Below are 115343 nucleotides of genomic sequence, written 5' to 3' on the forward strand. Positions count from 1 at the left end.
AAATTCGCTTCACGATCTCTCGCCAAGCTCCCAAGCACTCACCGCGAAGGTGGTGTGGTAAAAACCAAAGTATTTAATGTACGTCTAGAGTCAAATCCATTTCCATTAAAAAGTTTGTCATTTTCTACTTTTTTTTCTCAAAATCGGTAGTTGTATTGAATGTAACTGTAAGAATCCAGATTCGATTTGCCATTCGGGAGCTGCTGGTTACCCGCTCCACCTTGTGGTGTATAAGGTAAAAATCCGATATCATAAGATTCTTCGTCGAGACCTAACCAAAAAAAAGTGGCGGCCGCCAGTAGCATGAAACCCATTCCATAGACCATTGGTCCACCGACTAACTTGCGATCCCTTCGATTTTCTGTCGGAAGTGTTCCAGCCATGTGTTTTAGAGTCTGCGCTTTGGATTCTGCGGCTTCGATCAATTGTGTTTGGTAAAAATACCAACCAAGAAACTCATTTGTCGTGTTTCCGTTGTAGAAATTTACGATGGAAGTGGCGTTTACTAAATTGATCTGCGAGCGACTGTCCTCGTAGGCTCTTCGAGAGGCTACATTTAGGTAAAGATAACTAGCATAAAAAAATAGAGAGCCATAAAGGGAATACGTCGCAAAATCTTTATACGAATAATCGAGAAACACATACTGTTTGTTAGGATAGTAAATTTCTGATTTTCCTTCCCTTAGCTGGATTTCAAAAATAGAGTTTTCTCCTGGTTTTGCATTTACAGGCCGGAATGCATCAACAAACCCTTGTTTGGAGACTCTTAAACGATTGGCTCCAGCAGGAATCGAAACTTTTTCGAGAGGTGTCTTTCCGAGATAGGTAACGCCTAAAAACACATCTGCTCCTTCCTCAACTGTCTTAACACTGAGAAAGGATGTGTTTTCAATTTTTACAAGTTTTACATCGAGATAGAATGTTTTACCTTGCTCCAGAATAACGGATTGTTTATATGGAAAGTATCCTTCTTTGAAGACAAATAACTCTCGTTTACCGATAGGAAATTTTTTAGAAGTGACGGGCGTCTTTCCTAAATAGATACCATCCAAATAGACAAGACAGGAATCCAATCCTTGTGCTTCTACCTGCACGAGTGTTGTTTCCTTACCTTGCAATGCGAAACGAATCCTTTCGCCAAGAGGTGTGAGCTCTTGGTAGGCTCGGATAAAACTTGTTTCCTCGGAAAATTTCTGTACTTTTCCTTCATAAACATCGAAGAGCTCAATATTTACATTTAATTTTGATTCGGAGGCGGCAAAATCCCCAGTTAAAGAATAATCGCATTCATACTTTGCTGCGTGCGCATAAATATCCTCTGCAAAGGGAGGCTTAATCTCTGTTAGAAGTTTCAATTCGACTTTGACATAACGAGGGTCTTGCGAAGGAGAAACGCTCTTCTTACCTTTTCTCAGATCTTCAAGATCAGCTTCACTTGAGATTTCCTTCTTTTTTCGTTTAATGCCTTCTCCTTTTTTATCTACGAGTTCCTGCATCGAATATTGCGGATTTTTTCCAAAGGAGTGGTAAATTACTTCCTGATGAGGATACTCTACATAGATGAATTCAAGTGTTCTTAACTCGGAAACTAAAACGGATGGAATCCCTTTTGAGAGATACTGAAATTTTGGATCCTTTTGAGAGGTGCGTAACGGAAAGACACATATCTTTCGCTTCTTTTCAAAAGTTGCCTCCCCTTTGATCGAAACTTCTGGAAAATTGTAATATGTGTCTACCGCAAACAACGGATATAGACTAACATGAACAAGGCTAGAAATTAAAATGAAGGAGAATATCTTTAAAAACATGAATCCTATTTTTCATCCCTACCAAAGGAATATACCAAAGCTATCACACAAATGATGGGAAGCAAAACGGAAACTGGCGTTTTATTAAAATAATCTTTAGAAAATGAAATTTGTTCGCCGAGGCCTGGTCCGAGATCCCAAAGATTTGTGTTGATACCTAGATAAGAAAATAATGCGATTGTCATGATCACGGACGGAATTCCCGTTAAAAAAAGAAACTCTAGGGTGGATGCCAAAGCAGGTATAGTGTGAAAAACAAATACATGCAGGGAACTACCACCTAACGCTTTCGAAGCAGAGCTGAATCCACTTTTTCTGATTTCGCTCAATTTACCTCGCATGGTTTCATAACTCATAGCCCAGTCAGCAAGGACAATGGAGATGATAATCGTAAACTGAGAGTCTGGAAGGATTGCGATTGTTACCAGAGCAACTAACAGAGAAGGTAATGCTAAAAAAATGGATGAGAATAAGTCAGTCACCAGACTATACCTTGCCATTTGAATATTTCCTAAGAACGCAAAAATCGAAGCGAATATGAGTGTAAAGATTCGGGCTGGGATACAAACAATGATCGTTCCTAAGCTACCATACGCAAACATCGCAAAATTATCTCTTCCTAATCTATCACAACCAAATGGATGGTTTATGGTCTCAAATGATCCTAAGTTCGCAAATTCTAAACGTACAGAATTTGGTGCATGAAACGTTACTAATCCTATTAGAAAAAACATGAAAAAAGAGATTCTTACAATGTTACGAGCATTCCCATCAAACAATTTGCTCATGTCTCTCCCCGATTAAAACTTTTTGTAAATGGAACCCGATTCGATTTACAATATAAAAAACAACTCCAATATACAAAAGTAAAGTGGCGAGCAAAACAGTATCCATCGCTTTTATGGAATAAAAAAGTGATTTTCCTATACCCGGAAAAAAGAAAATTTCTTCAACGATCATTGCTCCAGAAATTAAGGAACTAAAATCTAGCATGATCACGATGAGAGTCAAAGGAAAAACCTTACGAAATATTTCTGTAAAAACGATATGTCTCCATGGATATCCTCTCGTTTGCAACAAGAGAACAAAACTACTGCTAGACTCATTCCACGCTTCTTTTGCTTGAAACAAGTATACTCGAGCAAATACACGCATTCCAAGAGCGATTCCGGGAAGGATCACATAATAAGTTTGAAAAGACTCATAACCCCCTGGCGGAAAGAGATCTAGCTGATAAAAAAATACAATCAGTAACAAAATGGCAAAAACAAACACAGGTGTTGATAAGATCACCTCCGATAAGCGAACAAGTGTATGATGAAAGATTTTATTTCGTCTATAGATCGTATATAACGATAAAAATACCCCTGTCATTGATCCAAACAGAACAGAAAATATCGCCAGATGAAATGTCGGTAAAAGCCGGCTTCCAATGTGCGTATATACAGATTCGCCTGATGCTGTCTTAGCGCTTCCGTTTGTTAAGGAGAGTATGAACTGGGAATAGTCGGTCAGAATTTTCCAGATGTCGATCGATGCTGTCGTTTTTTCGGAAATGGTTAAACCGCCATCGGCATAGGTATAAATTTTGTCTTTTGATCGAAAACTTGCTAGGGAACTGACAATGAGACTTAAGGCAAATACGAAAATAAAAAATCGAAGGGCTTCCGATCGCACGGCTTAATTTGCCGAGAGAAATGCCTTTTTGATTTCATCAAAATTTGTAGATTTGATTAGCTTTTCTCTTTCTTCCGGAATGTTAAGTGTTTTTGCAATGAGAGCAAGGGTCTTGATATGATCCTGAAATTTATTTTTCGGAACAATAAGCATGATAAAAATTTGAACAAGGGCATTATCAAGAGCTTCGAAGTCGATACCTTTTGGAGCGATCGCCATCGAACACTTTAATTCATTTACAAAGTGTACAGAACAATGTGGAATCGCGACTCCACTTCCAATACCTGTAGACATTGATTTTTCTCGATTAAGAAGGGATACAATGATATCCTCTTCGTGAGAGGAATCAAGTGTAGCGTTTTGAACCATATGCGAGATCATCTTTCGGATCGCTTCTTCCTTAGAGGTCGCGGTGAAATCAAAAATGATATTTTGGGGTTCGAGAATCTCCAGGAGTTGATTCATAGGAGTATGCTTTCCTCCATACTTTTAATGGATATATTATTTTCCAAGAAAAACCCTCACAAGTAACGCTTCTAACGGGAAAAAAATCAGGAGTACCAAGATCGGTTGCCCTCCTATTTTACCCAATACCAATGCTATCGGCAATAAAACTAAAAAACTAATTAGGCTAATATAAAAGGAACCATAAAAATTTCGTCCAGGTGCAATGTGCAACAGGAAGGCAATCGAAGAAAAATTTAAAATCCAGGGAAAAGGAAGCTTTGCCATTAAAAAACTATAACTGAAAAAAACTGCCACCCAACCAAAAAAGTAAAATATCAGAATTGGTCTTCTAAAAGCGACCAAGGAAATGCCCATCAAAATGTAAGTAGAAAGATATTCGAAGTTTGAACGAAAATCAGAAATTTCAAACTGTGTACCAACTAACCAAGGTAAGGAAAAAAGTGGTCCAAGAGATTTGGATTCAATGTTTTGGAATAAAGGAAAAACCAAACTATTTGGGAGAGCAATCCGCAACGGATAACCTAGAACTGTCAGGAATGCATCCCAAAGAAAAAAACAAAATAGCAGATAAAAAACCAAATGCATGCGAAAGCTATAGTTTTTTTCAAGGAGCCAATGAAGGAAAAATGCAAACACAACAGATAAAAAAATGAGTAAAGGCTGCAAATATGCGATTGGTAAAACAAGAAGCAGTAAAGCTAATTGTGAAAGAAGAGCAATGGGATATTTTTGTAATTTATTTCGATATAGAAAAAAACCATAGATGATAAATAAAATTGCGAGTTCGATTGAAGGGATTAAATAAATATCGGAACGTATAACAATGAATGATACGGCTACAGCAGAAACCAATAATGTATAAAATAAGTCTGCAAATATTTCAGCAGATTTGATAGCCCAACTACCTTCAGATAAAATATAAAGATTTCTAAGCATATTAAGCTAGTTTCGCTCCGACAATTTTTGTCCGAATGTCAATTCCTGAAGGGCAATGGAGGGTACAAATGCCACATTCGATGCACCGAGACTTTATAAAATCATCGGCATTTCCCTTGATTACCGAATAAGGACTCGCATCCGTCGGACAGTAGGTATTGCATTCAAAACAATCGATACAAGGAAATGCGTTTCTAATTACAGGTAATCTTTCATAAAGTACTAGGATATTATGCTGATAGATATTGAAATTGCCAAGAGAATGTATGTCATGTGGGGAGACCGATTCATACATCGATTCAAAGCTTGCGACCTTATATCGTTTATCAAAGTTTTGAATTATAAAATCTAAAGATTGACCATTATTCAGAAAAAAATAACGAGATTCCGTATCAATTCTGCCTTTTCTGTCCACCAAACACACATATAGGTGACGCCTTGTAAATGGTTCTAAATAATACACCATTCTCAGTATATGAAAAATAGTCTCCGGACCTAAATACATAAGTTTTCTAGATTCGATATCCGACGTGATTTGTTTTATATCCTTCTTTGAATGCTTGGAGATAAAATATTCAGGAATGCCATCTGGATGAGTAAAAGATAGACCGCTAGTATTTAAAAAATTATGAATCCTGGCATTTGGAAAAATCTCAGCTAACATCTGACTGAACTCAAGCAATGCTTCAGCCATTTCTTTGGCGATGATGCTGAGAAACGGAAGGTTGTTGTATCGACTATAGGGAGCTAAAAATATTTCGAAGGAATCAGTTTTTTGAAAACTGGAAAAATATTTATCTAGAGGCAAATCCTTGAAATCGAGAGAGGCAAGTGCACCTTTTTTGCAATCTTCAAGAAAAGTCTCGTAATTACTTACACGTCTTAGAAACGGAGAGGTCGTAGTCCAAGCACCATCTTGTTTGATCTGGAAATGCGACCTCTCTTCCGTTAGGTCGACTATCCCGTTTACTGGTGATAAAATGCGGAGATTTTCTGTATTGGCTATCATTTCCCCAAGCGCAACACGCTTAGGGAAATCATCGGAGATTTGACTTCCAGCTGGAACTGGGATTAAGAAGTTACCTTGGATCGTCCGTTCCCGTTTATTTTCAGTTTTGTGAAACTTCCGAGTAAACGAACGAGGAAGCCTTGGGAAAGCCACTGAATCTAAACGGCTTTCACCATGTAAATTTCGTCTTTGATTGGGAGTTCTTTTTTGAGATTTTTAATGTAAGGTAAAATCTCTCCCATCTCTTCGTAGAATTCGCAGTTTGTCTGCATCCTTCTGGCGACAGTAAAATATTTATAGAGCTTTTCCTCTCCAGAACGTTTTGACCATTTCTTCTTGTTACATTTGACTCGAAGTATGTATTTGTCTTGTTCTGATTCGTATTGGCGAACAACAACGCAATGCAAGCAGTTCGCACAGTAGACTTTTTCACTCATGGAAGACCCCTAACCTAAGTTGAATGTACAGCTTTTAAAAATAGCCCGATTCGTCAAGTAAGTACCCCTAGCTTGTCCTAAGCAAGGGCACTTGCCTCTTTCTCTTCTTTGGATGCTGGCTTAAATTTCCAGTACGACTCTGCTACAGAAAGAAAGGATACGTAGAAAAATCCGATTGAGTAGAGGAGCATAAAGCCTACGACATAAGGTTTTCCGACAAGAAAGGATAAATAGATGCAGAGAAGACAATAAAGTCCCATGAAAAATTCAAGTATCGCACGGTAATCGACCGGAACCGTGTATTTCATCCGTTCCTTGACATTATCACCCGCGCTTTCAATTCGAAGTTTGGGAGTCCTTTTGAAGCCAGACTGGATCCCAAAAACGGCTTCCATCCAAGCATATGTATTCATGACCGCAATCCCAGTTCCGATCATCACAAGAACCGGCAAATACACGAGCTTTGCTCTCCATTCTTTGTAAATTTCCTTCTGAGAATAGGCATAAAAGATCACGGGACCGAGAGACCCAATCGAAAGTAGCGCCGCCGATCCAAATAGGATCTCCATAGGTAGGTCATCCATTTTAAAACCTGCCCAATATTCCATGAGAAGAAGCGGAGCTGTCAGTAAAATGTTCAAAATCATGAGAGGGTGGACAGAATAATTGATCAGGTGGGTGATCGCTTCTGCTTTGATCTTCCAAGGCTCATTGGAATTCCAGATTCTAGGCAAAAGTTTGACAGCCGTTTGGATCGAACCTTTGCACCAACGAAATTGTTGGGCTTTGTATGCATTGACGGTTGCAGGAATTTCCGCCTTGCAAACCACATCCTTAATATAACGAAATTTCCAACCTTTGAGCTCGGCACGGTAGGAAAGATCAAAATCTTCCGTGAGCGTATCATGTTCCCAGCCGCCAGCATCCTCTATGCAAGTGCGTCGCCAAATGCCGGCCGTTCCGTTGAAATTCATCCAAAGAGAGGAACCATTGCGAGCCACTTGTTCGATCATAAAATGACCATCAATCCCAAAACTTTGGGCTTTGGTTAAGATATTATAATCTTCATTCAAATGGCCCCAACGTGTTTGGACCATTCCAATCTTTTCATCCGCAAAATAACCCATGGTTCGGAGTAGAAAATCTGGTTCGGGAGTGAAATCGGCATCAAAAATGGCAATGAATTGACCTTTTGCTTTTTTCATCCCTTCTTCTAAGGCACCAGCCTTATGCCCAATCCGATTGGTTCTATGAACGTGCTCGATCCAGATGCCTTTCTTTTGGTAAGAACGCACGAGTCCAGCAACCTTTTCAATGGTTTCGTCAGTTGAATCGTCTAGAACCTGAATTTGAAGCTTTTCTTTTGGATAACTCAAGGCACATGCTGCATCAACCAACCGGTCTATGACATAAAATTCATTAAAAATCGGTAGCTGAACGGTTACAATTGGTAACTTTTTGTTCGTTTTCTTTAGAAGCAAGGTCTCATCTTCCGCACAATTGTTCTTATAGCGGCTGTAGAGGTAGATCATTAGGTACGTGTGCAATCCAAAGAAGAAAAGCAGAAGGATATCGATGCCGTATATGGCGAGGAAAGAAAATGATAAAAACGTTAGCATGACTTCTACCAATCTCCTTAAAGCCCAGATTTAGGTCAACGATTTTTGTGCACTGCCAAATGAATTGGCAATTTCTATAGTTTCCCTTGTATTTTAAAAAAGATTCTCACGAATGGAGTAGGAATGGAATCACAATGGAAACGCTTTTGGGAAACGGGACTATTTCCGTTTCTAGAATTTGCATTAAGTCTCTCCCTGGGATATTTCCTCTCTTTGCTTTTTTTTATCGCCTCAAGCGAACTCAACTTAGTCGATACGAGTGATTCTGCCTTTCCAATATTACAAGGTTTACTCATACTTTTTTTTGGGATTGGTTTTATTTTTCGAAAGTATTCCCAAGCCATTCCAGTTCCACTTACGGTGGCTCTCATCTTTGCGCTTGCTCTTGAGATATTCTGGTTCCAGAGACAGGGCTCTTCGGATTTTTTAATTGATTATATTTTCTCCTTCGAACTCATCTTAGTCGGCGCAGTACTTTGTGCCTTTGTCACTGGTCTTTATTGCGGCTCCATCAAGGACTATCGTTTCCTTAGTTTTGCACTCGGTATTACTCTTTTTACATTTCATTCCCTTTTTGATCCGACACATAATTCCTCGTTAAAATCTATTTTGATCATTATTTTTTTACTTTTGGAATCTTATCTATTAAGTACGTTCTTAAACAAATCCGCTTTCTCCCTGAGGTTTTATAAAATTAGATCGAAGATCGGAAAACACCCGCTATTCGCACCATTTTATCGATCTGCATTATCGTTGCTTCTCGCCTATTGTACCTTACATTTATATTTTCAACCAGGGCCGAAAATTCCCTTGATACTATCTATCTCCTTTGCAGTTTTTTTTGGAAGAATTCTCTCACTTGTGACTGGAATAAAAAAAGAAACGAAAGCAATCTATCTTATCGGAAGAATCATGCTGGTCGTTTCCTTTTTCTTTTTTATCTACCAATCGTATTGGAATTATTTTTACATCGCATTATGCATCATTCTTGCGGGTATGGTGGGTTTTTTCAAACCGAATGAAACCAAACAAAAAGAATATGTTTTTGTCGCCATGGAGACAAGTGCTTATGTAGTCATATCACTCTTGTTATACCATTGGAATATTATGGTTAGCATTCGATCGATAGTGGCAATACTTTTTGCGCCCATTCTGACCTATCCATATCTTCTGCAAAAGCATATCGTTCGTTATCCTCAGCTGATTATGCTTTTGATCTCCTCACTTACGGCATTCATCTTTTTTTATCCCCCTTCCATTCGGACGAATGTTCCGTTTTCGAAAAAAGAGATTTATGATCCGATTCCCTACCAAATCTCAAATTTAGAAGAATCCGCGAATGCTTATGTTTACTACGGTTCCATTCTTCCCTTTAAATCGAATCCGTTCTTACCAAAAAAAGCTGAAATTAAAGATAAAACGGTAATATTGGGTCTTAAAAATCACCAATCGCAGGTTATTTCATATATTGAAAGATTGAGCAAAGAAAAGCATCAGTTTCTGATTTTTATCGCCCGTAAAAAAACGAATGTGAGTCCCCACATTAGTGCCCTTTCTCTTCTCCGAAGAACCAATTTTTGGGGCTTTGATGTCTACTACCCACCTTATATGGCAGATCCTATCCAATTCACAAGCCAATTACCCAAGGATTGGAAGTTTAAATATTTTCAAGAGCGATTGGAAAATGCCTCTCTGGATGAATCTAGAGCCGTCTTGGACAGTATCATCAAATTTTCTGGTGTCGACTTAAGAAAAGATTCGCTACTCATCAAACACTTGTACTATGCATCTTATGCCAGTTATGCAAAATACTACTATGAGATTGGACAGAATAAACTGGCGCTTGATGCGATTGCCATTGCCAGAAAATTTGAACCCCCAGACAAAGATCTTTTGAAAATTGCTTTTAATAGTTTAAAGTATACCACACCAGAACCAGATTTTATTCCTATCCTTGAAGATTTATCAAATGAAATCGAGTTTCAAGAATTTGCTTGGAATACTCTATTGCCGATGTTTGAATCACTGGGTGATTGGAATAATGCTTTAAAAACAATGGAACAACTTGAGAAATTTTATAAATTTCATAATCTACAGCTACTATCAAGTGAATTGGAACTTGTAAAAGTTAGGTTGTATTTAAACCAAGAAAATTGGAAGGATGCCGAACCCTTGATATTGACTAGAGCAAAAGAAAACCCACAATCCGTGATTTGGGATCGACTTAAAAATGAAGTAGCAGAAAAGAAGGAATCTTCTAAAAGAATTTATGCACGTCCAGAACAAAGAGAGGCACGTATTCAATAATGCATCCTACGATTTTAGGTATCCTTGCCGCTATACTCTCCGTACTCGTCGCGATTTTACTCGAAGGAGCATCTCTTCGATCTTTTTTTCATTTGCCTGCCTTTTTACTTATCGCTGGTGGCACGATTGGTGCTACGATAGCATCTTACTCTCTATCTCAAATAGCAACCGCTATACGAGATTTGAAAGCCAGTTTATTTGAAAGAGAGCCTCTCGACCTAAAGAATACTTTTTACCGTTTTTGGGAAAAAGCGAGAAGAGAAGGCCTTCTTTCTCTCGAAGAAGATGCTAAAAAATTGCAAAATCCTTTCTTACAAAAAGGGATACAATTGATCGTAGATGGCTCAGATCCAAGGACCATTGAGGAAATTTTATGGGAAGCGCACGAGGAACAAGAAAAGAAAGATATGAGGTCAGCAAAGGTTTTTGAAACGGCCGCAGGTTTTTCACCGACAATCGGCATCATCGGAACGGTTTTAGGCTTGGTCACCGTGCTTGAAAATTTAGAAAGTGGCACAAAAGTACTGGGACAAGGTATTGCGACCGCATTCATCGCAACCTTCTATGGAATTTCCTTTGCAAACCTACTGTTTCTTCCTTTATCAAACCAATTGAAGTCAAATGCCAAACGCCAAAGCAACGAGCGTCAGGCGATCCTTCGAGGTGTCCTCGCATTGCAATCCGGAGAAAATCGGCGTATCCTTGCGGAGCGAATTGAACCTTTTATCGAAAATTAAAAATTATGTTTCAATAGGTTTGATTTTGAAAAGTCGATGAATTTTTTTATCTCTGAAATCCTCTGGGATGCTCTGTAGAGTCAGATCGATACAATGATATCCTCGTTCCGTCCATTCCTCTTCTGGGATGGCCCATGTGAATTTTCTAAAATTCGTAGAGAACCAAATCTCACCACTAGGTGTTAAAAATTTCGTTAAAAGTGTAAGTATAAAATTTCTATGGTTTTCTTCAACATTCCATTCCTCACTCATCTTTTTACTGTTTGAAAAAGTCGGAGGATCAAGAATGATCATGTCATATCTTTTTCTTTCTGGATTTTTGGCCTCATCCCGTATCCATTGCAAAACATCAACAGTCAGATATTCATATTGTTTCCCTGATTTTCCGTTCAGTGCCAAGTTTCGTTTGGCCCATTCAATGTAACGATTTGACATGTCTAAACTCGTGACGGAAATGGCTCCTCCCATGGCAGCGTAAACGGAGAACGAACCCGTATAACAAAATAAGTTTAGAACGTGTTTTCCCGATGCGTTTTCGCTACACCATTTTCGCGTTAGTCTATGATCTAAAAAAAGTCCCGTATCTAAGTAGTCTGAAAGGTTAATGATAAACTGATTTCCATTTTCAGAAATGGTAATTTCCTTGGACTCAGAATCCAATTTTTCGTATTGATCTCTACCCTTTTGTTTTTTCCTTGTTTTTAAAAAAATTTTCTCCATCGAGACCTGGTAAACATCCGAGACAATGTTCGCAATAGACTGAAACCGAAGTTCTTTTTCATCTTCCGTTTGAAAACGAAGCGAACTTTTGTCATATAACACAAAATAATCGAGGTAGCGATCTAAGATCACAGGAACTTGCGGGATGTCTTCATCGTAGATTCGGAATGCTTCGACTTCTGTCCTTTTGGCCCACTTCTCTTTTTCCTTCCTCAATTTTTTTAATCGATTTTGGAACATGAGTAAAGCACCAGAGAGTTCTAGAGAAGGAGTAGTCATATGAGATCCTGATTTTAATTAAAGTTAGGTGAGTATTTATTCTCCCCGCCCTAGATAGGGTGGGGAAGCCCCCCGCCACCCATACCTTCCCCATAACATACCCCAACCTTCATGTCTGTCACTTTTCTAAATGAGTGACTTTTTTTTCCGATCAGTTCGCACTTTTATCCTTGAGCGCATTCCAATTCGGTAAATTTTAACTACGAATGCGTAATAAAGAGCTACTTTTCATTTTCTGCGATGGATCATCGAGGGGAAATCCCGGGCCAGCTGCCATTGGTATCACTGCCCAAACTCATGAAGGTGAGGAAATCTTTTCCATCGCCGAAAAAATTGGCATCGCAACCAATAACATCGCTGAATGGAAAGCCTTACAACGGGGCATGGAGGAAGCGATTGCTCGAGATGAACTTAAAGTAAAATTTAAATTAGATTCCGAACTTGTCGTAAAACAAATGAAAGGTGAATATAAGGTCAAAAATTCTGGATTGCTCACGATTAAGCAGTCCTGCGAAAAGCTAAAGACCCGTTTTGATTTTTTCGAAATTATTTACATTCCAAGAGAGCAAAACTCAAGGGCCGATGCCTTAGCAAACATCGCACAGGATACCAAGCTGTGATCTTTCGTTTTTCTTATGCGACGATTTTACTCGCCTTTTTTTTTAGTTGTAAACCTTCCACCGAAGATGAGTTTGATGAGCTAAAGCGGACAAGCTCGGTTTTTAGACTAGCCATTTTTTGTTATGAAAACCCAAGTTTGCAAGCGACCAGAAACAGTGAATGCGAAAGTGCACTTGCTAGTAGCATAGAGAATATTGAAATCATCCTGCATAGACAAACGGAATTAATTTTTACGAAAGTCATTCTTCCAAAACAGACGCGAGAGGAAATTGAACAGCTCCTCCGAACCCGAACAGAGCTGGGTATTCGCTATCTCGAAATCTGGAAGCAAAGCGTGAATTTAGAATAGACAGGTTATGCATTTCGAAAGAAAACAAATTATGCAGATTGGAGATCCATCTCAGATCCTGAAAAAGATTGGTTTAAAGGTTACCAAAAACCGAGAGAAAGTCATATCTATCCTCCAGGAGTCTCGTAGACCACTAAATCACCATGAAATCATGGAAAAGTTGCCAAAGGACGAATCATGGGATCGAGTTACCATTTATCGTGCCTTAGCTGATCTGGAAGATAAAAATTTACTAAACTCTCTTCATTCGACGGATCGAGTGACTTACTTTGAACTAAAAGAGGATGGCGGTCGCACTGTCTCTCTTGCCCATGGCCACCTCATCTGTAATACTTGCGGAAAAATCGAATGCATTGATGATCCATGGAACGGGATCCCCAGCAGCAAACTCTTGAAAGGTTTTCAAACCGAATCTGTTGAAATCGTATTTAGGGGAATATGTAAAAATTGCCAATGAATCTGGCTCTCTCCGTTCCAGAACCTTTCCTTAGCCATTTAAAACTGATTCACGAAAAAATAGTTTCTGCCGGACACGAATGTTACCTAGTCGGTGGTTCAGTTCGTGACCTTTATAGGAATCAGGTACCTAAAGAATACGATCTGACCACTAGCGCCAGACCAGACGTGATCAAAACTCTCTTTAAATCTGTAATTGAAACAGGAATCAAACACGGTACGGTCACGATCTTATTAGATCAAATACCCTATGAAATCACAACCTATCGCATCGATCAGGAGTATTCCGACGGTCGTCATCCAGATAAAGTTATCTTTGGCACGTCTCTCAGTGAAGATCTAAAGAGAAGAGATTTTACGATGAATGCACTCGCTATGAACCTAGAGACCGGTGAGGTCATCGATGAGCATCAGGGCAAAGCAGACATAGACAAAGGCATCATACGAACGATCGGAAACCCGATTCATAGATTCTCTGAGGATGGACTCCGCCCCATCCGAGCGATTCGATTTGCTTCTGTACTCGGATTTCAAATTGAGGAGCAAACCAGGCTTGCGATCAAAGCTACAAATCACATCACGGCAAAAATCTCGGTAGAGCGCCTGCAAGATGAAATCACCAAGTCACTTAAAGGTAAAAATCCAGCGATCATGGTAGACCTTCTTTTGCAGGAAAAAATACTATCTCTATTTTTATCAGATTTTAAGGTTCCAGTCGATTTTGTTTTAGATCCGGCATCCTTACGCATACTCGACTCCTTTCCAAAATCCAACGTTGGCTATATGATGGGGATTTGGTGCCATTCCCTCCATCCGACTTGCGATACGAAACAGTGGGAAACCTGGCTTCAGAAACTCAAGTTTTCCAATGCGGCAACCAAGGATGCAGCCTTTATCCTCCAAATGATTTGCACAACAAGGTCCTTCCATGAGGAGGGAAATGATTACGAAATCAGAAAACGCTTTCTCGTCCCTTTAAAAACACACCTACATCAAAGAAATGCCAGCTTTCCGCTCGTTTGGGAGGCTCTTGCTACCTTCTCCTGGTCCTGGCTTGCCAAAGGCCTTTCGCTATGGAACGAGAAACCACCACTCCTGCTTTCCGATCTACAAATCAATGGAAACGAAATCCAAGCACACTTTCCTCACTTGGAGAAAGCGCGCTACGGAGCACTGCTGAGTCACCTCATGGACCTCGTTTTGAGGGTGCCAAAAAATAACGAATTATCTACACTTTGCGAACAAAGTGCTCTTTTTGTAAGCAAATTGTAATTTTCTTCTCGGTTGGATTCGCAACTTAGAACTTTTCTAACTATTTTTTGTGCAAAAAATACTCAATTTGCTTTTAGTACACGTTGATTTGTTCCGTTTTACATTTTTATTCTGAGCTACCCTGCCTACCTGGTACACAACTTGCACTATCATTCCCATAGGAGAAATGGCAAATGAGAAATAAATATACTCTCTTAGTAACGGCGGTTACTATTCTATTAAGCCAAGGTTCTGTCTTCGCGCAAGCGGCTGATAAAAAAGAAAAAGACAAATCTTGGTACGACTTGGTCAATTTTTCCGGTTATGTAGATGTATACTATAATTATACAACAAATAACCGGCAAGGTGCGACTCAAGATACAGCAGGAACTTTCCATACGTATAACAAACAGTTCGCAGTGAATGCAGTGAAGTTATCAGCAGAAAAGTTAGCGGATAAAGAAAGCCCTTGGGGTTTTCGAATGGACCTTCAAAATGGACAGAACAATATGTACCAAGAGCGTCCTTACCAAACGACTAACTCTTTGCACAACATGCAAATGGTGCAACAGGCGTATGTTTCCTTCTTCTTCCCAGTCCTAAAAGGGCTCACAGTAGATGCAGGAAAGATGGCTACGCATATTGGTCTTGAGGTCCTCGACTCGAAAGACAATATCGCCTACACCATTGGGTATGTGTTCTTTAACACAATCCCCTTCATCCACACCGGTGCTCGTGCCAACTTACAGGTTACAGACAAGTTATCCACTTCTCTTTACCTCTATAACAGCGCACAAGGAACTGGTTATACTGGAAACGGTCAGCAATTCGGCTACAATGGCTTAACTGCTTATGGAGATAACACTTCAGGAAACGCTCCTAGTTTAGCAAGCACACAACAACATGCGTATGCGGACGGTCCAAACCCAACAAGAGCGATTGGAACTCAAGTGAAGTATGCCTTTACTGATACTGCGACTCTTGTTTGGAACACACTTTCAGCAAATGACAACATCAAAGGAAGAGACAACAACGCTCTTTACTACCTAAACAACAAATTGGGTAATGGTGGCTTTGCGCAACAATCAAGCTTCAAAACAGACCATTGGGTGATCCAAAACTTGATCTTCATCTTTAAGCCAATTGATCGTTTAACAACGATTTTTGACTATACGTATGGAGAGAGAGCTGGCCAATCCAACACCGCAGCCTTCGGTTATGAAGAAGCTGGTATTTCCAGAGGAAGCATCAAATCTGCAACTGGCCTTGCGGATGCAGACGTTGCAGCACTTCCAGAAGGGCTTGTCACTGCTGGTTTCACAGACTCTACATCTCTCACTCGTCCAAACAAAGTGAAACGAGTCTACCAAACGTACCAATTCCAAGCAAAGTATGAGTTCACAGAAAAGTTTGCTCTCGGTTTCCGTTATGAATATTTGGATGACAAACGTTATGGTGGGATCCTCGCGGTCAACCCTCCACTCTGGAACGTAACTCCGGCTGATCGTTATGACCTTCGCTTCCAAGAAACTCTAGGTTCAAGACCTACTCCGAGTAACCTTGGTCAGATCAGAACCATCACTTTCACTCCAACATACAACTTTACGGAAAACCTCCAGATCAAAGTTGACTTGAGAAGAGATTACGGTCCTGGAAACCAATTCGTGGATCTTCATGGAAGACCAGCATCCCACCAAAACGGAATCATCATTGGTGCCGTGGCGAAGTTCTAAGGAGAAAAAAATGAAACTAAACATAATGAAAAAGATGGCAATGCTTCTCATCCTTCTCTCAATGGGGATGATCATGGCAGGTTGCAAAAGTGAGTCTAGCGACGACAGGAATGTGGATACGGCTCTGCTTTATCTAGCAAACACTCCTGCCGCACCAGACGACAACCAGACGATCTGTTTGACTGCATACACTTTGGCTAACTCTTGTGTGACGGGAACGGTCCAACTCTTCAACCCTGGTAGAGGATGTGCACAGGCAACTTTAAGCGCACTACCTGCTGCCAATGGAACGATCACAGAGCAAATGACTGCCTTGAGAGAATGTGTTCGTAAAGCAGTGAATGACCCGATCCAACCTTGTAACCTACCTCAGTTCTCGTCTGCGACGGCTGGGCAAGTAGTTTCAGGTTATATCAAAGCAAAGTGCGATGCGGCAGATGTTACAATTGCTCCAGCGACAACAGCAACAAAAGTAAACCTCACTGGTCTCTTAATTTATTAAGAATCTCGCGAGTTTAAGATCAGGGAGAGAGCAATCTCTCCCTTTTTTTATTTTACGGTGTCGATACCATTCATCTTTTTCACATCGCTCTTGCTCTCAGGCGATAGAATCTTTCTAAAACTAGCACCCTCTTCAATGGCAGAAGCTGGTTTGATATGTTCCACTCGTTCCACGAGAATCTTTCTAAAGATGACCGTCACTTTTTCATCTGGATCGGCGTCAGGGCTGAATTTACAAACAGGTCGGTAGTACTCCCAATAGATTCTCTCACCATAGTATTTGATCTCATCCGGATCACCCAAATAGTTTCGTACATAGACATTGTTCTTTCCAGGTAGAGTATCTTTTACTTCACTGCGAAGTTTTAATCCTGCGAGTTGCTCTTTCGATAAATTTGCTGCCTGTTGTTTTCTTTTTTCTTCTGCAGAGACGAGCTCGGTTTCAGATTTATCCAAAAACGATTTACACTTGACTTCATCCTTAAATGTATCCATACAATTTAGATACAATGCCTCTTTATTTTTCATTTGCACCTCACCAGACGATGCACAATGATTTAACAAAAAGGTAGAGCTAAGTAGGAATACGGATAGTTTATGATTCATAGGGAAACTCCTGATCTTATTCTGTACTCCTACTAAAGAAACAAACAATTATATTTTTATTATAAATTTATATTTTTCCTAGATTAAATATTTTTAAAAACGTCCCATGGTATGGAGCTTCTAAATATGTTAAAATTTCTTGACCATCTAACGATCCAAAAACGACTTTTATTGCTTCCTGCTCCCCTTTTGATTCCGATCTTTTTTTTACTCTATTTACTGATTGCTGAGCAAAACAAAGCGATCGAATTTGCAAACCAAGAAATATTGGGCATCACCTCTCTTAAGCCCATCTACGACTCCATTCAAAACGGAAATCGCATTTATGAAAATGGAACAGAAGCACTTTCTAAGTTAAAAACTGACATCGAAAAAAATTCACAACTCATCTTGCAATCAAAACTTGTAAATGAAAATGATATTGAATTTATCCACTGGTACCAGGTGGCAAAGGCTGACCAGTTATCAAATGATGAAATTTTAAACTTCCTCCAAGCTGCCAAAACGCTTTCCTTAAAAATTGGAGATAACTCAAATTTGATTTTAGATCCAGACGTAGATACTTACTATCTTATGGATGTAACATTATTTCGCACGCCGGAGATTTGGCAGACGATCGCCAATCTAAATTCGATCCTTCTCGATGAGTATTCTGCCTCAAAAATCAAAAACCCTAAGTTTACAGAAGCTAGCAAAGCGAAATCATTAATAGCAATTGAAAGATTGAAACACATCGATGAGGAGATCCATTATGCATTTAAAAAAAGCAGCGATGCAAATCCCAGCATCTCTGCAGATCTCGAAAAAGCTAAAAATAAATTTCACAATGATCTTTTGGTTTATATGGAAGGAGTTAAAAATTTGTTGTTATCCGATCTGGATAAACCAAAGGATGTGAATCCAAGTCTTACATTGATCACCAGTGGTATTTCTCTCGGAGAGGCAGTTCAATCGACGGCAGTTGCCAACTTGCAGGCATTAATTGAAATCAGAATCCAAAAATTCTCAAAAGCAAAATATATCTCCTTAGTTTTCGTCCTGATTTTACTTTTTGTTTCTATGGTATTGGCACTCTATGTCATCAAAAGCATCAACCTCCCTCTAAAAAAAGTCCTCGAAAAAGTAGAGGAACTTTCTAGTGGGGAAGCTGATTTGTCAAAAAAATTACCAGTGATTGGTTCAAATGAGATCGCCAGTCTTTCTACATCCATCAACAGATTCTTACAAAAATTAAACGCGATAGTCATTGAGTTAAAAAAATCGGCAAAACAATCTGATAAAGCATCAGTTAGCATCAATCATGAAGCGCTATCCGTTTCGGAGTCTGCGACAGAGCTCGCTGCCACCTCAGAGGAGTCGGCTGCCTCCCTTGAGGAATTGACTACAAGTTTCGAACTTATGTTCGAATCGATCAGCAGTGAAACAAAAAATATTTTTAAGATCGTTTCAGAAATGAAAATCATCGAAAGCTCTCACAGCAAAATGAATTCGTTACTACAGGATTTAGATGCCCAGGCTCTTTCCTCCTTTGGCCTTGCGCAACAGGGAAATGAATCTGTAGGGGCCACACACACTGCCATGGGAGAGATTCGCAATGTAACAAGTAACATTGCGGGCATTGTCGATCTGATCAATGATATATCAGAGCAAACAAACCTACTTGCATTAAACGCAAGTATCGAAGCGGCAAGAGCGGGAGATGCGGGAAGAGGCTTTGCAGTCGTTGCCGAGGAGATATCAAAACTTGCAGACAAAACGAAAGACTCTGTTAAAAATATTAAGAAGCTCGTAGACCAAAGTAATTCCGTTGTCATCAATGGGGCACACCATGTGGAAGAAACCGTATCAGTTCTTAGTCAAATCGTAGGCCAATCAGGCGAAGTAAAAAATTATGTTTTAATGCTTTCGGAAGAAATGACAAGCCAATCACGTAGTATGTCAGATATAAATATAGAACTTTCCGGACTAAAAGATATGGCAGAGATGATAGAGTTTTCAAGTCGTGAACAGAAAAAAGCATCGGAAGATATGATGGTATCTATCAATAGCCTGTCAGGTGGAGCGCAATCCTTAGCGATCAACGCGGAAGATTTGAAAGAGCTAAGCGAGCAGATGAATCTCGTCTCGCAATCGATCAATACGATTGCGGACGGTTTCGTCACAGATTAAGTTTTATATCTATCTTTTCCTTCTGCTAGTTTTACGTTCAGAGCCGCCACCAGAGCTGATTGAGGTTGAAACTTGGGGTTTGTTTTGGTTTTTCTTTACCTCGTTTCCAAACATATCAACCTCGGCACGCGTCTCTTCGCCGATTTTCTTATATTCGCGAGGAGTCGTCTCATTCACTGACTTCTTATCAGAATCGGATACTTCGATGCGGAGTAAAAAAGAGATCACTTCTAACTTTAGATTTTCAACCAATTGGTCAAAAAGTTTAAATCCTTGCAGCTTATATTCAACAAGTGGATTTTTCTCGCCATAACCAACTGTCCATATACCTTCCTTTAGGTGGTCCATCGCATATAAATGGTCTTTCCATCTATGGTCCAAAATGTCCAAGAAAACATTTCGCTCGATGGATTTCCAAATGTCAGCCCCAATGCTTTCCACCTTTTCCTGGTAGCCAGAGCGAATTGCCTTCGAGACATCATCAAATAGTTTAAGTTGTGGATTGGATTCCTTTTTATACGAATCGATTGGAAATTCAGCTTCGATGCCTAAGGAACGAAGCCATTCGATTAAGTTATCAATCATCCAACTGCTTGTGTTATTGCCTTCACAGTGGAGAATGATTTGATTCTCTGCCACTTCTTCAATGAATTCCAAGATCTTATCGGACATAGAGTCTTTTTCAAGTAATTCATTGCGAATGCCGTAGATAAAAATTCTTTGTCGATTCATAACATCATCATATTCTAATAGATGCTTTCTAATATCAAAGTTATGGCCTTCGACTCGTTTTTGAGCACGTGCAATGGCATTTGATACCATGCTATGTTCAAGTTCTTGGCCTTCTGGCATCTTCAATGTATCCATGATCCGTGCAATTCGATCAGATCCGAAGATTCGCATCAAATCATCTTGAAGAGAAAGGTAAAACCTTGAGGAGCCCGGATCGCCCTGTCTTCCCGAACGTCCACGCAATTGGTTATCAATCCTTCTGGATTCATGCCTTTCTGAACCGATAATGTGCAGTCCACCGGCCTCAATGACCAAATCATGATCCTTCTTCCATTTCTTAGCAGACTCAAGAATCTCCGCACATATTTTACGTACTTCCGAATTCGAGATGTTTGTTAGAGATGATTCCGCTTCATCAAACTTTTGTTTAATGAGTAATTCTCTAAAAAGGTAAATTGGGTCCATATCAGACTTTGCATGAATGTTTAGTTTGGCTGCTTTCTCATCCAAAAGTTCTAAATCTTCTTTGTATTTAGCGGCTCCACCCAGAACGATATCAGTACCACGACCTGCCATATTTGTCGCGATGGTAATGGCTCCTGGTTTTCCCGCATTAGCTACAATTTCTGATTCTCGCTCGTGCTGTTTCGCATTTAAAACATTATGCGGAAGACCGTTTGCTGTTAATAATTTAGATAGGACTTCGGATTTTTCGATTGAAATGGTTCCGACAAGTATCGGCTGTTTTTTCGCCGATCGCTCCTTGATGTCTTTAATGACGGCATCAAATTTTTCTCTCTCCGTTTTATAGACTCTATCAGCATTATCTTCCCGTTTTACTTTCACATTCGAAGGTATGACGACTACATCCAAATTATAAATTTTCTTAAATTCTTCGGCTTCTGTATCCGCCGTTCCCGTCATACCTGCTAATTTTTTATAGATACGGAAGTAGTTTTGAAACGTGATGGATGCCAAAGTTTGAGATTCGCGTGCAATCGTTACTCCTTCCTTTGCCTCCAAGGCCTGATGCAATCCATCAGAATACCTTCTACCTTTCATTAGGCGACCAGTAAATTCATCAACAATGATCACTTCTCCGCTTTGTACAACGTAATCTTTGTCTTTATAGAAAAGTTTATGGGCCTTTAGTGCTTGGCTCACATGGTGAACGAGTTCAATATTGTCAGCATTATATAAATTATCTACACCGAGTAACTTTTCGACATGATGAACACCATCCTCAGAAAGAATGACATTTTTAGCCTTTTCGTCTACCTCATAGTCTTCACTCTCAATCAGTTTCGGTATGATTTTATCGACCTTAAGATACTTATCTGTCGATTCTTCTGCGGGACCAGAGATGATGAGTGGAGTTCTCGCCTCATCTACAAGAATAGAGTCGACCTCATCAACAATGGCAAAGTTATGCGATCTTTGAACTTTATGTTCCGCGTAAGAAACCATATTATCGCGAAGGTAATCAAATCCGAATTCGTTGTTTGTTCCATAGGTTATATCGGATGCATACGCTTCTTTACGTTCCTCGTGATCCATGTCATGTTGAATCACACCAACGGAGACCTTTAAAAAATCGTAAATCGGTTTCATCCAATTCGCATCGCGTTTTGCTAAATAATCATTTACCGTAACGACGTGAACACCTTCTCCAGAAAGAGAATTCAAGTAAATGGGCAGGGTTGAAGTAAGCGTTTTTCCCTCCCCCGTTTTCATTTCGGAAATATTCCCCCAATGTAGGGCGATACCACCCATCATCTGTACATCAAAATGGCGCATACCTAAGGTGCGATATGCGACTTCTCGAACCGTAGCAAATGCTTCTGGTAAAATATCATCAAGCGATTCACCTTTTGCGAACCTTTCTTTAAATCGAGAGGTTTGAAGAGAAAGATCTTCATCCGTCAAATTCCGAATCTTCGATTCAAATGAATTGATAGTTGTAACAATCGGAGAAAGTTTTTTTAGATCTCTCTCATATTTACTGCCGAATAATAAGGTTAAAAATTTTTGAAACATTTGTTTTCCATTAAGTATATAAAATATTGCGAAAAATGATACGTGCCGATGTTTCCATTTCCTTTTGCTTTTCCGCGAGATTTTTAAAATCTCCGTTACCTTGAGCAATGAAATCTTTGTGAACATTCTTCCAAACTTCGAGCATCGGCAGTGTTGGTTCAATATGAGCTTGGAAGGCAAAAACTTTATTTTCCACAGCAAACATTTGGTTTTTATACAAATCACTTTCTAAGAGGTGTGTGGCACCTTTGGGAATTGAAAAAGTATCCTCGTGAAGATGGAAAGCTTGGATTTCTGGCTGATTGATACCTTTAAAAATCGGATGTGTTACATCACGTATTTTCATCGGAGAGAAACCAACTTCTGGGCCTTTATCTCCAACGAAAACCTCGGCACCTAATGCCTTCGCGATGATCTGAGATCCAAGACAAATACCGATTAACTTTCGCCCATGGTTAGCCATCATATTCTTAACAAGCATGTAATAAGGCTGAAAAAAGGAATCTAAATCAGGATCTGTAACAGACTGTGGTCCACCTAACAACACAATAAGATTGAAATTCAAATGAGCTTCTGGCAATAGTTGGACTCTAAGATCATAGGCATTATGGAAACTAACTCTGTATCCATTTTCACGCAGAACGGATTCAATAATTCCGGGCCCCTCGCAATCTTTAAATCTAACACATAATGCTCTCATAAGGAATTCATTCCAAATTCATGCCGAAAGAAATTAACTTTCGGATCCTTTTTAAGGTTCTCTATATTGGACTCTTCTGAAAGTGCTCCAATAAAGTTATAGTAGAGACGAAGTGGTTTCGTTTCAAAAAGGAGAGTCTCTGGAGTACCTGTCACAAGAAAGTCTTCTTTGACTTCAAAAGGCGGCTTCATAAATAATACCGGCAGATTGATTTTGCGTTCCTTGACTTCCTTTTCCATGCGGGTCTTTCCTTTTTCATAGGCTTCGGTCCAAGAGGCGGTCCTTGGTATATCTACGATCTGGTAGGGATCGACGACCAAAAAGAGTGCTCGATTCGGATATTTTGTTTGGATTTCGGAAAAAAGGTAGTTCAAAGCAGGGATTTCTTTCCAGCAGGGTACGCAATCGGGCGAATAGACATTCAAAGCCAGGAGCTCCTTGTCGGTTGTCCCTAGGAAAATGGCATTTCCTTCCATGTCTACGGCTTGCCAGTCGGTTTCCCCGAAATAAGAGGATTTCGACGGAGCACAGTTTCCGAACAAAAGGAGGAGGATAAGGCAAAAGGCGGGGAAGATTGTATGTCCCATTGGGTTTCTTTGATCCCATCCTTCTCTACGGAACGCGTATGTAAAGCCCGTTTTAGAACTTTACCTTGACAGGAGAGGTGATTCTCCCAAACTGGCGTAACATTCCATTCCTATCTCTGGGGAATCCATATAATGAGCCAATCGCACAAAGAAGACTTCGACATCGTATCCTTAATTGAACTCTGCCGTGAAAAAAAATACGAGACCTGTGTCGCTGGATTCGGAGCGATCGACAAGATTGATAAACTTACGCTTCCAAAGAAGCTTAAAAATCGAAAGCTTACCGTACAAGCACTTTATGCACTTACAAATGATTTAATTCAGTGGAAATATCTCTCCAAAGAAGAAAGAGAAAAGATCCAAGAAGAAAAAGATAAAATTTCAGGCGTCTCCTCTACTCAAGGTTCTTCCTTTGCGCCACATGCGGAAGAAGACATTGATGAAGATTTTATTCCCGAAGAAGAAGCACGTAAACCTGAGTCTCTCGACGAAGACGGATTCGAAGACGAGTTTGGTGATGAAGCCGAAGAGGAAGAAGAAGAAGAGGAAGATGATTTTGATGATGATGAAGAGGATGCGGAAGCAGATGACGAGGAAGAGGACTAAGAGGTCTTTCCATTCCCTTTGAACCGGTCTTCTCGGAAGGCCAGCTTTCTAATTTTTTCAATCCACTCACTCACACCTATTTGCATTCGCGATTTGACCCTTTCAAAGAAGGGTCTCGCTTTGTAGAAACACTCCCTAAATCAAAAAATTCGATCCTTTGCCTCCTAGGTCTTGGCGCTATGCATCATTTAGATCAGGCAATTCGGCAATACGGTGAGCACCTGCCGCCGCTCCTACTGTGGGAGCCAATCTCCGAAATTGAACAAAACGAAGCCTTTCAAATGAAACGCTCCCAAATTTTCGCAAAATTAAATCAGCATCATATACCTTATGTTTTGTTAAATTCAAACGATGATCAAAACGAATGGGAAATAAGTCTCAAATCGTTTTTAAAAAAAACGAACTTAAATACTCTGGAATTGCGACCTTTCCCAGGTTATACGAGGGCATTTCCAGAGAAAATAGATTCCTTTGTGACGTTTCTAACTCAAATCACAAATGCCAGAACGGATATCAATACACAAACGATTGGTCACTTTTCACGTATCTGGACTCATAATTATCAAAAAAATGATTCCTTGATAAAAGCGAGAAAAGCGGATACTTATCTTTTGAACTCCATCCAGATGGGTCAAAAATTGCCTGTATTTGTGGGCGCGAGTCCAGATTTGGAACAAGAAATTTCTTTTTTAAAACAACATAGATCTGAGCTCTTACTACTCTCTTCCGATACCTCTGTGCAGTACCTTTTATCGGAATCTCTCTTACCCGATGCCATTCTATCTTTCGATCCAGGAAGAGGTACATTATATCACTTTTTACCTTCCATTCCAAGTGGAATACCCATCATAACTTGGTTAGGTGGACTGTCCGAGATATTTTCCTTACCAAATCCTATCTATCTCGTAAACACGAACCATCCCGTCGATCAAATATTGGAACATAAGCTAAAGGAGCCCTGGCCGTCTCTTGCCAATCCTAGTTTAAATCTTGCTGGTATGGGGAAGGCATTGGCCACACTTGCAAAGTCAGCCAAATTTTTGTTATCTGGAGTCAGCTTTAAAGGGGACAGTGGAAAGGCACATTGTCGGGGAACAGGATATGAAAGGTTCCGCCTACCACAGGTAAAACGAGAACGTACTTGGGAACAATTAAATACTACGAAGTTATACGCAAAAAATGAAGGGAAAAACAAACTAGCATGGGATCAATTATGGCAGCCATCCCCACCGATACAAATCGGACATTTAAAAGATGCATTTATTGAAAAAGAAACTCGAGTTAGTACTTCAATCTCCGAAGCGAATAAAATATTTAGGGGCATTAAGGGATTTCCCGAACTAAATCAAAATGACTGGGAAAGGGCTTTCCAAGAATTTCCTGAAGTCATTTCATCCAAGACCTTTATGAGGTGGTATCCTGGTTAAGCTCCAAATAATATAGGAATTTCACCTAAATTCCATTGTGCTTTCTCTTGGTTCGCTGGCTCCATTGGAAATTTTCGTGGAACTTTTCTTTTGTACTTTGTTTCTGTCATAGATTTAAGTATGTTTTCCAATCTTTGTTCCATCAATTGGTGAAGTTCTTCTCTTTCGTTTTCAAAATTTGTGATCATGTTCAACTCCCTATAAAATCATCATAACAAAGTACTAGGACAAATCTCAGGAAGGAGGTTAAAAAAAATAAAACAATTGCAGTTCCTCAAAAACTATTTACAAGAGTGTTTCAACAGGAAACTATAGTAACAGTGAATTTTCAGGAAATCATCGGTCAATTAGAGACCGCAAAAGAATCTAGAATCAATTACTACTTCGTCACCGAAGAACAAAACCAAGAGATTTATGCACTCCTCGTGCATGTCATGGGTTATATGGATAAGCTCTATTTGGTGGAAGTAGTTTTTACGGTTCTAAAAGAGCTTTTGATGAATGCCAATAAAGCCAATGCCAAACGCGATTACTTTACTCGCGAAAATCTTGATATTCAAAATCCGAAAGATTACCAAAAAGGGATGTCCCTTTTCCAAGAAAACATCATTCAAAAGTGGAGTGAGCAATTAGAACACTTAGATGGCGGAAGTTTTTATATTAGCCTTCTTATGAAAGTTGAAGCAAAAACGATTCATTTTGCTGTCGAAAATAATGCTCCGATAACAACGGAAGAACTGGCACGCGTTAACAAGCGCATTGAAGTCGCTAAAAATTATAATGACCTGGCAGATGCCTTTGCCGATGTTTCTGACAGTACTGAATCTGCAGGACTTGGCCTAGTCCTCATCCAACTACTACTAAAAAATTCTGGCATCGGATCTGATAAATTCCGCATCCATACAAACGACAAACTAACGAGAGCAACTTTAACGGTCCCGGAAGTGACGACACCTCTCGAGATAACTACAAATCTTAAGACCAAAATTCTAAACGAAATAGATGGTTTGCCGCCGCTTCCTCATTCCCTCACGAAGATCATTCAACTTTGTAACAACCCAGATTCTGATTTTAATATGATTGCAGGCGAAATTGAGAAAAATCCTGCTTTATCTGCTGACCTGCTCAAGTTGTCAAACTCAGCTTTTTTTGCCAATCGAAGTCAAGTTGGTTCTATCATCCAGGCGATCAAAGTTGTGGGTTTAAAAAACCTAAGAAACCTACTTTATGTTTCTGGTGTTCGTAAGATTATGGACGGACAATACGGTAAGATGATGGACGTCTGGGAGCATTCAAATCGCTGCAGCTTCTATGCACGGTACCTCGCCGCAGAACACACTGTTACCAATAAAATCGTGGATATCATAGCCGTGAGTGCTTTGTTACACGATATTGGCAAGTTTCTACTTCTCTCTGTGGACAGATCCTTTTTCAAAAAAATTGAAACTTACCAAAGAGGATCGGATTCTGGAAACTCAACCCTTCTCGAAGAGATGGCGATTGGACTTAGCCATCCTCAATTAGGTGCACTTCTCGCTGAAAAATGGGAATTTCCCGCAGACCTGCGTGTGGCGATCGAATACCACCACAAGCCATTCATGGCTCCTGCCGATCTTCGCGACTTAGTGGAGATGGTTTACATGGCAAATATGATGAGCGATTTTCAAGAATCTAAAAAGGGATTCTATGCTATAGACAAAAATTTACTCGCCAAGTATTCATTAGACGACAAGGAAGTATTCACCAAAGCCGTAAAAAAAGTCGAGGCACTCTACAAAGCGACGAATGTCTGAAATCTTACGATTTGAAAATGTAAGCCTATCCCGAAATGAAATTCCGATTTTAAAAAATATATCTTTTTCGATGAAAGAAGGACAGAGTGTTGCGATCGTCGGTCGTAACGGCGCAGGTAAGACAACTCTCATCAATCTTTTGTTTGGTTATCTATGGCCTTCATCTGGAACTATCTTTGCCTTTGGAGAAGAATACGGAACCACTCCCCTCGCTCCCTTACAACAAAAAATAGGATTTTTACAATCAGCTCACCAAGAACAACTGGTACAAAAATCGCTCACGGCCATAGAAGTTGTAATTACGGGGATTCACAAAACACTTGGGCTGTATCAAGATATCAGCACCGAGGCATATCAGTTAGCGTTAGATCGATTGCATTCTGTAAATCTGGCAGCAAAGGCAAATCAGAGATATTCTACACTTTCTTCCGGAGAAAAAACTAAAATTCTCTTATTACGCGCCTTGGGTGATGGTGTCAAGTTGCTTGTGCTAGACGAACCGACAGCAGCTTTGGATTTCACTGCGAGATACCAATTAGAAAAAAGTATCGAAAGATTGAAGATCGAAAACACAGACCTCACAAGAATCTTAATCACACATCGCATCGAAGAAATACCATCTGACTTTGACACCATCCTTCTTCTTAAGGATGGACTCTTAATCGGTTACGGTGCAAAAGAACTCGTTTTAACGAGTGCTAATCTTTCGCAATTGTATGACTTACCTGTAGAGGTGCACTTTGCAAACCAGAGATATTTCATCTCTGGCTTGTTGTAAAATTAAAATTTCTAATACTTTGATCTTTCTAGGAAATTGGAAGCGGTACAACCTACACTTCCGACATCGGTGATGTTTTTGTCATTGGAAATACAGAAGAGTTTCCACCAACGATTCGAATGGTTCGGGTTGATTGAATAATTTCTAACTTCACCTACAGAACCTTTGAAGATGCGAACGGTGGCTCCAGAGACACCCATATTTGCTTCACCTGACCAGTTGTAGATGCTATAATATCTCACCGGTTGAGACCAGATGGCTCCTTTTAGCGTAATTGTTTCCGGACCATAACCCGTTGTGATGTCATAGTCAAGTTCACCATTGCCCGCACTAAGAGGTGCCTTTCTGTTCCAAACAATGCGCTCGCCACTATCAGTAGCACTGTACTGGACATGTGAATCCAAGTCCCTTGGTTTTGCTCCCCAAGACAATACCACACGCATTTCATTCTCACCAATGACAGGCGATACGAGAATGTTTTGGTTGGCTGGTGTTTCAGATCCTGCCGCAATCACTGTCTTGTAGGTTGTCGAATATGTTTCAAGGCCACTCGTACAATTTCCATATTTTCCTGAGCCTAAAACTTCTAACGTATAGTTGCCCGGAGGAACATTCGGAATCGCGTAAGATCCATCTGTTGCCGTTTTTACAGAGGCAATGGTGACTCCATTGGCATCTATCGCGTACGGTCCAGATTTTACATTTACGCCTGGTCGTATGCGAGCCGTTAGATCACAAACTCCTGTGTTGTAAAGAGCAGAAAGCGCGCGTCCAGATATGGCAGCGGCAGTTTGTGTTCCAGGAACAAAGGTGATGATGTCAAAATTGGTCGTAGCATCTGCTTGGATGTCTACGATCCCCTCAACAGTTTTATAACCACTTGCCACAAACCGAACCTTCCATCTTCCGGCATTGATATTAAAGATCGTATATTGGCTGGCATTCGAAAAGGTCGTTGCTCCCGTCGAAATAGAGGCAGGTTGAACGCCAGCGGTTGGTCGAATGGAACCCGTATTTGGATCAACCACTTCTAAGGAATAGGTACCTGTGAATGCAAATCCACCTGGCGTTTTTACCGATCCGGAAAGGTGTCCGCGACCCGCATTCGTGATGATAGGTGTATTTACAGAGATGACTCCGCCAGTCGGTCCGACTTCGACAGGGAAATAGGTGACGATGCCATTCTTTTCCACACGTAAGCTGTATGTTCCCTGTGGCACTTGCAGGAAGGAATACGAACCATTGGCAGCGGAGGTCAAATTCCCAATGATTTGATCCTGCCCAGATTGACGGATAGCAGGAACCGAACAAGAGCTATTGTCAAAAGCTCCCGAACAATCTCTTCGGACATCAGCCACAAAGTTTCCATTGTCAAATCTTCCGAGAGTGAGGGTTGCTCCAGAAACAACCGAGGTGGAAATGGCATCGGTCACAGTTCCGCTCACGGTAGCTCGGACATTATGAACGGCAGTACCATTGAGAGTAAAGGTGACAGGAGTGGTTGCATATTGATTTGTTGCAATCGAGGAATTGTCTAGACTCAGAGATGTGCTTGAAAGGTAACTAGCTCGCGGGCTTGAGACCGTGGTATCAACGACGATCACTTGGTACGAAGACTGACGGAAATTGTATTGGTTCCCATTGTTCACGCTGACAGATGCATTTTCATCATTATCAACGGCGATGCTATCTGCATTGGCGAGGGTTGAGGCTCCACCGGATGCTAAGGTCTGCAATGCGTATCCCACTCTTTGGGCATCGGAGGTTAGACCTTGAGGAAGGGTGACTACATACGAACTGCCATTAAATGCAAAACTTCCCCCTGAAGTAATAGCGATATGCGCCAAGGAAGACCCTGTCGTAGTCGTATTTCCCAAAAGTACAACAAAGAGTCCGGACTGGTTCGTATGTACGGTTGGATTGGACGGAGCCGTATCCCGAACAGAAATCGTTCCCGCAATTTGAGAACGGTTAGAGATGGAGACCATCGCTACGTTCCCAGCATTATAATCACTGCCATTCAACAAGATGGTGAGAGGATTTGAGGAACAAGGAACGGAATTCGATCCACACCAGTTTTCATAGCCAGGAGCAGAAATATAATAAGCCCAAGTTCCTGCAGCGGCAGTGAAAAAGACCTGGTTGTCGGAAGGTCGAACATCATATACTTTGTTGCCCCATGTCGTATAATTCCATGGGCCGCTGCCTTGGTTGGCAAGCAAACAAGCTGTAGTTGGAGCGATGGCACAGCTACAAATGGTAGGAGAAGAACCAGGGCTTGTCGAACAATTGACACCTGCCACTCCGCTCATTGCTTCTATGATCCACAGTCTGATCCCGTTTCCGATTTGAGGGTCATTTAATAGATAGGTCAAATTTGACGGAGGTTGTGCGCGATCAGGACGAAAATTGATCACGGAACCAGCGATGTGATTTCCAGAGCCATCCTTTACATATCCGACTACGTTAGATGGTCTTGCAACGATCCCAATTGGAGTAGCGATTGTGACTGATTTATTTCCCCCATCTGGAGCCGGTGAAAAAAGGAAAGACTGCGACACGGTGAAAAAATTAGGACCGGAAACTTCTATGTAATAAACACCACCAGGCAATCCGCTCGCGTTTAGCTGAAAAGTTCCATTACCAGTGCGAGTGGTCGTATCTACAACGGCTCCTTGCTCATTCTTCAGTTTGATCGTAAAAACAGAAGTCGTGTCTCCTGAAACAGCCCCATTTCTAACAGTCGCGTTTAGTGCAATGCTACTCTCCGTAGCTGCGAGCCAAGGAAGACTCGTCTCTCCTAAATTTACAACTGTTGTTACGGAAGGATTTGTTCCTTGGAAAGTAAAATGTATGTTTTCAGTATTGGTCGCAAAGGTTTGGCCATTCGAGGTGACAGAAGAGCCTTCGTAGACAACCGTATAATTCCCGTTAGGAAGATTTGAAAAATTGAAACTAAAACTTCCATCTCCTGCACTTGTTGTGGTTCCAACTACATTTCCCTCCGAATCCCGAAGAGTTACTGTAATGCCAGATAAATTTCCACTGTTAACAGTGACCCCGTCACCCGAAAATCCAGGAGTAGAAATCATACCAGATATTGTCGCGGGACCAGAGGAATAATATAACCTTTCGGCTGTTAGATTTCCAACTGCAACAGCTGTATAGCCCGCTTGTGTCGGATCAAAAACGAATGAAAAATCCTGGTAGGTGTAATTCAAACCATTTCCGGTATTGATAAGTACGCGGTAGTTATTATTGGGAAGGTTATCCAAAGAAAAAACAAAACTTCCATCAGCTTGGGCAGTAGTGGATGAAACCAAAGTATAGTTCCCACCATTGGCAACCTCAATGCGAACGATGATTTGGCTGAGGTCTAAACAATTCGGAGCTGAGGGCGCTCCCGGGGATCCGCAAGTGTCAGTCGCATTTACACCACCAACGACCGGAACAATCGTTCCTGTGACTTGTGCAGGACCCGAAGTCGGAACTTCTTGGACAGCCGTGTTTTCTGGAACGTCTCCACTCGATGAGGTAGAAACGGAATCATTGGACGCTGGAAGCGGTACATCGTTCGAGTCGGTTGCCGTAGCACCCTCTGCCGTGGCGGTCGCGTTTCCTGCTCCACCAATTCCCAGCAAAAACCAAAAGGGGGCTGATTTGGACTTACCAGAACAGCCAGCCAAAAAAAATGCAAGAGTTAGTACGAGTAGAGTGATCCCTCGATTAAACATAAATTCACCTCAATATTGTTCGCTTTCATTTACAAATTAAATAAGGGAAATGCCTAAGAATTACCCTCGATTGTGATAAACATATGTACCTTTCGTTCACATTTCAAACATTTTTTCTGATTTGTAGCGAAAATCAGTCATTATTATGTCGTATCACGCTGTTTTTTGCATTTTTTTTCAACATTTACTCCTAGAAATAAGTTTCTTTTCTACATTTTACGCATTTCCTAGGCAATTAGATGCCAAACCCGCATTTCGAATGGATTGATTATAAACTCCTGCTCATCCCCTTTACCTATGGATTTGTAGGTTGGTTTACGAACTGGCTGGCACTCAAGATGACCTTTTATCCCATTCGATTTTGGGGCATCCCACCGTATTTGGGATGGCAAGGCATCATACCCAGAAAAGCACATAAGATGGCAAGCAAGTCGGTGGATACCATCACGGGCCGACTGATGAACATCCAAGAAGTTTTTGGCAGGATCGACCCTGCACGTGCGGAAAAAGAATTCCTACCAGCCCTAGATGTCTCGATTCGTGAGACGATGGAACTTTTTTCAAATAGTATCGATCCTAAATTATGGCCTTTGATTCCCGATGTCGTCAAAGAGGAGTTATATCATAAGGTGAAGCGAGAGTGCGGTTTTACGATTCGAAACGTGATCCGAAAACTTCAGGCTGATATTACCACACTCTTTGATGTAAAATCCTTAGTATTAAAAAAATTATCTGGTGATAATGTTGGTCTTGTGGTTTTGCTCTTCCAAGAAGTGGGAGCACCTGAGTTTAAATTCATTGAAAGATCCGGCTTTTATTTTGGTTTTCTCTTGGGCCTTGTGCAGATGGTTTTTTATTATTTCTTTCCCATTTGGTGGACTCTGCCCTTACAAGGTGTCATCGTTGGATATTTGACAAACTATCTGGCGTTAGAGATGATCTTTCGGCCTCTATTTCCAACAAAAATATTTGGTCTTTTTACCTATCAGGGCTTATTTCTGAAACGCCAATCGGAAGTTTCTTATCTTTATTCTAAGTTAGTTTCTGAAAAAATACTCACGCCAAAAAACATACTTCAAGAACTCATTTTTGGAAAGGCGGCAGATGATCTCCTGTTTCTCATTCGGAGTGCCATCATCAAACAGATAGATCAATTATCTCTCCTGGCAAAACCACTCTTGTTTGCGACAGGTAGGCTAGAAAATTATGAAACGGTCAAAGAGCAGATTGCATTAAAAATGACAGAGCATGCCATCGCCAATTCTTCTCAACTTGAAACCTATTTAGGGGAAGCATTGCAATTAGAGAAAACGATGGGAGAGAGAATGGCGGCTTTGCCACCTAAGGAGTTTGAGTCGATCCTGCGCTCTGCCTTTCAAGAGGATGAGATGCTTCTCATTCTTGTAGGTGCCGCATTAGGAGCTGTAGTGGGATTTTGTCAAATCTATCTATTATAATATATTTATATGAAATTGAAAACTATTTTACTTACAGGCGTTTCTGGTGTCATCGGGAGATTGGTCGCGACAAATCTGATAGAAAATTTTAAGATCATTGCAATCGGCTCTGAATATAGCAGAATTCCTGAATCCATTCGCCATCATAAGAATTTTAAATTCTATGAACGAAATTTTTTAACCATAAATACAACTTCAGAATTAGGGATCCTTGAGCCTGTGGATCTTGTTTTGCACCTAGCGGGAGTTGTTTCAGGCTCAAAGATTTCAGAGATAGACTATTTTAAAATCAATTCTGAATCCACGAAGCTTCTTCTCGGTCTGGCAAAGGAAAAGAAAAGCCACGCCTTCGGTCTGGCAAGTTCAGTTTCAGTCTATGGCCACCACGAATCAAACTTATCTTTGGAGAGTGAGAGGTTAGGATCTTCCGTATATGCACGTTCGAAAATTGCGGCAGAAAACCATTGTCTGGGTAGCTCCGTCCCCTTTTCTCTATTTCGCATCGCATCTGTTTATGGCCATGGAACAAAAAGTTTCGTCTCCAAACTCCATTCGCTCTTCCAAAAAGGAATCTACCCTTCCTTCGGAAAAGAACGCAAGAAATCCATCCTGCATGTGGAGGATTTGGTTTCTTTTCTTTGTGCCTGGTGCGAAGCAGCTTTGGAAGAGAAAGTGGTACAACCAGTTTATGTCCTTTCCCATCCCGAGGCGGTGACTATCTCTATGGTGGTTGAGGAACTCCGCAGACAAGGAAAAGCAAAGTATAAAGGCATTCCCATTCCTATTTTTGGATTTCTCATTCCAGTTTTTAATTTCTTTTACAGAAGGCTTCGCAGCCTGCAAGGCGCACCATACCATGAATCTCCGCTCTATCCACTTTTGAGCTCCGTGGAGATCTTTGATGAACGTTCTTGGAAAGATTTACGTCTTTCTCCAAAATGGGACTTGCGAAAAGGAATCTCTCAGTATAAATAAACGTAGGGGCGAATGCCGATACTATAAACGATGAAAAAGCATGTAATTCTTGTTCTCCTTGGTATATTCACTTCTAGCTCCCTTTTTGCGGGAACTTGGATAGAAGATTCGTTGGGATTTGCCTTTGAGTTTCCGAGGGGTTGGTCCAAGGCCGTGCTTCGAAATGCCGAAACCGCAAGGATACAGTTTGCTAAATCCAACCGAGACGCTATCCTTCAAATCGACATTGTTCGACGAACAAAAGAATACGATTTAGATCGATTTATCGAGGAAACTGTTGATACATTTTTAAAACGTTACCCAGATCTAAAAGTAGTTCGTGAAAAAGTATTGGAAGAGGATATGCAAGGTTTTGATGAATCTGTATTTCTCGTCATGCACTACTCAGAAAAAAAGACCGTCATTTCGAATCGCTTTCTCTTTCACAAGAAAGGTGGAATGTATTATGTAATACAAGCAAAGACCCCACGTATCCGATTTCAGAATTATGCGCGAGACCTAGACATGATGATGAAAACATTCCGAATGGAGCCAAGGATCAAATCGCGTTGGAGGAATGATAGCCTTGCGTATCTTGATCCCGTGCGTGACGAAAAAGCGATACAATATATTTCTATCACCATCCGTCCTATCGAAACCTATCCGAGCGATAAGGAACAATCCATCTCACAAAGTGACTCCTGGTTAAATTCCGTGGATGGCTTTAAAAACCCTTTCTCAGCAGAGTCGGACATTCCCGTTTCCCAACCAAACACAGATTCTATGGTATCGCCACCGAGTACTACGAACCAAAATCAAAACCCAAAAAAAGAGGAATCTACACCGGAAAGCAATGGACCACTCGTTGCCCCAGAGACCGATCCCATTTAGCGAGAGGAAAATTCTGAGTAGGATTTTATTTTGGATTGGTTAAACATTCTCCGACCAACGGAGATTTATAAGGATATAGAAGAAGAGGAAGTATTTGCACGAAATGTCCAATTCCTTTCGTCTGCTTCGATCCTTGCCATCATTATCAATTTTTTTCATATTGTACTGTTTGCGTTGCATCTCGATCCGACAAAATCTGTCGAAAATTTTTGGAGATGGGGTGTGATTGTTTCCCACTCCATCTCCATGATACATTTTACGCTAATGGCGATTTTACTTCGCCTGCATTTCCGAGATTCAAAACGCAAAAAGAAATTTATCATCCATCTGTTTCAATTCACGTATCTTTTCCTGATAGCTTTAGGCATCTCCCTCACGATTCTAGACCAACTTGTAACGAGCGCAATTACTCCTTACATGTTTGCTTGCATATCAACACCATTCGTTATCTTTTTACAACCACGTATCACTGTAATAATTACCAGTCTATCGTATCTCTTGATATACTTTCTTCTGCCCTTAACGCAGGCTAACGCCGAAGTGGTTCTATCGAATCGAGTGAATGCATTTACGACCGCGGGTCTTAGTATTTTTTTATCATTGTTTATGTGGAACAATCTGACGACTCGCTTCTCTCAAGATCGCATCATTCGAAAGCAGGGAGAAGATTTAGAAAAAAGTTACCAACTTTCGTTAACCATTAGCGAAAATTTAAAAGTCGCAAATAAGACAAAGGATAAGTTTTTTTCTATCATTGCCCATGATCTTCGTGGACCCTTCAGCTCAATCTATTCATTCTCTGAATTGATTGAGAATGAAATTTCAAAAATGTCGCAATCGAAAATACTCGAATACATTCGATTGATGAAAACTTCAGCCAAAAATACCCTTCTTCTTTTAGAAAATTTGCTCGATTGGGCAAACACACAATCTGGACAGATCGTTTATTCACCGTCGAAGTTTATCCTGAACGATACACTCAATTCAATCCTCGAACTCATGTCGCCTGTGGCACTCAACAAAAGCATCACCTTGCAAACTAAAATGGAAGAGCAATTTGAAGTTTTCTTGGATAAAAAAATGATGGAAACAATTCTTAGAAATTTAATCGCAAATGCGATTAAATTTACACCAACAGATGGTCAGATTGAAATTCAAATCTTTAAAAATGAAAATGAACTTTCTCTGATCATTTCTGATTCAGGTATAGGATTTCCTCAGGAAGTATTGGAGACTTTACTCGAAGAGGAAAGACAAACTTCGACTTCGGGCACACAGGGGGAATCTGGGTCTGGTCTTGGACTTGTTTTGGTGAAAGAATTCGTCAGAAAGAATGCGGGTACGATTCGAATTGAGAGTGAGGTAGGGAGAGGTACAAAAGTTAGATTGGCATTTCCCGATGTACGTCACTCCTAGGGAAAGATCTCAAAATTGTTAAAATTTTAAAATCGACGAATTCCATTCCCATGAGCAACTGGTGACCAAGATCCGTTTGTATGTCTGCATTCAAAAAACCATTACCGTTTCAAATCTACTCTATCGAAGGTGAAAGGAAGGAACCCTTAGCGAGATGTTTTTTTGAAGCCATGGAACCTTCTTTTATGCGAGTGCGCATAACCTCAGAATACAAACCCTTAGAAATTGGAGCGGATCTTTCCATCGAGTTTATCGTTGCAAAGGATAAATACCAATTCGATTCCGTCATTCTCTCCGATGTGCAGAATGGCTTCTTTCTAGTGAGAAAACCAAAAGTCATCTACAAAAGATCCTTATAAATCATCATTTCCAACCGTTTTTTGGATTTAGTTTTTGGCAGTGGTAATTTTAAAAACTTGTCAAAATTAGAATTATTCTATCAAATATTAATATCATCTTTCGAATTACTTTTTGGAGTAACCTATGGAAAATTTAGATTTTAATGCGCTGTTATTGTTTTCAGTTCGCTGGATACATTATGTTGCTGGTGTTTGTTGGATTGGACTTCTCTACTTCCTGAACCTGGTCAATGTCCCTGTACAGGGAAAATTGGATGCTGGCGTAAAAAAAGCACTTACACCTGAACTCATGCCAAGAGTACTGTTTTGGTTTCGTTGGGGTGCCATGTTTACTTTCCTTTCTGGACTTACCTATTATGCTCTTCTTTTTGAAAAAGGTGGACTCAGAACTTCTGCTCCGAATTGGACTTCTTGGATCCTTCTTGGTATGCTTCTTGGAACCATCATGTGGTTCAATGTTTGGTTTGTCATCTGGCCTGCTCAAAGAAAAATCATCAATGGTGTAAAGTCTGGAAATGCGGCAGACCCCTCTATCCCCAAAAAGGCTCTCCTCTTCTCTCGTATCAACACCTTCCTTTCTGTTCCTATGCTTTTCTTTATGGGATTTGGTAGACATGCAGGTGCGAGCGTTCCTTTCCTATCGATTGATGGACTCATAGTTTTGCTGTTTGCAGGTATCATTGGAACCGGAGTTGTTTGGTTCTCGATCAAACAATCAGGTAGCATCAGTACAGAAGTTTAATCCATTTTAAGCATAAACGGAGGAAATTTCTTTCCTCCGTTTACTAGAATCTGTTGCCAGTTAGGTCGCTTTTATCGCACCGTCACTAGAGAGCAAAATGGATTCTTTCCTTCCTTATCCTATTCCCACAATCTCTGAAAATCCCAATGCTTGGGAATATTTTTGGTTCCAATTACCGTATGGCGTTCCTGGAATTGTTTCTCTCATCGTCGGTCTTTTTTTAAGTTATTTTTCCTTTCAAAGGGCGGTTGATAAATCCGGTAGAGATCGCACATTTGCCATCAATCTTGGTATTTCTTTTTTAGGGTATAGCTGTCTGGGACTCATCCTTTCTCTTCGTGCTTGGATACTAGAGAAAGAACTTTTACTCCTGTTGAACAACTGGCTCTACTTGTTTGTCATTCTCATCTTACCGACAAATTTTTACATTTGTTATTCGATCACACGCCGCAAGGTCTTTCTCTATTATACGTATTTATGTTGGGTGGCCGTTGTTTTTGGCTACTTTGGAATCTTACAAGGTAAGGGTTTTACAAATGATTGGTTCCAGTATCCTTTTGGTAAATATCCGAAGGCATCTGTATATGTTAAGCCTTTTGGAATCATACCACTCATAGGCTACTTTGCTCTTGTTTTGCCTTTCTTTACCTTTAAATGGAAAGAGCTAGAAGGGCGTATCCATAGATCTCTCTTTATTGGTTACAATATACTCTTTATATTCACGATTTCCAATGCTCCTGTTTTACTCGGATACAATGTTTATCCTGGTTCCTTTTTTATTTTCATACCTTTGCTGCTAATCGCCTACGGTGTGTTTCGTTCCGATTTTTTTGATGTGAACGAATTGCTATTCCAAAAGAATGGACTGTTCTATATCTTGTTTGGTGTTGTTTCCTTCTCTTTGATTTTGCTTTCTAGTGCGGTAACCCTTGGCATGGACAATGCAACGTATGCAAATCAGAAATGGTTTCCCTATGCCATTCCACCGGCTGCATCTTTTTTCTCATCCATATTCATGGCCATCATTGTGGCCGGGTCAAATCCATCTGCGAAATTAAATCAACTTTGTGCCTTCTCACTCATCATTACGGCGTTCTATAATTTACAATCGATTCCTACAAAATTTTCCTTGGATTATATTGTAATGTTAAGAATATCGCAAATTTGTTTTTTGATTTTCTCACTTGCTCCAAGTATTTTTACAAGATTTGTATTAAAAGTTATCGATTCGCCACGTCCACCGATACTCAAGTTAGTTGATATTTTTTCGGGTATTTGTGCATGCCTTTCCATAACGCCTTTTTTATTTGATGGATATTACGTTTATGATCAAGCGATCATTCATAAGGGCTACCTAGTTCAATACCTGATTGGCTTTATCACTCTTCTTGGTGTATTTATTATCGCCAGAGATTTAAAGAGAAAATGGAGGAGTGTCCCAAGGTTATCCTTTGTAATCATAGGATCCATCTTGTTTTCGGGTTTGCTCCTACTTACTGCTATCCTTCCCTCAAATGGAATTAATTTTCCGCTTTTCAGTGATTACTTATTTATACCAACGATTGTCTTAGGATTCGCAGTTTTAAAGTATGAAGCTTTTTCTTTAAAAGGAAGAACCATTCGGTTTAGCCAAAGGTTGGCCAACCTTGGAATTTTTGCGATATTGGTCGCAAGTCTACTTCAGATGCCGAAGTTTCTGGAAGACTTGGCCTTTGGGGAAACTTTGTTTCATTTAACTCTGGTTACTCTTCCATTAATTTTATTCAATTACCTTTTAGTATATGTTTTTTCTCGACCTCTCGCGGAAGAATTGGATCAAAGCTATTTACTTCTCGAAGAGGCAAAACAGAAAGCAGAAGTTGCCAATGAAGTTTCGGAAAGACTACTACTTAACATTCTACCAAAAAAAATTGCCGAAGAGATCAAACGCCAGGGATTTTACGAACCAGAAACCTATGAAGAAGTGAGTATCCTTTTTACCGATTTTCGCGGCTTTACGATGGTCGCAAAATCTATGGATACGAAGGAGTTAGTTACTGATTTGGATGCCTGTTTCACTCAGTTTGATGAAATCGTTTCCAGAAATAAAATGGAAAAACTAAAAACCATCGGTGATTCCTATATGTGTGCTGGCGGATTACCAACACCTAACAAAACCAGCGCGCTCGATGCTTGTTTAGCCGCACTTGAAATTCGTTCCTTTATGGACCAAATGAAGGAAATAAAAATAGGTTTAGGATTTCCGCACTGGGAGCTTCGTATTGGAATTAGCACCGGACCCGTCATCGCGGGAGTCGTAGGTAGATTTAAATTTGCTTATGATATTTGGGGAGATAGTGTAAACACAGCCTCTCGGATGGAGAGTTCTGGCGAAGTCGGAGAAATCAATATCTCTGAACAAACGTATCATAAAATCCGTTTCTTATTTGATTGCGATTACCGGGGTAAAGTAGAGGCAAAACATAATGTTCTACTTGATATGTATTTTGTGAAACGATTGAAACCTAAATTTTCTCGGGACGAATTTGGTTTCGTCCCGAATGAAAAATTTTGGAAAATTTACGAGAGAATCCAAAAGGGAGCCGTTCTCGTCAAAAAACACTAATTAAATGTTGATCGCTTCGCCAAGAACTGCGGCGGCCGCTTCCATTACGCCCTCGGCAAGCGTAGGATGCGCATGAATCGTCATCGCTAATTCTTTTACCGTAAGTTCCATATTGGCGCTAAGCGTAAGCTCAGAAATCATTTCTGTCGCTGCACCTCCTATGATGTGAGCACCAAGAATCTCTCCATGCTTTTTATCAGAGATAATTTTGACCATTCCTGTCGTATCACCTTGAGCCTGCGCCCTACCACTCGCGGTAAAAGGAAACTTTCCAATTTGTAATTCATAACCTTGGGCGATGGCTTTTGCTTCGGTTAAACCAACGCTCGCAACTTCTGGATGGCAATAAGTGCAACCAGGTATGTAATCATAGTTCAACGGATGTCTTTCTAATTTATGAGGATTGCCGGATCGAATGGAGATATCCTCAGCGGCTCTTATGCCTTCGGCACTAGCGACATGGGCTAAAGATGGAGTCGGAATGCAATCACCAATCGCATAGATTGTATCAATGGAAGTTCTATAGCTAGCATCCACCTCGATGAAACCGTTTTTGGTTTTAATGCCAGCTCCCTCGAGTCCGATACCTGTCGTGTTTGCCGCGATCCCTACACCAACGATCACACGTTCAAAAGTTAATTTTTCTTTTTTTGCAGATTTTCTGTCCTGCAACACGAGATCCACGGAATCGGCATTCACTGTCGCGGATTCTACCGCATAACTTAAATATTGTTCTATTTCTCGTTTTTTAAAAGATCTTTCTAGAATTTGCGAAATCTCAATGTCTTCATTTGGTAATAAGTGATCTTGGAATTCTATCAAAGTTACTTTTGCTCCCATAGAAGCATAAAAATCTGCAAATTCAACTCCGATGGCACCTGCTCCGATGATTGCGATAGATTTGGGAACTGTTTTTTGACTCATCGCATCACGAGCATTCAGAACTTTTACACTATCAAAAGGTAAAAATGGAAGCGCTTTATTTTTTGCACCGACAGCGATGACTATAAATTCTGTACCATAGGTAAATACTTCACCGTTTTCATTTTTTACTTCTAAGGTATGTTTATCGATGATAGAGGCCGAACCAGATATGACAGATATCTTATTTTTTTTCATAAGGAATTCGACACCTTTTGCCATCTGGTCCGCGACTGTCCTTGACCTTTTGATGACTTGCTCGAATTCAGCTGATACATTATCTGCTTTTAGACCGAAACTTGCGGCCTTGCGCAGGTGTTCCAAGACATGAGCGCTCTCTAACAAAGCTTTTGTGGGAATACATCCCCAATTTAGGCAAACGCCACCAAGTCGTTCTTTTTCGATAACGGCCGTTTCGAAGCCTAATTGTGCTGCTCGAATTGCCGCCACATAGCCACCAGGCCCACCACCGATGACGACGACTTTAAAATTTGCTGTATTTGCCATAAAAGCTCCCAAGTGATTGGGATATCCGATTTTTATCGGAAGTCAAGACCTCTTTTTTGCAACTACGAGAATCCTGGCACCCGTTTTTAGGTACTTATCACCAGCATAGCTTCCGTAAACATTCAATACTTCAAATTTTGAATCTTCTAAAAAATTTTGAATTTGAGGAAAATTAAAAACCCTCATTGTGTGGCGGTCTTTTAAATCCTTATGATTTAAATTATAAACATAGTTTACTTCAACAATAGCGACATCGTCAGCACGTGTCATGCGAAAGCCACGATTCCTACGGATGGATACGTTTCCCTGACGAACATTGCTTACTGTCGTGAGAGGCTTTCGTTTGATACGATAGATTGGGTCCGCATTCCAAATTTCAAAAATGGCAAGCCCTGCTTGTTTTAAATTGCGATGGGTATTCCTCAAAAAGGTTATGACCGCATTGTCATCCAAAAGATAATTAAAAGTACCAAAAAGGCAGGTGATTGCATCTACTGGTTGTTTTGCGAAATAATCTTCCAGTCTTCCATATTCAAAAGTACAATGCGGATAACGCATTTTTGCTATTTCTAGCATGCGATTGGATCCATCCACTCCATGGATTTTAAAGCCCATGGCCTGGATCTCTTTTACATGTTCGCCCGTTCCACAACCTATATCGACAATGGTCTGGATTTTGTGTCTTTTGAAGGTTTCTCTGAGAAATTCCACTTCTTCAGGGAATTTTCTGCCAGCTTCTTCGATCGTGAAATAATATTCAGCTAGTTCGGTGTATAGTTTCATTTACTGGCATTTGGCGAAAATCATTTCAGAGAAATTCTAATTCACCCGTTACTGATAGTAACGGCAAAGTTACCATGAAAAGATATTTAATTCCTACTATTTTTTTCGCAGTCGGACTCCTCCTTCAGTTTTGGCTCTATTTCTCATGGATCACACTTGGACTGCTTGTGACATCTACCTTGCTTCTCTGTCTCTTGATCTTCACAGTTAGTGAAATGAGTATCTCCAAAGATAGCTCGGAAGTTTCCTCCGATACGGGTCGGTATACAGAGACTTTAGCCTTGACTCTGCCAGAACCCATGATGAAAGCCCTGAGCGAAGTTGAGAAAAATTTCGAAACAAACTCATTTCGGAAAACAGAACCAATCTTTCACGACGAAGATCCGATTCAATTCGCAAGTGATTTGCTTGCTAAACAAGAACGTCTTCGGTTTACAGAAGTGGTGAAAGAATATGCCTTACCGGTTCAAAATCCAAAAATAAGTTCCATCTTATATGCTTATTTTGATGGATACCGCTTTACCGAAAGCGTTTGGCAAAAAGGAACCATGATCATTGACTCAGAAGCGAATGATATCGAATGGGAAGATTTCGAAGAAAATACGATCAAAAGAGGTCTTCCTTGTTTATCCGCGGGCAGACAAAAATTGTTTTTACCAATCGTTATTAATGCCCAAGTGTTTGGTGTGATCTGTATGCAAACAAAAGACCAATTTTTTGAATCCGAAATGAATCTACTTTGGTTAACCACTGTTACTTTATCAGAAAAAGTCTTGGAACAAAAGGAATACTTTCGGGCTTTGCACGATTCAAAGTCAGGACTCTTCAACAAAGCTCATTTTTATTCGAGCGCAAAGGATCGATTTCAAAGCAAATCAACTCAACTCCTCATACTACTAAAATTTATGAAGCCTGAGAATTATCTTGAGTTTGCCGTTTCCTTAAATGAAAAAACGAAATCTCAAGGCTTTACAGATATTGGTTTTTTCCAACTCGAAGATTTATTGCTAGGTTGTTTTATCCCTAGCCAATCCATTCAGGAATTTACTTTTTTCATTCAGTCATTCGTGGAAGAATTAGATGCATTAGGATATGAATGTGAGCTCGCATTGGGTCACTCTTCCAATAAAAATGTTACTGGGAAGTTTGACCAATGGATCAAACAAGCGTATCACTCGCTGGAAACCAGTATCCTTACAAATGCGGCGTAAATGGATCCGCTTCTTGATGAAAAATTTATCCTTTCGATCTCTCAAGTGTTGCCCGAACATTTTCAAAAAACATTGCAAATCCAGGCAGATCGAGAAGCTTACGGTCCCTCCAAGAATGAAGGCCTCTGTTATGAGAACTGTACCTGCGTAGAGTTTGTTGGTGATCTAAACGGCAAACTCTATATAGGATTGGATGGTTATACAAAATTAAAACTATTGCCAAAAATTGCGCAATCATTCCAAATTGATCCCACTTCTAGGGCACATTCGGGTTCCATCATGATGGAGTTTGCCAATCAAGTCAGCGGGCATTTAGTGAGTGAAATGCGACTCGGCAGATTTCAGATCGACATCCTTCCTCCTGAGAATTTAAACAATAAGCTTGTCACTATTTCCTTGGAACGATATAGACAGTACATTATCATTTTTTTCTTAAAGGACAGAAGAGAAGAGGAATATCTAGGTCGACTGTATACGATTTTATTGTTGGAAAAATTCTCAAAGATTGATTAGCTGTCGAAGATGAGGCCTTATTTCCTCTCTCTCCCCCTTGTTTTCACTTATGGTGGAATGATAAAAAACAAGAACCTCTCTTGTGAAAACGTAATATTAAAAAATAACCGAAGAGCAAGAGTATACCATCCTATCCGTAAAGATAAAACGAGTCTTCCTGGAATCTATCTCCAACATGGACTCAGTATCTCTGGCATTGATGACCATCGTATCATCGACCTTGCGGAAAACTTAGCCCATTGCGGCTTTTCCGTCATTACACCAGAACTTGAGGAAGTAAAAAATCTCGTACTAACAATTGATACGATTGATAACATCGAAAGTGTAGGAATGGAGTTGAGTGAAAACAAATCATGGTTTGACGGGAAACGCTTTGGTTTTTTTTCCATTAGCTTTTCGAGTGGACTCGGGCTCATAGCTTGCTCGCGCGAAAAATTAGCCAGCCGCGTTTCCTCATTTATGGCTGTTGGAGGTTATTGCGATTTTTTAGATACTTTTCCTTTTGTGTTTAAAAATTTCCATATCGATAATTATGGAGTGATGATCCTTCTTTATAATTTGCTCGAAAGAATGGACAAAAAATTAGACAAAGAGCTTAAACAAGTTTTTCTGGAAGCGGCAAAGGACAACGCCCTGCACAGAGAGGGAGAGACTGCTCTGGCACCGAAGATGTTGCAACACACATCCAAAGCCTCCCAAGAATTTTTCAGGAACGTGATGACTTCCAGTGAGTTTCGTAAGCAGCTGGCTGTCGATTTACAGAATACCTTCAGCGTTGAGTTACCAAAAGCATTTTCGCCCTACTACCAAATGTCGGGTCTCCAGAGCCCCGTTTCCCTTCTTCACGGATACGATGATCCGGTCATATCACCCGACGAATCGCGAAAATTGGCAGCTTATTTCAAGGAAAGAGGACATAAGTATGTTTTTGAAACCTCTACGGGACTGACCCATGGAGACAATCTACCCCTTCAGGAACAAATTGGAGGCATCCCAGGGCTATTAAAAACGTTTGGCACGTTTTTGCACTGGCTAAAAGGTTAGAGTTTCTACTTAGTTTTTGAAAAATCCATGCCGATAATGAGAATAGAATGAGCCAAACACCTGCACAATCTCCTGAGTTCAATCCAAGTCGGGGGCTTCATTTTCTAATCTCCGATGATCGGCTAACGGTTACCATGTCAGTCAAGCTTGGCTGGTTAGCTGGTGGTGATGTAAACCATATACTTCTTTTAGAGTATATAGAAAGTACAGGCATTCATAGAGATCGGATTGACATGAAGGCAGTTGAAGCTGCAGCACTCGATATCCAAAAGGCGTTAAAAGATTCTGATAAATCAAAATCCCAACTTGAATTTGTGATCGCTCGAGGGATTCCCCCAAAACAAGGCCAAAACGGTTGGATCAAATTCTTTTTTCAACGTGCTCAGCGGGTGGTACTCAAAGATGATGGAAGTGCCGATTTTCGAAATATAAATAAATACGTTCACATCAATGAAGGCGATAAGCTTGCCACTTTATTTGAAGGAGTCCCAGGAGAACAGGGAATTGATATTGAAGGAAAGCCAGTTTACCCAAATCCTATCGACCGACCAAAATTGACATTAGGTAAAAATGTTTTACCAAAAACTGTAGCTGACCCAGAAAATCCAAGCCAACAAATCAAGGAATACTATGCAGGCGTGAGTGGCGTTGTCTTTTCCACCGACAATTCACTCACTGTCTCTCCCGAGTTAAATATCGACTCGAGCATTGGTCTTGGCACGGGCAATATCAATTTTGAGGGAACGATCCGTGTAAAAGGAACGATAGAAGAAGGGGCGATTGTCAATTGTGCTGGCTCCCTTTACATTGATGGAAATGTGGAATCCTCTGAAGTCATTGTCGGCGCCGACCTAGAAGTAAAAGGCGGTGTAAAAGGCAAAGGTAAAGGCGTCATACGCGTTAAAGGCGATTTGCATACGAAGTTCATTGAAAACGCAATCTTGGAAGTCGATGGGGATTGTATCATTGAAAATTTTATACTCGGCTCAAAGATTTATTGTTTGGGAAATATCGTACTAACTGGTGAATCCTCCTCACTCATTGGATCCGAAGTCATAGCATTCAAAGGTGTAACCCTCGCTTCTCTTGGTTCAGCGGCTCAAATGGATACAACCGTCGAAGTGGGATTTCATTATAAGAACGATCGATTGTTAAATGAAGGTTCTCTTCGTTTGGTAGAACTTGACAAAGAATTAGAAGCTGTTCTTCCTGAAATTCAAAAAATCAAAGAAATCGTCCAACGAACTCGCGGTAAACTAGACGAGGCGAGAAAACAAAAGTTCAAGGATGTTTTTGATGCCTATTCCAAAAAATCAAAAACACTAGAACTTTTACGGGCAAAGGTAGAAGAGTTACGTTCCGCACGCTATAATAATGAAAATGTGAAAGTGGTTGTTAGAAATACAGCTCATCCTGGTGCTACCATCAAGTATAGAAGACAGATCGACAAGATCGTAAAGCCACAAACATCTTTTGTCATGAACTTCTTTCCGCAGCAAGATAAGGCCATGATGACTGCCTTCAAAGCGAGCAAATAATAATTGTTAAAGTTTTAATCCAAGTTTATCTAACTTCGGAAGGATCACGTAATTGCAATACGAGTTCGTGGGATTTTTCGTAAAGTAGTTTTGATGGTAATCCTCGGCCTCAAAAAATTCTGGCAGAGGTGATATTTCCGTTACTATTGGAGATTTAAAAAGATAAGCGGATTCTTCTTTTGATTGTAAGGCTAATTCTTTTTGTTTCTCATTATGATAGAAAATGACCGATCGATATTGGGTACCTACGTCATTCCCTTGTCGATTCAAAGTGGTCGGATCATGCGCATGCCAAAAAATATCTAAGACTTGAGAATAACTGATCTGAGTATTTTCATACTTCACCTGGATCACCTCTGCATGTCCTGTCGTTCCGGAACAAATATCTTTATAGGTCGGTGATTTTGTTTTACCGCCCGCATAACCAGATTTAACAGAAAGGATGCCAGGGATTCGGAGAAAAACCGCTTCCACGCACCAAAAACAACCACCACCGAGTGTCGCTATCTCTTCCATAAATTACCTATACCTTTAGACGATTCGGAATTTCGAAAGGAGGGAAACATCCAAATTCCGTGATGAAGGATCGAATGTATTTCGCAGGTGTAACATCAAAAGAAGGATTCAAAGCCCTTGCCCCAACGGGAGAGGTCATTCCGGGTTGGATGAAAATGTTGCCCGAAACATCTTTGATAAAATCATACCGGGTTACTTCTTCTTCCTTTCGCATTTCGATAGGAATGGAAGCACCCGTTTCCAGTTTTAGATCAAAACTGTCTTTAGTGGCGCAGACATAGAAAGGGACGTTATGTGCCTCTGCCACGATCGCAAGATTGTAAGTTCCGATTTTATTTGCGGTATCTCCATTTCTAGCAACACGATCACATCCCACGAGTACGGCATCTATCTTTCTAGAGCCCATAAGCCATCCCGACATCCCATCGGTAATGATATAACATTCGATGCCCTCTTCCATCATTTCAAATGCTGTCAGCCTCGAGCCTTGTAGAAAAGGTCTGGTCTCATCAGCATAAACGATCACTTTCTTCCCGGCATCTCGTAAGGAACGAATGACACCGAGTGCGGTGCCATGCCCTGCCGTTGCAAGTGCCCCTGTATTGCAATGTGTGATGATATGAAACGTTTCCTCATTGGGATCAAATAGATCCACGCCATGGCGACCAAGAGCTTCATTGTCCCGCAAGTCGTTTAACATCAATTCCTTTGCGAAGGACTCCCATACCAAAAATATATCATGCCAATTGTTTACCTCCTGAACCTTCTCTCCAGCCTGAGCAAGAGCATACGTTAGGTTTACGGCGGTGGGTCGAGACTGCTTCATGGAATGGAGTACCGACTCGATCTCACCCGAGGAAGCAGAACCGGACCGCCCTTTTGCAAAAAGGGCAATTCCAAAAATTCCCGTAATCGCAATCGCAGGCGCCCCACGCACGGCCATATCCCGGATGGCAGAAATGGTTCCTTCCATAGTTGTGATCTGTAGGAACGTTTTCTTTAGTGGCAGGAGGCGCTGGTCCAGGAGGACAAGGGTTCCGTTTTCCCAGGAAATGGGCGAAAATGATAAAGAGGACATACGACATTTTTTTTCGAAACCCAGACAAAAAAAGATAAAAATAAGGTTGACCTTTTAGGTGCAGCGCACAAAAAGGAATAGTGCAATGCACAAACATTTAAAACAAGGAACCGAAAAATGGAACAAGTTGTAAAAGACGGATTAAACTTTATCTTAGGCGCAGTAACGACTGTAAAAACGGAAACAGAATCAGCGATCTCTAAATTGAACTCTGAGTTTCAAACATTAGCTGCGAAAGGCGCGAAAGACCAAAGCGAAACTTCTGTTAACTTAAGAAAATACCTTCAAGAAGGAATTTCTCAATTAGAAGCTCTTGCTGGAAAAGTTAACTCTACTGTAGCGGAAGCAAAAGAAAAAGTGGCTTCTGTAACTACAAAAGCTTAAGAATCTCTTTGATTTCTAGGTAAGCCCTGGTGAGTGTTACTCTCTCGCTGGGGCTTTTTTCATTTCGGTAAGGATACGCTCCTGGTCCTCTACGTTTAGCATGTGGCTAAGTGAATCATATACTTCCGATTCAGATTTAAAATTGGAATACCTAATCTCAAACGATGTAGGGTAAAAATTTTCCATTTTCTTCAGACGCGATTTTAAAACATCCAAGACCATTTTTTCAAAAACTTGGATCCCTTCGCTGAGACTCCAACCTTTCAAACCCAACCAAGATTCTAAAAGATAAATGAGAATGTGATCAGATGCTAAATGAGAGAACTCAATACTGTCGTTCGAGACTTTTCTTATCAAGTCCTCAATCAAATGCGTGGCAATGTTCTCCTTGTTCTTACAATCATACGCCTGACAGATAGAAGTACCGTAAAAGGAAAAATTCTGACTTTTTGGATCTCCCGTAAAAACTGGATGGATCATGCAACCAATCCGAGATTGTGCTTCATCCACATAACCAAGATAAGGACAATTATATGTCATCTCATCATTTTTTGTATAGGTTGATTCGATGCTTTCTCTCGTCTGGCGAAATGCTGCCACAGTATGTCGAATTTCAAATTTGACTGAACTTTTAAAATAGTTCGTGCGCTCAGTCAGGAGTTTTTTATAGCCTTTGACATCGAGCTTTAGGTTGAACAATCCACAGCAGGCTCCGCACGAAACAGATCCAAGAGAAGGATGGCATAAACTCAAATCTTGCTCTTCTCCAAAATCGTAGGTATGAGTCCACTAAACACAAGCTCAAGATCTCCAGACTCCCTCTTTTCCTTGAAGTAGGTTACATAAGGAAGGATCATTTTCTTTTTCTCGTGATACATCACAAGATTGCCTTTATGACTTAAAAATAAATCTTTATCTCGTAATGAGGTAGAAGGAATGCCAAAGGAGGGCTTTTTGCCTTTAAAATAGTAATGCGGATTTTGATTTTCCGAGACTAAAAGAATGCTGACAAACTCTAGTTCATTCATCTCGAGAAGCAAATTTTCAATGAAGAATTGGAGGATGATCAAGTAGGACTCATACTCCTCTTTTTGCATCGATTTATCCTCCCAAGTTTCAAGCCAAGAAATGATTTTAAAAATCGTTTCTTTTTGAGCATTCATCTTTAAGGAAATCGAATCTAAAAATGTAGAAATTTTTAACTTTTGAAAATCCCAAAGACAACTATAAACCAGTTCCCACCATTTACGCAAGTTAATCGCATCATCTAAATTGTTCGGGATGGCCTTGTCCATGGAGTGTGATTTATGATCGCTGAAGATGATCATACCTATGACTTGAGAAAATGATTCAAACACGTGAATGGTTGCTTTTAATATCTCAACCTCAGATGCGTTTGATTTCTGAGTGATTAAAAACTTAGAATACGAACTTGCGATAGGCGAAGGATAGAAATCGGTCACAGCTGAGGGATTGATTATTTTTTGTGTCGGGTTTTGTGATTTTTCATTCGTAACAATTTTAAAATCAGGATTACCAAATAAGGAATAATTCGCCCACGTTAAGTCATTTGAATGATAGTTTCGTCTAGCGTATTCCTTGGCATAGAAAAGAGATTCCCCTACACTTTTTTGAGCAAAGATGGCTGTATAAAAACGTATAGTGAAATCAATCGTTCTTTCATTGTCTAAAATTTCCCAATTTGTACCAATAAAAGTTTTGATACCTGCGGTTAAGAAAGCTCCAGCATATTGATTCAAAAAATTATTGTTAATTTTTTTACCCGCCGATTTTGCTGACATACAAGAGTTAGAAAAAACTAGATCGGTATCAATGCCTGAGGATTTAATCTCACGTGCTTTTAAAATCTTTCCATCGGAGAGTAGCCATCCGTTCTCAAGTGAGTCCTCGGAAAAATGTAAATGTCCAGAGTAATGAATGATGTGTTTGTCTTTAATAAGGGAGAGTAACTTTAGTTTGGTGACTTGCTTCCCACCGATAAACTCTAACTCCAATAAATCAGAAGGGACCTTTTGGCTCAAAATGGAGAACAATGCCTCTCCTTCTTTTTGAGCACCGAGTAAATCCTCGGTCGGATCTGCGATGATGAGCATCTTGATCTTTTGATTGAATCGGTGGGGGGAACTATGAACACCACCTCGAATGGTCTTTCCAATACGAAACTTATCGGAGAGAAACGCATTTCCGTCATGCAAGAGCTCCCATGGAATCATAGCTAGTGCGGGATCTATATTAAAATGAATGCTCCGTTTGTGGGTTGTTTTGAGTTTTTCTATAATTGACTCGGGAAAAAACTGATGGAAAAAAGTTTCCCCAAGTGTGCGGAGGTCCTGAAGGATATCCGCATTGACCATTTTGTTCGAATGGTTTAAGACCGCATGCGAGACTCGAACGAGCCTCTCGACTTCTTCGATGTATTCTAGGATGAGATCATCGTCGATGGTGGATTGGATATGGGATTCTTCGCCTGGTATATTTCCTTCCAGAACATTGAAAATGTTTACATTTCCGACACGATCAATGATAAGTGAAAGCATTCACAATAGATTAACCTACAAGAATGCTTAAGTCAAATGATTTTGACTGCGTATCTCCTTGAAATTCGATCGTATAATTTCCTGCTTTTAACCCTGAGAAACTAGCGACACCATCGGGACTCACGAGGCTACTGAGTATAAAACGACCATCCTTTCTTAGATTCACCTGTTTAAAAGAGCCCTCCCCTACCGACTCTGCCTTTACACTTAGGTAGACATCCTCAGGATTCTCCTTGATCAACTGGTAATAAAATACCTGCCCACCGGCGACAGTTTCCTCAAAAATGACTGAGGAATGGTCCGTAGAAAGTGTATCTACCGAGGAACGTAGGACTGGGATCAGATTTAAGGTTTCAACCACTCGCACGGAATCTAAAATCCCATCTATGATATGGAAACCTTTTGCGGAAAGTCGAACCATGAGCTGATTTTTCTTTTCAGGTAAAACCAAATTCTCGGCAGTGTAATGCTTTAAATAATCAGGCAATTCATGCCCTGCAGATCCACCAATCACTTGTTCTGCTTTCGCGAGATCAATTTCCTCATAAAACTGACCCAGTTCGGAAGTGGACGAAATCAGGACGGATTCAGAAAATAGGGAGACAACGGATGCTTCGCATGCGACATATTCTTCAAAACAGGATTGGCAAGATAGCAAAAGTTCAGCCGGAATTTCCTTGCCATCAGAATACCACTGTTTGATGAACTCTTTGCTACAATCGGAGTTACAAGTTTCTGCTTTTTTCATAGTTCACCCAAGGTTCCTGTCACTTATTAAGAGACGAATAAATTCACTCATCTTCTGAAAAAAATCGGAATTTTTTTTGAATTTTTTCCATGACTCGTAACAATGTTACACTGACTCCACCTTCGGAAATACCTAAAATTCTCGAAATTTCCCTGTATGGCGTGCGAACTAGAAAATGGCCTCTATTTTTTTTATCGATCAATTTACGTCTTTGTTCGTATTTCTTTGCTAAGGAATGGTCTATCTTTTCTTGGAGATGGACTTCTTCTGTGGAACTGCCACCAGCTTTCGCTTTTCTCTGCTCTCTCAGATCCAGAATATTCAAATATATAGAAGTAATCTTATCTTCCATCTTTAAGTTTACTTCTTCTTTGTCGCTTAATTGCTCTCTCAGCTGTAAAATTTCTAATTTCACATCTTCAATCGTTAATTGTTTTTTCGTAGCAATGTATTGAATCTCTTCAGGGTCAAGATGGAGATAGTAAATAAAGGAAAGTTTAAAAATCACACGATTCTCAAGTTTCACATCATGTAGAACCGATTGAAATTTTTGAGCAACGGCTTCTGCTCTAGACAAGGCTTCTGGTTTACGATCTGGTTCGTCTTCTATGGTATTGTATTCCACACCATCCTTGTTTACTTTCTTCACAGATTGAATTTTTAACTCTCGTTTGGTTCGTTGCCAATCGATGAGAAGGTTACGTAGAACGGAAAAGAACCAAGTTTTAAAACTTGATTTTCCAACAAAACTGTTGAATCTTTTGCCCGACTTTAGCCTTTCGAAGGCGTAAATATAGAAATCAGAAGCGTCATCCTCGGAAAGGTGAAAAACACGAATGGGAAAATTATAAATATCTTTAGAATAAATATCAAAAAATTTACGAAGTGCCGCCTCATCCCCTCGACCAGACTTCTGGACGATTTCCAGAATTTCTTCATTCGAATATGCCACTAGCGACATTATGTTGTTTCCCTATTTCGACGGGAAGAAATACTTTTCATAATTATGAGCAGTAGTGTTCGAAATCTTTTCACAGTTGCAAGTTTTCTTTTATTTTTTGTGATTATTTCTGTCTTTTTTGCTCCGCGAGTCCTCAGGGCACAACCATCAAAACCTAACTTCCAATGGCCAATAGAAGGCTTTGACCTAGCTGCATTGATCACAAGCACATTTGGAGAGTCAAGGAAAGACCATTTTCATAACGGTCTTGACATTTCTTCCGTACTTCAACCTGTTCATAGCCTCGCAGATGGTTATGTGCTCTATTCAAGATATGCAGAAGACAATCCTTTTGAAGAAGAAAGGGGATCTGGAAATATTGTCTGGCTTGCCCATGACCAAGGTTATATCAGTGGGTATTACCATTTAGCAGGCTCTAGGCATGAAAATATACGCACGAAACAAAACGTAAAATCAGGAGATATCATCGGACTATCGGGTAACACTGGTCATTCTAGTGGGGGCCATTTGCATTTTGTCTTAGGTAAAGACTATGGTAAAGTCCTTCTCGATCCGATGTCCCACCTTCCTAAAATGGATGACATCATGCCGCCTCAGATTGCCAATTTATTCATACATGTGGGTGAAAAATTTACCAATATCAATGACGGTGATAATATAAATGTCTCAAAGGCATTTCCATTAACCGTTAGTATTTTTGATGGAGGAATGAAAAATAGCCAAAGGCGCGGGATCCGAGATTTGGAGATCATCTTTAACGGGGAAACCATCAAAAAGACGAATTTCGATTCGCTTTTATTTGATAACGGAAAATGGAAGACTTCAAATGGCTATTCGTTTGAAGATCTATTTTTCAAGGATCGGTATTTGGTAGGTTTAGTGAATCTAAAGGCTGGTGAAAATCTCGTCAAGATCGCGACAGGAGACTTTAACAACCAAAGATCCGAAAGAACATTCAGCATCAACGTAACAAGGACGAGTACTAGAGAATAAATAGGAAGGCAACGTTATGAGAAGTTACACTCATAACGTTTTGATAACGGAATCTATGGACACGCAAAATGTGTCACTTGGTTGTCCTTTACTACCGCAATCCCTTTGATATTTTTATGAACTACGTTGTTCTCACAGCAATTTTTACCATCGGTCGGTGAAGTCGTGCAAAGTACAAAGGCTTCCTGAGGAGTTGCAGCTTGGACTCCAGTTTTACAAGTAGTGCCCGTTGCTTTTGGCAAAGCTGGTGGCCATACGTCTTTAATTCGTCCGCATGCATATTCTTCCGCCGAAATGCTTGTCGAAAGAAACGAAACCATAAATAAGACCAAAACCCAGAAAATATTTTTCATAAACGCTCCTTGTAAAATCCAATAGAAATAGGAGTTTCAATCCAATTGCTAGCGATTTTCTGAGTGGATCATGGAAAAATCGTCTCGATGATTTAAGGACATTTACTAACGCGTCGACTTTCAAAGCATATCATGCATGAACGCGTACTTCTTCGCCAATCGTATAACGTACTGTGCCTGATCCCAACATTTCGGATAAAATTTCCATAAGTTCGCTCGTGATTTCAATTGAAAAATGATCATGGGCTTTAATTACTTTTTTCTCTTCTCCAGTTCCCACTAAATGAAAGAATACTGCGGAACTGCCTCTATGCACAGAAAATAGATCTTGAATTTTTAAAATGATGTCACGATTTTTATCTTCCGACATATCAATCGTTAAATGAAGCGCTTTTTCCATCTTCTTTTCAATGGTTATTTGATTCAATTCCTCGACATGGTTCACAAGTATCTGACCTTTCAGCTCGGACTCTTCCACATCAACTCGTTCCAATATCCCTTTGATAAAAAGTGTCTTATCTTCCAAAAATAATGGTTTAAAATCAGCATAGGTTCTCGGAAAAGCTACGCATTCGATTTCACCAGTTTGGTCCTCAATCATGAAGTTGATGAACTCTTCCTTCTTTTTTGTGAGTTTGATCATCTTTTTGGAAAGAACACCGGCGATCTCAACCTTCGATTTTGGTCGAACATCTTCTAAGTCTTCTATATGAATTGGCTTTAGGGACTTTAATTGTTCAGTAAATTTATCAAGAGGATGACCAGAAAGATAAAGACCTGTGGTTTCTTTCTCTTTTTTAAGAAGCGTGTCTAGGTCCCATTCGATGCCATCTTTAGGTAGATTGAGTGCATATCCATCATCGACACCAGTGGCACCACCAAACAAGGAAAACTGACCCTCTTTCTCTTCCGATTGTTTCTTTTGTGCATACGAGAGTATTGAATCTGTGGATTCAAATATGCACTTTCTTGCATAACCAAAGGAATCAAAGGCTCCACCCTGGGCAAGTGCTTCCATTACTTTCTTGTTAGCGAGCCTTGTATCTAGATGAAGCGCAAATTCTTCAATATTTTTATAACCCTTCAGTTTTCTGCGATTGGAAAGAATATTCTCGGCAGCAAGTTCTCCGACGCCCTTTAGAGAAGAAAGCCCAAACCGTATGGTTTGATCATCAGTAATTTCAAAGGACAATCCAGATTCAATGAGATCTGGTCCGAGGATACGAATGCCCATTTCTTTCGCATTATTTATGTATTTAACAACATCAGAAATTTTAGAATGGTCACCCGAGAGAAGGGCAGTTAAGTACTCAATAGCATAATTTGCCTTCAGATAGGCGGTCTGATACGTAACAAAGGCATAGGCGACAGAGTGAGATTTATTGAATCCATATTCACCAAACTTCTCCAAGGTCTCAAAAAGTTCAGTTGCTAGCTTTTCACCGATTTTGTTCTCAGCGGCACCCTTGACAAATTTTTCCTTTAGAGCCGGCAATTTTGACTTATCTTTTTTTGCCATTGCCTTACGCAGAACATCGGAATCACCAACTGAGAAACCACCCATAATGCGTGATATTCCCATCACCTGCTCTTGGTAAACGATCACTCCGTAAGTTTCTTCTAAAACCTGGGCAAGGCTTTCGTGAGGAAATTGGACTTTTTTCTTTCCATTCTTTCTGTCCAAATAATCATCGAGCATTCCTGATCCCATCGGACCCGGCCTGTATAACGCGAGCAAGGCGGCTATCTCTTCAAATTTCTGTACCTGAGCTTTGGCAAATAGATCCCGAATCCCTGTCGAGGAATCAAGCTGAAAGATCCCTAATACATTGGCTTTTCGAAGGAGACTAAATGTTTTCTGATCATCTAGCGGAATCTTATCGAGATCCAAGAGGATGCCATGTCTCTTTTTAATGAGTTGTACAGCATGATGGATCGTAGTTAAGTTTTTTAATCCTAAAATATCCATCTTGATGAGACCGACTTGCTCGGACATATTCTTATCAAATTGAGTAACAATCGATCGTCCCTCTCTGCCTGCCTCACTAACAGTCGATAAAGGTACAATTTCTTCTAATGGTGATGGTGCAATCACCACTCCTGCCGCATGTCTTCCCACTTGACGGTAGTTACCTTCTAATTTTTGAGCAATGAGAAACACTTTTTTATTTAAGTCTGACTTTTCTGCTAAATCTTTTAAATCTTTTGAAGTATCGAGCGCCTCTTGAATCGTGATTCCTAATTTTTTAGGAAACAATTTACTCATCTCATTGACTTCAGAAAAAGGTACATTAAAAACTCGGGCTACGTCTTTTATGGCGGCCTTTGCCGCAAGCGATCCAAAGGTAATGATTTGTCCGACTCGATTTTCACCATACTTCTGTTTGATGTAATTGATAACTTCTTCTCGCCTCTCTACGCAGAAATCGGTATCTATATCAGGCATGTCCTTTCTGTCTGGATTGAGAAATCTTTCAAAAAGAAGATTATAACGAATCGGATCTACATTCGTAATGCCTAGGGCATAGGCAATGATACTACCTGCCGCAGAACCCCTTCCGGGTCCCACAGGAATTCCCGTGTGACGAGCAAAATTGATATAATCTTGCACGATGAGAAAATAGCCCGCAAAGTGCATATTGCGAATCGTTTGCATTTCAAATTCTGTTCTGTCTTTGATGACCTGTGTAATCTCAGGATATTTTTCGTTGATCCCATCCCAGACTAATTTTTCAAGATAGCTATCTGTATCATAACCTGTTGGTACATCAAACGGAGGCAGCAAAGGATTGCCGAATTGAAAATTTAACGAACATTTATCGCGAATTGCTAAAGTATTATAAAATGCTTCTTGATGGTCAGGAAATATGGAAAACATTTCCTTGGGACTTTTCACATAAAAATTTTGATTGAAACCGAATCTCATCTCATCATCAATATTTTTTCGCATTCCAATACGTAATAAGATATCTTGTGCTTCTCTATCATCTTTAGTAAGGAAGTGCGAATCGTTCGTTAGAACGAGAGGAATGCCTGTTCGTTTCGAGAATCCCATCACGGCCTCGGCGACGGTTCTTTGTTCTGGAATCCCATGATCCTGGATTTCTAAGTAAAAATCCTCTTTCCTGAATATTTCATGCAACTTCCCAGCTAACGCAAATGCTTTATCTTCTTTACCTTCTAGTATCTTTCGGTTCACCTCACCGGCAAGACAGGCTGTGAGACATACGAGACCTTCACTGTGCCTTTCTAACAGATCATAGTCGATTCTTGGCTTGCGATAAAATCCTTCCGTAAAGGAACGGCTCGCAAGTTTGATCATATTTTTATAGCCTAACTCATTTTTACAAAGAAGAATGATGTGATAGGCACCACCATCAGCGATTTCATCAAGCTCTGTCTCAGCAGAGCGTGAGGGGGTTACATAGAATTCGCAGCCTATGATCGGTTTGACATCATGTTTAATGGCTTCTTTATAAAACTCGATCGCACCGTACATATTCCCATGGTCCGTGATGGCAACCGAGCTCATTCCCAATTCCTTGACACGCTTCATTAGATCGGGGATGCGGATAGCACCATCGAGCATCGAGTATGTAGTGTGTAAGTGTAAATGCGAGAAATCGTCCATGGCTCAAGTGACATAGTCGCGCCAATGCCATCTGAAGTAAAGTCTGCTTGGAATTTCTGATTCAGATTTTTAAGTGGGATTGACCAATGCCAAAATAGGGGACTAGATTCCAACCTCAAAAGGAGGGGATTGATTCTCCAAACTTCAGGATTATTTTCATGGAAATCATACTCGTACGCCATCCCGAAACCATAGCTCCAAAAGGAATGTGTTATGGAAGTCTGGATTTGGAACTAAAAGATCCTGTGGAAATCACTCGAGAAAGAGTCATTCAAAACCTAACAGATCGCCCCGATTTAATCATCGCTAGCCCCCTTCCCCGGGCAAAAAAATTAGCCGACTCCCTTGCTGAATATTTTAACCACAAAGAAGTAAAAACTGACGACCGTTTAATGGAAATGCACTTCGGCGATTGGGAAGGTAAAATGTGGGATGAATTACCTAAATATGAAACGAAACATTGGATGAAAAATTTTGTGACGGCAAATGCACCTAACGGTGAATCCTTTCTTGAACTAGAAAAAAGAGTGCTACATTTTGCAGAAGAGTGGTGGTTGCATCCTACCAATCCGAAAATTCAAAATCTTGAAAATCGGCGCCTAATGATCGTTTCTCACTCCGCACCGATTCGAGTTCTAATCTGTCAAAGACAAGGGATCCCACTTGCACAAGCGTTTAAGTTAAACGTTGACTTTGGTTCTGTTACGATCCTCTAGTCTCTCTGTTTTTTCTCACCGAGGGGACCAAGCTTCGATAGGATCATCTCGTTCACAAGTTTCGGATCGGCTTTACCTTTGGTTTCTTTCATCACAGCACCTACAATCGCACCTAAGGCACGATCCTTGCCATTTTTCCAAGCTTCTACCGACTCGGTTTGAGATTCCAAAACACGTATCACGATTTCTTCAATCGCTTTATCATCTCTAACTACTTTAAGTCCTTTTGCTTCTACAATTGCCTCTGGCTGGTCTGTGCTTGTTAGCATGTCTTCAAAAATGGTTTTGGCAATTTTCCCTGTGATTTCGCCACTAGCAATCATTGCGACAAGCTTACCTATACGTTCCGGACCAACACTAAATTCTTCAATTGAAATGTTTTCTTTATTAACGATACCCAGAACTTCATCCTTCACCCAGTTGGAAGTTTTTTTGGCATCTTTAGATATCACTAGAGCCTTTTCGAAATACTCAGCTATTTCTCGTTCACTCGTGAGGACCTCTGCATCATATTCTGGAAGTCCTAAATCTTTAATATATCTTTCTTTTTTAGCGCGTGGCAGCTCAGGTAGATGTCTGCGAATATCATCTATATATTTGTCAGTGATCACTATCGACGGAAGATCTGGTTCTGGAAAATAGCGATAGTCATGGCTCATTTCCTTACTGCGCATGGGAATGGTTTTTAGAAGAGCCGCATCCCAAAGTTTTGTCATCTGCTTAAAAGACTCGCCTCGAGAATAAACATCTTTTTGCCACTCTATTTCGTAATCTATCGCTTGTTTGACGGCCTTAAACGAATTTAAGTTTTTAATCTCAACGCGAGTTCGAAATCCTTTTTCGCCTTTAGGTCGAATGGAAACATTGGCATCACATCTGAGGGATCCTTCTTCCATATTACAATCAGAAACTTGTATGTATCTCAGAAGGGTTTTCAATTCATTTAGGTAGGCATAAGCTTCATCCGAAGAACGAATGTCAGGCTCTGAAACGATCTCAATTAAAGGGGTACCAGCTCTATTATAATCAACATAAGATCGATTTACGGATGAATCATGAGAGTGGATCAATTTTCCAGCATCTTCTTCCATATGTATCCGAGTTAGAGGAACAAACTTTTCAGTATCCTGACCCTTCCATTTAACAAAAATTCCACCCTTGGTGGCATAAGGCTTGTCGAACTGAGAAATTTGATATCCTTTCGGTAAGTCAGGATAAAAATAATTTTTGCGATCAAACTTTGTGAACTGCGTGATCTCACATCCGAGCGCTAGGCCAGCACGGACTGCTTTTTCTAAAACCACTTCATTTAAAACAGGCAATGTTCCCGGAAGAGCCACACAAAGAGTAGAGATATGCGTATTGGGAGAACCGCCAAATTCGTTTGTGGCGGTTGAGAAAATTTTTGACTGGGTGTTCAACTGAACGTGGACTTCGAGTCCGATGATTACTTCGTATTCCATGGTATAGAAACAGGATTTCTAGCAAAAATCCAGGTGGCAATTGAAAAACCCTGGATCAGACGTCTGAATTTCTTTCTAGCACGGCTTTGTATAAGTTTTTTTGCTCAGCTGAGATCGAAACCTCGCCATTTTGATGAAGTTTTTTAGTAAAATCTGATAGCTCTCTCACCCGATCTTTAAAAGCAATGCCAAGCTTCCTATCTTCAAACGCAATATGCGATAAAAGCCAATTCTTTAAATCTTGTATTAGATGAGCGGCAACGAGCCGATCTCCTTTTTTGTTTTCATCACTTCTTAGTTGGACGAAGTCGATAAAACGCTTATGTTGCTTCATATGATTGGCAAAATCAACATATCGGAACTGGCGCATAATTCGATCTTCTACAGAAAAATGATCCTTAGTATAATCGATTGCTTGGACTATTATATTATGTAAAACTTCATTTGTAACATTTCCAGAAGCTAATATTTTATCTAGCTCAACGATCATTTTGAGGAGCCACATATGTTGAAGGTCTATTATGGGTATGTTAGTCGCTAGATTGTATGTTCTCCAAATTTTCCGAATATCCTGAACGATGTCAGAAGATTCAGAAGTTTGGACTTGGGTAGATTCTTCAGCTGCTGATATATTTTGATAGATCAATAATTGATCTTTCGAGATTGTATATTTCCTCTCTTTTAATATCTGATTAGAATATTTGTTAACCTTTATATCTTGTTTATTAAAAAAATCTGCATAGTCTGCATCATCATGTAGTATATGCTGAAAGAGCCATTTTTTCAAAATCTGTAGTAAACCAAGTGCGGCAACTTCATCATTCTCCGCGCCGCTAAATTTTTCAGCAAGCTTCGCTACGAAATTCCTGTGACCTTCAACATGCTGTTCAAAATTCGGATAATTAAAATGGCTTAAAATGTCTTCTTCCAGAGCAAAATGTTCTGAGACGTATTCAAGAGCCCTGGTAAACGACAATTTAACGTCATCTGAGAATGATTCTAAAGTTACATCCGTTAAAGCTTCTTCCAGATTTAAAATTGTATAAACAAGCCACAGGTGTTGCAGGTCAATAATGGGAATCCCAAGACTGAACGGCTGGCTAAACCACAAATTTTTAAGCTCTTCCAATTTTTTAGCAGGATCTTTAGGCATGCTCCTACTAAATTTACGGGAATTCCGACTAGGTCATTTCATTTTTTAACCGACGGTGCTTAGTTTGCTCGCCATTTCAAAGAGGGGGCCATTCAAAATGGGATCGATCAGGTAAATGATTCTTTGGGTGCTCGATGTTTGTGATGCGAGATCCGTGATGGCTCTTCTTCTATCCATTTTAATCTCTTGTGTATCAAAGTCTTCAATATGATATTTTAAACCCCGTTTAAAGATAGGTTTAATGGTGCAGATTCTTTGAATTTTTGGCCTTGTTTGGTATCGATCCAATTCTATGACTTGGCAGATATCGAAGTGGGCGCGTTTTTCCGAATCTACTGACGCTGTAATGACAAAATCTCCAAGGTTTATAATGTTTTCATTATTGGTCAAACTTGCTCCCACGTAGTCTAACAAGTGTCTTATGTTTTTGTTACTATACGAGAAAAAGGAATCATTTACGATTATTTTTAAGGCAGTAGAGGATTTGTAAGCAGGGCGCCAAGATTGATTGGTAGTGAGCGATGCATATTCGCTTGCCAAAGAAAGAATCGCAATATCCTCTTCAAAATTTACTGAAGATACATTACTCTCTTGGATTTTTAATTGAACCTCAATGTCTTCAATGATCTTTTTCTTACTTAAATCTTTCAAAAATTTATCTCTAACGAGCATTAACTTATTGAAAACGTTTTTTGTATCTGGAAAATTATTATTTAAACCGTTACCTCGAAAAGGACGATGATGGTTCAATACCAAGGTACGAACTTCTGTTGGAATATCGGAAGCAGACAAAGTCATTAGGTAGCTGAGAGTGGGATGTTGTTGGATAAGGGCGTATTCTTCTTTTCCAAGCTTAGGACTATCGCTTAGACTTAACTTTGAATAGCCGATATCGGCTAGAAAACTTGCGGTCATGACAGCAAGATGATCTTTCTTATTGGGTTTTTTATCTTCGTCTGTTACTATTTTTTTTGTTCTTACTTTCATACCCATCGCAACAATCGTGCGTTTTGTCATAAGTTCAGATTCTAATGGTACACCTGCCACATTCAATATCTCTAATATGTTAAACAATCCATGTTCGAAATCGGGATTACTGGTAAAATCATCTAAGACGGCATTCATCGATTTTTGAACTCTTGCAGAATGCTCCAAAGAGAAAGTTTCCTTCCTTAGATCGTTCAGAAGAGAAGCAGTCTGCTTTGCAAATTCGGTCGTCTTTTCTGCATCAAATAGTTTTACATTTTTGGAATCAGTCTCTGTGGAAGTTCCTACGCTGATCCTTTGGTGATCTTTGGCAAGATAATAAGCACCTTGGAGTTCTATCCGGAGCAACTTACCAAAATCATCTTCGGTAGGATTCTTTTTTTTCGACATAAGGAGTTTTCCCTCCTTATCATACAAATCAATGGATATATATTTGTTCTTTCGAAAAGAATTTAGGGAATCTTCTGAGAATTCAAATTGTATCAGTTGATCTGTCGAAATCGATTCTTGCTCGCTCACAATTCCTGCCTTTAAAAATAGATACGAAGATCCCTAAGATAGGACGAAACAAACATTAGAATCTTTCTCATTTTTTTAAAAAATACCCTGATTGCTACGAAAAGAAGGCCAGACTGCCCGAAGGCAGCAATCTTTTCTCAGATTAAACAAACCACTTTGTCGTAGTGTTTACAATAAATCTCACAAAACCAGTATAAGGTGGGTACATCAGAGTTGGCATCGAGAGCTTTGGAGATTGTAAGACAGACCTTTCATGTGAAAAAGCCTTAAAGCCAAAGTGTCCATGGTAACTACCGTGGCCAGAATGATTGATCCCGCCGAATGGAAGATTTGAATTTACTAAATGTAGGATCACGTCATTGATTACAGAGCCGCCAGCAGAAGTTCTTTGCAGGATGTATTTTGAAGTTTTGTTACTATCTGTGAATATATAAAGTGCGAGTGGTTTTGGTTTCGAATTTACAATTCCAATCGCTTCATCCAAAGTATCATATCCAATAATTGGCAATAGTGGTCCAAAGATCTCATCTTCCATAATTTTTGCATTTAAAGGAACATCTACGAGAATGGTTGGCGAAATGAAATTATCATTGCTATTGACCGTTCCACCAAATGCAATTTTTGCACCTTTCTTCACGGACTCATCAATGTAACCAGAAACCCGAGCAAAATTTCTCGAATTGATGATACGGCAAAAATCTGCGTTCGTTTGGAATTGATCGTCTTTTGATTTAAAATACTTTTCTGTTGCAAGTTTTGCATAGTTTACGAAGGCATCCACTTTAGTTTTCGGGATCAGCAGATAATCCGGAGCAACACAAGTCTGTCCTGCGTTTAAAAACTTACCCCACATGATGCGCTCAGCTGCTAGTTTTAAGTCAGCATCCTCTGCAATGATTGAAGGAGACTTGCCACCTAACTCCAAAGTGACAGTCGTTAAGTGCTTGGAAGCAGCTTCCATAACTACTTTTCCGACTGGTGTCGAGCCAGTAAAAAAAATATGATCAAAGGGCATCTCAAGTAAAGCAGTAGAAACGTGTACATCGCCATCAAAAACAGCCACTTCTTCTTCACTAAAGATTTCTTTGACGAGATCCTGAATTACATGAGATGTATGCGGAGTGTATTCAGATGGTTTGATTACAACCGTATTGCCAGCGCTAATGGCTGCCGCAAGAGGAGCGATTGCCAAATAAAATGGATAGTTCCAAGGCGCAATGATCAGGCAAACACCTTTTGGTTCATAAACCAACTTGCTAGTTGCGCCAAACAATGTGATCGGTGTACTTACATGAACTGGTCTCATCCAAGTTTTTAAATTATGGATCGCATCGTTAATTTCAGCAATGCTAGGTAGGATTTCTGAGATATCCACTTCCGCCGCGGATTTATGAAAATCACTATATAAGGCTTTTTGGATTTCTGATTGGTATTTAAAGATACCATCACGTAATTTTTTGAGTTTAGTTATGCGGTCTTTTGAAGTTGAGGTGCGAAGCTCGAGGGCTTTCTTCTTCTGAGCAGGGAAAATACGAGCGATATCGCTGGGAGTAAAACTCTTTGAATCCTTTGTCTGGATGTGGTTCCCGTTTTTTGTATTTGAAATAGTGGCTTGGCTCATGAACTTACTCCGATTGCTAAGTTTGCACGATTTTACCTAAAGAGACAAGGATTTTTTCGTATTTTGATTCCATTCCTCAAATTTGGTTTCAGAAAAATTTTCCAAAAATTCGATCTCTTCGGAACCACTTTTATGAAGGAGAACAAGATTGGAATGATGACTTTTCTGATAACTTTCTAGATGTATGATCTTGAGCAGTTTGCTTTTTTGTTCAGGTGGTAATCTCACCCATTTTACATTTGGAAATTGGTTGGAAGTTAAAAATGCGCTCTGACCATCGCTATTTGGAAGTTCAATAAAGATGACCTGCAGATTCCCGAGTGAATGATTTTTTGCAATTTTCTGGAGAATTGGTAGGGTTTTAGCGCACACAGTATAACAATTATTATATCCAGTAAAGAGGATCGAATCTACTTTCGAATTTTGACCCAGTTCAAGGATTTCCTTCTCCACGGTTGTCAGTTGAATCGGCTCTTCTAACTTCACTCTAATTTTAAATAGACTCTGAGTAATGGTGCCGAGGAACAGTCCTGAGATGATCCCAACTAAAATCAAAATGAATAAAAACTGTTTCAAACCGAATTAGGAAATTTCACTGATCAAAATGTTCATTGCGTGAAAACCCTTTTCCGTTTCATCGATCAGCGTAACAATCTCATTGGCCAGCCGTTTGGAATCCTCCACGCTATCTTTCAATTGATTGAGATCACTTTTGATTTGAATGACGAGTTCTTCCTGACCCCTAGCCTGAGAGACAACTTCATTGCTCTGATCAGTTACTTTTTCAATCTGGTGTTTCATCATTTGCTGGTCCTTTCCTGCATCGATGAGTGTATTTTCGATTGATGTTAACATGCCTCCCGCATCCTTTACTTTGGAAATGAATGTCTTGTTTAATTTGACTATTTCTAAAGATTCAGTTTGACCTTTCTGTATCTCTGAAGCCATAGTTTTTACAATGGTACCTATATCTCGGAGTGCAATCTTGGTCGAGTCTGCCAATTTTGAAACTTCTTGAGCAACGACACTAAATCCTTGACCAGCATCTCCTGCTCTAGCGGCTTCAATAGAAGCATTTAATGCCAGTAAGTTGACTCTTTCGGCAATCTCACGAATTACTTTTAAAATTTTGTCCATCTCAGAGCTATACCGATTCAGTGAATCAAAGGAAATTACGATTTTGCTGATCCCTTTCTCGCTTTTATCCGCTTCTCCGATTGCGAGATTCATTCCTAGAGTGGCTTGGTTAGTTGCCTCATTGAATAAATTAATTTTTTGAAGAAATTCTTCTGATATTACTTTCAATTCTTTCGTAGACGACTGCTGGTCATTGCCTGCGTGCAATACTTGTCCGGCTCTGTCATAGTTTTGAGAAATACTAGTTTCAATTGCCACTAATGAATTTGTTTCCGTATTACTTTTCTCTTTCCAACTATTTGCGGTCAGGATGAGATTAAAATTTACTTTTTGGAAGTCATCGGACCTTGCTTTTGCTTCACGTGCTAACTCTCTTAACGAAATGTTCGATTGTTCGGCAATAGTGATTGATTGGATCTGACTTACTAACCTCTGTCTAAAAATGAAAGCAAAATATGCAAGAGTTCCACATTCTACGATCACAAAAAATGCATGGAGGGCGACAATATCCCATCCACATCCATAATTAAAAATTTGGATGGGAACCCCAAATAATGTTAGTTCTAACATCTGAAACAAATTAAACAAGGCATGATGGACGGCAATGAAGGCACCTGCGCTGATAAAGATAATCCAATCTTCGTAGATGAGCAAAAGTGCAATCGCAGAGAAAACATGAAAGTGCATCTCGATCCGGCCAAGTTGGGCTTGGATAAAAATCGCTGACCACAGCATCACCAAACATGAGTTTATAATTCTTAACTTTCTTTCACCGCGAAAGAGAATAAATGAGATACCGCCAAAAAAAATAGCAAAAACCGAAAGGAATGCGGTCGGCAATAACATTGCGTAAGGATAAGAGAAGGCAATCGCAATGGGAACATGAAGAAGAAAGAGGATGAGAAAAACTTTGTCCGCAGAACGACTTCTAATTCTGATTTCTTCTTTTACTTTCTTTTCGATAGTTACTTCATTTGACATTTAAAATATAACCATATCCCATATTATACTATTAGAAAAATTATATAAATGAGAGAAATGAATTAATCGTTAACTCTTAGAATTTTAAAACGCCAAGTGCATTCAATTTTATATCACCAGTTTAAAGAGAACACAAAACTGCAATCAAGGTAAGCAGACGGTTGCTTGGAGCGAATCTCACTCCGAAAATTATTGCCAAGACCTGTGAAAGCGGATAAAAATTGATTTGTACAGAGATCGGTTTTTAGGCATTATGTCTTCTAAATGCCAAAGAATCTGGGAAAAAATCGTGCCGCTCTCGCCTACCAGATTCTGGGACGCTATTTACCGGATGCCGTTTTCGAGCATTTGAAGCCCGCGGAGATAGAACTTCTTTTAGAAAAGGTCGGAACGAATTTAAAACCTACAGCAAAGGATGAAAAAAGCATCCTCCTCTCTTTCACCCATTTCCTACAAAAAAAGTCCGGATTGTCTCCCTCTGCCCCAAAGTCCGAGTTACTTACAGATCCGGTGTCCGAAATGGCCCTTTTTCCTTCGGAAGAAGAGAATATGGTGAAAATTCTAGAAGAAATGCTTGCAGAGGAGGTGGGAAATCGCTCGCTCACGGACCGTTTGCAGGAAAAATCGCGAGAAGAATTGGCGAGCCTCGTCAATGAGGAATCCCCTCTGGTTGTCGCTCGTCTCCTAGCCTTCGCAAATCCGGAAGAAGCCGCTGAGGTCATCGGGCAATACCCCGATTCTTTGCGGGAAGAAATCATTTTCTCTCTCTCCCAAATCGATTTTCATTCGGAAAGGGAAAGGGACGAACTCGAACGTTTTTTGCGTTTCAAAACCGAACTCATCGCCAATAAAACCCCTATGGGCAAAGTGCGAAGCCGAAAGGCCAAAACCGCTGGCGAGCTGCTCACCCGGCTGCCGTTGCAACATTCTCAAAATTTAATTGAACGAATTCAGAAAAAAAGCCCCGAATTTGCCGAAACTATTATAGAACACTACTTTCGTTTGGAAGATCTGCTTTACCTGGGTCGAACGAGTTTGACTCGCTTTATGGCAGAGATACACCCACTCGTCATCGCGTGCGCGCTAAAGGGAGTTGAAACTTCCTTCAAAGATTCTATCTTTGAAAATTTAGAAGCATGGCTTGTGAAGGATATCAAATTGGAATGGGACTCGCTCGGCCCTATTTCACTTCTTGAAATTGAGGAAGCCCAAAAAGGTATCCTTGATCGACTGCGAGAAGATATCGAAGAAGGTAAAGTGAAACTTTGGAGAAAAAAGTAAGGTTATGGCAAAGCTAGTATTTAAACCCATTCAAATTGCCGACTTACAAGAAGAAGTTGAAATACAACTTCCAGATAAGTATAAAAAATTTCATAAATCAGAAGAACAAGATGATTTCGAGATCGACCAAGAAGGTAACATCATCGAACAGTACCAAGGTCCTTCGATTGAGGAAATCGAGGCTGAACTTTCTAGGTACAGACAAGAAACAGAAGAGCAAGTCAGACAACTTCTAGAAGACGCAAAAAAAAGATCGAAAGAAATCGAAGAGGAAGGTAGAACAAAAGCCTTCCAAATGATCCAGGACTCCAAGGAGAAGATCAAACTCGAAGAAGATTCAGGACGCGCAAAAGCAGAACAGATATTAGATCGTGCGAAAATGGAAGTCGAACGAATGATCAAAGAAGCCGAGATGAAGCAGGCTGAAATTGAACATGAAGCTTACCAAAAAGGATACGATGCCGGACGAGAAGTCGGTTTCAAGAAAGGCCAAGGGGAAGTGAAGCGACTCATTGACCGTCTGGGAACTATCATAGGTAAGGCGATTGATATTCGAGAAGAGATGATCGCTGCATCCGAAAAACAAATGGTAGAAATGATCCTTGTCATTGCTAGAAAAGTGATTAAAGATGAGATCATCGAACGTAAAGAAATAGTTCTTAATAATATTCGTGAGGCTATGAAACGAATTAAAGACAGAGATCGTATTGATATTCGCGTAAATTTTGCCGATCTTGAACTAACTACCGCACATAAAGATGAGCTCATTAAACTCATGGAGTCTCTCCGAAAAGTTAACATTTACGAAGACTCGCGTGTGGATAGAGGCGGTGTTATTATTGAAACTGACGTGGGTGCGATTGATGCTCGTATCTCTACTCAGCTCAAAGAAATCGAAGAAGCGATCCGAAACGTCGAACCAATATGATTCGCTTTTTCTCAGTCAGCAAATTTACCTTTGCAGTTTTGTTATGTTGTTTTTGCATTTCGACAGAAATCTACAGCGAGTCCTGCGGAACGTTTATCACCTCTTGGGAAAATCCGATTTCCTTAATAGACAATTGGCAATTTCGCAAAGGGGACAATTTAGATTGGCGCGATGAGAGTGTCGAAGAGAGTTTTTGGGTGCAAAGATCAGTGCCAGACTATGGCATTTCAAAAACAGAAAACCTAACGGGATATCACTGGTATAGATGTAGCTTTGTTTTACCTGAAAATTTTTCTGTTCCCGTTGAACCTGTTGCCATCAAATTAGGACGCATACGAGATATTGATGAATTTTTCCTCAACGGAGTACTCATCGATCATACAGGATCCGTTTTACCTAAATTGGAAGTAGATTTCCAGAAAGTTAGAATCTACTCGCTTCCTTCCCATATTTTAAAAGCAGGAACAAATACTATTGCCATCCGAATCTATGCGGCTACGAATTTAAATGGATTAAAGGAAGCACCCCTAATATATAAAGAGAGAACACTCCGTGACAATCTTTTCACAAGCGAACTCTTTGCTATTGTTTGCGGTTATGTTTTTATTTTTATGGGGTTATACTTTCTAATCGGTTCCATAGTCCGTGGAAGAAGTGGTGAAAACTTCTTTTTTGCTTTTTTCTCCATTTTTATCGGTTTCTATGTATTACTTAGAACCCAACACCGGAATATTCTGTTCGAAAGTTTTACCTGGTCTTATGTCACCGAACTTTTGTTATTGATCTGTTTGCCATCTCTGTTTTTAAACTTTTTACATCAGTATTTAAAGGTAAAAAGGAATTTGATTCTTATCGGTTACGAAGTATACTTAGGTGTACTTTTTATAGTAACCTTATTCTTTCGGACTCCAAAATCTTGGATACTTGTCATTGCACTCTTCAATTATGCGTTACCGGTAGCCCTTGGACTTGCTCTTTTTATTTTTTTACGTTATGGAAAGGAGATGATAGGAAGATTAAAGTACATTTTGATCGGACTTGCCTGCCTACTTCCTACAATTTTGATTGATAGTGCATCAGCACTCGAGATTATCTCTTTTCCTGGAACAATTTATGTAGGCTTTTTATTATTTCTTGTGATGATCTCGATCCAGTTGTCTAACGATATGGTTTTGGGTCTTAGGAATTTTATGGATCAAGAAAAAGAATTGATCCAGATGGAACGTGTAAAGACAGGATTTCTTTTAAATCTGTCTAGCGAATTCAAATCAGGAATGGAGAAAATTCAATTGGCGATGAATCGAATTGCCAATCCGCCAAAGGCGACGGCTCCTGCTAAAAAAACGAAGTCAAAAACAAAGTTAGAAACATTAAATTCGGTAGATGTCATTAAGCAAGCAGAAGATCATATCGCATATATGGGTTATATGGTTGAGGAAGCCCTACTCTTAAAACAGTTAGAAGAAAAAACATACTCTCCCGAATGGGAAACTTTCTCAATCTCTAAACTGATTCGAGAATGCGTATCTTCGATTGAAAATCATTTAGGACAGAAACGAAAAAATCTATCTATCGAAGTAAAGCCAGAATCTCTGGAAATTTTCCAGATACCTGAACTCATTTTTGTTATGATTCGCAATCTTGTGGAAAATGCATACATATATACAGATGTAAAAACGGAAGTAAGTATAGAATTTTATCTCCAAAACGGTTTCTATCACCTAATCATCACAGATGAAGGTTTAGGTATGAGCCAAATTGAAATGGAGACAATTTTTCAAAAATTTGTTCGTGGATATAAAGAATCCAAAAGTGAAATTCCGGGAGCAGGCATTGGACTCACGTTAGTTGAGGCGACAGCACAATATCTAGGTGGAACGGTTTCGTTAAAATCAGCCGAAGGAATGGGAGCAAGATTTATTGTCAAAATTCCTGAACAAAGAAAAAAACCATGATTAAGAAAACTCTTTTTGCTATCATTCTCATCTCAAGTATCATCTTTCTCGGAAATTGTAATAGGAAAATAGATGAAAAAGCAGTCGCGGTTTCTCTCTCCGGCGAGGATTGGGGGGTAATTTTTGATCATTCCGCAGAAATTCTCAGTCCTGAGTTTAACGCAAGCTCATTAGAGCTAACCTCCATTCCTGGAAACCTTCGAAATTTAAATCGTTCGTATCGTGGTCCAATCTGGATCAGAAAATCATTTGAAATCACAAAAGACCAACACGAGACAACACTTGCTTTAGAATTGGGTCGCGTGTATCAAAACGATGAAGTTTTTATAAATGGAGTTTTAATTGGCAAAGGAAATTCTCCTTTTGGAGAAAATCCTTTAGAGTATTCTTTTGGTCGTCCTAGAATTTATCCCATTCCCCATAATTTGATTCTAGAGAGCGAGAATGTTCTAGTCATTCGCATCGATTCTGATTTAACTACATCGGCCGGTATCATTACCGGACCCGTTCAGATTGTAACATACGAGGAAGCTGTTGAGGCGAAAAATTATGAATCGTTGAAAGAGCTTATCTTTGTAGGATTCTATTTATTCATTGCTTTATTCTTTTTTATTAACTATTTCAAAATGAGAGATAAAAAAGAATACTTCAGCTTTAGCATCTTGGCACTTATCTTCTCAGCTTTTGAACTCTCAAGAAATGAGGCACGGTTCTTTATCGGTGATTATTTCACATTTTTCAAGTTAATGGAGTATGGTTTTCTATTAATTCTTCCATACGGATTTATAAAGTTTATCCAAGACTTTTTTGAATTGAAACCAATCAGACTTCAATTCATATATCTGATTTTCCAATGTGTTTTCTTTTTGATGTTTTTGATCGTGCCTCGCCCTGTTTTTTGGTATAATTTCATAGGATACTGGGATATCAACCTATTCTTTATTGTAGGTTATGCGATGCACTTAACCATTCAAAAAATTAAAGAAAATGCGCGCGGTGCTTGGATTCATCTCATCGCATTAACGTATTTATTTTATGCAATCATCAAAGAGGTATCAATCGAGAGGGGGTATTTAAATGCTGTTTCCTCTTTAGAAACTTCATTTTTAGTTTATTTGATTTTAATGACTTTAGCCTTACGTTTTCAATTTCTTATTATGAAACGAAAACTACTGATGAGATTTGATAGATTAAAAGAAGCAGACTCATTGAGAGAAAAAATATTTTTCTATATGGACGCTATGATTAGTCAACCTCTAACACAAATGAAAGAGAAGTTGAAGGAATATAGGGAAAGTAAAGAAAAATCGAAGGAAAAAAGTATCATCAAGGAAGTCATTCAAATTCATTCATCCATTGACTCAGTTATGGATGATATCATTGAACTTTCTAGACTAGAAGTCATGAAAGAAGTGCCTTTTAAAGACCAAGTAAACTTTGTTAGCTTTATCAATGATGTAATACCTGATGAAAAGATTACATATTCGATAAAAGTTCATCCTGAAACTGAAATTTATAATAGTTTAGATCTGGTAAATTCAATTGTTGTAAGGTTGGTAGATTTTCCACCTTTTACAGAATTCTCTCATAATGATTTGATCATTACGCAAGATTTGAAAGGAAATGTACACTTTCGATTCTTGCTCTTTCATTCTAATCCGAAAGTAACGAATCGACTTTATCACGAGATGATAGAAAACTACCAAGCCTTGACACCAAATAAGGTTAAATGGGCAATCATCCAAGAAATTGTGCGTCTATTAGATGCTAAAATGGATTTTAAAATCATTAAGAAAAAATATTTAAAAATAGATCTTGGTTTGATGGCAAGTGCACCCGTTGAGACTGTAAAAGCATCCCCTACAGTTGTGGAGTTAGCAAAGCCGAATGCCCAGAAAGAAGATTGGAAAGTGACATTAAAACGATTTTGGCAAAAACTAAAATCGATTGAAATCAAATTACCCAAATCGAAAAAAAGAAAGTAAATCCTTCAAAGTTTTAAAGTCGTGAGCCGGCTGCTCGATGTTACCTGGACGATCAAGAATGATGGCCTCCATGCCAGCACCCTTGGCAGCAATGCCCTCCTCTACAATATCTGTAAAAAAAACAATTTCTCCGGGATCCAAATTTAGATGATGGGCGATGTTGAGATAACTTTGAACCTCTTTTTTCCCGCCCATACTTGTATCAAAATAATCTGTAAAAAAACCAGTAAGATCCCCAAAATTTGAATATTTATAAATTAAAATTTGTGCCTGAACACTTCCAGACGAATACACATAAGAAAGTATACCTTTTTCCTTAGCATTTTTTAAGAATTCAGGAAGATCAGAAAAAAGGATACTCTTGAGTACACCTTGTTCGTATCCTTCTTTCCAAATTTTTCCCTGAATCGCCTTGAGAGGACTGAATTTTCGATCTACATCGATCAAATAACACAAATAAGTTGAAATTTCTTTTTTAGAGAAGGAAACCATCTTTGGAAATATTTTTAAGAATTCTGGATCTGCTTTTGCAATATCTCTTTCGAATTCATGCTTAATTTCCGTAAACTCATGTAAATCTATCTCGTAAGTTTCAATAAAGGATGCCATCTTATTCCGTGCAAAGGGAAAAAGTACTTCATGAACAAAAGAGATAGGAGCAGTAGTACCTTCGATGTCTATCAAAAAAGCTTTCATTTTCTCTGCCCAGACAACTCCATTTGCCATTGTTCTCTCATCTTTAACTCGTCTTTTTCGTAATTAAAAATGATTAAAATCCAAGCCAAGGAACATGGAATCCAAAATAAGATTGAAATGGAAAGAGCCAGTCCCCTATCTGGCGTTAACCCTAATATGATCGCCGACATTGCTGGACCGAGGCCTTTTCCTAAATCATCAGTAAGATTATAAATTGAAAAGATAGCACTTCTTGCTTTAGGAACGTTCACATTCAATAATACTGCTCGAACATTGGCACCTGTAATTGAAATAAGAATCCCAGTAAAAATATTTAAAAATAAGAAGGCTAGGGAATTATGAATGATACCTTGTGCATAAAGAAGCATGACCGCAGGTATGACTCCTAACATCGTCGTAACCATACATAAAATCGGTTGGTATTTTTTATTTTTATTGTAAAGCCATTGTCCGATGACTCCACCAAAAAAAGTACCGGTAAAAACTCCTATGGCAGCGAAGGTAACCAAGCCGGAAGCTTCGGCCTTTCCAAATCCATACGTATGTTCGTAATAATCTACTAGAAAGACAAAGAACACACCCCAAGGGATGCAACCTGGTAACCCTTGTAAAAAGATGCCCAAGTTTGTTTTGTTTTGAAATAAAATCATAAAATCACTCCATGTGATTTTATGTGACAGCTCATCTTCGGAGACAATATCTTCTGCTCCGCCTCGTTTTGGTTCCTTACAAAATAATAAATAGATGGCTGCAAAAAAGAAAGAAGGAACCGACATATATATAAAACTTGCACGCCAACCGTTGATCGGATCTGCTTCTCCGAGAATCCCACCCATGAGCTGACCTACACCTATACCTAGTCCCATGGCAAGAGAGACAAATCCAGATGCGACTGCTCTTGAATGCGAAGAAAAGTAATCCCCAATGATGCTAAAAAGTATCGGAAAAATGCCACCTAATCCAAAACCACATAATGTACGTAAGATCAAAAATTGATTATACGTTTCCGCATACGCTGTCAGTAAGCAAGGAACTTCGCCGAGTAATACTGTGATGAGTAGTAAATTCTTTCTAGAAAAATTTTGAGAAAGATAACCCATAGATAACGAAACAGTTCCGCCTAAAATAAAGAAGAGTATCGGAATGATCCCTCCCATTTTCCAATCAATCTCCTCGGGGTTGGTAATGCCTAGAGACGCGGCAATATTTTTCATATTTGGTGCGATCAGATTTTGATCTCCAAACAAAAAGAATGCCATACCGAGTATGACCCAGAAGGCCAAGATTCCGCGTGGTCCATGGCCAGCTAATTCTGATAAGCCGATAAATCGAAGGAGGGTTTTTGGTGGGGCAATTGTTGTCATTTTGGTTTTACCGTGCTAGTTGACTTTTTATAAACAAAAAGGAATGACAACGAGAAAAATAAGGCTAAAAATCCCACGACCGCAAATGTCGATGTATCCCAGGTTGTCAAAATAGTTCCATTTACGATTTCCGGATTGCCAGTCAAAGCAGCAGGCACCGCTTTTCCGCCAGAGAATTTCATTTTTACCACTTTCGGGGTCTCTGAGGCAACCAAAGCATAGGCACTGAGGCCCACTGGAATATCTTTTTCTAGACGAGTGGATGTCCCTCCAGAGAGGATCTCGAGTTCCATATCTCCAGGTTTTACAAAAATAGGAAAAGATCCAGATTCCCCTTCTATTAACAGACGTTCTTCGATGACATCGTCATCATTCGAAATTAGATAAGATACCTGTAATTCTGAAATACCAGGCAGAACTGCCCGATCTAAGATGCGGCCCAAATTTTTGCCCTCAGGTGTCGAAAGAGGAATCGCCATTTTTGAGCCTGGCTGCTGGATTTGAGCAAATACTTCCGTCGCCGTTTTCGGAATGTAATATTCGATGGGTTTCTCGACAGACAGAAACGATTTATTCGGAGTGGTTTTATTATCTATGAGAAAAAGTTTAAAAATTCTCAAACCTTTTTTCTCTCGTATGACTTGCATTAGACTTTTTATACTAATACTATCCCATGAATTTGTCATTTCATACACAGTGATTTCTTGTGCTACGGTACGAAATCTCGGGACGGGAGGTACCATTTTATTATAATTTACACCTAGATATGTAACTTGTACGAGAATTGGTGCTCCATCAGGTGCATCAATGGACGGAAATCGAAAGGACCCTGATTGGGGACCGAGGTCAGCCAGAGGTAGCATTGCACCTTGTAAGGCAATCAACTTGATTGAGTCTGCCTTACCTACACCGCCATTCGTTCCATTTTTTAAAGTGCCAAAGATCGTAACTTTTTCCGCATAACTAGAGCTAGTAATCAGAAAAAAGACAAGAAATATTTTTGATAGATTGAGAGACATTGTCATTTGATTCTTTGTCTCACATCTAAAAATCCAAGTGAAAAAATGATCCTTTTAAAAAATTTAGAGGCGACACAAAAACGTCTAAAGGTAACAGTTTTGAATGGGTAATTATAGGATAGCATTCCTGATATGAAGCAGCTTAGTGAAATCGTTCACAATTCCTCAAAAGAAGAGAGAGACATCCTTCTTGAGTATCAAAATATCGATGTTTCTAAATTAGAAACAATTCAGGTATTAGGGGTACCCATCGACAACGTAACAACTGACGAAGCCATCGCAAAGTTGTATCGGGTCCTAGAAAAAAAAGAGTCTATGCACTATGTACTTTTCTTAGATCCGATCAAGCTGATGAGAATGCGACCAGGAAAAGTTCTACATAGGATATCTGAGAAGGCAGGCACGAGACTTGTGGAAGGAGCTGGCATCAACTGGATGAGTTCTGGTCGTATCAAAGAGCGAGTCACTCCGATTGCTGTCATGATGGATTTGATTCGACTTGCCGAGTTAAAAGAATTTACTATTTTTATATTTGGATCGAAGGACGAGATCATTGAGCGCGTTTTCTTCAATCTAACACGTCACTTTCCAAAAGTTCGAATTGTGGGAAGACAAGCAGGCCACTTAGACCGGCAAAGAGAGATGCGGGTAAAGGAAGCGATTCGGAAAACTGGACCAGATATCATTTTCCTTGCGATGGATTTCCCCGAACAAGAAATCTGGATAGAAAACAATACCGGTTTTTTTGGAAAGGCGCTTGTTGTGGGTGTGGGTGGCGCCCTTGATATGTTATCCGGCGCAGATAGAAAGGCACCAGATTATTTCAAATCGAGAGGACTATCCTGGCTTTGGAGGATCATCACGAGGCCTTATCGGCTTAGACGTATGTGGGAGACCGTTTACTTTTTGTTACTTGGATTGATCGAAAGATTTAAATACAAAGGCTAGAGATCTTCCCTAGCCTTTCTTAATTACTTCATATCCTTAATTTTGTCCAAAGTGGGCGGCAACCAATCCTCTAAAAGCGGTTCCCGCTCAATTCTAGCCCTTGCAAAAACCAAATCCTTATTCGATGTGGCAATTTCGCTAACAATGCCTATACGACGAGCTGTCTCCATGGCCTTCCAATAGAATTTTAAGGCATTTATAGGATCCTGCTTTTTCTCATAAACGGCACCAATGTTATTATAGAGAGCCGTTAAGCTTTGGTAAATTTCTTGATGATCCGAATTCTCGGGCTCAAGTCGCCCAATGGTTAACTCACGCTGTTCATAATCATCTTTTAGCTTAAGATAATTTCCAAGCGCCGCATTGTACTGCCGTGTATAGTAAAACGAATTTCCCTTTCCAAGCAACAAGGTGGGATTATTGTAAATATCTTCGTCTGGCAACTCCGACCAATAATCAAGCGCAGAAGCAAATTCACCAGAATTATAATCAATCCAACCTAGATAGAACTGAATCTCTCTTAACATTTTTGGATCATTGGCAACACCGCCATCTGCTTCCAGCGCACTCTTAAAATAATCTTTCGCGTTTATGAGTCCATTTCGCCTTGACGTTTCTTCAGATGACAACTGTCCAAGACTTCGAGCAGGATATATTTTTTTACCTGGGAAATCTCTAACATTATCAACGCGATTCACACCTGCCGCTGCAAGAAACGCCATTTTACCTTTATCGAAATAGATTCTGCCTGGTTTACCCTCGAGTAAGGTTTCGTCTTCATCATTCTCACCAAACTTCGAATTATATTGCTTATAACGTTCTTCCGCCTCAGTTAATAAGCGTTCGGCCTCTACAGTATTTTCAACTTTCATATAATATTCGGCCATTAACAAAACTGCTAAGTAATGTCGTTTATCATAAGTCGCTGCGAGTTCTAATTGTTTTAAGGCTCGGCTTGCCTCTTCTTTTTTAAAGTAATACCTTGCACGTTGGTAAAATCCTTCAGCAAATTTACTGCCATTCTCCTTACCATATACTATGTTTAGCAGGTATTCTACGTTATCATCAATTTCCATTCCCGAAACTTGATCTTCTGGGTTGATATTGTATCTGATTCTTACATTCTCAGAATCCAAATCAATATAAAACGAGGCAAGCTTTGCTAAAACAGCAAGGGTCAATTCATCTTCTACGTTAAGCGCATTTCTGACTTGTCTATGATGATTTAAAACGTATTGCGGATTTCCATCTTTTTTCCACATTTCGATATATGTTGATAAAAGACCGCCGTGCCCTTTGGGATCTTTTGGATATTTTTCAATTATATCATTGTAGTATTTAACAGCTGTTCCAAATTCTTTTTTATGATAATATATCTTCGCAATTCCTTCCGTAGCATCCGCGTTGTGTGGATCGTTTGAATCAGTAAACACTCGTTTGAAATATTCGATAGCCAAATGATCATTTTTGTAATTTTTTGCGGAAGATCCCGGTGGAAACTCGCGGAAATCCCTTCTATGATTGGAATGAAATCTTCCTAAAGCAAGATAGGTATTTATATCATGAATATTATATTTGAGTCTTGAGGCAATGTAAGCACCGGCTTTAATCACCTTTCTTGGTACTTTATCTTGAGAAACCAAAGAAAATTCGTGATCAATAAAGTGTTTTTTACCAGCATGATCGACTCCAGAGTCCTGCCACTTTGATTTACTAGTTAGCGAAATGTTTGGAACCTCTTTACGTTTTTCCCATGATCTTACATGTTCTTTGTCCGCAGGCTCTGTTCCGAAATCTGGCTCAACCTTACCAAAACATTTTTCAAAGGCTTTTTCATAGAGACCGACTTTAGAATATGCCTCGCAATATTTGTTTAAGTATTCCAAACTAAAAGGATTGATTTCTTCCCCTTTATTAAAGAAATTTTCGGCTTCCACCAGTAACTTTTTCTTTTCGAGCGGATCATTCTCATCATTATAATCTTTAATTTTATCAAGACCGAGTTCATATTGTCCGCCGGCGGAGTAAGGAATCCAAACGTATCGATAGAAAGAAACAAGACTGATCACTAAAAATACAGCTGCCGCGGATGAGATGATCGTTTTTCTAATTAATTCTCGTCTTCTGACCGCACCTTCTTTTGTATAGGCATCTTTACTGGCGATGATCGGAACACCATCAGCTGAAAATTTCCCACTTGTGTCCGATAACTCAACTTTTTCTCCGAGCAAGGATCCCAAGAAGACGGCTACGTCTTCTGGCTTCTGTTGTGCCTTGATCAGTTCGATGATTTCCCTTTGATTTTTTATAGGGATGCGATTATTGACTAAGCTGTCAATGATCGTACGTCTTAACTTAGGCGGATATTTAACTAACTCTCGTTGAATGATGGCAAGATCTTCATCTGAAAGCCCAGCATCTAAATCCTCTTCAGGTTCGTCTTCTTTACCGAGAGCGTCTAAATCATCATCGATTCCACCACCACCACCGAAATCATCGGAGGATTCCATAGAGGAGACAGGCATGTCATCAATAGAAGGTGCAAAATCGTCAAAAGAGGAGGAACCTCCTAAATCATCATCAAGACCTGGAGGATCCATTCCAACACCGAGATCACCAAATGGATCATCGAAACCACCTGAGGAAGAAATTGGTTCCTCGTTTGTTATACTTGGCGGATCATCAAAACCAGCACCTAAATCATCAAAATCGGCGGTCTCCGTTGCTGGCGTGTCATCCATTGATGCAAACGGATCGGCAGCGAAACTATCAGCATTTTCGGTTTCATTTCCAAGATCACCGAATGGATCTCCACCTAAATCTGCTTCTGCGGCTGGAGCACCCAAATCGGCAAATGGATCCTCTCCGCCAGATGTTGGTTCACTTCCCATGTCAGCAAAAGGGTCATCTCCGAATGCAGGCTCTTCCGAGGATGATTCACCAGCAGAGTCATCTAAATTTGAAAACGGATCTGTTTCAGTTGGCTCCGAATCAAGGTTTACTGGCGGGGTATCAAAATCACTAAATGGATCAGCATCGGTATCATCCGAGGCTGGAGGCGTTTCTCCGCCTAGATCTGCAAAAGGATCTTCACCAAACGAGGGTTCTTCAACTTCATTTGGCAATTCAGCAGATGGCTCTTCAGTAGGTATATCAAAATCGTCTAACGAAGGTTCATCCTGAGTTGGAGACACATCAGCAAATGGATCTGCATCTTCCATCACGGGAGGTTTTGGTTTTGGGGGACCTTCGTTCAGTAATTCATCAAGGTCGATGTCATCGTCGCCGTCTATATCACGGAAAGGCGGTGGACCATCATCATTCGAATCAGAATCGAGTCCATCGCCAAACGGATCATCACCTGATAGACCGGAATCAGGGGAATCGTCGTCAGAAGATTCGTCGTATTCCGTGGGCTCCTCAGAAATGGGAGTTGGTTCTGTGTATCCTAACTTCTCGCGTAACACGCGCGCCATCGGGTTCAACTCTTCCGATGAGAGTGGATTTTTATTCAGCGCCGAAAGTAGACCTTCGATCTGTTGAATATCTTCCGGAGATAAATTATCTTTAGGCTCGGCCATGAGAGGATACGTTTCCTACTTAAATATCGGCCTCCCAGAAAATTGGCAGAATTTTTTTTTATTATGTCAGATCGATTTCGAAGAAAAAACCTTTCTCTGGGATTTCCACATTCTGCCGAAATATTTAGAAAGTGCACTAAATCGATATGCAAAAACGCAAATTATATATATTCTCCCTGATTTTTTTCCTTTCTGTTGGACTTTTTGGGCAAGAAGCCTTTGATTGGGTCGGCAGTTTCTCTTCTAAAGAATTAGAAATGCAAGATGAAACGGAGGACCAAGATAAAGTCTACTATCTTTGGCAATTAGAAAGCCTAAAAAAGAACATAAGCCCGAGATACATCCGCTACCTGGATGTAGAATCCTACGTGGAAACGAATCGGCTTTTACATAGAGGCATTCTTTTTTCTTATAACGGACTTCGCGAAGAAAGCGTAGAAATTTGCGGAAATTTTAATCATTGGGAATGTGTTCCCATGAAACGAAACAAATACGGTATCTATTATATAGTAATCGAGCCGAATTTACTCACTCCCGAGTATGAAGACGATCCGATCTACGAGTATAAATTTCGGGTGAATGGCCTTCTCACTTTCGACCCAGAGAATTTGGATCGATTGGAGGACGGGTCAGGTTCCTATATTTCAAGGTTCATTTTACCGAGTAAAGATACAAATCGTCAGACCCATAGTATCGTTTTGGAAGATTCAAATGTAGAGGAACTTGATCTAAGGACCGTTAGATTTCAAATCTATTTACCGCATGCGGAAGTCGTTAGTCTAGTAGGTGATTTTAATGAGTGGAATCCCGAAAATGACTTCCTTACGAAAGATCGTAATGGTATATTCTTTCTCGAAAAAAAATTAATGCCGAATGCTTCCTACCACTATCAATTCATCATTGATGGGGAATACCAATTAGATACTTACAATCCAATGACCCACATAAAAGCGGATACCGGCGAATCAGTTTCGTCTATCGATGTTCCAGGAAGATTGTTCGCTCTAGACCGAAAAGATTAGAAGCGACATAATTTCTGCGCGGATTTGCAAGCCCCCGCCCGTGTTCGGGTGGAGGCGGCGGGCTCGTGGGACTCTCGGCTTTCCCCTATCACACCTTCCTCAAAAGGTCAACAAGTCACCAGATCTGCATAAAAAATCTTAAGATAAGTTCGCTTTTTTGACTTACGGCGGGGCAACCATTTCTAATTTTCTAATGTCGCTGTCATCGATCCCTTCGAAGTCGACATACGAGGGTCGGGACCATAGCAAATAATTTTCTCGTGTATGAACTCTGCATGCTCAAGTTCTCCCGTAAAGACAATGGTCTTCTTTAGTGTATCTACTTCTATGGCATGCATAAATGCTTTTTCGATAGATATATTACAAACGGCCATTAGCATTTCGATGACATAGTCGTAGGTATGGTGGTCATCATCCCAGAGGACAACCTTCCAAGGTCCACCAAACGAGCGCTTGATGACGATTTCGGTTTCTTCAATAGTATCTGGCTGGGCAGTATTTGAGAATACGTTCACCCAATCATCTCCTGGCTGATTACTTTTTCTTTTTTGCGATTGCTTGCTCGACATGCGCGACAATATCTTTTGCTCGCATTCCAAAATAATCTAACAAACCACTCCAAGTTCCCGACTTTCCGAAAGTATCCTTCATACCAACTTTTAGAATCGGTACTGGGAATTCTTCAGATAAAAATTCTGATACTGCAGACCCAAGGCCACCGATCACGTTGTGCTCTTCGGCAGTCACAATGGCACCGCATTCTTTGGCTTTCGCGAGAATGGCTTCTTTATCCAACGGCTTAATGGTTGCCATATTGAGAAGACTGGCAGCTATTCCTTTTTCTTTCAGAATACCTACGGCAATCATAGCCTCAGACACCATAACGCCGCATGCAATGATACAAACGTCTTTACCTTCTGACAGTACTTCTGCTTTTCCGATCTCAAATTTATAATTATCTCTTTCAATCAAAGGAATGGCTGGCCTGCCCACTCGAACATAAACTGGACCTTTATACTCTGCGATGGCGTGAATCACCTGCTTAGTCTCATTAAAATCCGCGGGGCATATAACGGTCATTTCTGGTATCACACGCATGATGGCAAAATCTTCAATACACTGGTGTGAGGCGCCGTCTTCTCCAACGGTGATCCCTCCGTGAGAGGCAACCAATTTAACATTTAACTTAGGATACACGACACTATTTCGAACAACTTCCCATGCTCGTCCCGAAAGGAACATGGCAAACGAAGAAGCGAAGGGTATGAAACCAGATAAAGCGAGTCCGGCTGCATGTCCGACTAGATTCTGTTCGGCGACACCAATATTAAAAAAACGATCAGGATATTTCTTTTTAAAATCAGCAGTTTTTGTAGATCCTGATAAATCCGCATCCAAAACTACAATATCGGATTTAAGTGCACCAAGCTCAACTAACGCTTCTCCGTATGCATCGCGTGTTGCTTTTTTATCGGCGGTAGATTGGCTAGGTGCTCCCATGTTTTATCCTTTTTTTAGTGCTTCGACTTTGTCAGTTTTTTCCCAAGTGAATGTAGAACCAGATCTACCGAAATGACCATATGCTGCCGTATCTTGGTACTTTCTACCTTTCCCTAGTAGATCAAGAGAATCCACAATTCCCTTTGGAGTCAGTTTGAAGTTTGCTTTTACTCGTTTTTCGATTTCCGCTTCCGGGATGGTATTGGTTCCAAACGTATCCACTAACACAGAAACTGGTTCTGCAACCCCTATCGCATAAGCTAGCTGCACTTCACATTTCTGAGCAAGTCCCGCCGCCACAACATTTTTTGCAATGTAACGCCCAATATACGCCGCAGAACGGTCGACTTTTGATGGATCCTTTCCCGAAAATGCTCCACCGCCGTGCCTTCCCATTCCACCGTATGTATCTACTATGATTTTACGACCAGTCAGACCAGTATCACCATGTGGGCCACCAATTTCGAACTTACCTGTTGGGTTGATAAAATAACGAGGGTTGTTTAAAAAGTTTGCAGGGATTACTTTTTTAACGCATTCTTCAATGACTGCTTGTTCGATTTCTGCATGAGTCACACCTGGCGCGTGTTGTGTTGAAATCACAACAGTATCTACCTTAGTTGGTTTGCCGTTTTCATAAACAAAGGTAACTTGTGATTTGGAATCTGGGCGAAGCCATTTGATTTTTCCAGAATGACGTAACTCAGCTAGGTGTTCGAGGAGTTTGTGCGAGTAGTATATCGGAGCAGGCATAAATTCGGGAGTGTCATTGATCGCAAAACCAAACATCAATCCCTGGTCTCCAGCGCCCTGCTCTTTGTGAAGACCTTCGCCTTCATTCACACCTTGTGCAATGTCAGGAGATTGGCTATGAACATGTGAAGCAACAACCGCATAGTCTGCATCGAAGTACATATTGATATCATTATAGCCGATTTTCCGAATGACTTCGCGAGCCACTTCGGAAGTGTCTACCTTTCCCTTGCTCGTAATTTCACCAGCGATCACAACTAAATTCGTAGTAACGAGAGTTTCGCAGGCAACGCGAGATTTTGGGTCTTGGGATAAAAATGCATCTAAAATGGCATCTGATACTTGGTCACAGACTTTGTCTGGGTGTCCTTCTGAGACAGATTCGGACGTAAATATGAAATTTTGTTGAGAGGACATACTTTTTTTACCTTACTTCGCTAAACTTTTGATTTATAGCAGAGTGTCAATAGAATTGTTCTGGTGTTTTCCGAGAACAAATCCTTCTAATCGCTCTCGATTTTCCTTCATTTTTTCTTCCAATTTTTTCGCCCAAGAGCTCACTTCGGCTTCGCTCAGATTTTTTGGAACGAGAAAGGGTTCTCCGTATTGAATGTACAATCTTGCTCTAAATTTTGGGAAAAAATGTCGGTCCCAACTTTTGAACTGGTAGTGGCGATCATACCTAGCATCCAAATACAGGATGGGGGCGCCGGTAATTGAAGCGGTGGCTATGACCCCTGGCTTCACTACTTGTCTGGGACCTTTGGGACCATCGACAGTAAAGATGGGGACATGTCTTTGTTTCATCTCTTTTAAGATAGCACGGAAGGCACCCGTCCCCCCTCTCGTTGAAGAGCCTCTCACACTTTTTAAATTAGAGCGAGCAAACGTTTGGTGGATAATTTCTCCATCTTTTGACTGCGAGACCAGAGCGACCATAGTCGCGTTTTTCTTTTTTTGTAAGTACTGTGTCGCATGTCTATAAAGTGCTAACGTCGTTTCATGATAGACGGCGATGATATATCCACCTCCCGCATCAATCAAGGACTGAGAACTATCTGGTAGAATGAGTACCGCTCGACGCACAAAGGAATACCATGTAACAATAAAAATGTGAACCAAATAGCTTAAAACAATATACTTGGTTTTGTTATATGGCTTTTGAACTGACGGGCCCGTCATTTAGATATTCTTTCCAAAATCTAGCATCTGGTCATTTTCCAAAATTTCAACTATCGCAGAACTTCCGATAGTTGTGGTATCACTCTTGGCAATTGCAGTTTTTATCATGGACCTGGCGACAAAATCTGCATAAATGGGTTTATATTTTTTAAGACCAAAGAGGGAAAAAGGCAATAGTGCACCAAGGACTTCCCCTACCTTCTCTCCCATTCTTACTTCCTTTCGGTCACCAAGAAGCAGAGAAGGCCTAAAAATGCCCAAATAAGGAAACCCAATCGCGGTTAGCTCTCTTTCAATCTCACCCTTGACTCGGTTATAAAAAATCATGGAATTGGCATCAGCACCCATCGCCGTTACGATTAAAAAAGATTTGACTCCTGCTTCCTTAGCCTTTTTGCCGGCTAACAAAGGATAATCATAATCAACTTCTCTGAATTTTTCTTGGGAGCCCGCTTTTTTGATCGTGGTTCCTAGACAGCAAATGACAGCATCGATTCCCTTTGGAAATTTTACCTCGCCACGAGAAAAACTCTCCCAAGTGACCGACTGAATCTCGATAGGTGCTTTATTGTCAGAAGATGGTGCATTTCTTGCCCAGACGATGGTCTTTTGAATTTCTGGATAGAAGAGAATGGATTTTAATACTTCTGTTCCGATAAGACCTGTACCGCCAAGTAATAAGAGATTTAATTTTTTCATAAAGTTTCCTGTTTTGGTTTTTTTTGGATTAAATCGATTTCTTTTATGATCCCGAGTCTTGCGTATTGCATGCTTAAGTAGAGTGAATCGGCATTGGTTCCAGTAGAAGTCTGTACATTGGCGACGACAGGATTTAAAAATAGAAATTCATTTGTGAACTCAACATATAAAAAAGTATCTTCTAAAATCGAATCATCGAAAAATTTTCCAACCTTATATCCGTATATTAGAGATGTATTATATATTGTCCGATATCTATTTTTCGCATCCGATATGACTCTAAAGTTTTCGACCAATTGAAGACTATAACTTGAGAGCCCTGCGCCAGCACCAAGCCCGATGAACCAATTCGGATTTTCAAAATAACCTGCATATAAAATCGCAAATCCACGTGTATCATAATATGTATAGTCGATACGCTGGCTAAATGTTGCGTTTGGTCCTTGCTTATCGAGTAAATAGGCTGTCAAAATATCATTTGTCTGAATCCCTGAGTCCGGATAATTAACGAGTGTTCCACGAAACAACCTTGGTGATTCCAAGGTAAATTTATATGCGAAATATCTCATAAATCCGAAATCTTTCCATGGCCTTTGGGGAATCGATCCGATGGTCAAAAATGCGCGCTCCGCATTGGCATAAGAATGTGACTCATATTTATTATTCTGTTGGGCAACAGGCGTGGCAGTAATCAGATCGTTAAAAAAATTTTGGTCACGAGGTTCCCTGGAATAAAATAAAGCTGAAATACTTTCAACACCCGCAGTAACATAAATTGGGTTTATGATATTCTCGATGGTTTTGCATTGAATAAAGAATAAGAAAATTAAAATGATGGCATGTTGTTTTGGATATTTCAAATTTCCAAGACTCTTGCTAACATGGAATCTGTGAGTTTCATTTTTTCAGTGAACTGTAACCCTGCCAGATAACATGCAACACCTCTAATTTTTGCGGTTTGGACCCACATGACCTTTCCCTCAAAAAAAATCCTTTGCGAACCTTGGTCAAAAAGGATAGTTCCTAAAATCAGATTATCGATTTCATCCGAGAGAAAATCATCATCTCCGACGAAACACAATCCTTCCTCGGAGATGTTTCCTAGTTTTCCCATAATGGTCAAACCATCCAAATCCAACTGAACCTCAAAACCCCGAAATTCTCTGGGAGAGATCCTGGGAAGTCTGCGTTCGCTATCCATGGAAGCATTATGCCCAACTTATGATTTCGTGAAAACGAAAAAAGCGAAACTAAAACTGGAAGTAGATGAAAGGTGTCGAATTTTCTGGGGTAAATAATGATAAAAACAAAAAAGCAATCGGATAAAATGCCAATTCTGCCCATGCAGGAATCTTTCGTCCTTTCTCCTTTTCAAAAATAAAATAACCTAATATATGTCCCAAGGAAACGAGACAAACCACCCATAAGAAATCCTTCCACATGTAGGGTCTTAGCAGTCCGCTTTGCCAAAGGAACATACCTTTGATATGCAGGATCGCATTGTCAAAGGAGGAGGAACGAAAAAAAACCGCACCCAGAAAGAAAGCAAGATTGCTAAACAGATTCTGAAATAAAAATTTCAATCCATGCAACACCTTAGCAAGGACCTGTCTGTCGCTATTTGCTGCCTTCTTAGGAAATACATCGTGATAAAATTCTTCTATTACATAAAAAACACCATTGAGGGAACCCCAAAACACATAAGTCCAGTTTGCACCATGCCAGACTCCACTCACAAACATCGTAAACCAAAGATTAAACTTTCGTCGCAGGGAAGACACCCTACTTCCTCCCATAGGGAAATAGATGTAATCTCGCAACCAGGAATTTAACGTAATATGCCATCTCCGCCAAAAACCAGAGACGGAAGTAGCTATAAAAGGTAAATTAAAGTTAGTTGGTAGCTTATAGCCCAATAATAAGGCACTGCCAATGGCCATGTCAGAATATCCGCTAAAATCTAAATAAACCTGCACTCCTCCGAGCACCGATCCGATCCAAAGCGTATATGTGTGAAGAGATGTCGGATCTTTAAAGATCAATTCCAAGGTCGGTGCAATCTGATCCGATAAAACAGCCTTCTTAAAATAACCTAACATAAAAAAACGAATCGCAATGCGGAACTCAATATTTTCAAATTTTTTCGTTTCGTAGAGCTGTGGAAGGAAGGTTCGAGCTGTAACAATGGGACCTGCCACCAATTGTGGAAAAAAACTAACGAAGAGGGAAAATTTTATAAAATCTCTTTCTGAGGGAATTTCTTTTCTGTACACATCTATCGTATAACTTAAAGATTGGAAAGTGAAAAAGGAAATACCAGCGGGAAGGATTATGTTCAAAATCGGCAAAACATCTTCCTTACCAAGATAGCCACCAACAGAATTTGTAGTGCTTGCCAGAAAATTATAATATTTGAAAAAGCCCAATATAAAAACGAGATTTGTAATCAGACTGAAATACAGTAAGGCTAAGCGAAGCCTCTGGTTTTCTGTACTCCCTAAACGCAGACCCACGAAATAGTCGATAAAGGTCGAAAGGAGAATGAGGGCGCCAAACCGGTAGTCCCATGACATATAAAAAAAATAGCTAACGATGAGTAAAAATATGTGGAGGATTCTCTGCTCTTTTTTCTCACCTTTAAAGAGAGCTGGAAAAAGATACCATGCACTAAAGAATACCAGTAGGAAAAAAACGAAATATTCAAAGTCAGAGAAAATCAATGCATTGGCCTGTCTCTTGACGATTCATACAGAATTTTGTTTCCAGTCAATCATTTCGGCTTGCTAAACCGCTTCGCAAATGCTAAGTTCTAAGAAAATACATTCTCGAGGAAAAAATGAAACGCATTCTAACAATTTTTACAATCGCAGTCGTCTCCTTTGGCACCCTTTCTAATTGTTTTGGCAAATTCGGACTTGTCAAAACTGTATATGGCGTCAATGCAGGCATCAACATTGGCTCTGGAATTGTAGCCCGATTCTTTCGCACCTTCCTCATGTACTTACCTGGATATATTTTCTACGGTGTTGCTTACTTTCTAGACTTGGTTCTTTTTAACTTGATCGAATTTTGGACGAATTCAAATCCGATCGCCATGGCAGAATACGACTTTGACGGAAAACTCGTAAAGGAATTCAATGATGACAAGGGTTCTGTTCGCCTAACGTATATGAAGTTTGGTAAAGAGTTAAAAATCGAGGCCACTGTTGCAAAAAATACAGAAACGTTTTATGCTTTTTCAGACAAACCTGGTAAATTATTCCAAGTAAAAGGAAACGAAATGGTAGAGCTGAAAGAAACGGAAGGTCCGATCCCTTATCTATCACCAAAGAGCATCTAAAATTTTGAACCAAATTATTTTTTTTATCCTCACGCTTTTTGCGCTAACTTGCAGGAGCGTGAGTTATACGATCCCCAAAGCTAGTTCGATGGATCTGGACAAAATTAAAATTTTGTCCAGTGACCTCTTAAACTCACCTGAGACAAGTGCCACCCTTACGAAAGAAGAAAATACACTTAGGATCTCTGTAGTCTCGAAAAGTAGAGCTTCGGCTGAGGTTCTCATTGCATTTCGTCGAGAAGGATTGAATCTGCTAGACGACATTAAAACGGGACGCGTACTTGCACATAACATCATACTAAAGAACGGTAAAGGGGAAGTTTTAGCCCGCAATCCGATCGATTTGGAAAATAGCAAAGCAATTGAATTTCTGCAGCAATCGATTGAATTTGATGCTAAAAAAATTCCTGCTGTCGGAGAATTCCTCTCCTTTCATCTTGAACTTATTTATTTGAGTCCGTATATGGATATTGGATGCGAGGACTCAAATCTACATTGCAATAAGATCAGATCACTCCTAAACTCTGCAAATTTAATCGCGAGTGTTTCCGGCTCACAGGAACAAGCCGAAGCCGATAAAAATTCCATTATCACGAGAATCTCGACAATCAATAAAGATCTTTCGCCACTCCTTTCAAAGGAAGGAGGAACGACCGTTAAACTCACACCACCAATGAATTTGGGTGATATCAATGCGCTTGTCTATCGAGACTGGAAGTTATTATCCACTCCGACATATTTTAAAGTGATCGCGATCCTGCAGAATGGAAAGCCCATTGAAGATTCCAAACCAGAAGTTTTTGAGCTCCCAGAATTGACGACAGAGACGGAATCAAGCAAAGAGAAAGATAGAACCTTTGAACTTGAAAAAGAAAAAAAGCCTCCAAAATCAATTACGACAAAACGCAGACAAAAAACGATATACCTACCTTAATTTATGTGCGAGCATTTCAGGCCCGCACATAACATACACTATGCTGCCTTCGCATCCTTTCTTTTTTGGCTATCAAAACGAACTGACGTTGCGACAACTTTTACCTTCGATCTGTTTTCGCCTTCATTTGTCTTCCAACGGTTTTGTTTCAAATTCCCCATGACTGTGACTTTGCTTCCTTTTTTTAAGTACTCCGAGCAATTTTCACCCATTTTTTCCCATGCCTCAATTTCGAAATAAGAAACGTCTTCTGGTTCCTTATCCTCTCCCGAATTTGAGTTGTGATTCACTGCGACGGTGAAATTTGTTACCGATTTTCCAAGACTCGTCTGTTTCCTATCTGGGTCATGGGTTAAGTTTCCATCAAGAATGATGTAAGAAAGATTTTTCATTGTTTTTCCTATAAATGAGTTTAGGTGGCCACCCATATGATTGAGATTCAAAATTTAGAATTTTGTGCTGAATATTTTGGTTTTCCTGTTTATAATTTCGCTTTTTTTCCGTAACATAAAGGTAGAAGTATTTCTTAATATCGAGATACTGATATCTTGAGTCATGTAATGGAAAAGAATCTTATTTGTATCATAGATGATGACACAATTTATCAGTTTACTTTTAAGAAAATTTTAAGCAGTACAGGTCTGCCTTTAGAAATCATTTCTTTTTTTAATGGACAGGAAGCATTAGATTTTTTTCGATTAAACGCCGAAAAAGGAGCTCTGCTACCAGATTTTATCTTTCTTGATATCAATATGCCTCTAAAGAATGGATGGCAGTTCTTAACAGACTATGCCCCTTTAAAAGAAAAATTAGCCAAACCAAGTCAGATATTCCTTGTGAGTTCCTCCATTGACTCGGAAGATTTGGACCGAGCTGCTGAAAACCCGCTTTTGTCTGGCTATATCAGTAAGCCAATTTCAAAAGAAAAATTCATGAAAGCGACAAACTTGACGCAATCTTAGCTTGAAATATCTCATTCTCTTCTTATCATTTTGATCGGCAGGTCATATGGAACAATTGTTTACGTGGGTAAATTCAAATCCAGGGTACTCCTTTGGAATCGGAGCATTCATTTTTTTCCTTTTTGTATTTCTTCGAGATATCACTCAAAAAAAACACACCATCCAAAGAAATTTTCCCATCGTTGGACATTTAAGATACTTTCTCGAAATGATCGGTCCCGAACTTCGTCAGTACTGGGTCGCAAACGATAAAGAAGAAAGACCCTTTGATCGAACGGAACGCAGTTGGATCTATGCTACCGCAAAAGGCCAAAATAATAATTTTGGTTTTGGAACCACAGAAATCCAATATGAACCAGGTTACCCGATCATCAAACACAAAGCCTTTCCTTTTCCTGAATCGAAAGCCTTTATCCATGAAAATGACCCCACATGTATCCCTTGTCTAAAAGTCATTGGCGAGTGGAGAAAACGCAAACATCCATACAGACCATATTCCATCATTAACATTTCCGCCATGTCCTTCGGTTCCCTTGGGAAAAATGCGATCATGGCACTCAATCGTGGAGCAAAAGTAGCAGGATCATACCATAACACGGGCGAAGGTGGACTTTCCCGTTATCACTTGCAAGGTGCAGATATCATGTGGCAGATCGGTACTGGCTATTTTGGGGCGAGAGACGAATCGGGAAGATTTAATATCGAAAAATTAGCACATAAAGTCGAAATCAATCCAGCTATACGACTTATTGAAATCAAACTCTCTCAAGGCGCCAAACCAGGGAAAGGTGGTATTTTACCATCCAAAAAAGTGAATGCCGAAATTGCACAAATTCGTCAGGTCAAGGAAGGCGTTGATTGTATATCACCTAACTCTCATAAAGAATTTAGCAATGTCAAAGAACTGATTGATTTTATAGAAAAAATTGCAGACGCGACAGGTCTTCCCGTCGGAATCAAAAGTGCCGTTGGAGAAATCGAATTCTGGGAAGAACTCGCAAAAGAAATTAAATCACAAAATCGAGGACCAGACTTCATTACAATTGATGGAGGAGAGGGAGGAACTGGTGCAGCCCCTCTTACGTATGCTGATCACGTTTCCCTACCCTTCAAAATTGGTTTCCAAAGAGTGTACACTTTGTTCCAAAGACTAAATATTTCTCGGCAAATCGTCTGGATTGGATCAGGCAAATTAGGATTCCCGGACCGAGCTGTTGTCGCTATCGCCATGGGTTGTGATCTCATCCACATTGCTCGGGAAGCAATGCTTTCGATTGGTTGCATCCAAGCACAAAAATGCCATACGGACCATTGTCCCGCTGGAGTGGCCACGCAAAATTGGTGGTTACAAAGAGGTGTAGACCCAGAAATCAAAGGCAAACGGGCAGCAAAATACATCCAAGGTTTCAGAAAGGAATTGCTCTCCCTCGCACATTCCTGTGGTTACGAACACCCTTCTCAGTTCAATGGACGAGACATTGAAATCAGCATGGGGATGAACAGGTACCAGCCATTGGAAGATCTACTTGGTTACAAACGCGATCCGATCGAGTTTACGAAATTTGCAGACTACGCAAATTTTCCAAAACGACCTGTCCGACTGACACAGTGAATTGCATTTTAAATTCTTGGACTCTATGAATCTTACATTTCGCCTTCTTGTAACCTGTTCCCTTTTTCTGGGATGTTCTTCGGATCTACCAAAGAGCGAGGTGAAAATCGAAAACGGAGTCCTAGACCTTTCCATGTATTCCTTTTCTGTCAATCCCTCTGTTTCCTTAGAAGGTGATTGGAAATTTTTCTACCAGGCGCTTCCTCCCATACAGGACCAAACCGCCTCAGAAAATTTTTTAAAACTTCCGAACCATTGGAATGAAACAAAATATAAGGGAAGTGTGTTAGGTGGACAAGGAACGGGAACCTTCCAACTTAAAATCATCCTTCCAAAGACGAGCGAAATCCCACCACTGGCTCTTCTGACAAGCGAACAAGATACCTCTCACGCGATTTATCTAGACGGTCAGTATTTAGGCGGAGCTGGGAAAGTGGGATTGAAAGAAGAAGAGAGCACTCCAGAAGTAAAAACAACTCTCATCCTTCTTCCCATTCCACCGAAGGCAAAGGAAGTCACCTTGGATTTAGTGGTATCAAACTTTTCCCACAGGAAGGGGGGACCTTGGAATGACGTATTACTCGCATCTTACGATAAAGCCCAGGAAAAATTAACAGCTAGAAAAATGAGTGAGACGATGATCTCATCCATACTTTTATTCGTAGGTATTTTTTTCCTTGTATATTATCTATTTGAACGTAAGTCTTCGCATGCGTTTGGTATATTCTCATTCTCTTTAATTGTTCTTTTGCGCAATCTAACGACGGGCGAGAGGATCATCTTAGATTTGGTATCTCTTCCCTACCCTATCATCTTGAGATTAGAATATATCTCCTGGTTTTGGACGGCGCCTATCTTAACACGTTACTTCCAATCGCTATTTCCCTTTGATTTTCCATCCAATACCGCGAAGTATTTTTATCGAATCTCCATCGCCCTGACATTTTTTTTATTACTCCCTTCTGTTTATTTTACGGAATTGGCTTCTATCTATCCGCTAGTATTTGTTTCCAACGGAATTTTTATTTTGTATGGTCTTTACAAAACCTTTCAAAACAGACGAATCGAATCGTATTATTTACTAGGCGGTACAAGCGTTTTACTCATAGGCGCATTGAATGATACATTACATGCAGAGGCGATCATACACACTCATTATATAGGGCCGCTCACGGTGGTTATATTTGTATTCTCCCAAGTATTTACCTTTGGAAATGCCATCAAAAGCAACATCACACAAACTAAGGATTTAGCTAAAAATTTAATCAGTATCAACGAATCCTATAGTCGATTTGTCCCTCAACAATTTTTAAATTTCCTTGGAAAAGCAGACATACGAGAAATTGAGTTAGGTGAGCAAGTTCAGAAAAAGATGACCATTCTTTTTGCCGACATTCGATCCTTTACTGAGTTTTCCGAACATCTTTCCCCAAAAGAAAACTTTGATTTTTTGAATGCGTATCTCCAAAGAGTCGGGCCCATCATTCGCCTGAATAATGGTTTTATAGATAAATTCATTGGCGATGCCATCATGGCACTTTTTCCGAATCATCCTGATGATGCCATTCGCGCCGCCGTACAAATGCAAATCGAAATCCGAGATTATAATGAGCATCGGGCCAAATCAAATTACCAGCCCATCAAAGTGGGAATTGGCATCCATACAGGAAGCCTAATCTTAGGAATTTTAGGTGAACATGAGAGGCTAGAAGGAACTGTGATTTCGGATGCCGTAAACCTTGCCTCACGCATTGAAGGTGTCACAAAATTATTTGGAGCAGAAATCGTAATCAGCGCTGATACCTTTATCGAAGCATCTGAAAGTTTAGGATTCCACTATCGCTTGTTAGATCGTGTAGCTATCAAGGGCAAAAGCGACTCCGTGTATGTTGTCGAAGTCTTAAACGGTTATGAAGATGAAAAACTGGAGGCACTCGTTGCGAAAAAGGAAGACTATACGTTTGCCCTCGAAGCGTATAGAAGGCACGCCTATGACGAAGCCCATGAATTGTTTTTAGAGATTTTAAATGCCATTCCTCAGGATAATGTTTCGCGGGTTTTTCTGGCCGATTGCGAACGCCATCTCGCTAAGGATAAAATCGATATATAAGTCTTTATTTTAGAATGTTTATACTTTTTTACTTTCCAATTCCTAGTAAATCTCCTATAGTATAACAATCACCCTGAGAGGTGTTTAGATGAAAAAAAGTAAATTTACCTTATTCACAAACTTTGTAGTATTATTCATCGTTTTGCTTACAAACCCATCCTTTGCCGTACAGACCATCTTACTCAAACAAGGAAAAACGATCAAAGGGACCGTCTCGAGTCAAAATTTAGATCATGTTGAGGTAGAGACTGCTGAGGGGAAACATCTCGTGATCCCTAAAAAATCGGTCCTCAAAATCGTTTATAAAGACATAGCAGAAGAAGAAGAACTTTCTATACGAAAACAAGAAGAGTCAAAACGAGAAGCCGAAAAGCTGAAGCTATTGGAAGAGCGAAAAAGGGAGCTTCTCGCCAAAGAAGAAGCAAACAAACTAGAGACCGAGGAAAACAAATCCCAAGGTTCTGGTGTGGCAGTTAAGTCAACCATTCGCGATTCCTTTATCCTTGGGTCTCCAAATCACACACAATCCATAACACTCGCTAGCTTAGATCAAAAGTGTAAGCCGTATTCGCAATATCCCGAATACTTCTGGATGTTTGGAGCGTTTCGATTTTTTGAACCAGACTTGACTAAACTCTTACCAAAAGAAAGTGCACCCCTTAGAATCTCCCAAAAGGCATCTTTGACAGATATCGCTTTTACCATGCTAGGTGGCTTTTTGATCACCTTAACGCGTAAGACCTTAATCATCGAAACTTGTGAAGGAGAAGGTTATCGTTTGATCTCTGATAAAGAACTAGAACGCATAAAAAATTCAGCCGTTTCCGATATCAAAACCGAACATGAAATTGAAACTTTACGTGAGAAAGTGGAACTTGAGCTCTTAGAAAATGATTTAAAAGATTACGAAAAGAAGAAAAAAGGCAAATGATATGTTCAGATACTTAGTTTGTGGCTTTCTTTTGTTTACCTTTACGGCTTGTTATTTCAATCCGATCGTGAATGGAATCTTGGATCCTGCAGAAAAGGCAACTAACTCAAGTTTAGGGCTTTTGGCTCTTGGTGGAGGTAGCAGTAGCGTCAGTGAAATTCCTCCAGTCGCAACGGCTGTCAGTACGGATGCAACAATGCAGGTCTATGGCCAAATTAAAGATCTAAGCTCCGTGAACATTGCAAGCCCACGACTGAGCATCGCGGAAACTGTCACCACTTCACAGAGAGTTGCGATTTCTACGACTTACACTGGAAATGCGAGTGGTAAATTTTTAATCCAACTTCGCGCGGGAACCTTTACAGTTTCTGTCTCGGATATGAATGGCAACTCTCTTGGATCGTTTCGGCTCATCATCGCCACAGATCTGACGGCGACAAAAGAAGATATCTCAGGCGCAACCTTTATCGTTTCGGGACTTCGGAGCTATGGGATAAACGAAAGTGTCCCATTGACAGTGGATGCGGTTGCTGCAACGACCTATTCCATTGGAGGTGTCATCGACGGTGGTTCTGGTTCCTTCGTTACCACAGCAAATGGAGGTGCAGATCTGATTCTTACAAATACAGTGAATTCCGAGACAAAAACCATCGTTGCAGGTGCCGCACCCCAAGATGGGGTTTTCTCCTTTGCTACGAAAGTGGTCACTGGCACTAGCTATAATGTTACCGTGAGTGGACAACCTTATGGATACAATTGCTCCGTAACGGCAAATGGAAGTGGTATTGTCTCCACTTCAAATATAACCAATATTTCGATTACTTGTACGCCGTCCTAAGGTTTTCGATTTTTTAGCATTAACAGTTGTCATCCCTTTCTATTCGGAAATTTAAAAGTCATGAGACTCACCTCCACCGATAGCGGCGTGACTTGGCAGGTTCGGTATTAAGTGGTTTCTCACGGTCGGCTCTTTCGCCCGAGCCATAAAAAAAGTCCTAAGGCTCCAACCAATCCCAATCCTACAATTATAGAAATCAAAACATTACTAAACGCCACGGCAAAGAACGCCACCACTCCCAATACCATTGCAAGGATCGGCACAAAAGGATACAAGGGCGCCACATAAGGTCTGTTTCTATTTGGCTCTTTGATTTTTAAGACAAAATAAGCAAGCATACTCACAACATACATCCCACACGCACCAAGGGCACTCGCTGTGATCAGTTCTGCTGTATCTCCAACCGCCAAACAGGCAAAACCCAAAATACCTCCCGATAGAACCGCATAGTTTGGAACTAAATTGTGACGGCTGATTTTGGATAAAAACTTAGGCAGGTAGTGCGTGAGCGAGAGTGCATAGACAAGACGCGAATAGCCTAATATGATTCCGAATAGGGAGGCGATGAGTCCAAAAAGTCCGATGAAGGTAAAAATCGTACTCACGAGTGCGCCTTCACCATAGATTTTTTTGAGAACATAGGAGAGAGGGTATTCAATATTGGCGACTTCAATCGTAGGCACAACACCCGCTGTTACCACAAAAACGCAAGAGGCAAGCAGGATGAGGGTACCAATGCCCGCCGCATAACCGATGGGAATGTCACGTGGCGGGTTTCGTACTTCTTCCGCAGACATGGCGACCCCTTCTACAGCGAGAAAAAACCAAATGGCAAAAGGAATGGAGGCGAAAAGTGAGGAAAAGGATAGGGAAGAAACACCTGGGAACTCAGGAAAATGAGAAAAGGAAAAATAAGGTAATAGGGCAAGTAGATAAATCAGGAGGCCAAGCACAGCCACAACCGTCACAAACAATTCAAATCTTGAAGTTTGTTTCACGCCCAAAAGGTTGATACAAACGAGAAGAAAGAAGAATCCAAAAGAAGCCCAAGGGATCGGAATATCAGGGAACAGAAAATGAAAATAGCCACCTAACGCCGAAGCAATCGCAGGTGGTGCGAGAGCAAATTCACAGAGAACAAAATATCCTGAAATAAAACCGCCCCATTTTCCAAAGGCCTGTTCGGCGTAGGCAGAAGGACCTCCCGCATGTGGAATCGAGGACGAGAGTTCGGTAAAACACAAGGCAAAACAAATATAGAAGATGGCGACAAGAAAGACTGCGATCGCAAATTCCCAAAAACTCGCCACAGACCAGCCAAAATTCCATCCAAAGTAATCACCAGAGATGACGAGTCCTACCGCGATCCCCCAAAGGTGAACAGGACCCAATGTACGATGGAGTTTTGTTTCCGTAGACATATGCTAAACACAGGATCAAAAAACGGCAGAAAGACCCAAGTAATAAAAAATACCATCCCCAGGGAGAATGCCGGGACCCGGGTAACCGCCTGCACGCCTGGTGAAGTATTTTTCATTGGCAAAGTTATTGATCCCACCATTTAAGGAAAAGCCTTCGTGAAAGTTCCATTTGAAAGAAATATCCCTAACCGTATATTTTGGGATGATACCGATCTGGCCATTAGCGGAAGGCCAAGTCGTGTTTGCCGCATCAGAATAAGCCATACTCGTATAACTGACAAGATAGGTTACAGAAAAGGTCTGGTTTAGGGAATAGGTAAATCCATACCTATGGATCTGAGAGGGGGCATTTTCGACTGTCCTTCCGACACGGTAGTAGGCCAATGCATTCGTTGGATCCGTAAGAAGGCGTGGGTCTTCCCATCTCACAAACCTTGCATTAATATTTGAACTTGATGTAAAGAATGAGATACTTCCATAAGGAGTGGAATCTGTAATCATCTGAAAAGGATTGATCTCCACATACGCTTCCACTCCTCTGTGTAAACTATCACCTACATTGGTTTGGAGGTTTTTCTGACCTGGATAGACACCTGGCAATTGGCCCACACGATTGTTGTAGCGGAGCTCAAAAACACCTACGTCAAACTGCAACCACTGTGCTACCTTACCTCGGTATCCGCCATCCGCATTATAACCTGTTTGGTCTTTCATATTTGGATCTACATCATTTAAGGTGGCAGTAGGTGCATAAAGTTCCGCATAGGTCACGGGCCGGTAGGCTCTCGAATAATTTGCATAGAAATTAGTGGCCTTTGTCACGTTGTATTGGGCACCAACTCCATAGAGAAGTTGCCTTCTATCAACCGAGAGTGGAACCACATATCCGCCCGTAGGCAATGAGGCCGAGGCAAGCTTTTCATTTACTTTACCCGATGCCGTGCTCCGTATCCATTCGTAACGGACTCCGGGCGTAATCGAAAGTTTTTCCGTGATACGAAATAGATTTTCGGCAAATGCCGCATAGTTTAGGGTTGAAAATCGAAGTTCGACAGTTCTGCATTTGTTTGTGCCATCGATACAATCAGGAAGGACCGTTTCCTTGATATCATACTCCGAACCTGTCGTTCCATTGGGATTGCGTGTTCTGTCGGTATTCCCATTAAAATAGCGTAACCCAAAAGAGAGAGAATGCTTTTGATCTAACATCGAATATTCGAAAATCTGTCTCGCTTCTGCACCATAATTGCGATACCAATCTCGATCGATTTGGCGGGGAGAATACGCTAGAGACGTTCGACTGATACTGTCTAGCGTTGTAGGAGCCGAGGTAAGTCCCACACTATTTCGTTCGCCATACAGTCCAAAGAGTTTCAAATTGAATCTTGCGGAGTTAGATTGTTCATAGTCCACAATCAAGGCAGGCATGTTCCACGGTGCACTAAACCAATTTCGGGAACGTTGCGAGGCACGAGAATTTTCCCAATACTGCATATCGGTTTGGCCACCTGCCTGCCTACTTTCATAATTTGACTTTGAAAGTTCGAGAGAGATTTTTAGTTTGTCTGTCGCTTGGTAACCAAGATTCACAAAACCAGTCTGCGTTTTATATTGTGAATTGTCCCGCCATCCGTCAGAGCTGCGATTCTGATAATACACGAAGTAGGAAAATTGTCCGATTGTTCCACTCACACTTGTATAACTATTAAACGTAGCATACGAGCCGCCTGTATTTTTCATCTCCACCTTTACGGGCTTTGTCGGATCTGCCTTTTTTGTTACATAGTTGATCATCCCGCCAAACTGCGGACCATATTGTAAGGCGGCGGCACCACGGATGATTTGTATTTTTTCCAGAGATTCCATCGGCGGGTTGAAATAGGTTTCTGGATAACCAAACATATCCGATGCGATATCGTACCCATTTTGTCTGGTGTTAAATTCCCAGTTTCTATTGGGAGATAGGCCACGTGCTCCAATGCCAGGCTGGATTCCACTCCCCTCATTCTCCCAAATCGTGATCCCTGGAACCTTGGCATACACCTGGCGTGTCTGATTCAATGCTAGATTGGCGTTTGTTTTATCTAAACGAATGACTTCTGATTTTTTGCCTGAATAGATATTGGTTCCTTCTATCTCATTCATGGTTTCCCGGTCGGAATCCTTTTTGGCAGATACCCGAATCCCTGTTTCTTTCGTCTCTTTGGGTTCATTTTTTTCAACTTCCTGCGCCACCGAAGGAGTTTGGAGGAGGAGAAAACACAGGAAAGGAAGGGGGAAGAATCGAGGTCGCAATCTTGCAAAAAGGTTCATTTCAGGGCTTAGGTTTTTTTTCGTCCTGGTTTTTGCAATTGAATTATTCTAAGAATCATTCTCATTTAAAGAAAGACCAAGTTCGGCAAATCAATTGACTTAGCGCAACCGACTCGGTTTCCTTTGTAACATTGTCATTTCTCTTGGGAGTGAATTCTCGCATGATCCAAAACCAAAAAAACAAACATATCTCGTGCCTACCCATCGCATTCCTTCTTTTCGCTCTGCTTTCATGCTCGGAAACGGAAAAAGACCTAGACTCCCTTGTCAAAGAAGTTCCCAACCCCAAAACGTCTCGCAATAGCTGGATTGAAGATAGCGCCGGCATATTAACAAACACCTCATCCATTGACAGTTTGATTTCCGAAAACGAAGCTGCAACAGGCGTCGAGATTGCGGTAGTCATCCTTCCAACAATTGAGAGTTATGTGCCAAAGGATTTTGCCGTTGCCTTATTCAATCACTGGGGTATAGGAAAGAAGGGAAAGGACAATGGCATTTTAGTTCTTCATATCATCGACCAAAGGCGAGTCGAAATCGAAACAGGCTATGGGATCGAGGGTGATTTGCCAGATGTGGTGGTCAAACGCATCATCGATACGTATACGATTCCTGCCTTTAAAGCGGGTGATTTTTCAAAAGGCCACTTAGATACGGTGACAGCCCTTATCAACAAATTAAACCATCCGGAGTTAGAGGTAACAGATCTCGTGACTTCGGGATCAGCCGAAATTAATCTTTCCACGGCAAATGAGGAGACATCGCTACCTATCGAACGAACCGACCATTATGATTACCAAGGGAAACGGTTTTCTCAGCTTACAGAACTCGAAAAACAAAAATTGGATGAAACCATTAAAAGATATAATGTAACAAGTAATTATTTTTTAACGGATGAGGAATCTAAACTCCTGGAAGAACGCAGCGCAGAGCAGGAAGAAACTGCCAGGAAAAATTCGATTTCGATTCGGATGAAAATTGGCGCAGGTTACCTCCTTCTTTTGTTAGCATTCTTTCTCCTCCAACAAATGTTATATTGGCTCATTCCGTCACCTGATTTTAAATACAGCATCCTCAGGAACACAGACTTTCCTATCTTTTATGGGACTCTCATTCTGCCCATTTTCCTTTCCGTTCTGGTTTTCTCTCACTTCTGGGGCGAGGAGTCGATTTTTTTTACCTTCTTCATCAGCATTGCTTCCTTTGTTTTGTACAATTTATTTTGGGGAGACCGGAGACTCGATCGACTCAGCAAACGACTGCTCAAGGTTAGGAGCATTCCTAGAAAATGCCCTGAATGTAAAACTTTGATGACTAAACTTTCTGAACAGGCAGATAACGCCTACCTCTCCAAAGGCCAGATCGCCGAAGAGATTTTGAAATCCATAGACTATGATGTTTGGCTCTGCCAGGCATGCAATGCAAACGAAATCCTCCCTTTCCACAACATCGATCCCGAATACATATTTAAGGGAACCTCCTTCAAAAAAATCAAAAAATGCCCTGAGTGTGAATTCCTAACTTTTGCTGTCTCATCGAGCAAAATCACAAGTGCTGCGACCTACAGCAGTTCAGGTAGCGTGGAAGTGGTTCGGGTCTGCAAACATTGCCAACACAAAGCGGTAGAAACCGAAACGATTCCGAAAAAACAAAAGAGCAGTTCGGGGAGTGGTTCCTCTGGCGGCGGCGGAGGTGGTGGAAGTTTTGGCGGTGGTTCCTCCGGGGGTGGCGGAAGTGGAGGAAGTTATTAAAGAACCTTTCTTATGAATTCATAAATCCAGCAGGTCATGTGGGAAGAAGTTTGGATCTTCCTTCTCACATAGAGCTCACCCTCATACTCGTCTAATTTTCCAAATTGACGCTCGTCTACGGAATAGATCTCGCCAAACACCAAGCCCTCACCTTCTACATACCCAGGATAGGTACCTTCTACTAGGTAGAGTTTTCCTTTGACGGTTGCCCTATCTACAAAGAGACTATCCCCCATTAAGTTGCGGTAAGGTGGTTCACGCAATGTGCCATATACAAATAGAAACTCTCTTTTAGCCATTACGAGTGGGAGGGATCCTTTATTCTTGCTTTTGTCCGAGTCTCATCCCGTAGCGTTCGTAGGTGTGGCAGGATTTTGTGCAAAATGTATACACTTAGACCAAAAAAAAATACAAAACCGGTCCTGTAAATGGTGTAAAACCAGGAAGAGTACGGGACACGATCCATTAAAACCTTGGCACAGATATGTAAATTGCCTATCCTATTTTTAGTTTTGTTTGACAAATGCTAGGAGTCCGATCAGGATTTCCGTGTGAACACCATTATAACTAGTCCCTTTGTTGAACAAACCCTAGAAAAATTATCCATACTTGGAAATGTGACCGCCAAATCAAAGTTTGGTGGATTTGCTATTTACTTAAATGACATCATGTTCGGACTCATCGCCGAAGATGTGCTATACCTAAAAGCAGATAGCCAAACCATCGCTAGATTCCAAGCAGCCGGAGGTCGACCTTTCGTTTATGACGGAACCGAAGACTCAGATTCTGTCAAAACATTCTGGACTTTCCCGGCTGAGGCATTGGACTCCCCAGATGATTTAAGAGAATGGGGTGAGCTCGCCATTGATGCTGCCAAAAGAAGCAAACGAGAAATCCCTACGACTCCAAAACCGGTAGAAAAACCAGCAGTCGCTCCTCCTACGGCGAAAAAGCCTGCTCCCAAAAAGAAGGCCGCTAAGAAAAAAGTTTCGCCTGCCAAAAAGAAAGCCAAAGTAGCCAAAAAAAAGGCTAAGGCCAAAAAAGCGAAACCAGCACCGAAGAAGGCAAAGAAGGTCGCTAGAAAAACGGTGAAAAAACTCACACCGAAAAAGAAAGCAAAAGGCACAAAGCCCACCAAAAAGGCCAAAGCAAAAAAAGCGGCAAAAAAGAAGAAAAAAAGATAAGCCCATAAAAAAAGACCACCTGACAAAGGTGGTCTTTTTTTTGTCTTCCTGCGAGGGCCATTCCGACCCCTATATAACTTACTGGAAGATCGAGTTAGAAATCGTATTACAGTTTGTTTGCGCCGTTCCTGCAGAGAATGCAGAACCACCATTGCTATAGTAGTAAACCGATCCGATGTTCGTAGAGAAAGGAGCCGTGCAACGTCCTACTACAGTTCCTAATGCGAGAGCCGTGCAAGAAGTCGTGGCATTCCAGGTTCCTGAACCGCAGTCTGTTTGCTGTGCTGAGTCTGTGAATAAGTAGTCCAAACATTTACTTGTCGTTCCATGAAAGCTGCAGCTTGCATTGGAAATCGCCTGGCTGGCGATACCGATCCGGTACGAAGTCGATAGCGAAGAAAATACGTATACCTGAAGGTAATACGTGCGACCAGAAGTCAAAAGAGAAGTTCTTAGGACTTCAGCATTCGTAGTCGTACCAATCGCGGAAGCTGTACTTGAGGTCGCGTCCACAGAGGAGTAAATATAGAAGTCGATATCGCGTGAGGTGTAGCCGGAAGTGTTGATGATGTTTGTGTTTCCAGCGGCCGTAAATTTATACCAATGGGAAAATGTGGCTCCAGAACCATTGAAGGAGCGGTTGAACGAATTGGTCACATTCGGTGAAATCGTAGGAGTTGGATAGTAAGTAATGTTAGTGGTCGCAGTAGAAGATTTAGATTTTACCACCACTTCCACGGACTGGTTTTCCGTGATACTTGAAATATCTGGCATCGTAAAGGAAATAACCGTCGAAGAAGTCGCAGTCACTGTCGCCGCAGTTCCCTTCACTGTCACCGAAACATCAGACAGTGTGGTTGAAAAATTGGTCCCGCTTATAGACATCGCTGCTCCTGGCAGAGCTCGGCTTGATGTGCCTGAGGCAGTATGAAAAACTTGGGTAATAGAGATCGTTGGATCTGTTGTCGTAGTAGATCTCGTTGAAGAGGACAATAATAAAAGAGGTAACAGTGTAGATGTGGTATCGTCTTTTTTTGGTTCCGGGCAGTTTACAAGTGCCAAGGTCATAAATAGGGCAATTAGGTGTGTAGGTTTGTAGATTCGTTTCATCTCATTTCTCGTTTTCCCCAAACTTGTTAGACTACCACCAAACGGTCAAATGCATTTTTCTTGTACCGCCAAACAAAAAACGCCGACTACCTCAAGGATAGACGGCGTTCGCTTTTGCGGATACTGTAGGGAATTAGGCTACAGGGCCATGGGCACTGAAATCAAATTCCTTAGAACCTGTGAGGTACTTCTTATAATTCTCCACGAATTGTTTGGCGAGGTCACCTGCCGTTTTGTCATAGTCTGCTTTGTCTTCCCAAGCATTACGTGGGTTCAAGATTTGGGCATCGACTCCCGAAACTGCCTTCGGAAAGGACACTTGGAATACGGGGTGTTTTTCAAACTCTGATTTTTCGATGTTTCCGTTCAGGATTTCATTGATGATCTGGCGTGTCGCAGGTAGATTCATTCGTTTTCCCACTCCGTACTTTCCACCCACCAAACCCGTGTTGATGAGATATGCCACCACATTGTGCTTTTTCATCTTTTCGCCGAGTAACTTTGCATAGTAGGTTGGGTGGAGGGTCATAAACGCTTGGCCAAAACAAGCAGAGAAAGTGGCCTGTGGTTCTTTGACACCGCGCTCTGTTCCCGCCACTTTTGCTGTATACCCTGATAAGAAATGATACATCGCTTGTTCGATGGAGAGTTTGGATACGGCAGGAAGAACCCCGTACGCATCGTACGTAAGGAAGATGACAACATTTGGGTGACCCGCTTTCGAGTCTGGTTGGATGTTGTCGATATGATAGATCGGATAGGAAACTCGCGTGTTTTCTGTTTTCGCAGCAGATGAGTAATCTACTTTTTTAGTCGCTGGGTCAAACACTACGTTTTCAAGAAGGGCATCCCTGCGGATGGCTGCATAGATTTCTGGTTCTGTTTTGGGATCGAGGTTGATGGTCTTCGCATAACACCCACCTTCGATATTGAAGATACCATTATCGTCCCAACCGTGTTCGTCATCACCGATGAGGCGTCGGTTCGGGTCTGTAGAGAGAGTCGTTTTTCCTGTGCCGGAGAGACCGAAAAAGAGTGCCGAATCTCCTTTGGCGCCCACGTTTGCAGAACAATGCATGGTCAGCACGTTTTTCAAAGGTAGGTAATAATTCATAACGGAGAAAATACCCTTTTTCATCTCGCCACCGTATTCTGTACCACCAATGATACAGATTTTTTTTGCTAAGTGGAAAATGACAAAGGTTTCCGAATTTAAGCCGTGTTCTTTGAACTTAGAGTTTTTGTAATGGGAAGCATTGATGATGGTAAACTCTGGATGGAGGGTTGCGAGTTCTTCCTTTGTCGGACGGAGGAACATATTCGTGCAAAAGTGGTGTTGCCAAGCTTTTTCTGTTACGACTCGAAGCGAGATGCGTGTGTCTTTGTTCGTGCCAGCATGCCCGTCAAAAACATAAACTTTTTTGTTATCGAGAAACTTTACTACTTCCGCATAAAGCTCATTGAAAACTGCTTCGGAAACCTTCGCATTGACAGGTCCCCACCAAATGTTGCCATTGGAAGAAGGCTCATCCACGAAGTACTTATCTTTCGGGGAGCGACCTGTAAAAATACCGGTATCCACCATCATGGTGCCGTTTTCAGAAACAACGCCGTCTTTATTTGCTAATTCGTGCTGGTAAATTTCGTCATAAGATAAGTTGTGGAAGACTTCAGATGGTTTAAGGCCAAGGTCGGCAAGGCCTGGCAGATTGGTGGAAACTGACATGGATCTCTCCTGATTTCAAATCGAGTTTTTCTAGCTTCCCAAATTATGAGTCGGTGTCAATAACAGAAAATGAAGATTCTACACGCTACAGCCGAATATTTTCCCTATATCAAAATGGGTGGGCTGTCGGATATGCTCTCTTCTTTCTCGAAAGAACAGGCAAAAACCCACGAAGTCGGCGTCTGCCTGCCCATGATTGCGGGTCTCAAAGAAAAGCCCCAGTTTACAGGCAAAACCTACCCATGCCTAGAGACACGCAAGATGTCCCCAACACCTGTCACGGAAATACTGACAGCTTCCATCTTCCGTGAGGCCATGTATGGCAAGGTCAAACTCTACTTTTTTGACTCCCCTCTTTTTTCGGATCTAACCTCAATTTATGCCAACAGTGACGAACACTTTCGTTTTGCCGTCTATTCCTATGCCACCTTCTGTTTAAGCCTCCAACTTGGGGTGGATGTCTTCCATGCTCATGACTGGCATACAGCTCTCGCCTGTGCCTTACATAAAGTTTCTCCCTTTGGCAAACCCAGCGTATTCACCATTCATAATTTAGCGTACCAGGGGGACCATCCACTCTGGATGACTGGTTTTTTAAAAGACGAGCCCTTCGGACTTTATCCCGAGGCTTACTTGCAAGATGGGAAAACCAATTATATGAAAGCAGGTCTGATGTCTGCCTCAAAAATAACAACCGTTAGCCCCGGATATCGGAACGAAACTTTGTTTGAACCAAATGGCTTTGGTCTTTCGTACCTCCTGCGCAAGAGAGAAATGGATTATGATGGTGTGATCAATGGCATTGACACAGAGGAATGGAATCCGAGCCGCGATGAAAGACTCTACGCTACCTTTTCGAAACAGGACCATAAAAACGGGAAATTTAAAAATAAGACAGAGCTACTCAAAGAAATCGGCAGGCCCCTCATTGACCCTGCCCGGCCTCTCATCGGAATCATCGGGCGTTTGACCTACCAAAAAGGGTATGCAAACTTCATCCAAGCATTTAAGGAGAGAACACATCTTCCACATTTTTATATTTTTTTGGGTGCGGGCGAAGAAACCTTACAAAACGAACTTTTCCACCTATCGCATACAGATCAAAATCGCATTTTCTTTTACAAAGGCTATGATGAAAGCTTTGCGAGAAAGGTAGAAGCAGCCAGCGATTTTTTCCTGATGCCTTCTTTGTTTGAACCCTGTGGGCTCAACCAGTTGTACAGTCATGCCTATGGTGCCATTCCGATCGTATCGCGTGTCGGAGGTCTACGAGATACCGTCTCCGAATCACCGTTAGCCGGTGAGTATACGGGCATAGTTTTTGAGCCAGGTGACGTTTCTTCCCTCGGCTATGCCTTAGAGCGCGCCCATACTCTCTATCTGGATCAAGCGAAGTTTTATCAAACGAGAGAGAGGATCATGGGCATCAATTGGGGATGGGAAAAGCGTGTGTCCGAGTATGAGGCCATTTACGGGAGTGCGATCCAAAAAAAAGAGTGAAAGCTTGCAATCAAATTTCAGATTAAGATTTTTAACAGTTGTTAGTTTATAAATTTTGTAACTTTATAAAATCCCTCGCAATCAACTCGTTGCCTAGAGCATTAAAATGAATGTCTCCCTGTATAAAGTAATCTTTCACTGTCTCTTCCTTGCCCGTTTTTGTAGCGATATTAAAAAAAGTAGGAAAGGAGTTATAAAATTTTTTACATCTGTGGAGACAAAAATTTTCCCAAACTTTCACATGTCTTGAATGTACCTCGTCAAAAAGAATTTGATCCGGCCAAGGGTATACCCCTATGGAAAGAGGGATATTCCTTTCCTTTAAATAAAGGTGGAGCTCGGTCATAACCGCTAAACTCTTTTGAATCCCACCTTCAATGCCTAAGTTGCCATAGCCTTTCGCCTTTGGATTGTAAGTCCATGCTGCTCGGTTCCGAGGAACATAGTGAAAGGGAGTTTCAGGTCGCTCTAGGAAGGTATACTTTAGGAGATGAAGGCTGTGAAAGGTGAGTGGAAAATACTTTTTTGCCAGCTGTTTCATGCTCGATTCATGGGAGACTTCCTTTCCATTTTCCACCACAGGAATCTCTTCGTTCTCGGGTTTATGATAGATCAGCTCTCCCTTGTTTTCGCTATAGACGATGGCTTCATCTTGGATGTCGCTCACGTCCACATATAACACGACTTCTGCAAACTTGAATCCATGTTCCAAGTACCACTTAATCTTACTTAGATAAATGGTGGGAGAATAACTCACCACAGCCAAATTTGCAATTCTTTTCGTTGGATACGTACTTGCTATCTTTCCGACAAAGGAATCTTCGAAGGACAGGGAAACTCCTTCGGTAAAGCTATCTCCCATAAAAGCGATATCAAACTCTTTGTTCTCAGATTTTTCCATGCCACACTTTGATTTAAACCCATACGGATTTGTACATACTAGGTATTCGACAGACCCCCATTGCCCTTTTCCTATAAAGTTAGGAGAAAGAGTATGGTGGAAGTTTTTATCTGAAATGCGGTACGCTTTTTCAAATGCATTTTGATGTGCCCGTATGGAGTTCAATGTATATTGCGTGATCTCTTTCAGCAAAAGATCTCCCAGAAAAAAATCTATGAGGAAGGATAAAAAGAGAGTGATACCAAATACAATTACAGAATTTTTTAGCATAACAGGATTATCTTTCTCTTTTGTTCGAGCCTGGACTAATAAGTTTACAATGAAATTAAAATCTTAAAAATAAAGTTCAACGAATTTTTCAGCCTTATTTTGTGATAAGGGAGCTGAAATTAAAATCAGGGATCCGATTTTGTGATTAGGTATCTGACTAAAACTTGTTTAAGCGCGATGATGTCGATGGGTTTTGGTAAAAAATAATTCATCCCTACTTCAAAACAGCGAGCTCTCTCCTCATAAAGTGCACCAGCTGTTAAAGCAACGATGGACACGGACTCAAGTTCCTTTTGTTTGCGGATCTCCTTTGTCGCGCTGAGCCCATCCATATTGGGCATTTGAATGTCCATAAAGATTAGATCAGGTTTCATTTCAGATAATTTTTGTAAGGCGATCATGCCATCGGCCGCATCAAATAATTCTGCCATGGGGATAAACCTATGTATCATCTTTCCCAAGAGATCCCGGTTCAGATCATTGTCTTCCACGATCATGATCTTAGGTGACGAATTTTTGAACCTATCGGGTGCTAAGTGCTGCTCTTGTATGATGCCTTCATTTTCTTTCCCTCCGTTCTCGAAGAGTATATCTCGATACTCAACTTCCAATTCAAAACAAAAGGTAGAACCTTGGTCCAATTCACTTGCAACAAATATGTTTCCTTGCATCATATCTACCAATGATTTTGTGATACGTAGTCCAAGACCCGTTCCGCCAAACCTACGAGTCGAATTAGATTCTGCCTGCCAGAACGATTCAAATAAACGACCGAGGGATTCTGTCGAAATGCCGATACCGGTATCGATGATTTCAAATTGTAAACCGACATGATTCTGTTTTTTACTTTCAAAGGAACTTATCTTTAAAATCACCCCTCCCCTTTCAGTGAACTTAACAGCATTTCCCACAAGGTTGATCAAGATTTGCCGAAGCCTGACCGGATCAACAAGGATATACTTTGGCAAGGTGGGAGATATCTCTAAATTTAGGAATATACCCTTTTGTTTTACATTCCAGGAGAAAAGCTCGATGCTTTCTTCAATCATCTGACTGAGTAATACATACTCCTCATGAAGCTCAATTTTCCCTGCTTCAATTTTAGAGATGTCTAATATGTCATTGATGATACCGAGTAGACCTTGTGCAGAGCTAATGGCCTTTGTGATATAATCAGATTGGGTTTCTGTTAAGTTTGTAGAAAACATCAATTGGTTGTAGCCGATGACCCCGTTCAGTGGGGTTCTAATTTCATGGCTCATATTCGCGATAAAATCTGATTTGGCTCGATTTGCCCTCTCCGCTTCGTCTTTCGATCGATGCAGCAATTCTTCCACGTTCTTTCGTTTGGAGATATCAATAAAATGAGTCACAAAATAAGCAGGCTCGCCAGTTTGTGTTTTCACTAAGGAGGAATAGATCTCTGCATATAGGATAGACTCGTCTTTTCTGTGATAACGCTTCTCGTATACAATCTCATTTGCCTCGCCGAGAAGCGCCTGTTCTCGAAAGGATTTGGAAATCTCAGCATCAGAAGAAATAGCAAATTCACTCGTATTTCTTCCTATCAATTCTTCTTCCGAATAATTTAACATAGAACATAACTTTCTATTTACTTGAAGAAATTTCCCATTCGTATCTTGAAGGCAGACTCCACTTCCTGCATTCTCAAAGCTTGAGCGAAAGCGGGCCTCACTTTCTATCAGTTTGTTTTGAATCTCTTTTTCTTTTGTAATGTCACGATTGACGGCAATCGCTCCGATCACATTTTGGTGGGCATCTTTCAATAGACTCACCGCAGAGCGGATGTTAATGCGATCTCCCCTTCGGTTAACTTGAGTGACTTCTCCCAGCCAAATGCCTGTTTCGTTTAAGGATTTTATGCTACTTTCCCTGTCTAGGGTCGTAAATTCCGTTTTTAAGACTTCAGGAGCCGTTTTGCCAATGACTTCCGAAGCGAGGTACCCATAAATTTTTTCTGCGGATTGGTTCCAATTTGTAATTCGAAAATCCCGATCTGTGACAATCACAGCATCATACAGATACTGCAAGATCAAAGAGGAATCATTTTCAAAGTCGGGAATTTTTGTCATCGGCATCTTTACTGTAAGAGCAGTTTCTTAATAGAAACGGGAAACATCTATTTGTAAACGTTATTTATTTTGCGTCAATCTTTCCGTTCCGTCGAATGCGGAGGATGAGTTTGAAAAATAAATAGAGAAGCAAACCCTGCATGGTGCCTGCAATGAGATGGACCAGCACATTTGAAATCCTGGTTTTCATTTCTGTAGTACCCGCACTACAATACCATTTCACTTGTACATACGTACGACCTGGTAAGGGGTTAGAAACGTTTTGCTCATATTCCAACCTGCCCTCAGGGCAAACCAAAGGCTTAGCAATCAAGTTGATGGGCGGGTAGAGGGCCCCAAATCCCAGAGAGATGGCCGTGATACCCATAAAAATGCAAAATACGATTCCGATGAATTTCATAGAAATAAAGATACTCAATTTGTCTTTTGACACAGTCGATTCTTTTTCAAAGGAAATTAAATATATCCTATTTTAAAGTAAAGGTAGGATATATTTAAGGTAAGAAGTTCTATTTTTAGATCATTTCAAAACGATCGATGTTGCTTGCTCATCTAGAAAGATAAGTTTTTCAGGCATCAGGTTTTTTGGAAGAAAATAGATTAAAGTACGAGTAACCGTTTCTCCCGGCTTTAGTGTCAATTTTGTCTCAATGTTGCCTGTCGCAAAATTATTTCCAGACACATCTTCCTTTACATCATTCCAAGTATCTACCTCAAAATGACGGACAAATGCTGGTGAATTTAACTTTTTAATTTCTTTACCTTTTTCATCCAAGATTGTCGCATACGTTGGCTCCAAAGCTATTTTTTCCAAGATGACATCGTAATCTGTTGGTTACGGGAAGTATTCGTTTCAAATTTGTCATATTACAACATTTAATCTAACAAGGTATAGGGTCAAGGTATTAACGTGATGTTACTCCTAAAGCATAACCGAGATTCCCTATATTCTAATCAGACAAATCTAAAAAATCGTATGTTGAATTAAATTTTAACCTAATTTTTGTTATATTAAATAAAATTTTAACGGATTTATCAATTTACAATTGTTTGTAGCCCAATGTTTCATTTTGACTCACGCTCGTGATCAATACAAGAATCTCTCCACTTAACATCCCAAAAGATATACCAAATTTTACATGAATTCATAAGATAAATTGATGACTCATCTAATCCTCTCATCGAAACTCGTCTAAGGAAAAGATATCTTTCCTTTCTGCTTAAAAAAAAGTCATTGCCGGAGAGGTGGGGAAATTTTTATGAAAAATTTTAAATTTACAGGGCTTATTTTTTCTTTATGCCTTCATTTTCTCTCCTGCCAGAAACTAACTTTCAATAATGCGGGAGATTCTCTCTCTGTTGCTTTCTTACAGACCGTCTTGTTTCGAGACTTGATCCGACCTGCTTCGGTTCCCGTTGTTCCGCCTGTAGAAGTGACACCTACAGAGACCTGTGACACATCCGTAAAATGGTCGAAAACTCTCGGCGATGCCACCAACTCAGTGTACGTTACCACGATTTTATCGGTATCCGTCCAAGACATCATCATCGCCGGATCTACGAGAAAGAATCTCGGCACGGGTAAAAAATTCAATTTTTCGGGAACGGAAGGTACAACACAAAATTGGTTCATCGCCAAGCTGAATGGCAAAGATGGATCGATCGTGTGGGTGGATTATTTTGGTGAGACCATGCTTTCGATTGCTGCGAATGCAGAATTTCCTACATTAATCCGGCTGGGGAAATTTTCCAATGGGGAGATAGGGGTCTTCTGGGAGGCTAAGGATGCACAGTCTGGTGCCCTACAGGCTAAAAATTTGACCTATTCGTTTGGTGCCGCCAGGTATGACCTTGAGGGTGTTCGCAAATGGCATACGTATTTAAATCTTTCTACGAATGGGGGGAATCGGTTTTCATCTGCCATCGATGCTAGCGATAACATTCATTTTTTCGTTGAGGTATCAGCGGCTGGAGGTTTAGAAGGATTCCCTGCACCAACAAACAGCGTATCAGGTGGACAAGAAATTTTATATGGACTCATCACGGGATCTGGTGGGTTACTCTCGCAGAAGTACATCACAAGCGTACTGGAGGACAAGATAGGCGATGCGGTCAGTTTTGGCACTGCCATTTTTCTTGGAGGAAACGCGCAAGATAACCTGAACGGATTTACGGGACACCCTGCCACAGGAGTTGGGATTAACAAGATCTTTATCGCAAAATTAGATTCGAGTCAAAATATTTCTTCTGTCCTATATCGCGGCTCAGCAAGTGGTTCCAGTAATACCGAACTCAGAAAATTGACGGCGGATGCAACTGACTTGTATTATGTGGGAAATTCTAACGATTCATATGGATCGCCCATATCAGCGTATCAGGCTTCTGGCAAAAATTTTTTATATGAAAAAATCTCTTCGAATTTAACACCCACTTGGTTAACCTTTCTTGGTGCAACTTCATTTAATGTAACAGATGGTCTACGTACAGCCCTCCTTGCACCAGTCGATGGAACTTCTTTCTATGCTCACCTTTTGAGTGGCTCAAATTTCGCGCGTTTTACGGGACTTGGTGCGGCAGAAAGTGGGGACGGATCGGGGTTTTTTCAAAAAACACTCGTTAAGGTCAACAAAGCAACGGGAGCGTATGAGAAAGTCGTTTACAGTTCCAATTTCGCTTCTCCAAAAATCGCTTCCTTTACCAATACCAAAGAAATTTGCAGTGGCAAAATGATTCGAATGGATATGGTCGTCGAAGACCAAAATAATTCAGATCGGATCTTTTCTGAGCTCAGTGTATTCCCTACGAGCGAACTTCCCTAAAAAAGTTAAATTTTACTAAGGGAAAGTTTTCTTTTTCGCGTAAACTCGAGAAATTTATTCTCTAACTCCATGGGCACAATGGGTTTGGAGAGATAATCATCCATGCCAAAATGTTTACAGATTTCTCTTTCTTCGATCGTGTGATTGGCCGTTAAAGCAACGATATAAACATCATTATGAAAACTGGACCCTCTAATCGCCGTCGCAGCTTCATATCCATTCATATTTGGCATCTGGATGTCCATGAAGATGATATCAGGCATGATGGATTGATTCATCTCAAATGCGATCCGACCATCCGCAGCATCAAATATTTCTGCATTCACAAGAATCTTTCGGATCAATGTCCGTGCTAATAATAAATTCGTCTGGTTATCATCCACAATAAGAACTTTCCACTTTTCATAAATTTTGGTTTTGATTAATTTGTTTGGTTCTCTTTCCTTTTCTATGTTCTGACGCGAAAACTGAGAGAGAATCGTCATTAATTTAAAATCCGTAATCGGTTTGAGCAATCGCTGTTTGATTCCTAGTTTTTTCAAAGGATCAAAAATTGAATCATCGTCGATGGATTTAGTAATGAGGATTATATTTTCCACATTAATTTTAGAATTCTTTGCACCTAATATTCGCTCAAGTGTCGAGGTAGCTTCATGTTCGGAAATTAACTTATCGATGAAGATCATATCGATAGATTCTCCACTTTCGATCTGTCTGATCATGTCTGATAGACTCGAAAAGGTATGCGTCTCCACACCATGAAACTCGAGTAGATTTTTTAGAATTTCTCTTGTTGTGGGAGAGAAATCAAGGACTAATGCTCTTTTGTTCTGGACATTTAAGACTCTCTCTTGATTACTTTCTTCGATTTTTAGTTCTAAATCAAAAGAGAAAACACTTCCCTCTCCAAGGATGGAAGAAACTTGAAGAGAAGAATTTCCCATCAATTCTAATAGTTTATTGGATATCGTTAGGCCAAGGCCAGTCCCACCAAATTTTCTGCTCGTTGAATTATCTTCCTGAGAGAACGCTTCAAAAATTTTTGTGAAATTTTCTTTTTCAATCCCGATACCCGTATCCTGCACCGAAAATCGGAAATGAGCCGATGCTCCATTTTTGGATATCATTTCAACCTTTAAAGTCACTTCCCCACCAAATGTAAATTTAATGGCATTACTGAGTAAGTTCACTAAAATTTGCCGGAGACGTACCGGATCTACGAAAATAAACGTTGGTAGATCTGGGGAAATATTCAATAATAACTCTAATTTTTTAGACTGAGCTTGAAACGTAACCACATCTATCGCACTTGATGAAAGTTCTCCTAAATTTGTTTTGCGAATTTCTAAATCTAATTTACCGGCTTCAATTTTAGAAAAATCTAATATATCATTGATAACCTCTAATAACAATCTAGCAGACTGTTTTAGAGTGTCTGTATAGATAACCTGTGTATCATCTAATTTGGTAGACTTTAATAGATCGGTAAAGCCGATCACTCCATTCAATGGTGTACGTATTTCATGACTCATATTCGCTAAAAATTGAGACTTTGCTTTACTTGCTCGTTCTGCTTTTTCTTTCTCGATCGTAATCGCGATCTCATTTTCCTTCTGCTTTGACAAATCGGTATACGTGCCTACCATTCGTAGTGCTTTGCCTTCCGCTGACCTTTCGATGACCTTTCCCTTTGCGAGTATATAGATCAAACTTCCATCTTTTTTACGAGCTCGGTGCTCATTCGAATACATTTCGACTTCGCCATTGATTTCTTTTTTTATGTCCACAAATATGTTAG

The 115343-nt window shown here is 40.4% G+C and carries 98 protein-coding genes (1 of these 98 running past the window's edge); 44 read left to right on the top strand and 54 right to left on the bottom strand.

The window, feature by feature from the left end; genetic code table 11:
* Positions 1 to 137: 137 nt before the first annotated feature.
* The 8 genes from EHQ58_RS05960 to EHQ58_RS05995 all read right to left on the bottom strand — a co-directional run bounded on the left by EHQ58_RS05960 (position 138) and on the right by EHQ58_RS05995 (position 7954).
* On the bottom strand, positions 138 to 1808 hold the full coding sequence (locus tag EHQ58_RS05960) for a PEGA domain-containing protein (RefSeq protein ID WP_135622971.1): 1671 nt from the start codon (positions 1806 to 1808) through the stop codon (positions 138 to 140).
* Positions 1809 to 1813: 5 nt separating this feature from the next.
* The gene (locus tag EHQ58_RS05965) at positions 1814 to 2596 is read right to left on the bottom strand and encodes an ABC transporter permease subunit (RefSeq protein WP_246047191.1); all 783 of its coding nucleotides are present in this window, start codon (positions 2594 to 2596) and stop codon (positions 1814 to 1816) included.
* The gene (locus tag EHQ58_RS05970; RefSeq protein WP_135622972.1) at positions 2580 to 3485 is read right to left on the bottom strand and encodes an ABC transporter permease subunit; all 906 of its coding nucleotides are present in this window, start codon (positions 3483 to 3485) and stop codon (positions 2580 to 2582) included. Before EHQ58_RS05970 ends, EHQ58_RS05965 begins: the two co-directional genes overlap by 17 nt.
* A 3-nt stretch (positions 3486 to 3488) precedes the next feature.
* Positions 3489 to 3950, bottom strand: coding sequence for a PTS sugar transporter subunit IIA (locus EHQ58_RS05975; protein ID WP_135622973.1), 462 nt, complete (start codon positions 3948 to 3950; stop codon positions 3489 to 3491).
* A gap of 36 nt (positions 3951 to 3986) precedes the next feature.
* On the bottom strand, positions 3987 to 4889 hold the full coding sequence (locus EHQ58_RS05980; RefSeq protein WP_135622974.1) for a hypothetical protein: 903 nt from the start codon (positions 4887 to 4889) through the stop codon (positions 3987 to 3989).
* 1 nt (position 4890) lies between these two features.
* Positions 4891 to 5898 (bottom strand): 4Fe-4S dicluster domain-containing protein, encoded by a 1008-nt coding sequence (locus EHQ58_RS05985; protein WP_135622975.1) that lies wholly within the window; start codon positions 5896 to 5898, stop codon positions 4891 to 4893.
* 158 nt (positions 5899 to 6056) lie between these two features.
* Entirely contained in the window at positions 6057 to 6335 is a 279-nt protein-coding gene (locus EHQ58_RS05990) for a hypothetical protein (RefSeq protein ID WP_109020131.1), read from the bottom strand.
* Positions 6336 to 6412: 77 nt separating this feature from the next.
* Entirely contained in the window at positions 6413 to 7954 is a 1542-nt protein-coding gene (locus EHQ58_RS05995) for a cellulose synthase family protein (RefSeq protein WP_135622976.1), read from the bottom strand.
* Between the two features lie 123 nt (positions 7955 to 8077).
* Between EHQ58_RS05995 and EHQ58_RS06000 the strand changes: the two genes are divergently transcribed.
* Both EHQ58_RS06000 and EHQ58_RS06005 read left to right on the top strand, forming a co-directional pair.
* On the top strand, positions 8078 to 10261 hold the full coding sequence (locus tag EHQ58_RS06000) for a hypothetical protein (protein WP_135622977.1): 2184 nt from the start codon (positions 8078 to 8080) through the stop codon (positions 10259 to 10261).
* The gene (locus EHQ58_RS06005) at positions 10261 to 10998 is read left to right on the top strand and encodes a motility protein A (RefSeq protein WP_167883550.1); all 738 of its coding nucleotides are present in this window, start codon (positions 10261 to 10263) and stop codon (positions 10996 to 10998) included. The genes EHQ58_RS06000 and EHQ58_RS06005 overlap by 1 nt, the downstream gene beginning before the upstream one ends.
* Before the next feature lie 3 nt (positions 10999 to 11001).
* On the opposite strand, the gene EHQ58_RS06010 is transcribed toward EHQ58_RS06005, so the two are convergent.
* Complete coding sequence (locus EHQ58_RS06010; RefSeq protein ID WP_135622979.1) at positions 11002 to 11997, bottom strand: class I SAM-dependent methyltransferase; 996 nt, start codon at positions 11995 to 11997, stop codon at positions 11002 to 11004.
* A gap of 206 nt (positions 11998 to 12203) precedes the next feature.
* Between EHQ58_RS06010 and EHQ58_RS06015 the strand changes: the two genes are divergently transcribed.
* From EHQ58_RS06015 to EHQ58_RS06040, 6 genes are all read left to right on the top strand, one after another.
* Positions 12204 to 12617: a ribonuclease HI family protein gene (locus EHQ58_RS06015; RefSeq protein WP_135622980.1), complete on the top strand. Its 414-nt coding sequence runs from the start codon at positions 12204 to 12206 to the stop codon at positions 12615 to 12617.
* A complete protein-coding gene (locus EHQ58_RS06020) occupies positions 12614 to 12967 on the top strand; it encodes a hypothetical protein (RefSeq protein ID WP_135622981.1) in 354 nt (117 codons plus the stop codon). Before EHQ58_RS06015 ends, EHQ58_RS06020 begins: the two co-directional genes overlap by 4 nt.
* Positions 12968 to 12998: 31 nt before the next feature.
* Entirely contained in the window at positions 12999 to 13424 is a 426-nt protein-coding gene (locus EHQ58_RS06025; protein ID WP_135622982.1) for a Fur family transcriptional regulator, read from the top strand.
* On the top strand, positions 13421 to 14695 hold the full coding sequence (locus EHQ58_RS06030) for a CCA tRNA nucleotidyltransferase (protein ID WP_135623315.1): 1275 nt from the start codon (positions 13421 to 13423) through the stop codon (positions 14693 to 14695). The genes EHQ58_RS06025 and EHQ58_RS06030 overlap by 4 nt, the downstream gene beginning before the upstream one ends.
* Positions 14696 to 14868: 173 nt before the next feature.
* Positions 14869 to 16407, top strand: a complete 1539-nt coding sequence (locus EHQ58_RS06035; RefSeq protein WP_135622983.1) for an outer membrane beta-barrel protein — start codon at positions 14869 to 14871, stop codon at positions 16405 to 16407.
* 10 nt (positions 16408 to 16417) lie between these two features.
* Positions 16418 to 16909, top strand: a complete 492-nt coding sequence (locus EHQ58_RS06040; RefSeq protein ID WP_135622984.1) for a hypothetical protein — start codon at positions 16418 to 16420, stop codon at positions 16907 to 16909.
* Between the two features lie 47 nt (positions 16910 to 16956).
* Here the strand turns inward: EHQ58_RS06040 and EHQ58_RS06045 are convergent, their stop codons facing one another.
* A complete protein-coding gene (locus EHQ58_RS06045) occupies positions 16957 to 17514 on the bottom strand; it encodes a hypothetical protein (RefSeq protein WP_246047192.1) in 558 nt (185 codons plus the stop codon).
* A gap of 126 nt (positions 17515 to 17640) precedes the next feature.
* Between EHQ58_RS06045 and EHQ58_RS06050 the strand changes: the two genes are divergently transcribed.
* Positions 17641 to 19683 carry a methyl-accepting chemotaxis protein gene (locus EHQ58_RS06050; RefSeq protein ID WP_167883551.1) on the top strand — a complete coding sequence of 681 codons (2043 nt, stop codon included), beginning with the start codon at positions 17641 to 17643 and terminating at the stop codon, positions 19681 to 19683.
* 9 nt (positions 19684 to 19692) lie between these two features.
* Here EHQ58_RS06050 and secA read toward each other — a convergent pair whose 3' ends face one another.
* The 3 genes from secA to EHQ58_RS06065 are packed head-to-tail and all read right to left on the bottom strand — an operon-like array spanning position 19693 to position 23739.
* Positions 19693 to 22452, bottom strand: coding sequence for a preprotein translocase subunit SecA (gene secA, locus EHQ58_RS06055; RefSeq protein WP_135622986.1), 2760 nt, complete (start codon positions 22450 to 22452; stop codon positions 19693 to 19695).
* Positions 22453 to 22462: 10 nt separating this feature from the next.
* Positions 22463 to 23152: a type 1 glutamine amidotransferase gene (locus EHQ58_RS06060; protein ID WP_135622987.1), complete on the bottom strand. Its 690-nt coding sequence runs from the start codon at positions 23150 to 23152 to the stop codon at positions 22463 to 22465.
* A complete protein-coding gene (locus EHQ58_RS06065) occupies positions 23149 to 23739 on the bottom strand; it encodes a TlpA family protein disulfide reductase (protein ID WP_135622988.1) in 591 nt (196 codons plus the stop codon). Before EHQ58_RS06065 ends, EHQ58_RS06060 begins: the two co-directional genes overlap by 4 nt.
* A gap of 132 nt (positions 23740 to 23871) precedes the next feature.
* Between EHQ58_RS06065 and EHQ58_RS06070 the strand changes: the two genes are divergently transcribed.
* Both EHQ58_RS06070 and EHQ58_RS06075 read left to right on the top strand, forming a co-directional pair.
* Entirely contained in the window at positions 23872 to 24345 is a 474-nt protein-coding gene (locus EHQ58_RS06070; RefSeq protein WP_135622989.1) for a DNA primase, read from the top strand.
* A gap of 179 nt (positions 24346 to 24524) precedes the next feature.
* On the top strand, positions 24525 to 25772 hold the full coding sequence (locus EHQ58_RS06075) for a 6-hydroxymethylpterin diphosphokinase MptE-like protein (RefSeq protein ID WP_135622990.1): 1248 nt from the start codon (positions 24525 to 24527) through the stop codon (positions 25770 to 25772).
* Here EHQ58_RS06075 and EHQ58_RS06080 read toward each other — a convergent pair.
* On the bottom strand, positions 25769 to 25960 hold the full coding sequence (locus EHQ58_RS06080; protein ID WP_135622991.1) for a hypothetical protein: 192 nt from the start codon (positions 25958 to 25960) through the stop codon (positions 25769 to 25771). The two genes, EHQ58_RS06075 and EHQ58_RS06080, sit on opposite strands and share 4 nt — an antisense overlap.
* A 132-nt stretch (positions 25961 to 26092) precedes the next feature.
* Between EHQ58_RS06080 and EHQ58_RS06085 the strand changes: the two genes are divergently transcribed.
* Both EHQ58_RS06085 and EHQ58_RS06090 read left to right on the top strand, forming a co-directional pair.
* The gene (locus EHQ58_RS06085) at positions 26093 to 27565 is read left to right on the top strand and encodes an HDOD domain-containing protein (RefSeq protein WP_135622992.1); all 1473 of its coding nucleotides are present in this window, start codon (positions 26093 to 26095) and stop codon (positions 27563 to 27565) included.
* Positions 27558 to 28343, top strand: coding sequence for an ABC transporter ATP-binding protein (locus EHQ58_RS06090; protein ID WP_135622993.1), 786 nt, complete (start codon positions 27558 to 27560; stop codon positions 28341 to 28343). The genes EHQ58_RS06085 and EHQ58_RS06090 overlap by 8 nt, the downstream gene beginning before the upstream one ends.
* 11 nt (positions 28344 to 28354) lie before the next feature.
* Here EHQ58_RS06090 and EHQ58_RS06095 read toward each other — a convergent pair whose 3' ends face one another.
* Entirely contained in the window at positions 28355 to 32077 is a 3723-nt protein-coding gene (locus tag EHQ58_RS06095; RefSeq protein WP_135622994.1) for a Cna protein B-type domain protein, read from the bottom strand.
* A gap of 239 nt (positions 32078 to 32316) precedes the next feature.
* Between EHQ58_RS06095 and EHQ58_RS06100 the strand changes: the two genes are divergently transcribed.
* The 7 genes from EHQ58_RS06100 to EHQ58_RS06130 all read left to right on the top strand — a co-directional run bounded on the left by EHQ58_RS06100 (position 32317) and on the right by EHQ58_RS06130 (position 40501).
* The gene (locus EHQ58_RS06100) at positions 32317 to 33534 is read left to right on the top strand and encodes a DUF445 domain-containing protein (protein ID WP_135622995.1); all 1218 of its coding nucleotides are present in this window, start codon (positions 32317 to 32319) and stop codon (positions 33532 to 33534) included.
* A 9-nt stretch (positions 33535 to 33543) separates the two neighbouring features.
* Entirely contained in the window at positions 33544 to 34509 is a 966-nt protein-coding gene (locus tag EHQ58_RS06105) for an NAD-dependent epimerase/dehydratase family protein (protein ID WP_135622996.1), read from the top strand.
* 30 nt (positions 34510 to 34539) lie between these two features.
* Positions 34540 to 35379 carry a hypothetical protein gene (locus tag EHQ58_RS06110; RefSeq protein WP_135622997.1) on the top strand — a complete coding sequence of 280 codons (840 nt, stop codon included), beginning with the start codon at positions 34540 to 34542 and terminating at the stop codon, positions 35377 to 35379.
* Between the two features lie 30 nt (positions 35380 to 35409).
* Positions 35410 to 36795 (top strand): sensor histidine kinase, encoded by a 1386-nt coding sequence (locus tag EHQ58_RS06115; RefSeq protein ID WP_135622998.1) that lies wholly within the window; start codon positions 35410 to 35412, stop codon positions 36793 to 36795.
* Between the two features lie 80 nt (positions 36796 to 36875).
* A complete protein-coding gene (locus EHQ58_RS06120) occupies positions 36876 to 37154 on the top strand; it encodes a hypothetical protein (protein WP_135622999.1) in 279 nt (92 codons plus the stop codon).
* A gap of 124 nt (positions 37155 to 37278) precedes the next feature.
* A complete protein-coding gene (locus EHQ58_RS06125; protein WP_135623000.1) occupies positions 37279 to 37896 on the top strand; it encodes a urate hydroxylase PuuD in 618 nt (205 codons plus the stop codon).
* A 97-nt stretch (positions 37897 to 37993) separates the two neighbouring features.
* Positions 37994 to 40501 carry an adenylate/guanylate cyclase domain-containing protein gene (locus EHQ58_RS06130; protein ID WP_135623001.1) on the top strand — a complete coding sequence of 836 codons (2508 nt, stop codon included), beginning with the start codon at positions 37994 to 37996 and terminating at the stop codon, positions 40499 to 40501.
* Here the strand turns inward: EHQ58_RS06130 and lpdA are convergent, their stop codons facing one another.
* Together lpdA and EHQ58_RS06140 are read right to left on the bottom strand one after the other, a co-directional pair.
* Positions 40502 to 41929, bottom strand: coding sequence for a dihydrolipoyl dehydrogenase (gene lpdA, locus EHQ58_RS06135; RefSeq protein WP_135623002.1), 1428 nt, complete (start codon positions 41927 to 41929; stop codon positions 40502 to 40504).
* A gap of 42 nt (positions 41930 to 41971) precedes the next feature.
* On the bottom strand, positions 41972 to 42712 hold the full coding sequence (locus tag EHQ58_RS06140; protein WP_135623003.1) for a class I SAM-dependent DNA methyltransferase: 741 nt from the start codon (positions 42710 to 42712) through the stop codon (positions 41972 to 41974).
* Between the two features lie 74 nt (positions 42713 to 42786).
* Here EHQ58_RS06140 and EHQ58_RS06145 point away from each other — a divergent pair, with 74 nt between their 5' ends.
* The 4 genes from EHQ58_RS06145 to EHQ58_RS06160 are packed head-to-tail and all read left to right on the top strand — an operon-like array spanning position 42787 to position 47018.
* Complete coding sequence (locus EHQ58_RS06145) at positions 42787 to 43923, top strand: hypothetical protein (protein ID WP_135623004.1); 1137 nt, start codon at positions 42787 to 42789, stop codon at positions 43921 to 43923.
* Positions 43924 to 44436: a chemotaxis protein CheX gene (locus tag EHQ58_RS06150; protein WP_135623005.1), complete on the top strand. Its 513-nt coding sequence runs from the start codon at positions 43924 to 43926 to the stop codon at positions 44434 to 44436. It abuts the gene before it with no gap.
* Positions 44437 to 44493: 57 nt separating this feature from the next.
* The gene (locus tag EHQ58_RS06155) at positions 44494 to 45480 is read left to right on the top strand and encodes an alpha/beta hydrolase family protein (protein ID WP_135623006.1); all 987 of its coding nucleotides are present in this window, start codon (positions 44494 to 44496) and stop codon (positions 45478 to 45480) included.
* 47 nt (positions 45481 to 45527) lie between these two features.
* Positions 45528 to 47018 carry a DUF342 domain-containing protein gene (locus EHQ58_RS06160; protein ID WP_135623007.1) on the top strand — a complete coding sequence of 497 codons (1491 nt, stop codon included), beginning with the start codon at positions 45528 to 45530 and terminating at the stop codon, positions 47016 to 47018.
* Positions 47019 to 47024: 6 nt separating this feature from the next.
* Here the strand turns inward: EHQ58_RS06160 and msrA are convergent, their stop codons facing one another.
* Both msrA and mtnA read right to left on the bottom strand, forming a co-directional pair.
* Positions 47025 to 47534 carry a peptide-methionine (S)-S-oxide reductase MsrA gene (gene msrA / locus EHQ58_RS06165; RefSeq protein WP_135623008.1) on the bottom strand — a complete coding sequence of 170 codons (510 nt, stop codon included), beginning with the start codon at positions 47532 to 47534 and terminating at the stop codon, positions 47025 to 47027.
* 7 nt (positions 47535 to 47541) lie between these two features.
* Complete coding sequence (mtnA, locus tag EHQ58_RS06170; RefSeq protein WP_135623009.1) at positions 47542 to 48612, bottom strand: S-methyl-5-thioribose-1-phosphate isomerase; 1071 nt, start codon at positions 48610 to 48612, stop codon at positions 47542 to 47544.
* A gap of 117 nt (positions 48613 to 48729) precedes the next feature.
* Here mtnA and EHQ58_RS06175 point away from each other — a divergent pair, with 117 nt between their 5' ends.
* Positions 48730 to 48996: a sigma-54 down-regulated protein gene (locus EHQ58_RS06175; protein ID WP_135623010.1), complete on the top strand. Its 267-nt coding sequence runs from the start codon at positions 48730 to 48732 to the stop codon at positions 48994 to 48996.
* 36 nt (positions 48997 to 49032) lie between these two features.
* Here EHQ58_RS06175 and EHQ58_RS06180 read toward each other — a convergent pair whose 3' ends face one another.
* The 4 genes from EHQ58_RS06180 to EHQ58_RS06195 are packed head-to-tail and all read right to left on the bottom strand — an operon-like array spanning position 49033 to position 53263.
* On the bottom strand, positions 49033 to 49749 hold the full coding sequence (locus tag EHQ58_RS06180) for a hypothetical protein (protein ID WP_135623011.1): 717 nt from the start codon (positions 49747 to 49749) through the stop codon (positions 49033 to 49035).
* Complete coding sequence (locus EHQ58_RS06185) at positions 49746 to 51554, bottom strand: CHAT domain-containing protein (RefSeq protein WP_135623012.1); 1809 nt, start codon at positions 51552 to 51554, stop codon at positions 49746 to 49748. Before EHQ58_RS06185 ends, EHQ58_RS06180 begins: the two co-directional genes overlap by 4 nt.
* Positions 51555 to 51564: 10 nt before the next feature.
* Complete coding sequence (locus EHQ58_RS06190; protein WP_135623013.1) at positions 51565 to 52302, bottom strand: hypothetical protein; 738 nt, start codon at positions 52300 to 52302, stop codon at positions 51565 to 51567.
* A 43-nt stretch (positions 52303 to 52345) separates the two neighbouring features.
* A complete protein-coding gene (locus tag EHQ58_RS06195; protein WP_135623014.1) occupies positions 52346 to 53263 on the bottom strand; it encodes an RNA polymerase sigma factor in 918 nt (305 codons plus the stop codon).
* 45 nt (positions 53264 to 53308) lie between these two features.
* Here EHQ58_RS06195 and EHQ58_RS06200 point away from each other — a divergent pair, with 45 nt between their 5' ends.
* Positions 53309 to 54256, top strand: coding sequence for a M23 family metallopeptidase (locus EHQ58_RS06200; protein ID WP_135623015.1), 948 nt, complete (start codon positions 53309 to 53311; stop codon positions 54254 to 54256).
* A 53-nt stretch (positions 54257 to 54309) separates the two neighbouring features.
* Here EHQ58_RS06200 and EHQ58_RS06205 read toward each other — a convergent pair whose 3' ends face one another.
* Both EHQ58_RS06205 and dnaE read right to left on the bottom strand, forming a co-directional pair.
* Positions 54310 to 54609, bottom strand: a complete 300-nt coding sequence (locus EHQ58_RS06205; RefSeq protein ID WP_135623016.1) for a hypothetical protein — start codon at positions 54607 to 54609, stop codon at positions 54310 to 54312.
* A gap of 130 nt (positions 54610 to 54739) precedes the next feature.
* Entirely contained in the window at positions 54740 to 58240 is a 3501-nt protein-coding gene (dnaE, locus tag EHQ58_RS06210; RefSeq protein ID WP_135623017.1) for a DNA polymerase III subunit alpha, read from the bottom strand.
* Between the two features lie 158 nt (positions 58241 to 58398).
* On the opposite strand from dnaE, the gene EHQ58_RS06215 reads away from it, so the two are divergent.
* A complete protein-coding gene (locus EHQ58_RS06215; RefSeq protein ID WP_135623018.1) occupies positions 58399 to 58956 on the top strand; it encodes a histidine phosphatase family protein in 558 nt (185 codons plus the stop codon).
* Here the strand turns inward: EHQ58_RS06215 and gatB are convergent.
* From gatB to EHQ58_RS06245, 6 genes are all read right to left on the bottom strand, one after another.
* Positions 58953 to 60419: an Asp-tRNA(Asn)/Glu-tRNA(Gln) amidotransferase subunit GatB gene (gatB, locus tag EHQ58_RS06220; protein ID WP_135623019.1), complete on the bottom strand. Its 1467-nt coding sequence runs from the start codon at positions 60417 to 60419 to the stop codon at positions 58953 to 58955. The two genes, EHQ58_RS06215 and gatB, sit on opposite strands and share 4 nt — an antisense overlap.
* Positions 60420 to 60474: 55 nt before the next feature.
* A complete protein-coding gene (locus EHQ58_RS06225) occupies positions 60475 to 61572 on the bottom strand; it encodes a bacteriohemerythrin (RefSeq protein ID WP_135623020.1) in 1098 nt (365 codons plus the stop codon).
* Between the two features lie 45 nt (positions 61573 to 61617).
* Complete coding sequence (locus EHQ58_RS06230) at positions 61618 to 63078, bottom strand: HD-GYP domain-containing protein (protein ID WP_135623021.1); 1461 nt, start codon at positions 63076 to 63078, stop codon at positions 61618 to 61620.
* A gap of 142 nt (positions 63079 to 63220) precedes the next feature.
* Positions 63221 to 64699 (bottom strand): aldehyde dehydrogenase family protein, encoded by a 1479-nt coding sequence (locus tag EHQ58_RS06235; RefSeq protein ID WP_135623022.1) that lies wholly within the window; start codon positions 64697 to 64699, stop codon positions 63221 to 63223.
* 36 nt (positions 64700 to 64735) lie between these two features.
* Entirely contained in the window at positions 64736 to 65275 is a 540-nt protein-coding gene (locus EHQ58_RS06240; protein ID WP_135623023.1) for a hypothetical protein, read from the bottom strand.
* Between the two features lie 6 nt (positions 65276 to 65281).
* A complete protein-coding gene (locus EHQ58_RS06245; protein ID WP_135623024.1) occupies positions 65282 to 66817 on the bottom strand; it encodes a methyl-accepting chemotaxis protein in 1536 nt (511 codons plus the stop codon).
* A gap of 264 nt (positions 66818 to 67081) precedes the next feature.
* Here EHQ58_RS06245 and EHQ58_RS06250 point away from each other — a divergent pair, with 264 nt between their 5' ends.
* Genes EHQ58_RS06250 through EHQ58_RS06265 form a run of 4 tightly spaced genes read left to right on the top strand, consistent with a single transcriptional unit; the run spans position 67082 to position 72966 of the window.
* Positions 67082 to 68098: a FliG C-terminal domain-containing protein gene (locus EHQ58_RS06250; RefSeq protein WP_135623025.1), complete on the top strand. Its 1017-nt coding sequence runs from the start codon at positions 67082 to 67084 to the stop codon at positions 68096 to 68098.
* A 4-nt stretch (positions 68099 to 68102) separates the two neighbouring features.
* Complete coding sequence (gene fliH / locus EHQ58_RS06255; RefSeq protein ID WP_135623026.1) at positions 68103 to 69026, top strand: flagellar assembly protein FliH; 924 nt, start codon at positions 68103 to 68105, stop codon at positions 69024 to 69026.
* Positions 69023 to 70981, top strand: a complete 1959-nt coding sequence (locus tag EHQ58_RS06260; protein WP_135623027.1) for a sensor histidine kinase — start codon at positions 69023 to 69025, stop codon at positions 70979 to 70981. Before fliH ends, EHQ58_RS06260 begins: the two co-directional genes overlap by 4 nt.
* Positions 70978 to 72966, top strand: a complete 1989-nt coding sequence (locus tag EHQ58_RS06265) for a 7TM-DISM domain-containing protein (RefSeq protein ID WP_135623028.1) — start codon at positions 70978 to 70980, stop codon at positions 72964 to 72966. The genes EHQ58_RS06260 and EHQ58_RS06265 overlap by 4 nt, the downstream gene beginning before the upstream one ends.
* On the opposite strand, the gene mtnC is transcribed toward EHQ58_RS06265, so the two are convergent.
* Genes mtnC through EHQ58_RS06280 form a run of 3 tightly spaced genes read right to left on the bottom strand, consistent with a single transcriptional unit; the run spans position 72940 to position 76045 of the window.
* On the bottom strand, positions 72940 to 73692 hold the full coding sequence (gene mtnC / locus EHQ58_RS06270; protein ID WP_135623029.1) for an acireductone synthase: 753 nt from the start codon (positions 73690 to 73692) through the stop codon (positions 72940 to 72942). The two genes, EHQ58_RS06265 and mtnC, sit on opposite strands and share 27 nt — an antisense overlap.
* The gene (locus EHQ58_RS06275; protein WP_135623030.1) at positions 73659 to 75026 is read right to left on the bottom strand and encodes an MFS transporter; all 1368 of its coding nucleotides are present in this window, start codon (positions 75024 to 75026) and stop codon (positions 73659 to 73661) included. Before EHQ58_RS06275 ends, mtnC begins: the two co-directional genes overlap by 34 nt.
* Positions 75023 to 76045, bottom strand: coding sequence for a hypothetical protein (locus tag EHQ58_RS06280; protein WP_135623031.1), 1023 nt, complete (start codon positions 76043 to 76045; stop codon positions 75023 to 75025). Before EHQ58_RS06280 ends, EHQ58_RS06275 begins: the two co-directional genes overlap by 4 nt.
* 132 nt (positions 76046 to 76177) lie before the next feature.
* Here EHQ58_RS06280 and EHQ58_RS06285 point away from each other — a divergent pair, with 132 nt between their 5' ends.
* Positions 76178 to 76993, top strand: a complete 816-nt coding sequence (locus EHQ58_RS06285; RefSeq protein WP_135623032.1) for a WecB/TagA/CpsF family glycosyltransferase — start codon at positions 76178 to 76180, stop codon at positions 76991 to 76993.
* Positions 76994 to 77016: 23 nt separating this feature from the next.
* Here EHQ58_RS06285 and EHQ58_RS06290 read toward each other — a convergent pair whose 3' ends face one another.
* Positions 77017 to 80574, bottom strand: coding sequence for a tetratricopeptide repeat protein (locus EHQ58_RS06290; RefSeq protein ID WP_135623033.1), 3558 nt, complete (start codon positions 80572 to 80574; stop codon positions 77017 to 77019).
* Positions 80575 to 80720: 146 nt separating this feature from the next.
* On the opposite strand from EHQ58_RS06290, the gene EHQ58_RS06295 reads away from it, so the two are divergent.
* Positions 80721 to 81596, top strand: a complete 876-nt coding sequence (locus EHQ58_RS06295) for an early set domain-containing protein (protein ID WP_135623034.1) — start codon at positions 80721 to 80723, stop codon at positions 81594 to 81596.
* 182 nt (positions 81597 to 81778) lie between these two features.
* On the opposite strand, the gene EHQ58_RS06300 is transcribed toward EHQ58_RS06295, so the two are convergent.
* The 8 genes from EHQ58_RS06300 to EHQ58_RS06335 are packed head-to-tail and all read right to left on the bottom strand — an operon-like array spanning position 81779 to position 88450.
* Positions 81779 to 82111, bottom strand: a complete 333-nt coding sequence (locus EHQ58_RS06300) for an ATP-dependent Clp protease adaptor ClpS (RefSeq protein WP_246047194.1) — start codon at positions 82109 to 82111, stop codon at positions 81779 to 81781.
* Between the two features lie 19 nt (positions 82112 to 82130).
* Entirely contained in the window at positions 82131 to 83096 is a 966-nt protein-coding gene (locus tag EHQ58_RS06305) for a transketolase family protein (protein WP_135623036.1), read from the bottom strand.
* Positions 83097 to 83099: 3 nt separating this feature from the next.
* Positions 83100 to 84266 (bottom strand): methionine adenosyltransferase, encoded by a 1167-nt coding sequence (gene metK / locus EHQ58_RS06310; RefSeq protein ID WP_135623037.1) that lies wholly within the window; start codon positions 84264 to 84266, stop codon positions 83100 to 83102.
* 33 nt (positions 84267 to 84299) lie between these two features.
* On the bottom strand, positions 84300 to 85031 hold the full coding sequence (locus tag EHQ58_RS06315; protein WP_135623038.1) for a lysophospholipid acyltransferase family protein: 732 nt from the start codon (positions 85029 to 85031) through the stop codon (positions 84300 to 84302).
* Entirely contained in the window at positions 85032 to 85730 is a 699-nt protein-coding gene (locus EHQ58_RS06320; RefSeq protein WP_135623039.1) for a Rossmann-fold NAD(P)-binding domain-containing protein, read from the bottom strand. It abuts the gene before it with no gap.
* Positions 85727 to 86590, bottom strand: a complete 864-nt coding sequence (locus EHQ58_RS06325) for an LIC10647 family lipoprotein (protein WP_135623040.1) — start codon at positions 86588 to 86590, stop codon at positions 85727 to 85729. The genes EHQ58_RS06320 and EHQ58_RS06325 overlap by 4 nt, the downstream gene beginning before the upstream one ends.
* Positions 86587 to 86931, bottom strand: coding sequence for a PilZ domain-containing protein (locus EHQ58_RS06330; RefSeq protein ID WP_135623041.1), 345 nt, complete (start codon positions 86929 to 86931; stop codon positions 86587 to 86589). Before EHQ58_RS06330 ends, EHQ58_RS06325 begins: the two co-directional genes overlap by 4 nt.
* Positions 86932 to 86980: 49 nt before the next feature.
* On the bottom strand, positions 86981 to 88450 hold the full coding sequence (locus EHQ58_RS06335) for an MBOAT family O-acyltransferase (protein WP_135623042.1): 1470 nt from the start codon (positions 88448 to 88450) through the stop codon (positions 86981 to 86983).
* 116 nt (positions 88451 to 88566) lie between these two features.
* Between EHQ58_RS06335 and EHQ58_RS06340 the strand changes: the two genes are divergently transcribed.
* Positions 88567 to 89070, top strand: coding sequence for a DUF3332 family protein (locus EHQ58_RS06340; protein ID WP_135623043.1), 504 nt, complete (start codon positions 88567 to 88569; stop codon positions 89068 to 89070).
* Positions 89071 to 89074: 4 nt separating this feature from the next.
* On the top strand, positions 89075 to 90004 hold the full coding sequence (locus EHQ58_RS06345; protein ID WP_135623044.1) for a hypothetical protein: 930 nt from the start codon (positions 89075 to 89077) through the stop codon (positions 90002 to 90004).
* A 38-nt stretch (positions 90005 to 90042) separates the two neighbouring features.
* On the opposite strand, the gene EHQ58_RS06350 is transcribed toward EHQ58_RS06345, so the two are convergent.
* Positions 90043 to 90396 (bottom strand): single-stranded DNA-binding protein, encoded by a 354-nt coding sequence (locus EHQ58_RS06350; RefSeq protein WP_135623045.1) that lies wholly within the window; start codon positions 90394 to 90396, stop codon positions 90043 to 90045.
* Positions 90397 to 90564: 168 nt separating this feature from the next.
* Between EHQ58_RS06350 and EHQ58_RS06355 the strand changes: the two genes are divergently transcribed.
* From EHQ58_RS06355 to EHQ58_RS06375, 5 genes are all read left to right on the top strand, one after another.
* Positions 90565 to 90966: a response regulator gene (locus EHQ58_RS06355; RefSeq protein ID WP_135623046.1), complete on the top strand. Its 402-nt coding sequence runs from the start codon at positions 90565 to 90567 to the stop codon at positions 90964 to 90966.
* Between the two features lie 46 nt (positions 90967 to 91012).
* A complete protein-coding gene (locus tag EHQ58_RS06360; RefSeq protein WP_135623047.1) occupies positions 91013 to 92578 on the top strand; it encodes an FMN-binding glutamate synthase family protein in 1566 nt (521 codons plus the stop codon).
* Positions 92579 to 92603: 25 nt separating this feature from the next.
* On the top strand, positions 92604 to 94688 hold the full coding sequence (locus tag EHQ58_RS06365) for an adenylate/guanylate cyclase domain-containing protein (protein WP_135623048.1): 2085 nt from the start codon (positions 92604 to 92606) through the stop codon (positions 94686 to 94688).
* 88 nt (positions 94689 to 94776) lie between these two features.
* A complete protein-coding gene (locus EHQ58_RS06370; RefSeq protein WP_135623049.1) occupies positions 94777 to 95619 on the top strand; it encodes an LA_0442/LA_0875 N-terminal domain-containing protein in 843 nt (280 codons plus the stop codon).
* 1 nt (position 95620) lies between these two features.
* Entirely contained in the window at positions 95621 to 96457 is an 837-nt protein-coding gene (locus EHQ58_RS06375; RefSeq protein WP_135623050.1) for a hypothetical protein, read from the top strand.
* Between the two features lie 119 nt (positions 96458 to 96576).
* Here EHQ58_RS06375 and eat read toward each other — a convergent pair whose 3' ends face one another.
* Both eat and EHQ58_RS06385 read right to left on the bottom strand, forming a co-directional pair.
* Positions 96577 to 97878 carry an ethanolamine permease gene (gene eat / locus EHQ58_RS06380; protein WP_135623051.1) on the bottom strand — a complete coding sequence of 434 codons (1302 nt, stop codon included), beginning with the start codon at positions 97876 to 97878 and terminating at the stop codon, positions 96577 to 96579.
* Between the two features lie 15 nt (positions 97879 to 97893).
* On the bottom strand, positions 97894 to 100191 hold the full coding sequence (locus EHQ58_RS06385; protein ID WP_135623052.1) for a TonB-dependent receptor family protein: 2298 nt from the start codon (positions 100189 to 100191) through the stop codon (positions 97894 to 97896).
* Between the two features lie 161 nt (positions 100192 to 100352).
* On the opposite strand from EHQ58_RS06385, the gene EHQ58_RS06390 reads away from it, so the two are divergent.
* Positions 100353 to 101942 (top strand): TPM domain-containing protein, encoded by a 1590-nt coding sequence (locus EHQ58_RS06390; protein WP_135623053.1) that lies wholly within the window; start codon positions 100353 to 100355, stop codon positions 101940 to 101942.
* On the opposite strand, the gene EHQ58_RS06395 is transcribed toward EHQ58_RS06390, so the two are convergent.
* Positions 101939 to 102241, bottom strand: coding sequence for a gamma-glutamylcyclotransferase family protein (locus EHQ58_RS06395; RefSeq protein ID WP_135623054.1), 303 nt, complete (start codon positions 102239 to 102241; stop codon positions 101939 to 101941). The genes EHQ58_RS06390 and EHQ58_RS06395 overlap by 4 nt on opposite strands.
* A 252-nt stretch (positions 102242 to 102493) precedes the next feature.
* Here EHQ58_RS06395 and EHQ58_RS06400 point away from each other — a divergent pair, with 252 nt between their 5' ends.
* Positions 102494 to 103126, top strand: a complete 633-nt coding sequence (locus tag EHQ58_RS06400) for a TfoX/Sxy family protein (RefSeq protein ID WP_135623055.1) — start codon at positions 102494 to 102496, stop codon at positions 103124 to 103126.
* Between the two features lie 78 nt (positions 103127 to 103204).
* Here the strand turns inward: EHQ58_RS06400 and EHQ58_RS06405 are convergent, their stop codons facing one another.
* Both EHQ58_RS06405 and pckA read right to left on the bottom strand, forming a co-directional pair.
* The gene (locus EHQ58_RS06405) at positions 103205 to 104236 is read right to left on the bottom strand and encodes an IPT/TIG domain-containing protein (protein WP_135623056.1); all 1032 of its coding nucleotides are present in this window, start codon (positions 104234 to 104236) and stop codon (positions 103205 to 103207) included.
* 133 nt (positions 104237 to 104369) lie between these two features.
* On the bottom strand, positions 104370 to 105962 hold the full coding sequence (gene pckA / locus EHQ58_RS06410; protein ID WP_135623057.1) for a phosphoenolpyruvate carboxykinase (ATP): 1593 nt from the start codon (positions 105960 to 105962) through the stop codon (positions 104370 to 104372).
* A gap of 69 nt (positions 105963 to 106031) precedes the next feature.
* Between pckA and EHQ58_RS06415 the strand changes: the two genes are divergently transcribed.
* The gene (locus EHQ58_RS06415; protein ID WP_135623058.1) at positions 106032 to 107462 is read left to right on the top strand and encodes a glycogen synthase; all 1431 of its coding nucleotides are present in this window, start codon (positions 106032 to 106034) and stop codon (positions 107460 to 107462) included.
* Between the two features lie 46 nt (positions 107463 to 107508).
* Here the strand turns inward: EHQ58_RS06415 and EHQ58_RS06420 are convergent, their stop codons facing one another.
* The 4 genes from EHQ58_RS06420 to EHQ58_RS06435 all read right to left on the bottom strand — a co-directional run bounded on the left by EHQ58_RS06420 (position 107509) and on the right by EHQ58_RS06435 (position 111540).
* Complete coding sequence (locus EHQ58_RS06420) at positions 107509 to 108633, bottom strand: hypothetical protein (RefSeq protein WP_135623059.1); 1125 nt, start codon at positions 108631 to 108633, stop codon at positions 107509 to 107511.
* Positions 108634 to 108758: 125 nt separating this feature from the next.
* The gene (locus tag EHQ58_RS06425; protein ID WP_135623060.1) at positions 108759 to 110726 is read right to left on the bottom strand and encodes a PAS domain-containing hybrid sensor histidine kinase/response regulator; all 1968 of its coding nucleotides are present in this window, start codon (positions 110724 to 110726) and stop codon (positions 108759 to 108761) included.
* Positions 110727 to 110790: 64 nt separating this feature from the next.
* Positions 110791 to 111159, bottom strand: coding sequence for a hypothetical protein (locus tag EHQ58_RS06430; RefSeq protein ID WP_135623061.1), 369 nt, complete (start codon positions 111157 to 111159; stop codon positions 110791 to 110793).
* An 87-nt stretch (positions 111160 to 111246) separates the two neighbouring features.
* On the bottom strand, positions 111247 to 111540 hold the full coding sequence (locus EHQ58_RS06435) for a hypothetical protein (protein WP_246047195.1): 294 nt from the start codon (positions 111538 to 111540) through the stop codon (positions 111247 to 111249).
* Between the two features lie 445 nt (positions 111541 to 111985).
* On the opposite strand from EHQ58_RS06435, the gene EHQ58_RS06440 reads away from it, so the two are divergent.
* Complete coding sequence (locus EHQ58_RS06440) at positions 111986 to 113545, top strand: hypothetical protein (RefSeq protein WP_135623062.1); 1560 nt, start codon at positions 111986 to 111988, stop codon at positions 113543 to 113545.
* 5 nt (positions 113546 to 113550) lie between these two features.
* On the opposite strand, the gene EHQ58_RS06445 is transcribed toward EHQ58_RS06440, so the two are convergent.
* Positions 113551 to 115343: the end of a PAS domain-containing protein gene (locus EHQ58_RS06445; protein ID WP_135623063.1), read on the bottom strand. The gene runs 2251 nt beyond the window's last position; only the last 1793 of its 4044 coding nucleotides appear in the window; its start codon lies off the right edge, out of view; the stop codon is at positions 113551 to 113553.

The organism is Leptospira ognonensis (genome assembly GCF_004770745.1).
Classification (GTDB): Bacteria; Spirochaetota; Leptospiria; order Leptospirales; family Leptospiraceae; genus Leptospira_A; species Leptospira_A ognonensis.

Coding starts and splice junctions, on each gene's coding strand:
- EHQ58_RS05960 (WP_135622971.1), bottom strand. CDS start 1,808: ATGTTTTTAAAGATATTCTCCTTCATTTTAATTTCTAGCCTTGTTCAT.
- EHQ58_RS05965 (WP_246047191.1), bottom strand. CDS start 2,596: ATGAGCAAATTGTTTGATGGGAATGCTCGTAACATTGTAAGAATCTCT.
- EHQ58_RS05975 (WP_135622973.1), bottom strand. CDS start 3,950: ATGAATCAACTCCTGGAGATTCTCGAACCCCAAAATATCATTTTTGAT.
- EHQ58_RS05980 (WP_135622974.1), bottom strand. CDS start 4,889: ATGCTTAGAAATCTTTATATTTTATCTGAAGGTAGTTGGGCTATCAAA.
- EHQ58_RS05985 (WP_135622975.1), bottom strand. CDS start 5,898: ATGATAGCCAATACAGAAAATCTCCGCATTTTATCACCAGTAAACGGG.
- EHQ58_RS05990 (WP_109020131.1), bottom strand. CDS start 6,335: ATGAGTGAAAAAGTCTACTGTGCGAACTGCTTGCATTGCGTTGTTGTT.
- EHQ58_RS05995 (WP_135622976.1), bottom strand. CDS start 7,954: ATGCTAACGTTTTTATCATTTTCTTTCCTCGCCATATACGGCATCGAT.
- EHQ58_RS06000 (WP_135622977.1), top strand. CDS start 8,078: ATGGAATCACAATGGAAACGCTTTTGGGAAACGGGACTATTTCCGTTT.
- EHQ58_RS06005 (WP_167883550.1), top strand. CDS start 10,261: ATGCATCCTACGATTTTAGGTATCCTTGCCGCTATACTCTCCGTACTC.
- EHQ58_RS06010 (WP_135622979.1), bottom strand. CDS start 11,997: ATGACTACTCCTTCTCTAGAACTCTCTGGTGCTTTACTCATGTTCCAA.
- EHQ58_RS06015 (WP_135622980.1), top strand. CDS start 12,204: ATGCGTAATAAAGAGCTACTTTTCATTTTCTGCGATGGATCATCGAGG.
- EHQ58_RS06025 (WP_135622982.1), top strand. CDS start 12,999: ATGCAGATTGGAGATCCATCTCAGATCCTGAAAAAGATTGGTTTAAAG.
- EHQ58_RS06030 (WP_135623315.1), top strand. CDS start 13,421: ATGAATCTGGCTCTCTCCGTTCCAGAACCTTTCCTTAGCCATTTAAAA.
- EHQ58_RS06035 (WP_135622983.1), top strand. CDS start 14,869: ATGAGAAATAAATATACTCTCTTAGTAACGGCGGTTACTATTCTATTA.
- EHQ58_RS06040 (WP_135622984.1), top strand. CDS start 16,418: ATGAAACTAAACATAATGAAAAAGATGGCAATGCTTCTCATCCTTCTC.
- EHQ58_RS06045 (WP_246047192.1), bottom strand. CDS start 17,514: ATGAATCATAAACTATCCGTATTCCTACTTAGCTCTACCTTTTTGTTA.
- EHQ58_RS06050 (WP_167883551.1), top strand. CDS start 17,641: ATGTTAAAATTTCTTGACCATCTAACGATCCAAAAACGACTTTTATTG.
- secA (WP_135622986.1), bottom strand. CDS start 22,452: ATGTTTCAAAAATTTTTAACCTTATTATTCGGCAGTAAATATGAGAGA.
- EHQ58_RS06060 (WP_135622987.1), bottom strand. CDS start 23,152: ATGAGAGCATTATGTGTTAGATTTAAAGATTGCGAGGGGCCCGGAATT.
- EHQ58_RS06065 (WP_135622988.1), bottom strand. CDS start 23,739: ATGGGACATACAATCTTCCCCGCCTTTTGCCTTATCCTCCTCCTTTTG.
- EHQ58_RS06070 (WP_135622989.1), top strand. CDS start 23,872: ATGAGCCAATCGCACAAAGAAGACTTCGACATCGTATCCTTAATTGAA.
- EHQ58_RS06075 (WP_135622990.1), top strand. CDS start 24,525: ATGCATCATTTAGATCAGGCAATTCGGCAATACGGTGAGCACCTGCCG.
- EHQ58_RS06080 (WP_135622991.1), bottom strand. CDS start 25,960: ATGATCACAAATTTTGAAAACGAAAGAGAAGAACTTCACCAATTGATG.
- EHQ58_RS06090 (WP_135622993.1), top strand. CDS start 27,558: ATGTCTGAAATCTTACGATTTGAAAATGTAAGCCTATCCCGAAATGAA.
- EHQ58_RS06095 (WP_135622994.1), bottom strand. CDS start 32,077: ATGTTTAATCGAGGGATCACTCTACTCGTACTAACTCTTGCATTTTTT.
- EHQ58_RS06100 (WP_135622995.1), top strand. CDS start 32,317: ATGCCAAACCCGCATTTCGAATGGATTGATTATAAACTCCTGCTCATC.
- EHQ58_RS06105 (WP_135622996.1), top strand. CDS start 33,544: ATGAAATTGAAAACTATTTTACTTACAGGCGTTTCTGGTGTCATCGGG.
- EHQ58_RS06110 (WP_135622997.1), top strand. CDS start 34,540: ATGAAAAAGCATGTAATTCTTGTTCTCCTTGGTATATTCACTTCTAGC.
- EHQ58_RS06120 (WP_135622999.1), top strand. CDS start 36,876: ATGTCTGCATTCAAAAAACCATTACCGTTTCAAATCTACTCTATCGAA.
- EHQ58_RS06125 (WP_135623000.1), top strand. CDS start 37,279: ATGGAAAATTTAGATTTTAATGCGCTGTTATTGTTTTCAGTTCGCTGG.
- EHQ58_RS06130 (WP_135623001.1), top strand. CDS start 37,994: ATGGATTCTTTCCTTCCTTATCCTATTCCCACAATCTCTGAAAATCCC.
- lpdA (WP_135623002.1), bottom strand. CDS start 41,929: ATGGCAAATACAGCAAATTTTAAAGTCGTCGTCATCGGTGGTGGGCCT.
- EHQ58_RS06140 (WP_135623003.1), bottom strand. CDS start 42,712: ATGAAACTATACACCGAACTAGCTGAATATTATTTCACGATCGAAGAA.
- EHQ58_RS06145 (WP_135623004.1), top strand. CDS start 42,787: ATGAAAAGATATTTAATTCCTACTATTTTTTTCGCAGTCGGACTCCTC.
- EHQ58_RS06150 (WP_135623005.1), top strand. CDS start 43,924: ATGGATCCGCTTCTTGATGAAAAATTTATCCTTTCGATCTCTCAAGTG.
- EHQ58_RS06155 (WP_135623006.1), top strand. CDS start 44,494: ATGATAAAAAACAAGAACCTCTCTTGTGAAAACGTAATATTAAAAAAT.
- EHQ58_RS06160 (WP_135623007.1), top strand. CDS start 45,528: ATGAGCCAAACACCTGCACAATCTCCTGAGTTCAATCCAAGTCGGGGG.
- msrA (WP_135623008.1), bottom strand. CDS start 47,534: ATGGAAGAGATAGCGACACTCGGTGGTGGTTGTTTTTGGTGCGTGGAA.
- mtnA (WP_135623009.1), bottom strand. CDS start 48,612: ATGTCCTCTTTATCATTTTCGCCCATTTCCTGGGAAAACGGAACCCTT.
- EHQ58_RS06175 (WP_135623010.1), top strand. CDS start 48,730: ATGGAACAAGTTGTAAAAGACGGATTAAACTTTATCTTAGGCGCAGTA.
- EHQ58_RS06185 (WP_135623012.1), bottom strand. CDS start 51,554: ATGCTTTCACTTATCATTGATCGTGTCGGAAATGTAAACATTTTCAAT.
- EHQ58_RS06190 (WP_135623013.1), bottom strand. CDS start 52,302: ATGAAAAAAGCAGAAACTTGTAACTCCGATTGTAGCAAAGAGTTCATC.
- EHQ58_RS06195 (WP_135623014.1), bottom strand. CDS start 53,263: ATGTCGCTAGTGGCATATTCGAATGAAGAAATTCTGGAAATCGTCCAG.
- EHQ58_RS06200 (WP_135623015.1), top strand. CDS start 53,309: ATGAGCAGTAGTGTTCGAAATCTTTTCACAGTTGCAAGTTTTCTTTTA.
- EHQ58_RS06205 (WP_135623016.1), bottom strand. CDS start 54,609: ATGAAAAATATTTTCTGGGTTTTGGTCTTATTTATGGTTTCGTTTCTT.
- dnaE (WP_135623017.1), bottom strand. CDS start 58,240: ATGGACGATTTCTCGCATTTACACTTACACACTACATACTCGATGCTC.
- EHQ58_RS06215 (WP_135623018.1), top strand. CDS start 58,399: ATGGAAATCATACTCGTACGCCATCCCGAAACCATAGCTCCAAAAGGA.
- gatB (WP_135623019.1), bottom strand. CDS start 60,419: ATGGAATACGAAGTAATCATCGGACTCGAAGTCCACGTTCAGTTGAAC.
- EHQ58_RS06225 (WP_135623020.1), bottom strand. CDS start 61,572: ATGCCTAAAGATCCTGCTAAAAAATTGGAAGAGCTTAAAAATTTGTGG.
- EHQ58_RS06235 (WP_135623022.1), bottom strand. CDS start 64,699: ATGAGCCAAGCCACTATTTCAAATACAAAAAACGGGAACCACATCCAG.
- EHQ58_RS06245 (WP_135623024.1), bottom strand. CDS start 66,817: ATGTCAAATGAAGTAACTATCGAAAAGAAAGTAAAAGAAGAAATCAGA.
- EHQ58_RS06250 (WP_135623025.1), top strand. CDS start 67,082: ATGCCAAAGAATCTGGGAAAAAATCGTGCCGCTCTCGCCTACCAGATT.
- fliH (WP_135623026.1), top strand. CDS start 68,103: ATGGCAAAGCTAGTATTTAAACCCATTCAAATTGCCGACTTACAAGAA.
- EHQ58_RS06260 (WP_135623027.1), top strand. CDS start 69,023: ATGATTCGCTTTTTCTCAGTCAGCAAATTTACCTTTGCAGTTTTGTTA.
- EHQ58_RS06265 (WP_135623028.1), top strand. CDS start 70,978: ATGATTAAGAAAACTCTTTTTGCTATCATTCTCATCTCAAGTATCATC.
- mtnC (WP_135623029.1), bottom strand. CDS start 73,692: ATGGCAAATGGAGTTGTCTGGGCAGAGAAAATGAAAGCTTTTTTGATA.
- EHQ58_RS06275 (WP_135623030.1), bottom strand. CDS start 75,026: ATGACAACAATTGCCCCACCAAAAACCCTCCTTCGATTTATCGGCTTA.
- EHQ58_RS06280 (WP_135623031.1), bottom strand. CDS start 76,045: ATGTCTCTCAATCTATCAAAAATATTTCTTGTCTTTTTTCTGATTACT.
- EHQ58_RS06285 (WP_135623032.1), top strand. CDS start 76,178: ATGAAGCAGCTTAGTGAAATCGTTCACAATTCCTCAAAAGAAGAGAGA.
- EHQ58_RS06290 (WP_135623033.1), bottom strand. CDS start 80,574: ATGGCCGAGCCTAAAGATAATTTATCTCCGGAAGATATTCAACAGATC.
- EHQ58_RS06295 (WP_135623034.1), top strand. CDS start 80,721: ATGCAAAAACGCAAATTATATATATTCTCCCTGATTTTTTTCCTTTCT.
- EHQ58_RS06305 (WP_135623036.1), bottom strand. CDS start 83,096: ATGGGAGCACCTAGCCAATCTACCGCCGATAAAAAAGCAACACGCGAT.
- metK (WP_135623037.1), bottom strand. CDS start 84,266: ATGTCCTCTCAACAAAATTTCATATTTACGTCCGAATCTGTCTCAGAA.
- EHQ58_RS06315 (WP_135623038.1), bottom strand. CDS start 85,031: ATGACGGGCCCGTCAGTTCAAAAGCCATATAACAAAACCAAGTATATT.
- EHQ58_RS06320 (WP_135623039.1), bottom strand. CDS start 85,730: ATGAAAAAATTAAATCTCTTATTACTTGGCGGTACAGGTCTTATCGGA.
- EHQ58_RS06330 (WP_135623041.1), bottom strand. CDS start 86,931: ATGGATAGCGAACGCAGACTTCCCAGGATCTCTCCCAGAGAATTTCGG.
- EHQ58_RS06340 (WP_135623043.1), top strand. CDS start 88,567: ATGAAACGCATTCTAACAATTTTTACAATCGCAGTCGTCTCCTTTGGC.
- EHQ58_RS06350 (WP_135623045.1), bottom strand. CDS start 90,396: ATGAAAAATCTTTCTTACATCATTCTTGATGGAAACTTAACCCATGAC.
- EHQ58_RS06355 (WP_135623046.1), top strand. CDS start 90,565: ATGGAAAAGAATCTTATTTGTATCATAGATGATGACACAATTTATCAG.
- EHQ58_RS06360 (WP_135623047.1), top strand. CDS start 91,013: ATGGAACAATTGTTTACGTGGGTAAATTCAAATCCAGGGTACTCCTTT.
- EHQ58_RS06365 (WP_135623048.1), top strand. CDS start 92,604: ATGAATCTTACATTTCGCCTTCTTGTAACCTGTTCCCTTTTTCTGGGA.
- EHQ58_RS06370 (WP_135623049.1), top strand. CDS start 94,777: ATGAAAAAAAGTAAATTTACCTTATTCACAAACTTTGTAGTATTATTC.
- EHQ58_RS06375 (WP_135623050.1), top strand. CDS start 95,621: ATGTTCAGATACTTAGTTTGTGGCTTTCTTTTGTTTACCTTTACGGCT.
- eat (WP_135623051.1), bottom strand. CDS start 97,878: ATGTCTACGGAAACAAAACTCCATCGTACATTGGGTCCTGTTCACCTT.
- EHQ58_RS06385 (WP_135623052.1), bottom strand. CDS start 100,191: ATGAACCTTTTTGCAAGATTGCGACCTCGATTCTTCCCCCTTCCTTTC.
- EHQ58_RS06390 (WP_135623053.1), top strand. CDS start 100,353: ATGATCCAAAACCAAAAAAACAAACATATCTCGTGCCTACCCATCGCA.
- EHQ58_RS06395 (WP_135623054.1), bottom strand. CDS start 102,241: ATGGCTAAAAGAGAGTTTCTATTTGTATATGGCACATTGCGTGAACCA.
- EHQ58_RS06405 (WP_135623056.1), bottom strand. CDS start 104,236: ATGAAACGAATCTACAAACCTACACACCTAATTGCCCTATTTATGACC.
- pckA (WP_135623057.1), bottom strand. CDS start 105,962: ATGTCAGTTTCCACCAATCTGCCAGGCCTTGCCGACCTTGGCCTTAAA.
- EHQ58_RS06415 (WP_135623058.1), top strand. CDS start 106,032: ATGAAGATTCTACACGCTACAGCCGAATATTTTCCCTATATCAAAATG.
- EHQ58_RS06420 (WP_135623059.1), bottom strand. CDS start 108,633: ATGCTAAAAAATTCTGTAATTGTATTTGGTATCACTCTCTTTTTATCC.
- EHQ58_RS06425 (WP_135623060.1), bottom strand. CDS start 110,726: ATGACAAAAATTCCCGACTTTGAAAATGATTCCTCTTTGATCTTGCAG.
- EHQ58_RS06440 (WP_135623062.1), top strand. CDS start 111,986: ATGAAAAATTTTAAATTTACAGGGCTTATTTTTTCTTTATGCCTTCAT.